The 112980-nt window shown below is 69.6% G+C and carries 110 protein-coding genes (1 of these 110 only partly in view); 66 read left to right on the top strand and 44 right to left on the bottom strand.

From position 1 onward, the window contains the following. Window positions 1–538 carry the 5' end (the start) of a type VII secretion protein EccE gene (locus tag WA670_RS26530; RefSeq protein WP_336159200.1) on the bottom strand. 545 nt of this gene lie to the left of the window's left edge, so the window shows 538 of its 1083 coding nt (coding positions 1–538); the start codon lies at window positions 536–538; the stop codon falls past the left edge of the window. Between the two features lie 152 nt (window positions 539–690). On the opposite strand from WA670_RS26530, the gene eccB reads away from it, so the two are divergent. From eccB to WA670_RS26510, 4 genes are read left to right on the top strand one after another with little or no spacing between them, the layout of a single operon-like run. Further along, a complete protein-coding gene (gene eccB, locus WA670_RS26525; RefSeq protein WP_336159199.1) occupies window positions 691–2097 on the top strand; it encodes a type VII secretion protein EccB in 1407 nt (468 codons plus the stop codon). 38 nt (window positions 2098–2135) lie between these two features. Continuing rightward, window positions 2136–2807, top strand: coding sequence for a response regulator transcription factor (locus tag WA670_RS26520; RefSeq protein WP_336159234.1), 672 nt, complete (start codon window positions 2136–2138; stop codon window positions 2805–2807). Further along, window positions 2804–3457: a response regulator gene (locus WA670_RS26515; RefSeq protein WP_037809611.1), complete on the top strand. Its 654-nt coding sequence runs from the start codon at window positions 2804–2806 to the stop codon at window positions 3455–3457. The genes WA670_RS26520 and WA670_RS26515 overlap by 4 nt, the downstream gene beginning before the upstream one ends. Continuing rightward, window positions 3454–4539 carry a TIR domain-containing protein gene (locus WA670_RS26510; RefSeq protein ID WP_336159198.1) on the top strand — a complete coding sequence of 362 codons (1086 nt, stop codon included), beginning with the start codon at window positions 3454–3456 and terminating at the stop codon, window positions 4537–4539. The genes WA670_RS26515 and WA670_RS26510 overlap by 4 nt, the downstream gene beginning before the upstream one ends. Window positions 4540–4542: 3 nt before the next feature. On the opposite strand, the gene WA670_RS26505 is transcribed toward WA670_RS26510, so the two are convergent. Further along, window positions 4543–5337, bottom strand: a complete 795-nt coding sequence (locus WA670_RS26505) for a carbon-nitrogen hydrolase family protein (RefSeq protein WP_336159197.1) — start codon at window positions 5335–5337, stop codon at window positions 4543–4545. 84 nt (window positions 5338–5421) lie between these two features. On the opposite strand from WA670_RS26505, the gene hisD reads away from it, so the two are divergent. The 3 genes from hisD to hisB are packed head-to-tail and all read left to right on the top strand — an operon-like array spanning window position 5422 to window position 8449. Then, window positions 5422–6747: a histidinol dehydrogenase gene (gene hisD / locus WA670_RS26500; protein ID WP_336159196.1), complete on the top strand. Its 1326-nt coding sequence runs from the start codon at window positions 5422–5424 to the stop codon at window positions 6745–6747. Beyond that, window positions 6744–7853 carry a histidinol-phosphate transaminase gene (locus WA670_RS26495; protein ID WP_336159195.1) on the top strand — a complete coding sequence of 370 codons (1110 nt, stop codon included), beginning with the start codon at window positions 6744–6746 and terminating at the stop codon, window positions 7851–7853. Before hisD ends, WA670_RS26495 begins: the two co-directional genes overlap by 4 nt. After that, window positions 7850–8449 carry an imidazoleglycerol-phosphate dehydratase HisB gene (gene hisB, locus WA670_RS26490; protein WP_037367102.1) on the top strand — a complete coding sequence of 200 codons (600 nt, stop codon included), beginning with the start codon at window positions 7850–7852 and terminating at the stop codon, window positions 8447–8449. The genes WA670_RS26495 and hisB overlap by 4 nt, the downstream gene beginning before the upstream one ends. Before the next feature lie 177 nt (window positions 8450–8626). Here the strand turns inward: hisB and WA670_RS26485 are convergent, their stop codons facing one another. Beyond that, complete coding sequence (locus WA670_RS26485) at window positions 8627–9364, bottom strand: MBL fold metallo-hydrolase (protein ID WP_037809620.1); 738 nt, start codon at window positions 9362–9364, stop codon at window positions 8627–8629. 17 nt (window positions 9365–9381) lie between these two features. On the opposite strand from WA670_RS26485, the gene WA670_RS26480 reads away from it, so the two are divergent. Beyond that, window positions 9382–9540 (top strand): hypothetical protein, encoded by a 159-nt coding sequence (locus tag WA670_RS26480; protein WP_162836028.1) that lies wholly within the window; start codon window positions 9382–9384, stop codon window positions 9538–9540. Here the strand turns inward: WA670_RS26480 and WA670_RS26475 are convergent. The 3 genes from WA670_RS26475 to WA670_RS26465 form a co-directional block, all read right to left on the bottom strand. Continuing rightward, window positions 9533–9859, bottom strand: coding sequence for a hypothetical protein (locus WA670_RS26475; protein ID WP_336159194.1), 327 nt, complete (start codon window positions 9857–9859; stop codon window positions 9533–9535). The genes WA670_RS26480 and WA670_RS26475 overlap by 8 nt on opposite strands. Before the next feature lie 350 nt (window positions 9860–10209). After that, window positions 10210–10854 carry a GNAT family N-acetyltransferase gene (locus WA670_RS26470; RefSeq protein ID WP_336159193.1) on the bottom strand — a complete coding sequence of 215 codons (645 nt, stop codon included), beginning with the start codon at window positions 10852–10854 and terminating at the stop codon, window positions 10210–10212. A 33-nt stretch (window positions 10855–10887) separates the two neighbouring features. Next, window positions 10888–13071 carry an MMPL family transporter gene (locus WA670_RS26465; RefSeq protein ID WP_336159192.1) on the bottom strand — a complete coding sequence of 728 codons (2184 nt, stop codon included), beginning with the start codon at window positions 13069–13071 and terminating at the stop codon, window positions 10888–10890. 195 nt (window positions 13072–13266) lie between these two features. Between WA670_RS26465 and WA670_RS26460 the strand changes: the two genes are divergently transcribed. Further along, window positions 13267–13845, top strand: coding sequence for a TetR/AcrR family transcriptional regulator (locus WA670_RS26460; RefSeq protein ID WP_037809627.1), 579 nt, complete (start codon window positions 13267–13269; stop codon window positions 13843–13845). 64 nt (window positions 13846–13909) lie between these two features. Then, window positions 13910–14725: a class I SAM-dependent methyltransferase gene (locus tag WA670_RS26455; RefSeq protein WP_238607671.1), complete on the top strand. Its 816-nt coding sequence runs from the start codon at window positions 13910–13912 to the stop codon at window positions 14723–14725. 63 nt (window positions 14726–14788) lie between these two features. On the opposite strand, the gene WA670_RS26450 is transcribed toward WA670_RS26455, so the two are convergent. From WA670_RS26450 to soxR, 3 genes are read right to left on the bottom strand one after another with little or no spacing between them, the layout of a single operon-like run. After that, window positions 14789–15007 (bottom strand): hypothetical protein, encoded by a 219-nt coding sequence (locus WA670_RS26450; RefSeq protein ID WP_037809631.1) that lies wholly within the window; start codon window positions 15005–15007, stop codon window positions 14789–14791. Window positions 15008–15042: 35 nt separating this feature from the next. After that, the gene (locus tag WA670_RS26445) at window positions 15043–15591 is read right to left on the bottom strand and encodes an RNA 2'-phosphotransferase (protein WP_336159190.1); all 549 of its coding nucleotides are present in this window, start codon (window positions 15589–15591) and stop codon (window positions 15043–15045) included. A 46-nt stretch (window positions 15592–15637) separates the two neighbouring features. Continuing rightward, window positions 15638–16099 carry a redox-sensitive transcriptional activator SoxR gene (gene soxR / locus WA670_RS26440; protein WP_037809633.1) on the bottom strand — a complete coding sequence of 154 codons (462 nt, stop codon included), beginning with the start codon at window positions 16097–16099 and terminating at the stop codon, window positions 15638–15640. Between the two features lie 54 nt (window positions 16100–16153). On the opposite strand from soxR, the gene WA670_RS26435 reads away from it, so the two are divergent. Next, window positions 16154–16852 (top strand): thiamine pyrophosphate-dependent enzyme, encoded by a 699-nt coding sequence (locus tag WA670_RS26435; RefSeq protein ID WP_037810078.1) that lies wholly within the window; start codon window positions 16154–16156, stop codon window positions 16850–16852. Beyond that, window positions 16852–17742: a transketolase family protein gene (locus WA670_RS26430; protein ID WP_134730369.1), complete on the top strand. Its 891-nt coding sequence runs from the start codon at window positions 16852–16854 to the stop codon at window positions 17740–17742. The genes WA670_RS26435 and WA670_RS26430 overlap by 1 nt, the downstream gene beginning before the upstream one ends. 33 nt (window positions 17743–17775) lie before the next feature. On the opposite strand, the gene WA670_RS26425 is transcribed toward WA670_RS26430, so the two are convergent. After that, window positions 17776–17961: a hypothetical protein gene (locus WA670_RS26425; protein WP_037809637.1), complete on the bottom strand. Its 186-nt coding sequence runs from the start codon at window positions 17959–17961 to the stop codon at window positions 17776–17778. A gap of 130 nt (window positions 17962–18091) precedes the next feature. Between WA670_RS26425 and hisH the strand changes: the two genes are divergently transcribed. Continuing rightward, window positions 18092–18715, top strand: a complete 624-nt coding sequence (hisH, locus tag WA670_RS26420) for an imidazole glycerol phosphate synthase subunit HisH (RefSeq protein WP_134730385.1) — start codon at window positions 18092–18094, stop codon at window positions 18713–18715. Window positions 18716–18860: 145 nt separating this feature from the next. Then, window positions 18861–19592, top strand: coding sequence for a bifunctional 1-(5-phosphoribosyl)-5-((5-phosphoribosylamino)methylideneamino)imidazole-4-carboxamide isomerase/phosphoribosylanthranilate isomerase PriA (gene priA / locus WA670_RS26415; protein ID WP_037370068.1), 732 nt, complete (start codon window positions 18861–18863; stop codon window positions 19590–19592). Window positions 19593–19621: 29 nt separating this feature from the next. Here the strand turns inward: priA and WA670_RS26410 are convergent, their stop codons facing one another. Next, complete coding sequence (locus WA670_RS26410) at window positions 19622–19948, bottom strand: YdeI/OmpD-associated family protein (protein ID WP_238607666.1); 327 nt, start codon at window positions 19946–19948, stop codon at window positions 19622–19624. Next, the gene (locus WA670_RS26405; protein WP_336159188.1) at window positions 19945–20370 is read right to left on the bottom strand and encodes a VOC family protein; all 426 of its coding nucleotides are present in this window, start codon (window positions 20368–20370) and stop codon (window positions 19945–19947) included. Before WA670_RS26405 ends, WA670_RS26410 begins: the two co-directional genes overlap by 4 nt. 88 nt (window positions 20371–20458) lie before the next feature. Here WA670_RS26405 and WA670_RS26400 point away from each other — a divergent pair, with 88 nt between their 5' ends. Continuing rightward, window positions 20459–21385: a helix-turn-helix transcriptional regulator gene (locus tag WA670_RS26400; protein WP_336159187.1), complete on the top strand. Its 927-nt coding sequence runs from the start codon at window positions 20459–20461 to the stop codon at window positions 21383–21385. An 86-nt stretch (window positions 21386–21471) separates the two neighbouring features. Next, on the top strand, window positions 21472–21816 hold the full coding sequence (locus WA670_RS26395; RefSeq protein ID WP_336159185.1) for a DUF1330 domain-containing protein: 345 nt from the start codon (window positions 21472–21474) through the stop codon (window positions 21814–21816). 1 nt (window position 21817) lies between these two features. Here the strand turns inward: WA670_RS26395 and WA670_RS26390 are convergent, their stop codons facing one another. From WA670_RS26390 to WA670_RS26375, 4 genes are read right to left on the bottom strand one after another with little or no spacing between them, the layout of a single operon-like run. After that, a complete protein-coding gene (locus tag WA670_RS26390) occupies window positions 21818–22201 on the bottom strand; it encodes a PPOX class F420-dependent oxidoreductase (protein ID WP_043828930.1) in 384 nt (127 codons plus the stop codon). A gap of 19 nt (window positions 22202–22220) precedes the next feature. Beyond that, a complete protein-coding gene (locus tag WA670_RS26385; RefSeq protein WP_134730357.1) occupies window positions 22221–22655 on the bottom strand; it encodes a hypothetical protein in 435 nt (144 codons plus the stop codon). A gap of 16 nt (window positions 22656–22671) precedes the next feature. Then, window positions 22672–23640 carry a hypothetical protein gene (locus tag WA670_RS26380; protein ID WP_336159184.1) on the bottom strand — a complete coding sequence of 323 codons (969 nt, stop codon included), beginning with the start codon at window positions 23638–23640 and terminating at the stop codon, window positions 22672–22674. After that, a complete protein-coding gene (locus tag WA670_RS26375) occupies window positions 23637–24152 on the bottom strand; it encodes a SigE family RNA polymerase sigma factor (RefSeq protein WP_037809651.1) in 516 nt (171 codons plus the stop codon). Before WA670_RS26375 ends, WA670_RS26380 begins: the two co-directional genes overlap by 4 nt. A gap of 98 nt (window positions 24153–24250) precedes the next feature. Here WA670_RS26375 and hisF point away from each other — a divergent pair, with 98 nt between their 5' ends. The 3 genes from hisF to WA670_RS26360 are packed head-to-tail and all read left to right on the top strand — an operon-like array spanning window position 24251 to window position 25739. After that, complete coding sequence (hisF, locus tag WA670_RS26370) at window positions 24251–25024, top strand: imidazole glycerol phosphate synthase subunit HisF (RefSeq protein WP_037809653.1); 774 nt, start codon at window positions 24251–24253, stop codon at window positions 25022–25024. Continuing rightward, on the top strand, window positions 25021–25377 hold the full coding sequence (hisI, locus tag WA670_RS26365; protein ID WP_037809655.1) for a phosphoribosyl-AMP cyclohydrolase: 357 nt from the start codon (window positions 25021–25023) through the stop codon (window positions 25375–25377). Before hisF ends, hisI begins: the two co-directional genes overlap by 4 nt. Beyond that, window positions 25377–25739: a DUF1304 domain-containing protein gene (locus WA670_RS26360; RefSeq protein ID WP_037809656.1), complete on the top strand. Its 363-nt coding sequence runs from the start codon at window positions 25377–25379 to the stop codon at window positions 25737–25739. Before hisI ends, WA670_RS26360 begins: the two co-directional genes overlap by 1 nt. Here the strand turns inward: WA670_RS26360 and WA670_RS26355 are convergent. Next, window positions 25736–26341, bottom strand: a complete 606-nt coding sequence (locus WA670_RS26355) for a TetR/AcrR family transcriptional regulator (RefSeq protein ID WP_037809657.1) — start codon at window positions 26339–26341, stop codon at window positions 25736–25738. The two genes, WA670_RS26360 and WA670_RS26355, sit on opposite strands and share 4 nt — an antisense overlap. Before the next feature lie 96 nt (window positions 26342–26437). Here WA670_RS26355 and WA670_RS26350 point away from each other — a divergent pair, with 96 nt between their 5' ends. From WA670_RS26350 to WA670_RS26320, 7 genes are all read left to right on the top strand, one after another. Continuing rightward, a complete protein-coding gene (locus tag WA670_RS26350; RefSeq protein ID WP_037809658.1) occupies window positions 26438–28000 on the top strand; it encodes an anthranilate synthase component I in 1563 nt (520 codons plus the stop codon). A 109-nt stretch (window positions 28001–28109) separates the two neighbouring features. Further along, the gene (locus WA670_RS26345; protein ID WP_336159233.1) at window positions 28110–28628 is read left to right on the top strand and encodes a Trp biosynthesis-associated membrane protein; all 519 of its coding nucleotides are present in this window, start codon (window positions 28110–28112) and stop codon (window positions 28626–28628) included. A 120-nt stretch (window positions 28629–28748) separates the two neighbouring features. After that, complete coding sequence (gene trpC, locus WA670_RS26340; RefSeq protein WP_043828938.1) at window positions 28749–29558, top strand: indole-3-glycerol phosphate synthase TrpC; 810 nt, start codon at window positions 28749–28751, stop codon at window positions 29556–29558. Next, window positions 29555–30772 (top strand): tryptophan synthase subunit beta, encoded by a 1218-nt coding sequence (gene trpB / locus WA670_RS26335; protein WP_439098609.1) that lies wholly within the window; start codon window positions 29555–29557, stop codon window positions 30770–30772. The genes trpC and trpB overlap by 4 nt, the downstream gene beginning before the upstream one ends. After that, window positions 30769–31560, top strand: coding sequence for a tryptophan synthase subunit alpha (trpA, locus tag WA670_RS26330; RefSeq protein WP_275291490.1), 792 nt, complete (start codon window positions 30769–30771; stop codon window positions 31558–31560). The genes trpB and trpA overlap by 4 nt, the downstream gene beginning before the upstream one ends. Window positions 31561–31695: 135 nt before the next feature. After that, complete coding sequence (locus WA670_RS26325; protein WP_037809666.1) at window positions 31696–32247, top strand: Uma2 family endonuclease; 552 nt, start codon at window positions 31696–31698, stop codon at window positions 32245–32247. A 48-nt stretch (window positions 32248–32295) separates the two neighbouring features. Beyond that, window positions 32296–32955, top strand: coding sequence for a peptidoglycan recognition protein family protein (locus tag WA670_RS26320; protein WP_037809668.1), 660 nt, complete (start codon window positions 32296–32298; stop codon window positions 32953–32955). Between the two features lie 6 nt (window positions 32956–32961). Here the strand turns inward: WA670_RS26320 and WA670_RS26315 are convergent, their stop codons facing one another. Further along, window positions 32962–34269: a glutamine synthetase family protein gene (locus tag WA670_RS26315; protein WP_336159232.1), complete on the bottom strand. Its 1308-nt coding sequence runs from the start codon at window positions 34267–34269 to the stop codon at window positions 32962–32964. Between the two features lie 171 nt (window positions 34270–34440). Between WA670_RS26315 and WA670_RS26310 the strand changes: the two genes are divergently transcribed. Then, entirely contained in the window at window positions 34441–35856 is a 1416-nt protein-coding gene (locus WA670_RS26310; protein ID WP_336159181.1) for an APC family permease, read from the top strand. Between the two features lie 263 nt (window positions 35857–36119). On the opposite strand, the gene WA670_RS26305 is transcribed toward WA670_RS26310, so the two are convergent. Beyond that, a complete protein-coding gene (locus WA670_RS26305) occupies window positions 36120–36404 on the bottom strand; it encodes a hypothetical protein (protein ID WP_134665827.1) in 285 nt (94 codons plus the stop codon). Between the two features lie 77 nt (window positions 36405–36481). Between WA670_RS26305 and WA670_RS26300 the strand changes: the two genes are divergently transcribed. The 5 genes from WA670_RS26300 (at window position 36482) to lgt (ending at window position 41398) form a co-directional block, all read left to right on the top strand. Next, window positions 36482–37327, top strand: a complete 846-nt coding sequence (locus WA670_RS26300) for an XRE family transcriptional regulator (RefSeq protein WP_134665829.1) — start codon at window positions 36482–36484, stop codon at window positions 37325–37327. Between the two features lie 11 nt (window positions 37328–37338). After that, window positions 37339–37902 (top strand): class IV adenylate cyclase, encoded by a 564-nt coding sequence (locus WA670_RS26295; protein WP_134665831.1) that lies wholly within the window; start codon window positions 37339–37341, stop codon window positions 37900–37902. A gap of 87 nt (window positions 37903–37989) precedes the next feature. After that, window positions 37990–39126: an amidohydrolase family protein gene (locus WA670_RS26290; protein ID WP_336159180.1), complete on the top strand. Its 1137-nt coding sequence runs from the start codon at window positions 37990–37992 to the stop codon at window positions 39124–39126. Further along, on the top strand, window positions 39123–40313 hold the full coding sequence (locus tag WA670_RS26285) for a M20 metallopeptidase family protein (RefSeq protein WP_336159179.1): 1191 nt from the start codon (window positions 39123–39125) through the stop codon (window positions 40311–40313). Before WA670_RS26290 ends, WA670_RS26285 begins: the two co-directional genes overlap by 4 nt. A gap of 68 nt (window positions 40314–40381) precedes the next feature. Further along, entirely contained in the window at window positions 40382–41398 is a 1017-nt protein-coding gene (gene lgt / locus WA670_RS26280; RefSeq protein ID WP_336159177.1) for a prolipoprotein diacylglyceryl transferase, read from the top strand. Between the two features lie 67 nt (window positions 41399–41465). Here lgt and WA670_RS26275 read toward each other — a convergent pair whose 3' ends face one another. From WA670_RS26275 to WA670_RS26265, 3 genes are read right to left on the bottom strand one after another with little or no spacing between them, the layout of a single operon-like run. Next, window positions 41466–42266, bottom strand: a complete 801-nt coding sequence (locus WA670_RS26275; RefSeq protein WP_336159176.1) for a hypothetical protein — start codon at window positions 42264–42266, stop codon at window positions 41466–41468. 15 nt (window positions 42267–42281) lie between these two features. Then, window positions 42282–44090 (bottom strand): hypothetical protein, encoded by a 1809-nt coding sequence (locus WA670_RS26270; protein WP_336159175.1) that lies wholly within the window; start codon window positions 44088–44090, stop codon window positions 42282–42284. 41 nt (window positions 44091–44131) lie between these two features. After that, window positions 44132–44473 (bottom strand): hypothetical protein, encoded by a 342-nt coding sequence (locus tag WA670_RS26265; RefSeq protein ID WP_037809678.1) that lies wholly within the window; start codon window positions 44471–44473, stop codon window positions 44132–44134. A gap of 398 nt (window positions 44474–44871) precedes the next feature. On the opposite strand from WA670_RS26265, the gene gltB reads away from it, so the two are divergent. The 3 genes from gltB to WA670_RS26250 all read left to right on the top strand — a co-directional run bounded on the left by gltB (window position 44872) and on the right by WA670_RS26250 (window position 51349). Next, the gene (gltB, locus tag WA670_RS26260) at window positions 44872–49413 is read left to right on the top strand and encodes a glutamate synthase large subunit (RefSeq protein ID WP_336159174.1); all 4542 of its coding nucleotides are present in this window, start codon (window positions 44872–44874) and stop codon (window positions 49411–49413) included. After that, window positions 49406–50914, top strand: a complete 1509-nt coding sequence (locus tag WA670_RS26255; protein WP_336159173.1) for a glutamate synthase subunit beta — start codon at window positions 49406–49408, stop codon at window positions 50912–50914. Before gltB ends, WA670_RS26255 begins: the two co-directional genes overlap by 8 nt. Window positions 50915–50977: 63 nt before the next feature. Then, entirely contained in the window at window positions 50978–51349 is a 372-nt protein-coding gene (locus WA670_RS26250) for a MerR family transcriptional regulator (RefSeq protein ID WP_134665847.1), read from the top strand. Here WA670_RS26250 and WA670_RS26245 read toward each other — a convergent pair. Then, window positions 51346–52233, bottom strand: a complete 888-nt coding sequence (locus WA670_RS26245) for an NADP-dependent oxidoreductase (protein WP_134665849.1) — start codon at window positions 52231–52233, stop codon at window positions 51346–51348. The genes WA670_RS26250 and WA670_RS26245 overlap by 4 nt on opposite strands. 133 nt (window positions 52234–52366) lie before the next feature. Here WA670_RS26245 and WA670_RS26240 point away from each other — a divergent pair, with 133 nt between their 5' ends. Both WA670_RS26240 and WA670_RS26235 read left to right on the top strand, forming a co-directional pair. Next, window positions 52367–55537 (top strand): hypothetical protein, encoded by a 3171-nt coding sequence (locus tag WA670_RS26240; protein WP_336159172.1) that lies wholly within the window; start codon window positions 52367–52369, stop codon window positions 55535–55537. A gap of 52 nt (window positions 55538–55589) precedes the next feature. Continuing rightward, window positions 55590–56981 carry a class II 3-deoxy-7-phosphoheptulonate synthase gene (locus tag WA670_RS26235; protein WP_037809686.1) on the top strand — a complete coding sequence of 464 codons (1392 nt, stop codon included), beginning with the start codon at window positions 55590–55592 and terminating at the stop codon, window positions 56979–56981. 45 nt (window positions 56982–57026) lie between these two features. Here WA670_RS26235 and WA670_RS26230 read toward each other — a convergent pair whose 3' ends face one another. The 5 genes from WA670_RS26230 to pknB all read right to left on the bottom strand — a co-directional run bounded on the left by WA670_RS26230 (window position 57027) and on the right by pknB (window position 62873). Beyond that, window positions 57027–58307: a wax ester/triacylglycerol synthase domain-containing protein gene (locus tag WA670_RS26230; RefSeq protein ID WP_255807059.1), complete on the bottom strand. Its 1281-nt coding sequence runs from the start codon at window positions 58305–58307 to the stop codon at window positions 57027–57029. Between the two features lie 104 nt (window positions 58308–58411). After that, entirely contained in the window at window positions 58412–59107 is a 696-nt protein-coding gene (locus tag WA670_RS26225) for a hypothetical protein (protein WP_134730328.1), read from the bottom strand. Beyond that, on the bottom strand, window positions 59107–60582 hold the full coding sequence (locus WA670_RS26220) for an SPFH domain-containing protein (protein ID WP_037809691.1): 1476 nt from the start codon (window positions 60580–60582) through the stop codon (window positions 59107–59109). The genes WA670_RS26225 and WA670_RS26220 overlap by 1 nt, the downstream gene beginning before the upstream one ends. Before the next feature lie 66 nt (window positions 60583–60648). After that, on the bottom strand, window positions 60649–60858 hold the full coding sequence (locus WA670_RS26215; RefSeq protein WP_037809693.1) for a hypothetical protein: 210 nt from the start codon (window positions 60856–60858) through the stop codon (window positions 60649–60651). Further along, the gene (pknB, locus tag WA670_RS26210) at window positions 60855–62873 is read right to left on the bottom strand and encodes a Stk1 family PASTA domain-containing Ser/Thr kinase (RefSeq protein WP_037809695.1); all 2019 of its coding nucleotides are present in this window, start codon (window positions 62871–62873) and stop codon (window positions 60855–60857) included. The genes WA670_RS26215 and pknB overlap by 4 nt, the downstream gene beginning before the upstream one ends. A gap of 92 nt (window positions 62874–62965) precedes the next feature. On the opposite strand from pknB, the gene WA670_RS26205 reads away from it, so the two are divergent. The 3 genes from WA670_RS26205 (at window position 62966) to WA670_RS26195 (ending at window position 66766) form a co-directional block, all read left to right on the top strand. Then, window positions 62966–63334 (top strand): Rv2175c family DNA-binding protein, encoded by a 369-nt coding sequence (locus WA670_RS26205; RefSeq protein ID WP_037809697.1) that lies wholly within the window; start codon window positions 62966–62968, stop codon window positions 63332–63334. A gap of 151 nt (window positions 63335–63485) precedes the next feature. Then, window positions 63486–65654 (top strand): hypothetical protein, encoded by a 2169-nt coding sequence (locus tag WA670_RS26200; RefSeq protein ID WP_336159169.1) that lies wholly within the window; start codon window positions 63486–63488, stop codon window positions 65652–65654. Next, window positions 65651–66766, top strand: coding sequence for a S53 family peptidase (locus tag WA670_RS26195; protein WP_336159168.1), 1116 nt, complete (start codon window positions 65651–65653; stop codon window positions 66764–66766). Before WA670_RS26200 ends, WA670_RS26195 begins: the two co-directional genes overlap by 4 nt. Here the strand turns inward: WA670_RS26195 and WA670_RS26190 are convergent. Continuing rightward, entirely contained in the window at window positions 66744–67895 is a 1152-nt protein-coding gene (locus tag WA670_RS26190; protein ID WP_336159167.1) for an MFS transporter, read from the bottom strand. The two genes, WA670_RS26195 and WA670_RS26190, sit on opposite strands and share 23 nt — an antisense overlap. A 22-nt stretch (window positions 67896–67917) precedes the next feature. Between WA670_RS26190 and WA670_RS26185 the strand changes: the two genes are divergently transcribed. After that, a complete protein-coding gene (locus WA670_RS26185) occupies window positions 67918–68466 on the top strand; it encodes a CGNR zinc finger domain-containing protein (protein ID WP_336159166.1) in 549 nt (182 codons plus the stop codon). A gap of 5 nt (window positions 68467–68471) precedes the next feature. Continuing rightward, window positions 68472–68900 (top strand): pyridoxamine 5'-phosphate oxidase family protein, encoded by a 429-nt coding sequence (locus WA670_RS26180; protein WP_336159165.1) that lies wholly within the window; start codon window positions 68472–68474, stop codon window positions 68898–68900. Here the strand turns inward: WA670_RS26180 and WA670_RS26175 are convergent. The 4 genes from WA670_RS26175 to merB form a co-directional block, all read right to left on the bottom strand. Further along, window positions 68872–69798, bottom strand: coding sequence for a phytoene/squalene synthase family protein (locus tag WA670_RS26175; protein ID WP_336159164.1), 927 nt, complete (start codon window positions 69796–69798; stop codon window positions 68872–68874). The genes WA670_RS26180 and WA670_RS26175 overlap by 29 nt on opposite strands. Next, window positions 69795–71270: a phytoene desaturase family protein gene (crtI, locus tag WA670_RS26170; RefSeq protein WP_336159163.1), complete on the bottom strand. Its 1476-nt coding sequence runs from the start codon at window positions 71268–71270 to the stop codon at window positions 69795–69797. Before crtI ends, WA670_RS26175 begins: the two co-directional genes overlap by 4 nt. Continuing rightward, window positions 71270–72361 carry a polyprenyl synthetase family protein gene (locus tag WA670_RS26165; RefSeq protein WP_037809708.1) on the bottom strand — a complete coding sequence of 364 codons (1092 nt, stop codon included), beginning with the start codon at window positions 72359–72361 and terminating at the stop codon, window positions 71270–71272. The genes crtI and WA670_RS26165 overlap by 1 nt, the downstream gene beginning before the upstream one ends. A gap of 71 nt (window positions 72362–72432) precedes the next feature. Further along, the gene (gene merB, locus WA670_RS26160; protein WP_037809711.1) at window positions 72433–73077 is read right to left on the bottom strand and encodes an organomercurial lyase; all 645 of its coding nucleotides are present in this window, start codon (window positions 73075–73077) and stop codon (window positions 72433–72435) included. A 102-nt stretch (window positions 73078–73179) separates the two neighbouring features. Here merB and WA670_RS26155 point away from each other — a divergent pair, with 102 nt between their 5' ends. The 5 genes from WA670_RS26155 to WA670_RS26135 all read left to right on the top strand — a co-directional run bounded on the left by WA670_RS26155 (window position 73180) and on the right by WA670_RS26135 (window position 78527). After that, complete coding sequence (locus WA670_RS26155; protein WP_037809712.1) at window positions 73180–74064, top strand: methylenetetrahydrofolate reductase; 885 nt, start codon at window positions 73180–73182, stop codon at window positions 74062–74064. Between the two features lie 42 nt (window positions 74065–74106). Beyond that, window positions 74107–75786, top strand: coding sequence for a DUF885 domain-containing protein (locus WA670_RS26150; protein WP_336159161.1), 1680 nt, complete (start codon window positions 74107–74109; stop codon window positions 75784–75786). A gap of 51 nt (window positions 75787–75837) precedes the next feature. Beyond that, window positions 75838–76338, top strand: coding sequence for a GNAT family N-acetyltransferase (locus tag WA670_RS26145; protein ID WP_336159159.1), 501 nt, complete (start codon window positions 75838–75840; stop codon window positions 76336–76338). Window positions 76339–76541: 203 nt separating this feature from the next. Beyond that, complete coding sequence (locus tag WA670_RS26140; RefSeq protein WP_336159158.1) at window positions 76542–77438, top strand: DMT family transporter; 897 nt, start codon at window positions 76542–76544, stop codon at window positions 77436–77438. 99 nt (window positions 77439–77537) lie between these two features. After that, window positions 77538–78527, top strand: coding sequence for a DUF3558 family protein (locus WA670_RS26135; RefSeq protein WP_336159157.1), 990 nt, complete (start codon window positions 77538–77540; stop codon window positions 78525–78527). 92 nt (window positions 78528–78619) lie between these two features. Here WA670_RS26135 and WA670_RS26130 read toward each other — a convergent pair whose 3' ends face one another. Beyond that, window positions 78620–79195, bottom strand: coding sequence for a GNAT family N-acetyltransferase (locus WA670_RS26130; RefSeq protein WP_336159155.1), 576 nt, complete (start codon window positions 79193–79195; stop codon window positions 78620–78622). Next, entirely contained in the window at window positions 79192–79716 is a 525-nt protein-coding gene (locus WA670_RS26125; RefSeq protein ID WP_336159153.1) for a YbaK/EbsC family protein, read from the bottom strand. Before WA670_RS26125 ends, WA670_RS26130 begins: the two co-directional genes overlap by 4 nt. Before the next feature lie 1014 nt (window positions 79717–80730). On the opposite strand from WA670_RS26125, the gene WA670_RS26120 reads away from it, so the two are divergent. From WA670_RS26120 to WA670_RS26105, 4 genes are all read left to right on the top strand, one after another. Further along, a complete protein-coding gene (locus WA670_RS26120; RefSeq protein ID WP_336159152.1) occupies window positions 80731–81255 on the top strand; it encodes an SAV_6107 family HEPN domain-containing protein in 525 nt (174 codons plus the stop codon). After that, window positions 81245–82009 (top strand): maleylpyruvate isomerase N-terminal domain-containing protein, encoded by a 765-nt coding sequence (locus tag WA670_RS26115; protein ID WP_336159151.1) that lies wholly within the window; start codon window positions 81245–81247, stop codon window positions 82007–82009. Before WA670_RS26120 ends, WA670_RS26115 begins: the two co-directional genes overlap by 11 nt. 169 nt (window positions 82010–82178) lie before the next feature. Continuing rightward, window positions 82179–82895, top strand: coding sequence for a VOC family protein (locus WA670_RS26110; protein WP_336159150.1), 717 nt, complete (start codon window positions 82179–82181; stop codon window positions 82893–82895). Between the two features lie 104 nt (window positions 82896–82999). Beyond that, window positions 83000–84853, top strand: a complete 1854-nt coding sequence (locus WA670_RS26105) for a GNAT family N-acetyltransferase (protein ID WP_336159149.1) — start codon at window positions 83000–83002, stop codon at window positions 84851–84853. Here WA670_RS26105 and def read toward each other — a convergent pair. From def to WA670_RS26090, 3 genes are all read right to left on the bottom strand, one after another. Then, window positions 84786–85286, bottom strand: a complete 501-nt coding sequence (gene def / locus WA670_RS26100) for a peptide deformylase (protein ID WP_336159148.1) — start codon at window positions 85284–85286, stop codon at window positions 84786–84788. The genes WA670_RS26105 and def overlap by 68 nt on opposite strands. 159 nt (window positions 85287–85445) lie before the next feature. Next, complete coding sequence (locus tag WA670_RS26095) at window positions 85446–90107, bottom strand: ATP-dependent helicase (RefSeq protein WP_442893131.1); 4662 nt, start codon at window positions 90105–90107, stop codon at window positions 85446–85448. A 78-nt stretch (window positions 90108–90185) separates the two neighbouring features. Next, window positions 90186–91391: a hypothetical protein gene (locus WA670_RS26090; RefSeq protein ID WP_336159147.1), complete on the bottom strand. Its 1206-nt coding sequence runs from the start codon at window positions 91389–91391 to the stop codon at window positions 90186–90188. 141 nt (window positions 91392–91532) lie between these two features. On the opposite strand from WA670_RS26090, the gene WA670_RS26085 reads away from it, so the two are divergent. The 4 genes from WA670_RS26085 (at window position 91533) to WA670_RS26070 (ending at window position 96003) form a co-directional block, all read left to right on the top strand. Beyond that, complete coding sequence (locus tag WA670_RS26085; RefSeq protein ID WP_336159146.1) at window positions 91533–93362, top strand: Hsp70 family protein; 1830 nt, start codon at window positions 91533–91535, stop codon at window positions 93360–93362. 34 nt (window positions 93363–93396) lie between these two features. Continuing rightward, window positions 93397–93591 carry a DUF3046 domain-containing protein gene (locus tag WA670_RS26080; protein WP_037809733.1) on the top strand — a complete coding sequence of 65 codons (195 nt, stop codon included), beginning with the start codon at window positions 93397–93399 and terminating at the stop codon, window positions 93589–93591. A 247-nt stretch (window positions 93592–93838) separates the two neighbouring features. Continuing rightward, window positions 93839–94882, top strand: coding sequence for a recombinase RecA (gene recA, locus WA670_RS26075; RefSeq protein ID WP_037809735.1), 1044 nt, complete (start codon window positions 93839–93841; stop codon window positions 94880–94882). A gap of 602 nt (window positions 94883–95484) precedes the next feature. Continuing rightward, entirely contained in the window at window positions 95485–96003 is a 519-nt protein-coding gene (locus tag WA670_RS26070; protein WP_134665964.1) for a regulatory protein RecX, read from the top strand. Window positions 96004–96066: 63 nt separating this feature from the next. Here the strand turns inward: WA670_RS26070 and eda are convergent, their stop codons facing one another. Both eda and edd read right to left on the bottom strand, forming a co-directional pair. Then, window positions 96067–96690, bottom strand: coding sequence for a bifunctional 4-hydroxy-2-oxoglutarate aldolase/2-dehydro-3-deoxy-phosphogluconate aldolase (gene eda, locus WA670_RS26065; RefSeq protein ID WP_336159145.1), 624 nt, complete (start codon window positions 96688–96690; stop codon window positions 96067–96069). After that, window positions 96687–98627: a phosphogluconate dehydratase gene (gene edd, locus WA670_RS26060; protein WP_336159144.1), complete on the bottom strand. Its 1941-nt coding sequence runs from the start codon at window positions 98625–98627 to the stop codon at window positions 96687–96689. Before edd ends, eda begins: the two co-directional genes overlap by 4 nt. Window positions 98628–98915: 288 nt before the next feature. On the opposite strand from edd, the gene WA670_RS26055 reads away from it, so the two are divergent. Then, the gene (locus WA670_RS26055; RefSeq protein WP_336159143.1) at window positions 98916–99815 is read left to right on the top strand and encodes a helix-turn-helix domain-containing protein; all 900 of its coding nucleotides are present in this window, start codon (window positions 98916–98918) and stop codon (window positions 99813–99815) included. An 838-nt stretch (window positions 99816–100653) separates the two neighbouring features. Here the strand turns inward: WA670_RS26055 and WA670_RS26050 are convergent. From WA670_RS26050 to WA670_RS26035, 4 genes are all read right to left on the bottom strand, one after another. After that, window positions 100654–101283, bottom strand: coding sequence for a hypothetical protein (locus tag WA670_RS26050; protein WP_336159142.1), 630 nt, complete (start codon window positions 101281–101283; stop codon window positions 100654–100656). A 209-nt stretch (window positions 101284–101492) separates the two neighbouring features. Further along, on the bottom strand, window positions 101493–103019 hold the full coding sequence (locus WA670_RS26045) for an AAA family ATPase (protein ID WP_336159140.1): 1527 nt from the start codon (window positions 103017–103019) through the stop codon (window positions 101493–101495). Window positions 103020–103045: 26 nt separating this feature from the next. Further along, entirely contained in the window at window positions 103046–103516 is a 471-nt protein-coding gene (locus tag WA670_RS26040) for an NUDIX hydrolase (protein WP_336159139.1), read from the bottom strand. Between the two features lie 10 nt (window positions 103517–103526). Further along, window positions 103527–104270 (bottom strand): helix-turn-helix domain-containing protein, encoded by a 744-nt coding sequence (locus WA670_RS26035; RefSeq protein ID WP_116199256.1) that lies wholly within the window; start codon window positions 104268–104270, stop codon window positions 103527–103529. 248 nt (window positions 104271–104518) lie between these two features. Here WA670_RS26035 and WA670_RS26030 point away from each other — a divergent pair, with 248 nt between their 5' ends. The 10 genes from WA670_RS26030 (at window position 104519) to WA670_RS25985 (ending at window position 112956) form a co-directional block, all read left to right on the top strand. Then, window positions 104519–104749 carry a hypothetical protein gene (locus WA670_RS26030; protein WP_037810523.1) on the top strand — a complete coding sequence of 77 codons (231 nt, stop codon included), beginning with the start codon at window positions 104519–104521 and terminating at the stop codon, window positions 104747–104749. Between the two features lie 25 nt (window positions 104750–104774). Then, the gene (locus tag WA670_RS26025; RefSeq protein ID WP_336159138.1) at window positions 104775–105233 is read left to right on the top strand and encodes a hypothetical protein; all 459 of its coding nucleotides are present in this window, start codon (window positions 104775–104777) and stop codon (window positions 105231–105233) included. Window positions 105234–105286: 53 nt separating this feature from the next. Beyond that, entirely contained in the window at window positions 105287–106195 is a 909-nt protein-coding gene (locus WA670_RS26020) for a helix-turn-helix domain-containing protein (protein ID WP_336159137.1), read from the top strand. 321 nt (window positions 106196–106516) lie between these two features. Then, on the top strand, window positions 106517–108094 hold the full coding sequence (locus tag WA670_RS26015) for an FtsK/SpoIIIE domain-containing protein (protein ID WP_336159136.1): 1578 nt from the start codon (window positions 106517–106519) through the stop codon (window positions 108092–108094). Continuing rightward, a complete protein-coding gene (locus WA670_RS26010; protein WP_336159135.1) occupies window positions 108091–108477 on the top strand; it encodes a hypothetical protein in 387 nt (128 codons plus the stop codon). Before WA670_RS26015 ends, WA670_RS26010 begins: the two co-directional genes overlap by 4 nt. After that, complete coding sequence (locus WA670_RS26005) at window positions 108474–110129, top strand: replication initiator (protein ID WP_336159133.1); 1656 nt, start codon at window positions 108474–108476, stop codon at window positions 110127–110129. Before WA670_RS26010 ends, WA670_RS26005 begins: the two co-directional genes overlap by 4 nt. A 17-nt stretch (window positions 110130–110146) precedes the next feature. Next, the gene (locus WA670_RS26000; protein ID WP_238607618.1) at window positions 110147–110362 is read left to right on the top strand and encodes a helix-turn-helix domain-containing protein; all 216 of its coding nucleotides are present in this window, start codon (window positions 110147–110149) and stop codon (window positions 110360–110362) included. Window positions 110363–110384: 22 nt separating this feature from the next. Next, window positions 110385–111641 (top strand): tyrosine-type recombinase/integrase, encoded by a 1257-nt coding sequence (locus WA670_RS25995; RefSeq protein ID WP_336159131.1) that lies wholly within the window; start codon window positions 110385–110387, stop codon window positions 111639–111641. 200 nt (window positions 111642–111841) lie between these two features. Continuing rightward, a complete protein-coding gene (locus tag WA670_RS25990) occupies window positions 111842–112129 on the top strand; it encodes a hypothetical protein (RefSeq protein WP_037809740.1) in 288 nt (95 codons plus the stop codon). Continuing rightward, window positions 112126–112956: a hypothetical protein gene (locus tag WA670_RS25985; protein WP_336159130.1), complete on the top strand. Its 831-nt coding sequence runs from the start codon at window positions 112126–112128 to the stop codon at window positions 112954–112956. The genes WA670_RS25990 and WA670_RS25985 overlap by 4 nt, the downstream gene beginning before the upstream one ends. The last annotated feature ends 24 nt before the right edge of the window (window positions 112957–112980 follow it).

Raw genomic sequence — 112980 nt, 5'->3', positions numbered from 1 at the left:
CCCACGTCAGCAACTGCACGGCGGCCAGCGGGATGTCCGGGTTCCGGAACGTCGTGCGGAGGATGGCCAGCAGTTCGTCCGTGGAAGGTTCCCCGGCGCCGGGCGTGAGGCGGACGATCGCGCTCCAGTCGCCGTCGACCTCGGCGACGCCGAAGCGGTTGCCCGCGCGGTCGACGTGCTGACGCACCTTCACCGGACCGGCGATGCGCAGCAGGGCGTCCGGGCTGTCGCGGCGGCTGTCGTGGCGACGCAGCCGATGCGCGAGCCACGTCCACGCCCAGCCGGCGAAATGCCGTCCGGCGACCCGTACCGACGTCGTGACCACCAGCAGCCCGGCCAGCGCGGCGATGGTGATCCGCATCGGCGGGGCCAGGCCGTGCACGGTGAACGCGAGCAGCAGGGCCAGCGCGGCGATCTCCCACCCGGCCGCCTGCAACGGGCGGATCGGCAGCAGCCACGGCCACGGCGCGGTGCCCGAAATCCCGGCGGTCCCGGGGGCGCGGGCAGGAGCCGGGGCAGGCGGCGCGGACACGGACAACGCATTCCCCTCTTCCCCGGGCGGAGACCCGGCCCCGCGAACGCTAGCGTCCCCGCGCGGGCGCGTGGGCGTAAAAATTACCCTCGTGCGCGTCCGGAGAGCTGTCTAGCCTGCGCGGGAAGCGGATGTGATCTCCAGGGGGCCGGGACAGCGTGTGGACGCAGCGGGACCAGATCCAGGCGTACCAGTTCCTGCGCCGCCGTCTCGTGTCCGCGCTCGTCGCCGCGGACGCCAACCATCCGGTGTCGCCCAGCCGCCGTCTCGTGCTCGGCACGCTGCTCGGCGTCGGCGCGGCCCTGCTCGTGACCGCGGTGTTCGGGGTGATCGGCCTGGTCAGCCCGTCCGGCGGGAAAGACTGGCTGGCCGGCGGCAAGGTGATCGTCGAGGAGGACAGCGGGGCGCGGTTCGTGCTCGGCGCGGACGGCGCGGTGCACCCGGTGCTCAACTACGCGTCCGCGCGGCTGCTCGCCGGCGGCAACGGCCACGAGACCGTCACGGTGCCCGCCGAGAAGCTCGGCACGGCCCCGCGCGGCACCCAGATCGGCATCGTCGGCGCGCCGGATTCCTTGCCCAGCACGCTGATCACCACCCCGTGGGCCAGTTGCAGCCGCACCACCCAGGACGCGCCCGCGTCGGCGGAACCGCTCGTCGCCGTGCTGCTGGAACCGGCCGCGTCCGGGGTCGAGCTGCCGCGCGATTCGGGCGTGATCGTCCGCGTTCCGCAGGGCGGCCGGTTCCTGCTCGCGGGCGGCCACCGGTACCGGCTGAGCGATGAAGCCGCGGCGGCCCTGCAATTCGACAGCTACCCGACGATCACCGTGTCCGCGCGCTGGATCGACACCGTGCCCGCCGGACGCGACCTCGGCGAAATCCCCGTCGACGGCGCGGGAAACCGCGGCCCGCGCGTCGGGACGCAGGAGACGCGCGTCGGCCAGGTGCTGTCGGTCGTCGACCCGATGGCCGGGCCCGCCACCGCCTCGACCTACTACCTCGTCCGCCTGGACGGCCTCGAACCCGTCGGCCAGACCGAGGCCGCGCTGCTCGTCACGACCCCGGCGAACGAACCGGCGTATTCGGGCCGTCCGGAACCGGCGCGGGTGCGCGCCGCGGACGTCGCCTCGGTGAAGAAGGTGAGCGAACCCCGTTCCGGCGGCGCGGATCCGGCGGCGTACCCGGACCGGATCCCCGGGAAAGCGCCGATCACCGGCAGCGCGGTGACCCTGTGCGCACAGAACGGCCGCGTGACGGTCTCGGCGGATCTGCCGGTCCCGTCCGGCGCCCGCGCGCTGCCGGTGCAGAGCCGGACCGACGCCCGGGTCGCGGATGTCGTCTACGTCCCGCCCTCGCGCGGCGCGGTCGCGACCGATCCCGGGTCGGGAACCATTTATCTCGTCACGGACACGGGGCGAAAATATCCGGTGGCGAACGGGACGGCGCTCACGTCGCTGGGCTACGGTTCTGGGTCCGGGCATCCGGTCGCGGGCGGGCTTCTCGCGCTGATGCCGACCGGTCCCGCGCTCGATCCCGCCGCGGCCGGGCAGCCTGCGGGAACGGGGTGAGCGAGCCGGTGACCACGACAGCGCAGCGACCCAGCGACGTGCCGGACCGCCCCGAATCCGCGGTGCCAGGCAGCGTCCAGGTCGCCGTGATCGAAGACCATCCGCTGTACCGCCGCTCGGTGGAACGCGTCCTCATGGAGGCCCCGGACGTCGAACTGGGCGCGGTGGTCGATTCGGTCGCGCGCTTCCACGTCGCGCGCCAGCCCGCCGGCAGCGTCGTCCTGCTCGACCTCGGCCTGCCGGGCGTGGCCGGCGCGGCCGCGGTGCTCGAGGTCGCCGAGCTGGGCCATCACGTGCTGGTCGTGTCGGCGCAAGCCGAGCCGGAGACGGTGCTCGCCGCGATCGCCGCCGGGGCCAAGGGATTCCTGTCGAAGGACGTCGACGTCGACGAGTTGCTGATCGCCATCCGCGCGGTCGCGGGCGGCGGCGCGTACGTGTCGGCAGTGGTCGCCGGAATGATCATCAAGGACAACACCGACCGCCCGGTCACCCGGCCGGAAATGGAACTGTCGCCGCGCGAAGTGCAGGTGCTGCGGCTCGTCGCGGCGGGCGAACGGGACGTCGACATCGCGCGGATCCTCGGCATCGGCGTCCGCACCGTGCGCGGCTACCTCGACCGGATCCGCGACAAGACCGGCGAACGGCGGCGCCCCGGCCTCGTGAAGGAAGCGATCCGCCGCGGCTTGGTGGGGAAGGAAACAGTGACGTGAAAGCCGACGAGGGGCGGCGCCGGAGCGGACCCATCCAGGTCGGGGTGATCGAAGACCACCCGCTGTACCGGGACGCGGTCGCGCGCGTGCTGAACGACGCCCCGGACATCGAACTGGGCGCGGTAGCCGACTCCGTGGCGCGGTTCGCGGTGCAGGACCAGCCGAAGGGCAGCGTGGTCGTGCTCGACCTGAAACTGCGCGGCGTCCAGGACGCGGCCGCCGTGCTCGAGGTGGGGCAGATGGGACACAAGGTGCTCGTGGTGTCCGCGCACGCGGAACAGCCCGAGGTCCTCGGCGCGATGCAAGCCGGCGCGAAAGGCTTCCTGTCGAAGGACGTCGACGGCGACGAACTGCTGCGCGCGATCCGGACGATCGCGGAGGACAACGCGTACGTCTCGCCGACCTTGGCCGGCATGATCATCCAGGACAGCGACGAACGGCACGCGGGACCGAAGATCGTGCTGTCGGAACGGGAAAAACAGGTCCTGCGCCTGGTGGCGGCGGGGGAGCGGGACGTCGACGTCGCGGAGATCCTGGACATCAGCGTCCGGACGGTGCGGTCTTATCTGGACCGGATCCGGGACAAGACGGGAGAACGGCGAAGGGCGGGATTCGTGCGGGTGGCGATCCGGGAAGGGTTGCTGCGTTGACGGCGAGAGACCCGGCGCGGGCCTACGACTACGACGTCGCGGTGTCCTTCGCCGGGGAAGACCGCGTTTTCGTCGAGGCTGTGGTCCGGGAGGTGGTCGACGCCGGATACAAGGTGTTCTACGACCAGGACGAGCAGGTCGCCCTCTGGGGCGAGGAGATGGTCGAGTACCTGCCGAAAGTCTACGAGGAACGCGCGCGATACGCGGTGGTGTTCGTTTCCCGGCACTACGCGGCGAAACCCTGGACGAGATTCGAGCGGCGAAGCGTGTTGCTGCGGGCGCTCAATCAGCCGGAACCGTATCTGCTCCCGGTGCGATTGGACGCCACCCGGCTCGACGGTGTCCGGGAGAGCATCAGCTACCTGGACGGGAACATCGTCGGGACGAGCGGCATCGCGAGCGCTATCTGCGAGAAATTGGGCAGCGAAGCGGCGGCGGGCGGAAGAGGAGGCTTCAACGGGTACGTCCCCCGTAATGAACACGAAGCCACGGTGCTGATCGGCGAACGCCCCGCGGCCTGGGAATACCTCTTGTTTTCGTATGAATTGGTGTGCGGAATCGAGCGGTTGCACGACGCCTATCTCGATCATCGCATGGGCTTTTCCCATCCGGCCGATTACGTGCCGGTCGACCAGGTCCCGTCGACCATACAGCGAGAACTCGCGACAGTTCTGAGCGTGATCAGGAACTTCGCCGCGGTGCTTTCCGACGACGCGCAAACGGCCGCGTTCGGGGTTGTCGGCGAAGCCGGGGATGTCCCGCGAATAATCCACGTGGCGAGCCGCTACGTCGCCGTCTACCGATCATTCCTCGAATGGTCCTACCGGCTCCGCGGCTATGCGACACCGTCGGACGAGGTGCATGAAGTCTTCGCGGCGCTCGCCCGGTACGCGGATCGGCCTGTGGAGCGGTTGAGATCCTTCGTGTACGAGCTCCGCGACCGTGCGGACCCCCTGCACGCGCAACTGCTCAACGGCGAGGACGTCACGATCCAGCTGACGCTTCCGCTGGAAATCGCTCCCGAAGCGTCAGCCCAGTTCGACCGGGCGCTCGAAGCCTTCCAGCGCCACCTGCAGAACTGACCCCTACAGCCGCCGGTTGGCCAACGCCCCAGTAGCCGTCCGAGCCTTCCCCGCCACTTCCGGATCCACATCCACCACCAGCATCTCCACCCCGGCCCCAGCCTGCGCTTCCACCCGCCCGAAACCGTCCGCCACCAGCGAGTACCCGATGCCGGTCGGCGCCTTCGGATTCACTTCCACCCCGGTCACCGCCGGGTCGGCCTGCCCGCAAGCCGCCACCCAGCAGCCCGAGTCCAGGGCCCGTGCCCGCACCAGGACTTCCCACTGCTCCCGCTTCCCGGCTCCCGCGCCCCACGAAGCCGGGACCGTCACCACGTCCGCGCCGTCGTCGGCCAGGCGTCGGAACAGCTCCGGGAATCGCAGGTCGTAGCAGGTCGCGACCCCGAACACGGTCCCCTCCGCGGAGAACGTCACGACCTCCGCACCCGGCGCGACAGTGTCCGATTCGGCGAACCCGAACGCGTCGTACAGGTGGATCTTGTCGTAGCCGAGATGCTGCCCCAGCCCGGTGATCAGCAGCGTGTTCCGCACCCGCCCGTTGTCCGCGGGCGTGAACATCCCGGCGATCACCAGCACGTCGTGCTCCGAGGCGATCGCGGCGACCGCCGACGCCCACGGGCCGTCCAGCTGCTGCGCGACCGGGGCGAGCGGGCGGCCGAAGCGGGCCATCGTCGCCTCCGGGAACACCACCACCCGCGCTCCGGCGGCCGCCGCGGCCTCCACGCCGGAGCGAACCGTTTTCAGGTTTTCTTCCGGGGCGTCGCCCGAGTTGAGCTGGCACAACGCGATCCGGGGCACACGAGCCTCCCTGGTCCGGGGACAGCGGGTCGGCATCGAGTATCCCTGCCGGGCGCGCGCGGGCCACCTCGTACCCTGGTGTCCATGTTGAACCGCACCGACCTGCGCGGGCAGGTCCCCTCCGCTGCCGAGCTCCGTGCCGCGCTTCCGCGCGCCGAGTACGACGTGGACGCGGCGCTGCATCAGGTCCGGCCGGTGGTCGAGGCGGTGCGGGACCGCGGGGTCGAGGCGGTCCTCGAGTTCACCGAGCGGTTCGACAAGGTGCGCCCGGGGACGGTCCGGGTGCCCGCCGAAGAGCTGTCCAAGGCGCTGTCCGAGCTGGACCCGCAGGTCCGCGCCGCGCTGGAGGAGTCCATCAAGCGCGCCCGGAAGGTGCACTCCGACCAGCGCCGCCAGGACGTCACGACCCAGGTCGTGCCCGGCGGCACGGTCACCGAGCGCTGGGTGCCGGTCGACCGCGTCGGCCTGTACGCGCCGGGCGGGCTGGCGGTGTACCCGTCGACCGTGGTGATGAACGTCGTCCCGGCGCAGCTGGCCGGCGTGCGCTCGCTGGTCGTGTGCTCGCCGCCGCAGGCCGCGTTCGGCGGGCGGCCGCACCCGACGATCCTGGCCGCGGCCGCGCTGCTCGGCGTGGACGAGGTGTGGGCGGTCGGCGGCGCGCAGGCGGTCGCGCTGGTCGCCTACGGCGGCGTCGACACCGACGGCGCCGAACTGGCCCCGGTGGACATCGTCACCGGTCCCGGCAACATCTTCCTCACCGCGGCCAAACGCCTGGTCCGCGGCGTGATCGGGATCGATTCCGAGGCCGGCCCGACCGAGATCGCGATCCTCGCCGACGAGACGGCCGACCCGGCGCACGTCGCCGCCGACCTGATCAGCCAGGCCGAGCACGACCCGCTCGCTGCGAGCGTCCTGGTGACCACATCCGAGAAGCTGGCCGACGCGGTCGAGGCGGAACTGGCCGCCCGCGTCCCCGCGACGAAGCACTCCGAGCGGGTCGGCCAGGCGCTGGGCGGCAAGCAGTCCGGCGTCATCCTGGTGTCCACTGTGGACGACGGACTGCGCGTCGTGGACGCGTATGCCGCCGAGCACCTGGAAATCCAGACCGCGAACGCCCGCGAAGTGGCCGCACGGGTGCGCAACGCCGGAGCGATTTTCGTCGGCGCGTACGCCCCGGTTTCGCTGGGCGACTACTGCGCGGGCTCGAACCACGTGCTGCCCACCGGCGGGTTCGCGCGGCATTCCTCGGGCCTGTCGGTGCAGAGCTTCCTGAAGGGGATCCACGTCGTGGACTACTCGGAGGACGCCCTGCGCGAGATCGCTCCCCGCGTCGTCGCGCTCGCGGACGCCGAAGACCTGCCCGCGCACGGCGAAGCCGTCACCGCACGTTTCGAAGGAGACGGCCGATGAACGAAGCCACTCCCGGCGGCGAGGTCACCCTCGCCGAACTCCCGCTGCGCGAGGACCTGCGGGGCCGCACCCCGTACGGCGCGCCGCAGCTGGACGTCCCGATCCGGCTCAACACCAACGAAAACCCGTACCCGCCGCCGCCCGAACTGGTCGACGACGTCGCCGAGGCCGTGCGCGCCGAAGCCGCGTCGCTGCACCGGTACCCGGACCGCGACGCGGTGGCGCTGCGCACCGATCTGGCGGACTACCTCACCGTGTCCACCCGGGTCGTGCTGTCCGAGGCGAACGTGTGGGCGGCGAACGGGTCGAACGAGATCCTGCAGCAGATCCTGCAGGCGTTCGGCGGCCCCGGCCGCACCGCGCTGGGCTTCGAGCCGTCGTACTCGATGCACCCGATCATCGCGACCGGCACGCGTACCGACTGGCTGCCGGTGCCGCGCCGCGCGGACTTTTCGCTCGACACCGAGCAGGCCGCCCGAGCGGTCGCCGAGCGGAAGCCGGACATCGTCTTCGTGACCAGCCCGAACAACCCCACCGGCGGGTCGATCCCGCTGGACCAGCTGCGCGGCGTGCTCGACGCGGCCCCGGGGATCGTCGTGGTGGACGAGGCGTACGCGGAGTTTTCGTCGCAGGCCAGCGCGATCGAGCTGATCGCGGAGTACCCGGCGAAGCTGATCGTGTCGCGCACGATGAGCAAGGCGTTCGCCTTCGCCGGCGGACGGCTGGGCTACCTCGCCGCCGCACCGGCCATCGTGGACGCCCTGCAGCTGGTCCGCTTGCCGTACCACCTTTCCAAGGTCACCCAGGCGGCCGCCCGTGCCGCCCTCCGGCACGCCGACGCCACCCTCGCGTCGGTGCACCGGCTCTCCGCCGAACGCGACCGCGTCGTGGAAGCCTTGCTGGGCTTGGGATTCACCCCGGTGCCGAGCGACGCCAACTTCGTCCTCTTCGGACAGTTCAGCGACGCGCCGGCCAGCTGGCAGTCCTATTTGGACCACGGCGTGCTGATCCGGGACGTGGGCATCGAAGGCCACCTGCGGGTGACCGTCGGCACCCCGGAAGAGAACGACGCTTTCCTCGAAGCGAGTAAGGAAGTCAAGCGATGAGCCGCGTCGGCAAGGTGGAGCGCACCACCAAGGAATCGTCCATCCTGGTCCAGCTGGACCTCGACGGGACCGGCCAGGTGGAGATCGCCACCGGCGTGCCGTTCTACGACCACATGCTCACCGCCTTCGGCGTGCACGGCTCGCTGGACCTGAAGGTCGAAGCGACCGGCGACGTCCACATCGACGCGCACCACACCGTCGAGGACACCGCGATCGTGCTCGGCCAGGCACTGCGCCAGGCCCTCGGGGACAAGAGCGGCATCCGCCGTTTCGGCGACGCGTGGATCCCGATGGACGAAACCCTCGCCCACGCCGCGATCGACGTCTCCGGCCGCCCGTACTGCGTGCACGTCGGAGAGCCGGAGCAGTTCAACACCTTCACGATCGGCAACAACTACCCGTTCGTCCTGACCCGGCACGTCTTCGACTCGCTGGCGTTCCACGCGCAGATCGCCCTGCACGTCCGCGTCATCCACGGCCGCGACCCGCACCACATCGCGGAAGCGGAGTACAAGGCCGTGGCGAGGGCACTGCGGGCGGCCACGGAACCGGACCCGCGCGCCGGGGGGATTCCGTCCACGAAGGGCGTGCTTTAACGGCTACGAACGTGCGCGGCGTTGCTGCTGGACGCCGCGCACGGTGGCCGCGACGGGAATGCGGCCCGCATCGAGCAGGAGAAGCGGGAATCGACCTCGCGATATTCAGGTCGGTAATTCGCGGGGAAGCTCGCTCCAGCGGACCGGCACCGCGCACTCGGTTCTCGTTCTGACCGCTCACACGCGGAACACCGTCCGCGGAGCGGCATAAGCCACCGGCCCGGGAAAGTGTTCGGCGGCAAGGCGAACCGCGTCGCGGGCGGTGACCGTGTGGCCGAGATGCGTGAGCACCAGCCGTGCGGCTCCGGCAGCCGCGTGGCCCGCTTCCGCCGGAGTCAGGTGTTCCGCGGACGGCTCGATGCTGTCCGCTTCGCACAGGAACAGATCCGTCCCCTTCGCCAGCTCCGAGAGCGCCGAGCACGGCCCGGTGTCCCCGGAGTACGCGAAAGTCCGCTCTCCGTCAGTGATCCGCACCCCGAACGCCGGGAACCCGTGCGACACGGCCACCGTCTCGAGGCGCAGCCCGCCGACTTGGGTCCGATGTCCGTCGTGGAGTTCCCGGACGGCGAACGCCTCCTCGATCGGCGCGCGGCCGGTGTTGCTCAGGAACGCGGAGATCCGCGCCGCCGTCCCCGGCGGGCCGTAGAGCGGGATCGGCCGCCGCGGGTGGAGATCCGCGAACAACAGTGCGTACACCGCCGGTAACAGATCCGCGACGTGGTCCGCGTGCAGATGCGAGATCCAGATCGCGTCCAGCTCGGCCGGCGAGACGTGTTCCTGCAGGGCAGCGAGGGTGCCGGGCCCGGCGTCGAGCCAGATCGCGGTGTCCTCGTGGCGCACCAGGTACCCGGAGCACGGAGCGTCCGGGCGCGGGTACGGCGTCGCGCTGCCCAGTACCGTCACGGTGAAAGCCATGTGGCACGCTAACCCCTGTGAGCAAAGAACTGATCGCGGTCCTGCTGCTGGCCCTCGGCGGCTTCCTGGCCGGCGGGGTCTACTCGCTGTGGAAGACCGCGAAGTTCTTCGCCGTGGTGCTGGGCATCGCGGCAGTGCTGGCGATCGGCGGGGCCATCGCCTGGCTGGTCAGCTGACCACTCCGGGATCTTCCCGCTTCCGACGCACGCTTCCCGCACTGTTGACGCGGGTCTGCTCGCCGACGCGGGCCTGCTCGCCGACGCGGGCTTGGTCGCCGACGCGGACTTGGCTGCTGACGCGGGCTTGCTTGCCGACGTGGACCTGGTCGCCGACGCGGGCTTGGTCGCCGACGCGGGCTTGGTCGCCGACGCGGGCTTGGTCGCCGACGCGGACTTGGCTGCTGACGCGGGCTTGCTCGCCGACGTGGACCTGCTCGCCGACACGGGCCTGCTTGCCTATGCGGACTTGGCCGCCGACGCGGACCCTCTCGCGCAAGTGCGGGCCCGCACCTGCCCTGTGCCGCCCAGCAATCGATGCGGACCTTCGCGCCTCCCGAGACTTGCCCAGGCAGCTAACGCGAGCCCTTCCACAGCAGCCCGTGGTTCGCGACGGCTAACGCGGCCCTTGTCGCTCGTGGCGCCCGCCCAGCAACGAAACGCGGACTTCCCCTCCCACCGCATGCCTCCCACAGCTAGCGCACGCCCCTCACGGCAAGCGCGTAACTCGCGGCGACGAGCGCGGTCCCACGCCGCTCCTGAAGCACGCCTTTCCGGCAACGAACGCGAATCTCCCCACGCCTAGCGCGTGACTCCTGTCAACCAAAGCCCTCCCCAAGCATCCCGCGACTAGGCCGCCAACGGCTGATAAATGCACTCAGCCAGCGTCGCGTGCTTCTTCCACCCCAACGTCTCGTACAACGCCCGCCTCGCATCCGTCGCCCCGAGCACGCCCAGCACCGCTCCGTCCGCGACCGCGCGGTCGGCGAGCGAGCGCATCACGAACCCGCCCAGTCCGCGGCGCCGGTGGGCCTCCTCGGTCACCACCCGGTCCACAACAACCGCGTCGCCGACAGTCGCCATCTGGCCCTTCGCTGCCTGCTCGCCCGTCGCGTCCAGCACGCGGAGGAACGTGACGGTGCCGCTGACCTCCACCGTCACCGTGTAGCCCTCCGGCGCGACCGGGTTCGTCGCCAGCAGATCCGTCGCCATCAGGTGGCCGGTTTCTTCCCACGCCACTATCCAGCCATCCGGCATCCACGGCTCGATCGTTTCCGGCTCGGCAGGCGTTTTCAGCCACGTCCGAGGTTCGCTGACCGCGCCCGCAGCAGCGCGGACCAGCGATTCCTCCGCCTCGGGCAGGACGTGCCTGCCCACTTCCGCGGGATTGTCCGGCACCTCGACGAAAAGCCCCCATGGCTTCTCGACCGGCGTCGGCGTCTGCCGTGACAACGCCCATCCCGCGACCCAAGTCCGTACCGTGTCCTCGATCATGAAACCAGGGTACGAACCACCACCGACAAAAACTCAGACTCGAGTCAGCTCGCGTTCGTCGTCGCCGCGGGTGCCGAGTTCGCGGACGAGGCCTTCGCCTTCGACGTCGACGTTCGGCAGGATCCGGTCGAGCCACTTGGGCAGCCACCACGCGCCGCGGCCGAGCAGGGACATCACCGCGGGCACGATGGTCATCCGGATCACGAACGCGTCCACCAGCACGCCGAAGGCCAGCGCGAACCCGATCGACTGGATCAGCGTCGACTCGGCCAGGACGAACCCGGCGAACACCGAGATCATGATCAGCGCGGCCGCCACGACGACCCGCGCGCCGTGCCGGAACCCGGTCACCATCGCTTCCTGCGGCTCGGCCCCGTGCACGTGTTCCTCGCGCATCCGGGTCACCAGGAACACCTGGTAGTCCATCGCGAGCCCGAACAGGACGCCGATCAGCAGGATCGGCAGCATGCTCATGATCGGGCCGGTCGAGGCGACGCCGAGCAGGTCGGTCAGCCAGCCCCACTGGAACACCGCGACCACCGCGCCGAACGTCGCGACCACCGAGCTCAGGAACCCGAGCGTCGCCTTCAACGGCACCACGACCGACCGGAACACCAGCATCAGCAACAGGAACGCCAGCCCGACGATCAGCGCGAGGTAGGGCAGCATCGCGTCCGACAGCTTCTGCGACACGTCGATGTTGGCCGCGGTCTGGCCGGTCACCGCGAGGCTGCCGCCGGTGTTTTCCTGCAACGGCGCGGATTGCGCGCGGATCGCGGACACGAGGTCCTCGGTCTGCGTGCTGCTCGGGCCGCTCTTCGGGATCACCGTGAGCACCGCGGTGTCCCCGGCCGGGTTGACCCGGGGCGGCGTCACCGCGGCGACGTCCGGCAGCTTGCCGATGTCCGCCGCGGCCTGCTTCAACGCGGCCGGATTGTGGTTCGGGCCGGTGTCGACGACGACCAGCAGCGGTCCGTTCGCGCCCTCGCCGAAGCCCTTGCTGACCAGGTCGTAGGCCTTGCGCTGGGTGGTGTCCGGCGCGGCGGTGGAGTCGTTGGGCAGGCCGAGCTGCATGCTCAGTGCGGGAACCGCGACCACGGCCAGCCCGACCAGCGCGGTCAGCAGGACCGGAACCCGGTGCCGCGCAACGAAACGTGCCCAGCGCTCGCCATGCGTCGGGCCTTCGGTACGGCGGCGCACGCGGATCTTGCTGCTGGCGACCCGGGCACCGGCGAAGCCGAGCACGGCGGGCAGCAGCGTCAACGCGATCAGCACCGCGATCACGACGGTCGCCGCCGCGGCGACGCCCATCTGGCCGAGGAACGGAATACCGACGACGGTCAGCCCGGCGAGCGCGATGATCACCGTCAGCCCGGCGAACACCACGGCGGAACCAGCGGTGCCAACGGCTCGGCCGGCGGCTTCCTCGGGTTCGCGGCCCTCGGCCAGTTCGTGCCGGTAACGGGAGACGATGAACAGCGCGTAGTCGATGCCCACCGCGAGCCCGATCATCAACGCCAGCACCGGAGTGTTGGAGTTCAGCTCCATCGAACCGGACGCCAGCATGATGCCCGCCATCCCGACCCCGACCCCGATCAACGCGGTCAGCAACGGAATCCCGGCGGCCAGCAGCGAACCGAACGTGATGATCAGGACGACCGCCGCGACCGCGACGCCGAGCCCTTCGGTGGCCCCGGTCGCCGGGATGCCCTGCACCGCGTCGCCGCCGTACTCGACCTGATATCCCAGCTGCTTCGCGTGATCACCGGTCGCCAGCAGCGCGGACCGGTCGGAATCGCTGAGCTCGAAACCCTTGACCTGGTAGCTCACTTGCGCGAGCGCGACCCGGCCGTCGGGGGACACCGACTTCGCCTGGAACGGGTCGACCACCGCGGCCACCTTCGGCGCGGACTTCAGCTTGCCCACCACCGACTCGACGGCCGCCTGCCCCGCCGGGTCGGTGACCTTGTGCCCCTCCGGCGCGGCGATCGCCACGCGCGCGGTGCCGCCGCCCGCCGCGGCCTGCGGGAAGTGCTCGGCCAGCCGGTCGATCGCCTGCTGGGATTCGGTGCCGGGGATGGTCACCGAATCGGACAGCTTGCCCGACAGCGTGAGCGCGCCCGCGCCCACCGCCGCGAGGACAAGCGCCCAGACCGCCGCCACGAGGACCCGGCGGCGGAACGACAGCCTGCCGAGCCGGTACAGGAAGGGTGCCACGAGTCGTCTCCGTTTCGCGCCCGAAGCGGGCTCTCCGCACTGGGAATCGCCCTTTCGAAGCTAGCCGTTCGGCAAGGGGCTGCCAAGCCGATCGGCTAGGATGTGACTAGCCGCACGGCAAGTTTCGGACTAGTCGCCCGGCAAGTACGATGATGTGCTGCGGAGCAGCGCACTCCGCTTGACGAGGAGGGCGCGATGACGACCGTCGAACCGGTCGCGGACACCCGGACCAGGCTGCTCGCCACTGCGCTGCGGCTGTTCTCGGAGCACGGCGTGGAGGGCACGTCGCTGCAGATGATCGCCGACGAGCTGGGCGTCACCAAGGCCGCGGTGTACTACCACTTCAAGACGAAGTCGGAAATCACCGAGGCGGTCGCGGAACCGGGCATCCGGGAACTGGACGAACTGGTCGTCGAGGCGGCGAAGCACCGCCGCCACGGCGCGCGCGTGGACCATCTGCTGGACGGTTTCGTCGATCTCGTCGTGCGGCACCGGGTGCTGGTCGCGCTGTTCTCCAGCGACCCGGGCATCGACGCGGCGCTCGCGAAATCGCGGCACGGCGTCGAAGGGTTCAAACAGGCGCTGATCTCGATCGTGGCCGGGGAGCCGGAGCCGGACGTGACCGCTCGCGTGACGGCGATCGTGGCGTTCACCGGCATCGCGATGGCGGGCGGCGCGCCCGATCTGGCCGAGGTCGACGACGAAACGCTGCGCCAGGAGTTGGTCGGAGTGGGGCGGCGGCTGCTGGGCAGGCCGCGTCGCCGGGTCTGCTGAGACCGCTTCTCAACTGTTGAGAATCCTGTTGCAGTATCTGGGACGAGGCTCCTAACCTCGAAGCATGTCTTCGGATAGCGCTTACGGGCAGGGGCACGCGGAAAGCGTTGTACGGTCGCAAGTTTGGCGAACCGTCGACAATTCGGCCGCCTACCTCGCACCGGAGTTGCTTCCCGGGTGCAGCGTGCTGGACGTCGGCTGCGGGCCCGGGACGATCACGGTGGATCTCGCCCGCCGGGTGGCTCCGGGCGAGGTCGTCGGCATCGACGTGTCGGAATCCGTTCTGGAGCAGGCGCGGGCGCACGCGCGGAGCGAAGGCGTGTCCAATGTCCGGTTCGAGCGCGCCGACATCACCGCGGCCCCGGCGGTCGGCCGGTTCGACGTCGTGCACGCGCACCAAGTGCTGCTGCACCTGACCGAACCGGTGGAAGCGCTGCGGCACATGCTGGCGCTGGCGAAACCCGGCGGTGTGGTCGCCGCGCGCGACACCGACTACGCCGCGGCGTTCTGGTGGCCGGCGGATACGCGGCTGGACCGCTGGCTCGAGGTGTACCGCGCGGTCGCGCACGGCAACGGTGCCGAGCCGGACGCGGGACGGCGATTGCTGGCCTGGGCGCACGCCGCGGGCGCTCGCGACGTGAAGCCGAGCGCCTCGATCTGGTGTCATTCCACGCCCGAGGAACGCGCGTGGTGGGGCGGCATGTGGGCGGAACGGATCCTGGATTCCAAGATTGCCGAACAAGCCGTGGCGGGCGGACACGCGTCCGCGGAAGACCTCCGCGAGATCTCCGCCGCGTGGCGTGCGTGGGCGGCCGATCCGGACGGCTGGTTCTCGATCCCGCACGGGGAAATCCTGTGCCGGGTCGGCGAAGCCGGCTGAACCGCGGGAGCGCTCACGCACCTCCGCAACGTCCGCCCCCGGGAAACTCGCCGAGGCGGTCGGTTACGGCAGCCGGGAGTCCTTCAGCGCTTCAGCCGCGCGCAGTTCCTCGGCCGTCAACTGATCCGCGGGAACCCGGACGACAGAGCGGAAACGGCGGCACACCGGGCAGCGCTGCAGCCGCCGGTCGCCGAGCCGGATCGCCTTGAATGACACCAACGGCAGCCAGATCGTGGAGAAATAATGGCCTTCGCTGCACTGGACGATCGTGTAGTCCGGCATGGCCACCTCCTCGGGCGCGACCCGTTCAGTATGCGCTACTCGGGCGCCGTCAGAAACTCCGCCGGAACCGCCGAAGTCAGCCACACCCCGTTGTCGCTCACCTGAAACACGTGCCCGCGCGCGGCCATTTCCCCGGCCGCCACCGTGAGCACGACCGGTTTCCCGTGCCGCGATCCGACCTTCCGCGCCGTCTCGCGGGTCGCCGACAAATGCACCGCGTGCCGCTTCATCGGGCGCAATCCCTCCGCCTGGATCGAGGGCAGGAACCGCGTCGCCGTGCCGTGGAAGAGGATTTCCGGCGGCGGCGCGTCCGCCAGTTCCAGATCCACCCGGACGCTGTGTCCCTGGCTGGCGCGGATCAACGTGCCCGTCTCGTCGAAGGCGAACCGCTGTTTGGCGCAGTTCGCGACGACCTCGTCCAGCTCCGCGCGGCTCACCGGGAACCGATTTCGGGCCAGTGCCGCGAGGAGCTCGTCGACCGGAACCCAGCCGCCAGGGGAGAGGGTGAGGCCGAGTCCGCCGGGGTCGTGGCGCAGGTGCCGGGACAGCCGTTTGGACACCCGGGTTCGATTTTTCTCGTTCATCTCTGCCCGCAGTAACCCACACCGAAGCACTGGCGCGCAACGGAATTCAGATGCCGCCCTCCAGCACCGGACGAAGCTTGCTGGCCCCGGGCCCGAACCGGGAAAGCTCGTCGTCCGCGTTGTACAGGCCGCAGCTGCGCAGCGACAGGCATCCGCAGCCGACGCATCCGGTCAGCCGGTCCCGCAGCCGCTGGAGCGCGTCGATCCGGGCGTCGAGTTCGGTCTGCCATTCGCGCGACAGCCGGGCCCAGTCCGCCTTCGTCGGCGCGTGGTCGGCGGGGAGCGTCTCCAACGCCGCGCTGATGTCCTCCAGCGACAACCCGACCCGTTGCGCGGCGCGGATGAACGCGATCCTCCGCAGCACCGAACGCGCGTAGCGGCGCTGGTTGCCCGCCGAGCGCTCGGACGTGATCAGGCCGCGCTCCTCGTAGAAGCGCAGTGCCGTGTGCGGGACCCCGCTGCGTTCCGCGACCTGGCCGATGCTCAGCTTGTCCGCCAACCTCGTCATTAGTCCAGGTTAGCGCTTGACCTTCAGTTTGGTCGAGGTTGCATGGTCGGGACCATGACCACGACGACGCACGAGCCGGGCTACGCGGACCTGCCCCGGCTGATCTCGCTGATGACCGGCGACGACAAACACCACGCGGCCGCGGAGTCCACAATGGACGTCCTGTGGGTGCTGTTCGACCGGGTCCTCGACCTCGGCCCGGACACCGCCCGGCAGCCGGGCCGCGACCGGTTCCTGCTGTCCAAGGGGCACGGCCCGATGGCGTACTACGCGGTGCTCGTCGCGAAAGGCTGGCTGGACGAGGACGAACTCGCCGGCTGGAGTTCGGCGCGTTCGCGGCTCGGCCACCATCCCGACCGCGTCCGCGCGCCCGGCGTCGAAATCTCCAGCGGTTCGCTCGGGCACGGCCTGCCGATCGCCGTCGGCACCGCGCTCGGCCTGCGCGCCCGCCGGTTCCGCTCGCGCATCGTCACGCTGGTCGGCGACGCCGAACTCGACGAGGGCTCCAACCACGAGGCGATCGTCGTCGCCGCACGGCTCGGGCTCGACAAGCTGACCACGGTGGTCGTGGACAACCAATCCTCGACGCACGGCTGGCCAGGCGGCATCGCGCGCCGTTTCGAAACCGAGGGCTGGGCCGTGCGCACGGTCTCCGGCCGCGACCACGAAGCGCTGTACGACGCGTTCACCACCCCTCATCCCGGACGGCCGCTCGCGGTCGTCGCCGTCGTGGAACCGAAAGGCGCGCACTGATGCCGAACATGCGGGACACCTTCCTGACCACCGCCGAGGAAATCGTCAACCGCGACCAGGACGTGGCGATCGTCCTCGCCGACATCTCGGCCGCGTCGCTCGCCGAGGCCGCGCGACGGCATCCGGACCGGGTGATCAACGTCGGGATCCGCGAGCAGTTGCTCGTGAGCACCGGCGCCGGCCTCGCGCTCGCCGGGCTCCGGCCGATCGTGCACACCTTCAACGCGTTCCTCGTGGAGCGCGCGTTCGAGCAGATCAAACTGGACCTCAGCCACCAGGACCTCGGCGCGGTGCTGGTTTCGTACGGCGCTTCCTACGACATGCCGATGGAAGGCCGCACGCACCAGGCTCCCGGCGACGTCGCGCTGATCGATTCCCTGCCCGGCTGGTACGTGCACGTACCCGGGCATCCCGAGGAGGCGCGGCGGCTGCTGCTCGACTCGGTGCCCGGGGACAGCCGGACGTACCTGCGGCTGTCCGCGCAGGAGAACTCCGAGCCGCACCTCGGCGTCGGGCTCCAGACGATCCGCCAGGGCACGCGCGGCGTGGTGATCGCGGTCGGGCCGATGCTGGACCGGGTGCTGGAGGCGGCCGAGGGCATGGACGTGACGGTGCTCTACACCTCGACGGTGCGCCCGTTCGATGCCGAAGGACTGCGTGCCGCGATGCCGGAGGTGGCTGATGTGGCGCTGGTGGAGCCGTACCTGAAGGGAACCTCCGCGCATTGCGTCGCCGACGCGCTCGCGGACCGGCCGCACCGGCTGCTGAACCTCGGCACCCGCCGGGACGCCGAGGTGCGGATTTACGGCACGCTCGCCGACCACGATCTCGTGCACGGGCTCGACGCGGGTTCGATCGCGTTGTCCCTCAAGGAATTCTTCACCGGATGAGGAGAGACCCCGGCAACGGGCAACCGCCCGCAGTCACCAGCCGCTGTCGGCGCGCCGCACGGGGTTCACCGTGCGCGCGGTCGACCGGCGCGCGAGGTCGATCTCCGCGCGGGTCTTCTGCAGCGGGATGGTCAGCTCCCTGAACTGCGGGAACGGCACGCTGTCGATGTCTTCCCGCCATGCTTGGAACATCCGGCAGAGCAGATCGGACTCGGACATTTCGTCCTCTTTCCGGGTCCGGGGGCACCGGCGGCGCCCGCACATAGCCCAGTGGGTACCCGTTCGGGGCGAGAACGAAACGGGCTCGGAACGAAATTGTCCGGGAGGCTAGGCTCGGGGCGTGTCTCGTGTGGTGATCCTCGATTACGGCTCCGGAAACCTCCGCTCCGCCGAACGCGCCGTCGCGCGCGCGGGCGCCGACGTGGAAGTCACCGCGGACCCGCATGCCGCGCTCGAAGCCGACGGCCTCGTGGTGCCCGGCGTCGGCGCGTTCTCGGCGTGCATGAGCGGGCTGCTGGGCGTGCACGGGCACCGGATCATCGGCAAGCGGCTGGCGGGCGGACGCCCGGTGCTGGGCATCTGCGTCGGCATGCAGATCCTGTTCTCGCGCGGCGTCGAGCACGGCGAGGAGACCGAGGGCACCGGCGAATGGCCGGGCACGGTCGAGCGGCTGCACGCCGACGTGCTCCCGCACATGGGCTGGAACACCGTCCGCGCGCCCGCCGATTCGCAGCTGTTCGCCGGGATCGACCCGGACGAGCGGTTCTATTTCGTGCACTCCTACGCGGCGCGGAAGTGGGAACTGGACTCCGGCCTCGCCGGGCAGCAGCCCAAGGTGACCTGGGCGAACCACGGCGAGGACTTCGTCGCGGCGGTGGAGAACGGACCGCTGTGGGCCACCCAGTTCCACCCGGAGAAGTCCGGGGACGCGGGGGCGCAGCTGCTGCGCAACTGGCTGGGCACGCTGGCCTAGCCAGGAGTTTCCGTCAGGAGGCGACTGTGCCGCCGCTCACTTCGCCGGTCCGTGGCGTGCGCCGCATCGCCAGGTCGCCGAGGCCGTCCGGCCGCGCGGATATCCCCCGGAAGGTGCGCCCGGCCGCGCCGCTTAGGCTGTGCGCGTGACTTTCACGCTCCTTCCCGCAGTTGATGTTGCCGACGGCCAGGCGGTCCGACTCGTCCAGGGCGAGGCGGGCACCGAGACCTCCTACGGCAGCCCGCTCGAGGCGGCGCTGCAGTGGCAGCGCGACGGCGCCGAGTGGATCCATCTCGTGGACCTCGACGCGGCCTTCGGCAAGGGCAGCAACCGCGAACTGCTCGCCGACGTCGTCAAGCGGCTCGACGTGCAGGTGGAGCTGTCCGGCGGCATCCGCGACGACGCGTCGCTCGAGGCGGCGCTCGCCACCGGCGCGCGCCGGGTCAACCTCGGCACCGCCGCGCTCGAGGACCCGGACTGGACGGCGAAGGTCGTCTCCGAATACGGCGACCGCGTCGCGATCGGCCTCGACGTGCGGATCACCGAGGCCGGGCACCGGCTGTCCGCGCGCGGCTGGACGTCCGACGGCGGCGACCTGTGGGAGGTCCTGGAGCGGCTCGACCGCGACGGGGCCAGCCGGTACGTCGTCACCGACGTGAGCAAGGACGGCACCCTGCGCGGCCCGAACCTGGACCTGCTGCGCGAGGTCACCGCCCGCACCGACGCCCCGGTGATCGCCTCCGGCGGAGTGTCCAGTGTGGACGATCTGCGGGCGCTCGCCGGGCTGGCGTCGGACGGCGTCGAAGGCTCGATCGTCGGGAAGGCGCTGTACGCGGGCGCTTTCACTCTCCCGGAAGCCCTCGCCGCGGTCCGCTGACCGCGGGAATCGTCGGCGAGCACCGGAAATCACGCCGGAATCGCGGCCCGGTCGAGCGCGAGCTGCCCGGCCGGGCGCATCCGGCCCTCCTGCCGGAGCAGCTCGGCCCGGGCGAGATTTCGCGGCGACCACGGGCTTTTCGGCCGTCGCGGCGTGTACCGCTGGGTGTAGGTCGAGTCGTCGCGGCGGCGGGTCAGGCCGTCGATCCAGCCGTAGCAGAGCGCTTCTCGCAGCGCCTGCTCGTAGGTGAGGCCGGGCGCGCCCTTCTTCGCCAGCACCACCCAGACTTCGGTGGCGGAATCGTGGTGCTCGGCCAGCCAGTTCCGCCACGCCGCGGCGTCGGCGAAGATCGTCATGCCCGCACCAGCGTTTCGCGGACCGAGACGTAGTGCGGGTTGTACATCAGGCCGAGGACGTTGCCCCACGGGTCGATCACTGACGCGGTGATGAACCCGGTGCCGCGGTCGCGCGGGGCGTCGTGGACCTTCGCGCCCATCGCGATGACCCGCTCCAGCGTTGCGGGGACGTCCTCGACGTGCCAGAACACGACCGCGCCGGCAGGCTGTCCGACGGTGGCGAGATCGGCGGTCCGGGACAGTTCGCTGGTGGCGTACGAGCTGTGGATGATGCCGAATTCGTGCTGGTAATCGCCGATGCGCCACTCCAGGTACGCCGGGGTGTCCATGTATGGCGCGACGCCGAAAAGGTCGGTGTACCAGCGCTTCGCCGCGTCGAAGTCGGGGGAGTAGAAGGTGACGGTGCTGAGTCCTCGAAGCATCTCTGAGTCCTTGTCTGCTCGGTTGTGGGACTAGCTTCTCCGCCAAAGTGCTCATCTTCTGAGCACTTTTAGGGAGAGAATCCCAACCATGCGCGCTGACCGTCTCGTCGCTGCCGTCCTGCTGCTTCAGGCCCGCGGCCGGGTGACCGCTGCCGAACTGGCCGAGGACCTGGAGATCTCCGTGGCCACGGCCCGCCGCGACCTGGAGGCGTTGTCGGCGGCCGGGATCCCGGTCTATCCGCAGCCCGGACGCGGCGGCGGATGGTCGCTGGTCGGCGGGGCGCGCACCGACCTCAGCGGGCTGACCGCGGCCGAGTCCCAGGCGTTGTTCTTGATGCTGGGACCGGCGGCGTCCGGCGGTCCGGAACTGTCGTCCGCGCTGCGCAAGCTTGTCCGCGCGCTGCCCGCGACGTTCCGGGCCGACGCCGAAGCTGCCGCGCGGGCTGTCGTGTCCGATCCGACGGGGTGGGGCGAGCGGGATCGCGAACCGCCCGCGCTCGTTCAATCCCTCCAGCAGGCGGTGGTGCAGCGGCGCAAGGTGCGGTTCGACTACAGCGGCAAGGACCGCTTAGTGGATCCGTACGGCCTCGCCGACAAGGACGGCGTCTGGTATCTCATCGCCGGAACCCCTGCGGGACAGCGGACTTTCCGCGTCGACCGGATGTCGGCGGCGACGACTACAGACCTGCCTTCGCAGCGGCCGGATGACTTCGATCTCCGCGAACAGTGGGCCAGGGTTGTGGAGGAGATGGAGCAACGGCGTTCGCTCGTGTCGGCCACGGTGCTGATCGACGCGCGGTACTTGTCCGTGCTGCGGTCACATTTCGGGCGGCATTGCGAGGTGCTCGGGGAGCAGGACGGCCGGGTACGCGTGAAGGTGGCGGCGCACTGGGTGCGTTCGATCGCGGAGCAACTGGCCGGATGGGGAGACCTGGTCGAGGTGGTGGAACCGGACTCGGTGCGCGCCGAACTCGCCCGCATCGGCCGCGAGCTGACCGCCCGTTACGGCGGCTGAACGATTACCCGCGAGGTAATCGACTCCATTCCCGGGAACGGACAGGATTGCTTGGCAGACAACGGAATCGAGCCAAGGAGCCGGACATGACCGCCTACGCCATCGCCCACCTGCGCCAGCCGGGAACCGTGGACCCCGAGGTCTACGAGTACATGGAACTGATCCAGGCGACGCTCGATCCGTTCGAGGGCCGGTTCCTGGTCCACGGCGGGGAGACCCGCGTACTGGAAGGCACCTGGCCGGGCGCGACCGTGGTGCTCGAATTCCCGGACTTCGCCGCCGCCGAGCAGTGGTACGCGTCGGCGGACTACCGCAAGATCCTGCACCTGCGCACCGACCACTTGGTGGGTGACGTGATCCTGGTGGAGGGCTGCGGACCGAACCACGATTCGGCCGCGATGGGCGCCCGGCTCCGTGAAGAGGCCCGGTGACTTACTCGGCGATTTTGATCGCGATCCCGATCGTCCGCTCGGGCCCGCCGCGGAGGCGGCTGAAGAACATGGTCACGCGTCCGACGAGGCCGTAGTCGCGGGCGATGACCCCGCGGATGCGGTCGCTGTCGGCGGCGTCGAGGAGCCGGGCGGTGCCGCTGACTTCGGCGCCGTGCACTCGGCGGCCGCGGACGTCGCAGGCTTGCAGCCGGACGTCGCCGTTGTTGCGGATGCGTTTGACCTTGCCCGCGTTGCGTTCGGAGAACAGGACCAGCTCGTCGCCGTCGCGGGAGGCCCACACCGGGGTCGGGACTGCGCGGCCGTCGCGGCGGAAAGTGGTCAGCACGACGTATTTCTCGGCGCCGAGACGCTCCAGTTCGGACATAGCCCTACGGTAGACGGCGTCACAGTCCTTGGCAGCGGTCGGCGGGCTGCGGCGAGCCGGGCGTCGTCGGCACGGCGACCGAGGTGCCGTGGCCGGCCACCTTCTCCATCACCACGTGCGTCGCCGCCACATAGCCCCAGGTGAACAGCACGACCACGGCCGCGCAGACGCCGAGCGCCGCCTTTCGGCTCCCGATTCGCCCCAGGAGCGCGGAAATCCCGGCTCCGGCGAGCAGAAAGAGCAAGAGCGAACTGACCTGCCACAGCGTCACGCCCAGGCCGGACCACGGCACGAGCTGGCGCAACCGGCAGGTCAGCTGTTCGCTCGCAGTGAGCTGGGCGAGATAGTTGGCTCCGACGCACCAGGCCACCAGAACGGCGATGATCGCGGCCCCGAGCCCGACGGCGTACGCCACTCGCGAAAGCGTGCTCCGAGACTCCCCCAGTTCGGACATGGCTTCACGGTAGCGGTCAGCGGGTTCCCAGCCATCCGTATTCCGGTGCCGAATCGAGCACGATCCCGTCCGCCACCGCGACCAGCTGCTCGCGCGGCAAGCGGCCGGAAACGGTCAGCCATCGCCCGGTCGACAATCGCACGGTGACCTGCGCGTCGGCCGGTCCGGAGGCGGGCACGTAAGCGCCGGGGAGGCCGCGCACCTGCACCGGCCCGGACCCGCTGAGCGCCGGGGAGCCGCCGCTGATCGTCGCGCGCACCTTGCCGCTCGGGCCGCTCGCGTCGAGCACGGTCGTCGCGTTGTCGGAACTGGTGCCGCGAACGGTCGTGGCCTCTTCGTGCAGACCGGCGGGCAGCGGTCCGAAGCGCGCCTCGCCGCGGACCCGGACTGGTTCGACGGTCACGGAATCGGCTACTTGCTGGGCCGCCTCGCGCGCGTCCGGGACGCCTTCCACCTTGGCGGTCAGCACGTAGCGGTTGTCCGGCATCCAGGTCAGCGTGGCGATCGTGTCGCTCGGGCCGGTCACCATGGCGATCCGGCCGTGCACCACGACCTGGTCCTTCACCGCCGAGATGCGCAGTGCGGTCTGCGCCCATTCCGGATCGGCCGTCGAGTGCGCCGCGAGTTCCACCCGGCTCGCGCCGGACTGCCATTGCCGCACCTGCGCGGTCGTTCCCGGCCCGCCCGAGCGGTACTGCTCGGTGAAACCGTCCGGCAGCCAGCCCGGCGTGTACGCGAGCACCGGTCGTCCGGCGGCGGGCGTGAGCTGCGCGGGCGCTTCGGCGACCGTTTCGACCACCAGCGGCACCCCGGCGGCGACCGCGATCACGGCGGAGGCCGCGGCGGCCAGCGCGAGGCGAGGACGGCGTCGGCGTTGCCGGGCCTGGGCGAGCGCGTTGAGCACCTGGTTGCCGTCCGGTGCCCGCTCGGCGAGCCGTTCGAGGCTGTCGCGCACCAGCGTCTCGGTCTCGTTCGAGGGGGTCATTCTCCTGCTCCGGTGGTGAGGGCGGCCGGCAACGAGGGCATTCCGGCGCGCAGCGTCGCCAGCGCGCGCGAGATCTGGCTGCGCACGGTCGAGACGCCGCAGCGGAGGAAATCCGCGATCTCGGCGTCGGTGTAGTTCTCGTAGTAGCGCAGGACGACCGCGGCGCGCTGTTTCCGCGGCAGCGTGGCCAGCAGGGCGAGCATTTCGTCGCGTTCGTCGTAGGCGGTGCTGGGATCGGCGGTCGGCGGCCCGAGCGCGTCGAGCACCGTGTGGTTCGACGGGACCACGCGGCGGGCGGCGCGGCGGCGCCACGACAGGTACTCGTTGGTGATCATCCGGCGGACGTAGGTGGGCGGCGATTCGATCTTCGACCAGCGCTGCTGCGCGCGCAGGAGCACGTCCTGGACGATGTCCTGCGCCAGATGCGGGTCGTCGGCGAGGACGGTCGCGTAGCGCAGCAGCCCGTCGAGGCGTTCCGCCACGAAATCGTCGAAACCGGTGGTCACGATCATCAGACGCGCGAGGGGGCGGTTTTGATGCTTCGGATCCGCAAATTAGTGACGAAGCCGTCGCGGCGGGCTCGCCCGGGCGGCCGACTAGGCTGGTGGGCATGGCTGTGGCGGTTCGGGTGATTCCCTGTCTCGACGTCGACGCGGGCCGGGTCGTGAAGGGCGTCAACTTCGCCGACCTGCGCGACGCGGGCGACCCGGTGGAGCTCGCGCGCCGGTACGACGCCGAAGGCGCCGACGAGCTGACCTTCCTCGACGTCACCGCGTCCTCCGGCGACCGCGAAACCACCTTCGACGTGGTCCGCCGCACCGCCGAGCAGGTCTTCATCCCGCTCACCGTCGGCGGCGGCGTGCGCTCCACCGACGACGTCAACCGGCTGCTGCGCACCGGCGCGGACAAGGTGAGCATCAACACGGCCGCGATCGCCCGCCCGGAGCTGCTGCGCGAGGCGTCGCGCCGGTTCGGGGCGCAGTGCGTCGTGCTGTCCGTCGACGCCCGCCGAGTGCCCGAAGGCAGCGAACCGACCGCGTCCGGCTTCGAGGTCACCACGCACGGCGGCCGGCGCGGCACCGGCATCGACGCGGTGGAGTGGGCCGCGCGCGGCGAAGAACTCGGCGTGGGCGAGATCCTGCTCAACTCGATGGACGCGGACGGCACCAAAACCGGCTTCGACCTCGAACTGATCGATCTGGTCCGCAAGGCGGTGCGGGTCCCGGTGATCGCCAGCGGCGGCGCGGGCGCGACTGAGCACTTCCTGCCCGCCGTGCAAGCGGGCGCGGACGCGGTGCTCGCGGCGAGCGTATTCCACTTCGGACAGTTGACGATCGGCGACGTGAAGGGCGCGCTGCGCACCGGAGGGGTGGTCGTGCGATGAGCCTTTCGCCGGAACTTTCCGCCCGGATCAAGCGCAACGCGGACGGGCTGATCGCCGCGGTCGTGGTGGACCACGCGACGTCCGACGTGCTGATGATGGCCTGGATGAACGACGACGCGCTGGAATCCACGCTCACCACGCGCCGCGGCACGTACTGGTCGCGCAGCAGGCAGGAACTGTGGGTGAAGGGCGAGACCTCGGGCCACGTCCAGCACGTCCGCGAAGTCCGCATCGACTGCGACGGCGACACGGTGCTGCTGCGCGTGGACCAGACCGGCCCGGCCTGCCACACCGGCACGCACACGTGCTTCGACACCGACGACCGGCTGCTGCTCGCGGACGAGAACGCGTGATGGCCGTCGTCGCGAACGTGCTGATCGGGCTCGTCGCCCTGATCCACCTGTACATCGTGGTGCTGGAGATGGCCCTGTGGACCACGCCGCGGGCGCGCGCGGCGTTCGGCACCACCGAGGAATTCGCCCGCGAGAGCAAGACTTTGGCAGCGAACCAGGGGCTGTACAACGGATTCCTCGCCGCCGCGCTGATCTGGGGCCTGATCGCGGCCGACCCGGCGGGTTTCCAGCTGAAGCTGTACGGCTTGGCGTGCGTGATCGTCGCCGGTCTGTACGGGGCCGCGACGGCGTCGAAGCGGATCCTGTTCGTGCAGGTGCTGCCCGGCGTGCTGGCGCTGGTTTTCCTGCTGCTGTCGCGCTAGTCGATGTTCCCGGTGAGATAACGCTGCAACGTCGGCGCCACCGCCGTGACCAGCGTGTCCACCTCCGCCTCCACCATCGGCGGGAACCGCGCCACGTACCGGATCAACCCGACCCCCACCAGCTGCGAAGCGCACAACGCCACCCGCAGCTCCTGACGGTCGCCGCCGAGGTCGCTCAGCAGCCCGGTGAAAAACCCGGAGAAGAACTCGCGCAGCACGGTGCTCGCTGCCTCGTGGCTGGCGATGCTGCGGATCAGCGCCTGGAACGTGTCGCCGCCGACGCCGTCCCAGCGGGTCAGGAACGTGTGCACGATCCGGGTGCCCAGTTCCTCGACCGGGCCGGCGCGCAGGACCGTGACCAGCTCCGCAGGTTCGAACGGCAGCTTCAGCACCGCTTGCGCGAACAGGCCCTCCTTGCCGCCGAACCAGTGGTTGACCATGGCCGCGTCGACGCCGGCGCGCGCGGCGATCGAGCGGACCGTCGCGCGTTCGTAGCCGTTCTCGGCGAACACCGCGCGGGCCGCTTCGAGCAGCACCGCGCGGGTGTCCTGACCAGCGGGGCGGCGGCCGCGGCGGCGCGCGGTAGTGTCTTCGGTGCTCACCGGACCATCTTGACCGGTCGCCGCCTCGAATTCAACAGTCATTGAATTGAGAGCCCGCTGACCGGCGCACCCGGGCGTAGCGGCACAATGAGGCGCATGGTCAGCTCAGCAGCCACGTCCACGGCCGGGCCCGGCCCGGTCAGCCCGTCCCGCGCCGAGTTCCGCGCGCTGGCCGAGAGCCGCCGCGTGATCCCCGTGGTGCGCCGGGTGCTCGCCGACGGTGAGACCCCGCTGGGGATTTACCGGAAGCTCGCCGCCGACCGGCCCGGCACGTTCCTCTTCGAATCGGCCGAGAACGGGAAATCGTGGTCGCGCTGGTCGTTCGTCGGCGTGCGCAGCCCGGCCGCGCTGACCGTGCGCGACGGCAAGGCGGTCTGGACCGGCACCCCGCCGGACAACCTGCCCACCGAGGGCGACCCGCTGCAGGTGCTGCGCGCGACCGTCGAGGCGCTGCACACCGAACCGCTTCCCGGCCTGCCCCCGCTGACCGGCGGGATGGTCGGCTACCTCGGCTACGATTCCGTGCGCTGGCTGGAAAAGCTGCCCGAGCTGGCCGAACGGGACCTCGACATCCCCGAGCTGACCATGCTGCTCGCCACCGACCTCGCCGCGTTCGACCACCACGAGGGCACCGTCACGCTGATCGCCAACGCGGTCAACTGGGACGACTCGGCCGAACGCGTGGACGCCGCCTACGACGACGCGCTGGCCCGGCTGTCCGCGATGACCGAGCAGCTGCGGGTGCCCGCGCCGCCCACGGTCGCGACGTTCGACCGTCCCGCGCCGGAATTCCGCCGCCACCGCAGCAAGGAAGACTTCCACGCGGCGGTCGACAAGGCGGTCGAGGCGATCAAGGCCGGCGAAGCGTTCCAGGTCGTGCCGTCGCAACGATTCGAGATCGAGACCGGGGCCGACGCGCTCGACGTGTACCGCGTCCTGCGCACCTCCAACCCGAGCCCGTACATGTACCTGCTGCGGCTGGAGGGCTTCGACATCGTCGGCTCGAGCCCGGAATCGCTGGTGACCGTCCGCGACGGCCGCGCCACCACGCATCCCATCGCGGGCACCCGCTGGCGGGGCGCGGATCCGGAGGAGGACGCGCAGCTGGCCAAGGACCTGCTCGCGGACGAGAAGGAACGCGCCGAGCACCTGATGCTCGTCGACCTCGGCCGCAACGACCTCGGCAAGGTCTGCAAGCCGGGCACCGTGCACGTGGTCGACTTCTTCCAGATCGAGCGCTACAGCCACGTCATGCACATCGTGTCCACGGTGACCGGCGAGCTGAAGGACGACGCCACGGCGTTCGACGCGGTCGCGGCCTGCTTCCCGGCGGGCACCCTTTCCGGCGCGCCCAAGGTCCGGGCGATGCAGCTGATCGAGGAGCTGGAACCGGTGCGCCGCGCGCTGTACGGCGGCGTGGTCGGCTACCTGGACTTCGCCGGCGACGCGGACACGGCGATCGCCATCCGCACCGCGCTGATGCGCGACGGGACCGCGTACGTCCAGGCCGGCGGCGGCGTGGTCGCGGACTCGGTCCCGGACTACGAGGACACCGAATCGCTCAACAAGGCCCGCACCGTGCTGTCCGCGATCGCCGCGGCGGGCACGATGATCCCGGCGGGGGAACTGGACCCGGCTGAGGACGCGGCCGGTGTCTGAGCAGTCCGGCGAGGCGGAACCACGGCGCGGCGGCGCCGAGGCGGAAGTGGTGGGCCCGGAAGCCCGGCCCGCGAACGGGGCGAAGGCGAAGCGTCCACTGTGGACGATCATTCTCGCTCTCCTGCTCGGCGCGCTGGCGCTGTGGGGAGCGTCCCGGATGGTGTGGTTCGCCGAATTCCGCGACGAGGGCGTGCGCGGCACCGTCCTGTACACCGAACCGGGCGAACAGCGCGCCACCGCGCTCGTGCCGCTGGCGCTTCTGGCGCTCGCGGGCGTCGCCGGGGCGGTCGCGACCGGCGGCTGGCTGCGCCGGGCGCTCGGGATCGTGTTGGTGCTCGCCGGTGCGGCGGGCGTCTGGAACGGCGTCGACGGGATCAAGTTCGGCGGCTTCGCACCCGGGCTGCCGGGCACGGAAATCGTGCTCGGCCACCTGATCGCCGTGCTCGGCGGAATTCTCGTCGCGCTCGGCGGGTTGGCAGCGATCAAGTGGGCGGGAGCCGCGCGGAAGCTCGGGGCCCGTTACGCCGCGCCGGGAGCCAAGGCGGCGCGCAAGGATCCGGACACCGAGCTGTGGGAGGCGTTGTCGGAGGGGGACGACCCGACCGATCCGCCGGATACGCGGCGCTGAGCAACCCGGAACCGGCCGGTCATCGAGCGGGGGTTAGCATCGTTTCGGCGGGAAGGGGAAGGTTTTTGTGAGCGAGCTTGCGAGTGGACCCAGGAGTGCGGCAGCGAGTAGGGGCGTCCGATGAGCGTGCTCGAAGACATCGTCGCCGGCGTGCGCGAGGACCTCGCGCAGCGGGAATCCGCGCTGCCGTTCGACGAACTGAAGGCAAGGGCGGCCAAGGCCGTCCCGCCGCGTGACGTGATGTCCGCGCTGCGCGAATCCGGCATCGGCGTCATCGCCGAGGTGAAGCGGCGCAGCCCGTCCAAGGGCGAGCTGGCGACGATTCCCGACCCGGCCGCGCTGGCCCGCGACTACGAGGACGCCGGCGCGCGCGTGATCAGCGTGCTCACCGAGCAGCGCCGCTTCGGCGGCTCGCTCGCCGACCTCGACGCGGTCCGCGCCGCGGTCGACATTCCCGTGCTGCGCAAGGACTTCATCGTCAGCCCGTACCAGGTGCACGAGGCCCGGCTGCACGGCGCGGACATGGTGCTGCTGATCGTCGCCGCGCTGGAGCAGAACGCGCTCGCCGCGCTGCTCGACCGCGTCGAATCGCTCGGCATGACCGCGCTCGTGGAGATCCACAACGCCGAGGAGGCCGACCGCGCGCTCGAAGCGGGCGCGAAGGTCATCGGCGTCAACGCGCGCAACCTGCACACCCTCGAAGTGGACCGCGACGTGTTCTCCCGCCTCGCGCCCGGCCTGCCGATGGACGTGTTCAAGGTCGCCGAGTCCGGCGTCCGCGGCCCGGGCGACCTGATGTCGTACGCCGGCCACGGCGCGGACGCGGTGCTCGTCGGCGAGGGCCTGGTCGCCTCCGGAGACCCGAAGGGCGCGGTCGTCAAGCTCGTCACCGCCGGTTCGCACCCCGCCTGCCCGAGGCCCTCGCGGTGACCGAACGAAGCAAGCACGACCCGGACGAGCGCGGCTACTACGGCCCGTACGGCGGCCGGTTCATGCCGGAAGCGCTGATCGGCGTGGTCGACGAGGTCGCGGCGGAGTACGAGAAGGCCCGTCACGACCCGGCGTTCACCAATGAGCTGAACCGGCTGCTCACCGAGTACGCGGGCCGTCCGTCGCTGCTCACCGAGGCCAAGCGGTTCGGCGAGCACGCCGGCGGCGCGCGGGTGTTCCTCAAGCGCGAGGACCTCAACCACACCGGTTCGCACAAGATCAACAACGTGCTGGGTCAGGCACTGCTCACCGTGCGGATGGGCAAGAAGCGCGTCATCGCGGAGACCGGCGCGGGCCAGCACGGCGTCGCCACGGCCACCGCGTGCGCGCTGCTGGGCCTGGACTGCGTCGTGTACATGGGCGAGGTCGACACCGAGCGGCAGTCGCTGAACGTGGCGCGGATGAAGCTGCTCGGCGCCGAGGTCATCCCGGTGAAGACCGGGTCGCGCACGCTCAAGGACGCGATCAACGAGGCGCTGCGCGACTGGGTCACCAACGCCGACACCACGCACTACCTCTTCGGCACCGCCGCCGGTCCGTCGCCGTTCCCGATGATGGTGCGCAACTTCCACCACGTCATCGGCGAGGAGGCGCGGGCGCAAATCCTGGAGAAGGCGGGCAGGCTGCCGGACGTCGTCGCGGCGTGCGTCGGCGGCGGGTCCAACGCCATCGGCATCTTCTCCGGCTTCTACGACGACCCGTCGGTGCGGCTGGTCGGCCTCGAGCCGGGCGGCGAGGGCATCGAGGGCAACCGGCACGGCGCGACGCTCACCAAGGGCAGCCCGGGCAACCTGCACGGCGCGATGTCGTACCTGCTGCAGGACGAGGACGGCCAGACGGTCGAATCGCATTCGATCTCGGCGGGCCTGGACTACCCGGGCGTCGGCCCGGAGCACGCGTGGCTCAAGGACTCCGGCCGCGCCGAGTACCGCCCGGTCACCGACGCGGCCGCGATGGACGCCTTCCGGCTGCTGTCGCGCACCGAGGGCATCATCCCGGCGATCGAATCGGCGCACGCGCTGGCCGGGGCCCTGGAACTGGGCCGCGAGCTGGGCCCGGACGGGCTGATCGTGGTCAACCTGTCGGGCCGGGGCGACAAGGACATGGACACCGCGGCCCAGTGGTTCGGGCTCGTGGACGGGGAGGGCAAGTGAGCGGCCTCGACGAGCTGTTCGCGGCGACGCGGGCGGAACACCGGGCCGCGCTGGTCGGCTACCTGCCCGCCGGATTCCCCTCCGTGGACGGGTCGAAGGACCTGCTGGCCGCGACCATCGACGGCGGAGCGGACCTGGTCGAGGTCGGCGTCCCGTACTCCGACCCGGTCATGGACGGCCCCACCATCCAGGCGGCCGCCGAGTCGGCGCTCGCCAGCGGATTCCGGCTGAAGCAGCTGTTCGAGGTCGTGGAATCGGTGTCCGCGCGCGGCGGTCGCGCGGTGGTGATGACGTACTGGAACCCGGTGCACCGCTACGGAGTCGACGCGTTCGCGCGCGACCTGGCGTCGGCTGGTGGGCTGGGCCTGATCACGCCGGACCTGATCCCGGACGAGGCGGACGAGTGGATGGCCGCGTCTCAGGAGCACGGCTTGGACCGGATCTTCCTGGTCGCGCCGTCGTCGTCGGAGGAGCGCCTGGCGAAAACCACGGCGGCCTCGTCGGGCTTCGTGTACGCGACCGCGGTGATGGGCGTGACCGGCGCCCGCGACGCGGTGGGTGTGCACGCGGAGGACCTGGTGCGGCGAACCCGTGCGCACACGGAGCTGCCGATCGGCGTCGGCCTCGGGGTCCGGTCGCGCGAGCAGGCCGCGCAGGTGGCCGGGTTCGCGGACGCGGTGATCGTCGGATCCGCACTGGTCACAGCCGCGGCGGACGGTCCGGACGGCGTGGCGAAGCTCGCCGCGGAGCTGGCGAAGGGCGTGCGCGAGGCGGTCGCTCCGGCCTGATCGCGGGTCGGTCGCCGGAAACTGTCGGTGGTCGTTCGTACTCTCTCGGTATGCAGAAGAATCGAGGGGGAGTGCGACGGCTATGGCAGACTGGACTTGGCACGAGAGATCAAGCGCGGGTGGAGGTGACTTCGCATGTCAGCACCTGCTGAGCACGACACCGGCCAACCTGCTGCTCCGTGGCTTTCGGAAGTGCTTGCGCTGCCGGAAGAACAGCTTCTCGGCACCCGGATCGAGGCGGTTGACGGGGCGCTCCTCATGAGCCCCGCCCCGACCTCATTGCACCAGCGGTTGCTACAGCGGCTCCAGCTGGCGATGGTGCCGAAGCTGCCGGACGATCTTGAACTGCTCCCCGGAGTCAATGTCCGTTGCGGCGAAACTCGGCTGCTGATCCCGGACTTCGTGATCGTCACCTGCCCGGACGTCGCGACGACCTGGTACCCGGCGTCCGAGGTGTTGCTGGCCGCGGAGATCGAATCGCCCTCCACCAGGGTGCAGGACCGGATCTTCAAGAAAGCCCTCTACGCCGAAGCCCTCATCCCCTACTACCTGCTCGTCGATCCGGAGCAGGAAGCCGCCACCGTCTACGCGCTTTCCGACGGCGACTACCTGCCGCACGCGAAGAGCGAAGGCGGGGTGCTCACCCTGGCGGAACCGTTTCCCGCGGAGCTGGATCTGCGGGCTTGAGCGGCCAGTTGTACGCATCGTGTACGCCGTCCGCGCACAGTGCGGCGCATGGCTTTCGACATCGGACAAGTTCCCCGGAGGACGTTCCTGCGCGGGGCGGCCGGCGTGAGCGCTGCCGCGGCGGCGGGGCTCGTGCTGCCCGGTCTCGCGGACGCCGCCGACGCGCCGCGCATCTACAGCTGTGCCGAATGGGGTGCGCGCCCGCCCGCGGATCCGCTCACCACGCTCGACCATCCCGCCAACCGCGTGCTCATCCACCACATCGACTGCCCCAACAGCACCGACTACTCGCTCGAGCACGCGTTCCAGGTCGCGCGCGACGACCAGGCTGACCACATCGACAACAACGGCTGGTCCGACACCGGCCAGCACTTCACGGTCTCCCGCGGCGGCTACCGTCTCGAAGGCCGCCACGGCAGCCTGGACGCGTTGCGCAGCGGCAAAAAGATCGTCCGCGCGGCGCATTGCCCCGGCCAGAACGACAACGCGATCGGCATCGAGAACGAGGGCACCTACATGCAGGTCGCCCCGCCGAAGGCGCAGTTCGATTCGCTGGTCGTGTTCGTGGCGTACGTGTGCCGCCAGTACGGCATCCCGGTGAAGGAAATCAAGGGACACCGCGACTTCTACAACACGGACTGCCCGGGCGACAAGCTGTACGCGATGCTGCCGGAGCTGCAGTCCCGGGTGGCGGCCTTGCTTCGCTGAGCGGGTTCAGTGCAGGAAACGCATTGCCCGGCACAATTCCGCGGGCTCCAGCGATCCCAGCTCGGCCACCTCGGCGCGGCGCACGTCCGCCAACGTGGTGGCCAGCTGGGGTCCGAACGCCGTCCGCAGCACCTCGTCGGCCTCGAACGCGTCGACCGCCTCCGACAACGACTTCGGCAACCGGGCGACTCCGGCCGCGGCGGCGTCAGCAGGGGAGAGCGAGCCTGGATCCACGCTGACTGGTTCCGGCAGGCGTGCCTCGGCGTCGATCCCAGCCAGTCCGGAGAAAAGCAGGCCAGCCACCACCAGATACGGGTTCGCGGTGAGGTCGAAGCACTTGACTTCCAGATTTGCCGCCGTGTCGCGCTGTCCGGCCGCGCCGCGGATCAGCCGCAGCGGTGCTTCGCGGTTTTCCAATCCCCACGCGGTAAACACACCTGCCCAGTGGTGCGGTTCCAGTCGCAGATAGCTGACCACCGACGGCGCGCCCACCGCCAGCAACGCGGGCAATCGGCGGAAAATCCCCGCACCGAAGGATTCCGCGGTCGAGGTCAACCCGAACGCGCCGGTCCCGCCCGCGCACAGATTCCGGTCGCCGTCCCAAAGACTCAAGTGCACGTGCCCGCCATTGCCGACGCCGCCGGGTTCGAACTTCGGCGTGAACGACGCGCGCAACCCGTGCGCGGCGGTCACCGTTCGCACGGTTTCCCTTGTCAGCACGGCTAAATCGGCTGCGCGCAAGGGATCCGTCGCCGCGATCGACAGCTCGAACTGGCCCGCCGCGTACTCTGGGTGGATCTGCTCCACCGTCACCCCGCAACGCTCCAAAGTGGACACAAGAGCGCGCAGGTACTCGTGGTTCGCGCTCAACCGGGAGTATCCGTAAGCCGGACCGGGCAGCGGGACCCCGTCCGCGTCGGTCGCGATCCACTCCAGTTCGAACGCCATCCGCGCGGTCAGCCCGCGGTCGGCGAGCTGGGCCACGGCGGTCGCGGCGAGCGCGCGCGTGTCCTGCGGGTGCGGCTGTCCGTCCTGGTCGTACCGCCACGCCGGGGCCCACGCCCAGCCGGGTTGGGCGGCGAGGACGGTGAGCGCGTCGAGGTCGGGATGCAGCCGCAGGTCACCGACCGGGCCGAGGGAGTGCTCGCCGTTCGCGATGCTGTCGGTGCCGAGGAAGAAGTCGAACGAATTGGACGCGCCGACGCCCCACGCCGCGACCGTCGCCAGCCTCGCCACCGGCACGGCTTTGACCCGCGAGATCCCGGAGTTGTCCACGAAACTCAACGCGACGAGCTCGACGCCCGCTTCCTTCATCCGGCCGGCGGCGGCAGCGCCGAGTTCCGCGAGCCGGTCGCGGTCGAGGTGCGAGGGGGTGGACGGCAAGGCGCGCTCCTTCGATACCGGACGAGGTTCAGCCAGTCGGCGCTGGTTGTCCGCGCCGCCTCGGATGTTCACTGTGTACTCCGCGGGGAAAGGAGCGCATCCGTGTCCGGAGACCGTCCCGAATTGCGGCGCACCCTGTCAGTCTGGCAGGCCGTCGGGTTGTCCGTCGCGCTCATGGCACCCAGCATGGCCGCGAACATCAATCCACAGCAAACAGCCGCGGCCGCCGGACGCGCGGTGCCGCTGGCGTTCCTGCTTTCGGCGGCGGGAGTGCTGCTGGTCGCGTACGGCTTCGTCCAGCTCTGCCGGCACTACCAGCACGCCGGATCCGTCTACGCCTTCGTCGGCGCGACCCTCGGGCCGCGTGCGGGCGTGGTGTCCGGGATCGGGCTTCTCGGCACGTACACCTTCTACGCGGTGGTCACAAGTTCCGCCGCGGGCGTGCTGGGCACGGCGTTCCTGACGCAGGTCGGGATCTGGCCGCATCCGCCGTCGTGGGGGCCGTTCGTGCTGACCGCGGTCGCGCTGATCGGCAGCTGGCTGCTCGCGGTCGCCCCGGCCCGCCGCGGCACCAGCACGCTGCTCGCCGTCGAGGGCGCGACCATCGCGCTCATCCTGCTGGTCACCGTGGTCATCCTGGTCCGCTTGATCGCGGGCGACGCCCCCAGCGGCCGGTTCACCCTCCAGGTTTTCGTGCCGGACACCGGAATCTCCGGCATTTTCCTCGGCGCGGTGTTCGGTTTCCTGTCGTTCGCCGGTTTCGAGGCCGCCGCGACGCTCGGCGAGGAAACCCGAGACCCGCGCCGCAACATCCCGCGTGCGATCCTCGGCACGGCCATCTTCGGCGGCGCCTACTTCGTCCTCGTGACCGCCGTCGAGATGATGGCCTTCGGCGGCAACGCCACCGCGTTCCACGACTCCCCGTCGCTGCTGGGCGACCTGGGCAGCCGCTTCGTCGGCCCGTGGGTCGGCGATGTCATCAGCGCGGGCGCCGCGATCAGCGCGTTCGGCTGCTGCCTGGCCTGCGTGGTCGGCGGCTCACGCCTGCTGTTCGCCCTCGGCCGCGACGCCTTCGACGGCCGCGGCATCGGCCGGATCTCCGCCAAGGGCATCCCCGCCGTCGCGGTAACCGCGGTCGCACTCGCGGCGGCGCTGATCATCCTGGTGTGCGCGGTGTTCTTCGGCGCGACCGCGGACGACACCTTCTCCTGGGCCGGATCCATCGGAACCCTGCTGTTGCTGGTGATCTACCTGCTCACCACAGTCGGCGCGATCCTGCTGCTGTTCGTGCGGCGACGGATGCGCGTGCCGTGGTGGCATCTGGTGTTCCCGATTGGTGCACTGGTGCTGCTCGGCTACACCGTGTACGTCAACGTCGTGCCGTACCCGACCGAAGGCCCGCCGCGCTGGTTCCCGGTGGTAGCGGGCGGGGTGCTGGTGCTGGCTGTCGTTGTGGTGGCGTTGGCGCCCGGATTCGCCCGTAGGGTGGGGGAGAGGCTCGCTGAAGGAGAGGCATGACCCTGAGCAGTGCCGGGTCTGGTCGTTGCGCTAGAAGCGTTCGCCGCACTCGTGGCACTTGTTGTCTGTCGGCGTTGCGGTGGCACGGCACCCTTTGCATGCGAGGCGTATCTGTGTCGGCGGGCGAGGCGGACCTGGGCGGGCGAAGCCCGGTTCCTGGCGCAACCAATTGGTGAACAGATACAAGGGATTGATGCCGGTTTGGTCCTCGGGGTGATAGCGGCGCTGGTAACCACGGCTTCGGAGCCGGGGCCTCGCCGCGCTCATTGCGTATCCAGCCCGGTGCAACCGCTGCACCATTCGACACCGGCGAATCCGGTCGAGGCGAGTTCGTCGCGTTCGTGGCGCTCCGGGTAGGCGTCATCGACCGAGCACCATGGGATCAGCCACCGAACAGACGGGTCGGCCAACTCTTGTTTCCCGTAGCGATGCACTGTCCGCCGGAACGCGGCGGTCGGGTCAGCGTGCACTCGCAACGCCAGATCCGACGTGTGCGTCGCATGAGTGCGTATTTCCTCGGCTCGCACGCGCCCTGTTCGCTTGGTCATGATCTCAACGTTCGACTACGGACGGCGCCGGACCCATCCCTCAGCGGGTATCTCACCTTGAGAAGTACCATCGTGAGATGGCCGAGCCGAACCCCAGAGGCGGACCGCTGGCGTTGCCGGACTGGGCGTGGCGACGCTCCGACGTGCGGGATGCTCTGAAGGCACGCGACATCGGCGCATTGCTGCAAGCTGTGCAGCGCTACACCGGCGCGAGCCAAAGCCGGATCGCTGTCGCCGTCGGACTGTTGCAAGGCCGCGTGTCGGAGATCGTGCGCGGCAGCCGGACCGTGACCGCTCTGCAGCTGTTCGAACGGATCGCTGACGGACTGGAGATGCCCGACGACGCGCGAATGCTGCTCGGCCTGGCACCCGTCCATCCGGCTGGGCTCGACCACCTCGGTGCGAGCGGGCGGGCCGAGATCCTGGCTGTGTTCCCCTCGCAGTCCAGGGCGCGGCCGGAGATCGAGCAGAGAGCCGGCGAAGCAACCGAAGTCGATGTGCTGGCCGTGCGCGGGCTCGGCATCCTCGGCATGAACGACTCGCTGTTGCGCACCCACGTCCGGCAACGCGCGGCGTCCGTGCGGGTGCTCCTGCTCGATCCCGACGGAGAGGCGGCGGAGCGTCGCGCTGCTGAGATCGGCGAGAAATGGGGCAGCTTCTCCGCCGGAATCCGGCTGTCGATCGAACTGCTGCACGACCTCGCCGACGACGGGGCGGAAGTCGAGGCGCACACCTATGACGTGTTGCCGACGTGGCGGGTGATCGGCCTGGACTCGACGTTGTTCGTGTCGGCGTTCGGCAACAGCCACGAGGGGCACACGTCGCCGATGTACAAGATCACCGGGTCGCCGCATGGCGCACTCCACCGCGGCTTCCGTAGGTTCATGGACGAGCTGCTGCGGACCGCACGCCGCGTCGTTTAGGGAGGTGCCGAGTGTCGATAGAGGCTGAGCTGACCGCCGTCGTCCGGAACCCCGATCGCGTGCGGGCGGAGCTTGCCGAACGGGCCAAGCCGGTGCGCTCGGTCTACGCTGACACCTACTACGACCGTCCTGACCACTCGATGGATCGGGATGGCTACGAGTTGCGCGTGCGCACCATCACGACCGGCAGGCAGCAGCGAACCGTGGTGACCTACAAGGAGCCGCCGGTGGACGCGTCCTCGCGGTCCAAGCCGGAGCACGAGACGGCCGCCGACGATCCCGCGGTCATGGCGACGATCTTCGACGCGCTGGGGTTGGTGGAGCTGGTCTCGCTCGAAAAGCGTTGCGAGAACTACAGTTTCACCGCTGATGGGCGGGAAATGCTTGCCACCGTCGTCACGATCCCTGAGCTGGCCGGGCAGACGTTCATCGAACTGGAAACGATGGCCGAGCGAGACGAGTTGCCGGAAGCGCTGCGGTCGCTGCGCGAGGTGCTCGACGGGCTCGGCGTCGGCGAGGGCGACGCGGTCGAGCAGTCCTACACCGACATGGTGATGAAGGCCCGGGGCGACTAGGCCAGCGGGCGTGGAGGTCGTGCTGGCTGTCGCCTCGGCGCCCGGATTCGCCCGTAGGGTGGGGGAGAGGCTCGCTGAAGGAGAGGCATGACCGATCTGCTGGATTTCGTCGCGGACCTGCCGCTGGTCGATCACCACTGCCACGGCGTGCGCACCGGCGGCGTCGACCGCGACGGGTTCGAGCGGATGCTGACCGAGGCGGACACCGTGTCGCCGCTGGGGACGTCGCTCTTCGATTCGCTCATTGGTCTCGCCGTGCGCGAACGCTGTGCGCCGATCCTCGACCTGCCGAAGCACGCCCCGGCCGACGAGTATCTCGCGCGCCGTGACGAACTGGGCGCGCAAGAAGTCAACCGGCGGTTCCTTCGCAGCACCGGCAGCACGGATTACTTGCTGGACGGCGGTTTCCTCCCCGAATCCCTCACCGCCACGCAAGACTTCGCGGAACTGGCCGACGCCCGCGCGCACGACATCGTCCGGCTCGAACAGGTCGCCGAAGACGTCATCCGGGGCACCAGCGCCACTGGTTTCGCCGAGGACTTCGCTGCCGAACTCGACCGTCGCACCGCCACCACGGTAGGCGTGAAGTCGATCGCGGCGTACCGGGTCGGGCTGGAGCTGTCCGGGGAACGTCCTGCTCCGGCCGAGGTCGAAGCCGCCGCCGGACGCTGGCTCTCCCGGATCGAGGCGGGCGAACCGGTCCGGCTGGCTGACGAGGTGCTGCACCGCCACCTGATCTGGGCCGGTATCGACCGGCGGCTGCCCGTGCAATTCCACGTCGGCTACGGAGACTCCGACGTCGACCTCCACCGCTGCGATCCCTTGCGGCTCACCGGTTTGCTGCGCGCGACCCGCGACGCGGGCGTCCCGGTCCTGCTGCTGCACAACTACCCGTTCCACCGCAACGCCGCCTACCTGGCGCAGGTCTTCGAGCACGTTTTCGTCGACGTCGGCCTCGTCACCCACAACGCGGGCTTCCGCGCCCCCGCGATCCTGGCCGAGACGCTGGAACTCGCCCCGTTCGGGAGACTGCTGTTCTCCACGGACGCGTTCGGCCTGGCCGAGCTGTATCACCTGGGCACCGCGCTGTTCCGGCAAGGACTGTCCGACTTCCTCCGCACCGCCCTCGCCGCCGACGCACTGTCCGAAGTAGACGCGATCCGGCTGGCCCGCCTGGCTGGCCATGAGAACGCGGCCCGGATTTACCGGCTGGAGCGGAAATGAAGGACCTGGTCGAGGCTTGGCGAGCGGCGTTGGTCGAGGAGTTGCCCGCTGCGGTCGAACTGCGGCATCGGATTCACGCTGACCCGCGCGCGTCCGGCGACGAAGACGACACCGCGCGGGTCGTGGCCGCCGGGTTAGGTGAAGGCGAGCGGGTCGCGAAGACCGGGCGGCTGATCGAGATCGCCGCACCGCACCCCGGCCCAGCCGTAGCGTTGCGTGCCGAACTCGACGCGCTCCCGGTAATAGAGCGCACCGGCGTCGAATGGGCCGCGAAGACCGGCCTCATGCACGCCTGCGGCCACGACGTCCACCTCGCCGCCCTGACCGCGGTCTGCCGAGCGGCGCGGCGCGTCGAACTCCCGCGCCCGCTGTACGCGATCCTGCAGCCGCGTGAGGAAACGTCGCCGTCCGGAGCGCTTGACCTGGTCGAATCGGGCATTCTGGAGGAGCGCGGCATCGACACCGTCATCGGCGCGCACGTCCAGCCGCGGCTGCCGTACGGCGTCGTTTCGGCCGCGCCGGGGCCGGTGAACGCGTCCACGGACGAGTTCGAGGTCGTGGTGCACGGCGAAGGCGGGCACGCGGGGTATCCGCATTTGCTGCGCGACCCGGTGCTGGCGCTCAGCCAACTGGTGGTGAGCCTGCAGCAGATCGCGAGCCGCCGGATCGACCCGATGCACGGTGCGGTCTGCACGATCGGCAGGCTCAGCGCGGGCACCGCGGCGAATGTCGTGCCGAATTCGGCGTCCGCGTTCGGCTCGCTGCGGCTGATGCGCGCGAGCGACCGCGAACGTGCGCTGGAGGCGCTCGACGAGGTCGTGCACGCCACCGCCCGCGCGTACGGCTGCACTGCCGACCTCCGGATCAGCCCGTGCGAACCGGTCCTGGTCAACGATCCGGCGCTGGCCGCTGCCGCGCGGACCTGGCTCGAACGCGGCGGCGCGGACGTGGACGTGGATTTCCGGTCTTTCGGCGCGGACGATTTCGCGCATTACTGCGGCGACGGCGTCCGCGGCCTGATGCTGTTCGTCGGACTCGGCGAGACCGCGGGCGCGCCCAGCCTGCACGGCGAAACGTTCCTGCCCGAGGACGCGGCGGTCGGCCAGGTCGCGGACGCCCTGCTCGCCGGATACCTGGCCGCGGCCTCGGACCTGGAGTACCCGGAGGCGGCCGTGACCGGGCTGTGACCGGGTCTTGACTAAGGGTTCCGCGGCACCGGGACCACGACCGGGGCCCGACGCGCTACGGTGGCCGCGTGTACTCCGCAGCATTCCTGGCCACGATCCCGAGCCCCGACCAAGGCGTCTGGCACCTGGGCCCGATCCCGATCCGGGCGTACGCGCTCTGCATCATCGCCGGCATCATCGTCGCGATCTGGTGGGGCGAGCGGCGCTGGGAGGCCCGGGGCGGCACCAAGGGCACGGTGCTCGACATCGCGGTGTTCGCGGTGCCGTTCGGCCTGGTCGGCGGCCGGCTCTACCACGTCATCACCGACCCGGAGCTGTACTTCACCGAAGGCAAGAACCCCTGGAACGCCTTCGCGATCTGGGACGGCGGGCTCGGCATCTGGGGCGCGGTCGCGCTCGGCGCCGTCGGCGCGCTGATCGCCTGCCGCCGCCGGGGGATCCCGCTGCCGGCGATGGCCGACGCGATCGCGCCCGGCATCATCGTCGCGCAGGCGATCGGGCGGCTCGGCAACTACTTCAACCAGGAGCTGTACGGCGCGCACACCGACCTGCCGTGGGGGCTGGAGATCTACCAGCGCTTCGACCCGGCCACCGGCGCCCCGGACGCCCTCGGCGGCGTCGCGACCGGGCACATCCCGCTGCCGGAAAGCCCGGTGCACCCGACGTTCCTGTACGAGCTGATCTGGAACCTGCTGATCGCCCTGCTCGTGGTGTGGGCGGACCGCAAGTTCAAGCTCGGCCACGGCCGCGCGTTCGCGCTGTACGTCGCGGGCTACACCGTCGGCCGCGGCTTGATCGAGCTGATGCGCACCGACACCGCCAACCACATCCTCGGCCTGCGGGTCAACGTGTGGACCTCGATCCTGCTGTTCATCGGCGCGATGGCGTACTTCGTCGTCGCGGCCAAACGCGGTCCGCGCGAGGCCCCGGAGACGTTGCGCAGCAAGGGAGACGAGCGGAACGCCGCCGTCGAGTCCGAATCGGACGACGCGGGGGAGAAGCCGGAACCGGACGAGAAGGCCGCGGAGGACACTGTGGACGCCGGGTCTTCCCCAGCCGAGAACGGCAAGTCCGAGAAGTCTTAGGCGCAGAGCCGAAAAAGAGGTCCCCGTCCGGGTTGGGCGGGGACCTCTTTTTTTGCAGCGCCGGGGTTCAGCTGAGGAACGAACCGCCGAAGTAGTCGTCGTCATTGCCGGAGTCCTGACGCCGGGCACGGCGGCCCGACGACGGCGGCGGCTGGGGCGCGGACCGCTTCGGCCGGTCGCCTCGATCCGCGAGCGGATCGGCGAAATCGTCCTCCGGCTCCGGTTCCGGGGCGCGATGCCGAGGCGGAGCGGGCGGTGCTTCCTTCTCCGGAGCCGGCGCCGGGGGCGGGGGCGGCGGAGTCCGGTCGACGAGCGGATTGTCGTTCGAGTACTCCGCGGGCTCCGGCGCGGGCGGGGGCGGCGGCTGCGGACGGCCGCTGGTCGCCAGCGGGTCCGCGGCGGAGAACCCAGCGGGCTTGTCCGGCGTGTCCGGATACGTCGACCTTCCGGTGTCCGACAACGGGTTCCCGGCGCCGCCGGTGCGCGCCTCGAGGATCTCCTCGGGGCTCTGGCCCTCCTCCAGTTCCTCGAGGATGTCCTTGGCCTCGCTGAGCTTCTCGTCGGCGAGCGCGCGGACCTCGGGGTCGGCGAACGCCCGGCCGGCGGCGACGTCCTCCCACGAGTATTCGCCCGCGTCGACCTTCCGCTTGATCAGCCGCAGCTGCGCGGGAGCGTCCGGACGCGAGGCGGCCCGCTTGATCGCCTCGATCCGTTCCGGGGTGTCGGTTTTGGGCAGCGGGCGGAGCTTGATCTTCTCCAGGTCCTTCAGCAGCTGCTGGGATTTGCGGACCGTCCGGTCGAGCGCGGCCTCGGCCTCCCGCAGCTCGGGCGTCTTCCACGAATCGTCCGCGGTGACGGGGTAGGACATCTCGGCAGTTCCTCCTTAGTCGATGCGGCCGTGGATCCGGCCGCTCGCCGAGCGCCGGGGCGGATGGGACGGCGGATGGTTCGCGGGCGGGTGGTTCGGCTGGGACGGCGGGTGGCTCGGTTGCTGGGGCGGCTGGTGGTTCTGCTGGTTCTGCGGGGGCTGGTGCTGCGGACCGTCCGGTTGGGACCGCTGGTTCTGCCCGCGCTCGCCGTCTCCCTGCGACCGGTCGCCTTCGTCGCCGGAGCGGCGGTCGCTGTTCCCCTCGTCGCCGGACGTGCGGTCGCCTTCGTCGTCTCCGCCTTCGCGCGAGCGCCGGTTTTCCGCGTGCGCCTCGCGCGACTCGTTGACGCCGTCCTTGCCCGCCTGCACGGCGTCCTTGGCGTCTTGGCCGATGCCCTTGGCGTTGTCCTTGATGTCGCCGACGTCGCCGCCGATGTTCTTCGCGATGTCGACGAGATCGCCGATGCTGCCGACGTCCTTGATCTTCTGCAGCTGCGACCCGATGTCCTTGATCGAGTTCCAGATGTCCTGGACCTTCGTGATGATGTCCTGGATCATCTCGATGATCGAGATCAGGGCGTTGATCAGCGGGAGCAGTTCGCTGAACGCGGTGATCGCGTCGGCGATCCAGCCCGCGATCGGGACGCACGCCTCCGCGGCCATCACCAGCAGCCGGTCGATCAGGCTCTTCAGCAGGTCGAGCGCCTTGGCCGCGAGCTTCTTCGACGTGTCCGACAGGAGGTCGAAACCCTTGGCGATCAGCGACGCGATCCCGGCCTCGGCGGCGAGCCCGGCCCGCCACCCGGCCTGCACGTAGGCCTTGTGCTCCAAGGAAGCCATGCCATGCCAGGAGTCGCTGACGGTCTTCTCGTTGGCGACCATCACCTCGGAGAACGCCTTCATCGCCTCGGAGATGTTGCGCCACGCCTCGGCGTCGGCCGACATCTTCGAGAAGTCGCCGGTGAGCGGTTCGATGAACTGCTGGGTGAGCGTGGTGCCGGTGAACTTCTGGTACACCCACTCGACGGCCATCACCTCGACGCCGGCGTCCTGCACCAGCGCCTGGATGTCCTCGCCGGAGGTGTCTTCCGGCGGCTGCAGCAGTTCGACGATCGAATCGCCGCGGTCGAAGTCGCCGGTGCCGCCGGGAACTCCGCCGGGCTCGCCGCCCGAAGCCCCGGTGCCGCCCTCGCCGCCGTTGCCGCCGCCTTCACCGCCTTCGCTGCCGCCGCCCTCGCTGCCGGAACCGCCCTCGTCGCCGCCTTCGCCGCCCCCGTCGCCGCCTTCGCTTCCGGAGCCGCCCTCGTCGCCGGAGCCGCCTTCGTCGCCGCCCCGGCCGCCGCCTTCGTCGCCGCCCTCGTTGCCGCGGTCGCGGCCCCGCTCGTCGCCGCCTTCTCCGCCGCCGTCCCGGCCATCCCGGCCGTCGCCGCCGTCCTGACCGTCCCGGCCATCTCGACCGTCTCGGCCATCCCGGCCGTCACGACCATCCCGACCATCCCGACCATCTCGGCCGTCGCGACCGTCCCGGCCGTTGTCGTCGCCGGAGTTTCCCCCGGTGCCGCTCGGATGCGTACCGTCGTCCCCTCCGGACGGACGGCGTCCGTCCGGGCCGGTGCCGGGGTGCTGGTTCCCGCCCGGATGGGTGGGCTGATGGCCGCCCGGAGGCGGCTGGTTGCCGGGATGCGGCTGGTTTCCCGGATGCGGCTGGTTCCCGGGGTGCGGCTGGTTGCCGCCGGGATGGGACGGCGGATGCGTCGTCCCCGATCCCCCGGAGTGGTGGCCGCCGCCGTGGCCGCCGCCATGCCCTCCGCCGTGCCGTGCCATGTCTTTTCCCCCTCGTCAGAACCGTGCGGTGCGGATGCGCATCAGGCCGCGCCGCGGCCGGAGTCGATGCCGTCGAACTGGTCGATGAACTGCTGGAGCAGCTGCGCGGAATTGGCGTCGTGGTGCGCGTAGGCCTGCGCCGCCTGCTTGACCCCGTCCGAAAGCGAGGTCAGCCGCGAGTGGCCGAAGTCGAGCGTTCCGCCGTAGAGGTTCGCGACCAGCTGCACCACTGGCTGCAGCACCACGAACAGGCCGGTGAACCCGGACGTGTCGCACGCGGTGGAGCGCATGTAGTCGTTGATCTTGCTGATCTTCTCGTGGAGGCTGTCGAGCACCTCGGCGTACTGGTTCATCGTCTCGACGTCGACTTCTATGCCGGACATGAAAGAAACCGCCCTCCCCGTGAGCTATTCGGTTGCCGAACACTATGGCAACCGACGATCACCGGGCGTGGGCGGTTCCCCGAAATTTGTGCGATTACCTGGGAAGATCGGGCGAAGGGGACGAAGCGGGCGCATCGACTTCGTCACGTGCCGGGTGCGCGAGGCGGCCCCGGGGCTTATGCTTCGCGGACCGAAGCATCTCAGGACCCATCCGGAACTATGTCGTTCCGCGCTGCCGGATCGTTACCGTTCTTCCCCGTTCGGGGAGCTCCGAGGCGCTGCTGGGGTGTTTCCCAGGTGTTAAAGTCGCGCTAACAAGCGGGCCATCGTCGTCCCGTGCGCTCCCCGCGGCCGGTTCGCCGGCCACCGCACGAAACGACGAAGGAGGTCCCTTTTCCATGATCTTCTCCGCCATCCCCGGCAAGCAGGGTCTGTACGACCCGGACACCGAGCAGGATTCCTGCGGCGTCGCCATGGTCGCCGACGTCCAGGGCCGCCGCACGCACGGCATCGTCACCGACGGTCTCGCCGCGCTCACGAATCTCGACCACCGCGGAGCCGCGGGAGCCGAGCCGACGAGCGGCGACGGCGCCGGGATCCTGCTGCAGCTGCCCGACGAACTGCTGCGCGCCGAGGCGGGTTTCCCGTTGCCTCCCACCGGCGCCTACGCCGCCGGGATCGCTTTCCTGCCCTCCGACGACGAGCAGCGCCGCAAGGCGATCGGGCTCGCCGAACGGATCGCGGCCGAGGAAGGGCTCGCCGTCCTCGGCTGGCGCGAGGTCCCGGTGGACGCCGACGGCGCGGACATCGGCCCCACCGCGCGTTCGGTGATGCCGCGCTTCGCGATGCTGTTCGTGTCGTCCCCGCACGGCGAAACCGGCCTTGAGCTGGACCGGCTGGCCTTCTGCCTGCGCAAGCGCGTCGAGCACGAGAGCCTCGCTTCCGGCTGCGGCACGTACTTCCCGTCGCTGTCCGCGCGCACGATCGTCTACAAAGGCATGCTCACGCCCGAGCAGCTGCCGCGGTTCTTCTCCGATCTGCGCGATTCCCGGCTCGCCAGCGCGATCGCGCTCGTGCACTCCCGGTTCTCCACCAACACTTTCCCGTCGTGGCCGCTCGCGCACCCGTTCCGGTTCGTGGCCCACAACGGCGAGATCAACACGATCCGCGGCAACCGCAACCGGATGCGCGCCCGCGAGGCGCTGCTCGAATCCGATCTGCTGCCGGGCGATCTTTCCCGGCTGTACCCGATCTGCTCGGCCGACGCGTCGGACTCGGCGTCCTTCGACGAGGTGCTGGAGCTGCTCCACCTCGCGGGCCGCTCGCTGCCGCACGCGGTGCTGATGATGATCCCGGAGGCGTGGGAGAACCACACCTCGATGGATCCGGAACGGCGCGCTTTCTACCAGTTCCACGCCAGTCTGATGGAGCCGTGGGACGGCCCGGCGTGCGTCACCTTCACCGACGGCACGCTCGTCGGCGCGGTGCTCGACCGCAACGGACTGCGCCCGGCGCGCTGGTGGCGCACCGCCGACGACCGCGTGGTGCTCGCCAGCGAGGCCGGAGTCCTCGACGTGGCACCGGAAAACGTCGTCGCGAAGGGCCGGTTGCAGCCGGGCCGGATGTTCCTCGTGGACACCGCCGCGGGCCGGATCGTGGACGACGAAGAGGTCAAGTCCGCGCTGGCGCGCAAGCAGCAGTACAGCGACTGGCTGCACGCCGGCCTGCTGAAGATCGCCGAGCTGCCCGACCGCGACCACGTCGTGCAGAGCCACGATTCGGTGCTGCGCCGCCAGCTCGCTTTCGGCTACACCGAAGAAGAACTGAAGATCCTGCTCGCGCCGATGGCCGCCAACGGGGCCGAGCCGATCGGGTCGATGGGGTCGGACACCCCGGTCGCGGTGCTCTCCAAGCGCTCCCGGCTGCTGTACGACTATTTCAAGCAGAACTTCGCGCAGGTGACCAACCCGCCGCTGGACGCGATCCGCGAAGAGCTGGTCACGTCGATGAGCCGGATCATGGGGCCGGAGCGCAACCTGCTCGCGCCGGGGCCCGCGTCGTGCCGGCACCTGAACCTGCCGTATCCGGTGATCGACAACGACGAGCTGGCCAAGCTCATCCACATCAACGACGACGGCGATCTGCCCGGTTTCGCCTGCACTGTCCTTTCCGGACTGTACGAAGTGGACGGCGGGGCGGACGCGCTGGCGGCGGCGATCGAACGGGTGCGGCGCGACGCGTCCGAGGCGATCGCGGCGGGCGCGCGCACGCTCGTGCTGTCCGACCGCGATTCCGACCACCGGATGGCGCCGATCCCGTCGCTGCTGCTGGTTTCCGCGGTGCACCACCATCTCGTGCGCACCAAGGAGCGGCTGCGCGTCGCGCTGGTCGTGGAGACCGGCGACGCCCGCGAGGTGCACCACATCGCGCTGCTGCTGGGCTACGGCGCGGCGGCGGTGAACCCGTACCTGGCCTTCGAAACCATCGAAGACATGATCAGCCAGGGCGCGATCACCGGCATCGAGCCGGCGAAGGCGATCCGCAGCTACGTGCAGGCGCTCGTCAAGGGCGTCTTGAAGATCATGTCCAAGATGGGCATTTCGACGGTCGGCGCGTACACCGCGGCGCAGGTCTTCGAATCCCTTGGCCTGAGCCAGGAACTGCTCGACGAGTACTTCACCGGAACGTCGTCGAAGCTCGGCGGCGTCGGGATGGAGGTGCTCGCCGAGGAGGTCGCGGTACGGCACCGCCGGGCGTACCCGGACAACCCGACCGACCGGGTCCATCGTGGACTCGACACCGGCGGCGAGTACGCGTACCGCCGCGAGGGCGAGCTGCACCTGTTCACGCCGGAGACGGTGTTCCTGCTGCAGCACGCGTCGAAGACCGGGCGCGACGAGGTGTACCGCAAGTACACCGAAGAGGTGCACCGGCTCTACCGCGAGGGCGGCACGCTGCGCGGGCTGTTCAAGTTCCGCGACGGCGCGCGCGAGCCGATCCCGCTGGACGAGGTCGAACCCGCGTCGGCGATCCTGCGCCGGTTCAACACCGGGGCGATGTCGTACGGCTCGATTTCGGCCGAGGCGCACGAAACCCTCGCCATCGCGATGAACCGCATCGGCGGCCGGTCCAACACCGGCGAAGGCGGCGAGGACCCGGAGCGGCTGTACGACCCGCAGCGGCGCAGCGCGATCAAGCAGGTCGCATCGGGCCGGTTCGGCGTCACGAGCGAGTACCTGGTCAACGCCGACGACATCCAGATCAAGATGGCGCAGGGCGCGAAGCCGGGCGAAGGCGGGCAGCTGCCGCCGAACAAGGTGTACCCGTGGATCGCCCGCACGCGGCATTCGACGCCGGGCGTCGGGCTGATTTCCCCGCCGCCGCACCATGACATCTATTCCATTGAGGACCTGGCGCAGCTGATCCACGACCTCAAGAACGCCAACGAGCAGGCCCGCATCCACGTGAAGCTGGTGTCCTCGCTGGGCGTCGGCACGGTCGCGGCGGGCGTGTCCAAGGCGCACGCGGACGTCGTGCTGATTTCCGGGCACGACGGCGGCACCGGCGCGTCGCCGATGAACTCGCTCAAGCACGCGGGCACGCCGTGGGAGATCGGGCTCGCCGAAACGCAGCAGACGTTGCTGCTCAACGGTTTGCGCGACCGGATCACGGTCCAGGTGGACGGTGCGATGAAGACCGGCCGCGACGTCGTGATCGCGGCGCTGCTCGGCGCCGAGGAGTACGGCTTCGCGACCGCGCCGCTGGTGGTCGCGGGCTGCGTCATGATGCGCGTCTGCCACCTCGACACGTGCCCGGTCGGCGTCGCCACGCAGAGCCCGGAGCTGCGCAAGCGCTACACCGGACAGGCCGACCACGTGGTGCGGTACTTCGAGTTCGTCGCCGAAGAAGTGCGGGAAACCCTGGCACAGCTGGGATTCCGCACGCTCGACGAGGCGATCGGGCACGCCGAGATGCTCGACACCGACGAGGCCGTGCAGCACTGGAAGGCCTCCGGGCTCGACCTCAGCCCGGTCTTCGAGATGCCCGCGGAGACGCCGTACGGCGGTGCGAAGCGGCGCGTGCGCGAGCAGGACCACGGCCTGGCGCACGCACTCGACCGCACGCTCATCCAGCTCGCCGAGGCGGCGCTGGAGGACGCGCATCCGGTGCGCCTGGAACTGCCGGTGCGCAACGTGAACCGCACCGTCGGCACCTTGCTGGGCTCGGAGATCACCCGCCGCTACGGCGGCGAGGGCCTGCCGGAGGGCACGATCCACGTGCGGCTCACCGGTTCGGCCGGGCAGTCGCTCGGCGCGTTCCTGCCGCGCGGCATCACGCTGGAAATGGTCGGCGACGCCAACGACTACGTCGGCAAGGGCCTGTCCGGCGGCCGGATCGTGGTCCGCCCGCACCCGGACGCGAGCTTCGCCGCCGAACAGCAGACGATCGCGGGCAACACGCTGGCCTACGGCGCGACGTCGGGCGAACTGTTCCTGCGCGGGCAGGTCGGCGAGCGGTTCTGCGTCCGCAACTCCGGCGCGACAGTCGTGGCCGAGGGCGTGGGCGACCACGCGTTCGAGTACATGACCGGCGGCCGCGCGGTGGTGCTCGGCCCGACCGGGCGGAACCTGGCGGCCGGCATGTCCGGCGGCAGCGCGTACGTGCTCGACCTGGACCCGGCGAAGGTCAACCGGGAGATGGTGGACCTGCTTCCGCCCGCGCCGGAGGATCTGGCCTGGCTCAAGCAGATCGTGCAGCAGCACCACGACCTCACCCGCTCGGCCGTGGCCGCGTCGCTCCTGGGCGACTGGACCCGGCGCGCGGCGGCGTTCACCAAGGTGATGCCGCGCGACTACCAGCGGGTCCTCGATGCGGCGAAGGCAGCGCGCGCTGCCGGCCGCGATGTCGACGAAGCGATCATGGAGGCGGCTCGTGGCTGACCCCACCGGTTTTCTGAAGCACGAACGGCAAGAACCGAAGAAGAAGTCCTATGAGGAACGGCTTTCCTCGTGGGGCGAGGTCTACGCGGACGTCGCGCCCGAAGAGCGCAACGAGCAGGTGCGCACGCAGGCGTCGCGCTGCATGGACTGCGGCATCCCGTTCTGCCACTCCGGCGGTTCCGGCTGTCCGCTGGGCAATCTGATCCCGGAATGGAACGACCTCGTCCGCCGCGGCGACTGGGCGGCGGCCAGCGATCGCTTGCACGCCACCAACAATTTCCCGGAGTTCACCGGGAAGCTGTGCCCCGCGCCGTGCGAGGCGGGCTGCGTGCTGTCGATCTCGCCGCTGTCCGGCGGGCCGGTGGCGATCAAGCGCGTCGAGGAGACGATCGCGGCGCAGTCGTGGGAAGCCGGATACGTGCAGCCGCAGGTCTCCGAGGTGTCCTCGGGCCGCAAGGTGGCCGTCGTCGGCTCCGGCCCGGCCGGGCTCGCCGCGGCGCAGCAGCTGACCCGCGCGGGTCACGAGGTCACCGTGTTCGAACGGGACGACCGGCTCGGCGGCCTGCTGCGGTACGGGATTCCCGAGTTCAAGATGGAGAAGAAGGTCCTCGACCGGCGCCTCGCGCAGCTGCGCAAGGAGGGCACGAAGTTCGTCACCGGCTGCGAGGTCGGCGTCGACCTGTCGGTGGAAGAACTGCGCGCGCAGTACGACGCGGTCGTGCTCGCCGTCGGTGCCCTGCGCGGCCGCGACGACCGCACCACGCCGGGCCGTTCGCTCGAGGGCATCCACCTGGCGATGGAACACCTGGTGCCCGCCAACAAGTTCGTGGAGGGCGACGGCCCGTCCCCGGTCGACGCGAACGGCAAGCACGTCGTGATCATCGGCGGCGGCGACACCGGCGCGGACTCCTACGGCACCGCCACCCGGCAGGGCGCGCTGTCGGTGACACAGCTCGACCAGTACCCGACGCCGCCGGAAATCCGCGACGACGAGCGTTCGCCGTGGCCGACCTGGCCCTACATCCTGCGCACCTACCCCGCGCACGAGGAAGCGGGCGAGCGGAAGTTCGCGGTGGCGGTCAAGCAGTTCGTCGACGACGGCAACGGGCGCGTCAAAGCCGTGGAACTGCAGGAAGTCCGCGTGCAGAAGGACCCGGAAACCGGCCGCCGCGAGGTCATCCCGGTCAACGACGCGGTCGAAACCTTGCCCGCGGACCTGGTCCTGCTGGCGATCGGCTTCGAAGGCGTCGAGGAAATGCCGCTGCTGGAAGGCCTCGACCTGACCCTGACCCGCCGCGGCACCCTGTCGTGCGGCGCGGACTGGCAGACGGAAACCCCCGGCGTCTTCGTCTGCGGCGACGCCCACCGCGGCGCGTCGCTGGTCGTGTGGGCCATCGCGGAAGGCCGCTCGGTGGCGGCCGCGGTGGACACCTTCCTGACCGGTGCTTCGGACCTTCCCGCTCCGGTGCACCCGACCGCATTGCCGCTCGCGGTGGTGTGATCGGCTCGAGCTCGGGCCCCGGCGCAACGGCGCGCCGGGGCCCGTTTCTTTACGCTGGAGAGCGTGCGAATCGGTGAATTAGCCCGGAAGACCGGGGTCAGCGCCCGCTCGCTGCGGTACTACGAGCAGCAGGGCCTGGTGCACAGCACCCGGTCCGCGGGCGGGCAGCGGCATTACCTGGCGACCGAGGTCGAACGGGTCGAACTGATCCGCCGGTTGTTCGCCGCGGGCTTGCACAGCAAGGTGATCGCCCGGCTGCTGCCCTGCGTGCACAGCGACGACGCGGCCGTCATCGAAGACGCTTTCACCACCATGGTGTCCGAACGCGACCGGCTGACCGCCGACATCGCCCGCCTCGCCGACGCCCGCGCCGCGCTGGACGTGCTGATCGAGGCGAACACCCGGTACCGGCAAGGCGAGTCCGTCTCGTGCTAGATGCTGATGACTAGCTTGCCCGCGGCATGCCGGGACTCGACCAGCGCCAACGCTTCATGCGCCCGTGCGAGCGGATAGGTCCCGGTGATGTTCGGATCGAGCCGCCCTTCGGCCATCAGCTCAGCGACCCGTTCCAGACTCGCCCGGTCGAGCCGACGACGGACGAATTCGCCGCCGAGTTCGGTCACCGACGCATCTCCGACCGCGACGAGCTTCTTCCCTAACGGCGCGACGTCGCGAAGGGACTGGCCGCCAACGGTGTCGACCACGGCGTCGAAACTGCCCTCGACGCTTTCCGTCGTGTAGTCGACGAACGCAGCGCCGTACTTCGCCGCGAGAGGCCGCTTGGCCGTGCTGCCCGTGCCTGTAACGACGAGCCCCCGGTCCCGCGCCAGCTGCGCCAACGCGATGCCGACGCCCCCGCCGATCCCGTTCACCAGAAGCGACGCGCCCTTCGGCAGATCGAGCTGGTCGAGCACGTCCAGCGCCGTGGTGCCCGCGACGGGAATGGTCGCCGCCCAGGTCCACGGGAGAGCGTCGGGAATGCGGGCGGTGGACTCGCCGAGCAGCAGCGTCGTTTCCGCGTACGTCCCCGCGCCGGTCAGCGCGAACCCGGTGACCCGGTCGCCGACGTCGAGGCCGGTCACGTCTTCTCCCGCGGCGAGCACCGTTCCCGCCGCTTCCATCCCGATGACCTGAGGGAACGGCAGGCGCCCGTTCAGGTCGGGGACGTGCCCGGACCGCAGCAGATGATCGAGCGGATTCACCCCCGCGGCCGCGACCCGGACCAGCACCTCGGCGGGGCCGGGCACCGGGTCAGGCCGGTCGAAGAACTCCTGGACGTCGGCAGCGCCGAATGCCCGGTATCCCAAGGCAGTGCTCATTCGCTTGTCCCTTCCGCGGCAGGCTCGGTTCGGGAACGACGCTATTTCTTGACACCAGTGTCACCTTCCAGCCAATGTGACCCGGCCGACACGGTTCGTGCGAAGCTGAACCGCGTCGGAGGGGGACGCCCAGGTGGACGAACGGATCACGAACCAGGTCTTGGGCCCGGTCACGGGCAAGGTCGTGCAGGTGGGTCACGCCGACTCGGTCGTCGTCCACGCGGCTCCGCCCGCCCGGTCCCGCTACCGGCAATGGGTGCGCCAGGTAGCCCCGGACCAGCTCGTCGGCCGCGAAACGGAACTGGCTGAACTCGCCCGCTTCTGCACCGCCCCGGACGACGCTCCCGCGTACGTGTGGTGGCGCGCGGCTCCCTGGACCGGCAAGTCGGCTCTGATGGCCTCGTTCGTCCTCTCGCCGCCCGAGGGAGTGCGGGTGGTGTCCTTCTTCGTCACGGCGCGTTCGCTCGGCGACGACACGCGTGAGGCGTTCGTAGACGTCGTCCAGGAGCAACTGGCCGAAGTCCTGGGCGCGGCGAAGGACCCCGAGGCGCGAAACCTCAACGCGGTCTTCGCCGAAGCCGCCGCATACTGCCGAAACCGCGGCGAGCGCTTGGTGCTGGTCGTCGACGGACTGGACGAGGATCGCGGCGCCAGCTCCGGCGGCCACAGCATCGCCGCGCTGCTGCCGTTCCCCGAAAACGGTCTCCGCGTGATCGTCGCGAGCCGCCTCAACCCCGGAGTCCCGCCCGACGTCCGCGGCGATCATCCGTTGCGGGCTCCCGGAATCGAGCGTTCCCTGGCGCCTTCGCCCGCAGCCGTCGCGGCGAAGGCCGATATGGAGCACGAGCTAGACGCACTGCTCCGCGACCAAGAGGACCTGCTGGGTTTCCTCGTCGCGGCTCGCGGCGGCCTCAGCAGCGACGACCTGGCGCAGCTGACCCAGCGGCGCCCACGCGACGTCGAACGAGTGCTGAACAGTGTGGCGAGTCGTTCGTTCACCCGGCGCCCAGCGCATTGGCGACCCCGCGAGGCCCCGGCGGTTTTCCTGCTGGGCCACGAGAATCTGCAACGCGAGGCCGTCGAAGCCCTCGGCGGCGAACTGTCCCGGTACCGCGCGGCGATCGACGAATGGGCCGCCGGATACCGGTCGGCGGGCTGGCCGCCGGACACGCCCCAATTCCTGCTGCGCGGCTACTTCCGGCTGGTCCAGGAAAGCGGCGACGTGACCGCTCTCGTCGATCTGGCCGGAGACCCGGCGAGGCACGAACGCCTGCTGGACGTATCCGGTGGCGACCTGGCCGCGATGGGGGAGCTGGACATCGCCCGTGCGGCTCTGCTCGCGTCCGACGATCCCGACCTCGTCCGGCTCGTCACGCTCGACACGTACCGGGACAATTTCCGCGACCGCAACAAGATCACGCCGGTGCGGTTGCCCGCGGTGTGGGCCGCGCTGGGGCAGTTCGACCACGCCGTGGCGCTCGCGCAGTCCATGACCGATCCCGTTTCGCGCAGGCGGGCACTGCTCGAGCTGTCCGGTGAGCTGGTCCGCGCCGGACAGCCGGAGCGAGCCGAGCAACTGGCCGACGACGAGCACGATCCGGAGCTGCGCGACTCCCTGCTCGCGGAAACCGCGGTCGCGTTGGGGTACGGCGGGCAGCCTGACGCGGCCGAGCGGATCGCCGGGCGGGTCAGCGCGGATCAACGCCGGCGGATCGCCGCCGTCGCCGAACCGGACCTCTCCCGGGCCGGGCAGCTGGCCAGGGAGATTTCCCGCGAAGACCTCCGGGACCGGACACTGAGCGAACTGGCGGTGCAGGCTGTCGACGACGTGGCTGCGGCCGCGGAACTGGCCGGTGCGGTGACTCGCGAAATGAGCCGGGACAAGGCGTTCGCGGAGATCGCGCAGCAGCTCGTCCAGCGGGGCGAAGTCGAGCGGGCACGCGCCTTCGCACAGGAGCACGGCGCGTCCGGAGTGCTGTTTCGCCTCGACGTCACCGCTGAATTGGCCGCGTCGGACGACCCGGTCGCAGCTGTCGACGCGAGATCCGCCGAGGCGCACCGCGAGCACACGTTGGTGCCTGTTCTGATCGATTTCCTGGCCGATGCGGGCAGGCTGGCGGACATTCCCCCAGTGCTCGATGCGATGACCGACCCTTTCGCCCGGCGCAACGCGGTGAACCGGTTCGTCCAGGCACTCGTGGCCGCGGGCCAGCCCGACCAGGCCTTCCAGTGGGCTGCCCGCCACCTCTCCACCCGCCGGTCGTCCCGCGAACTGCAAAGCGACGCGGACCGGTTCGTGTCCCTGGCGGACGCTCTGCTGGCGGCCGGGGACCGCGCTCGCGCCTACGAGGCTGCGGAGCGGGCGGAATCGATGACCCGCCGTGCGGCGGACGATCCGCGGGCGGCAGCGGCGATCGGTGCGCTGAGCACAACCGTCGTCGCGGCAGGCGACGTCCGCCGGGCCGAACTGCTCGCCCCGCTGGTGCGCTCGGAATGGCAGGGGCTGAGGGAAATCAAGTCGCTGGCGTGCCTTCTCGCGGAAAAGGGAGATCCGCTGATCGCCGAGAAGCTGATCCGCGGCGTCGGATTCTGGTCGGCGATGCGGGAACCCGTGGTCCTGCTCGCCCGCAGGCTCCGGGCCGACGGCGACCGGGCCGCGCTGGCCCGGATCGCGGAGTACGTGCGGAGCGGGATGGCGGAGAAGTCCCCGGACCGGGAGTTCGTGCGGCTCGACCGGCGCGCTGCCATCGTGATGCTGGCCGCGGTGGGCGACCCCGCCGAGGTCGTCGAACTGGTGGCCGCCGGTCGCGAGGAGGACAACTCCGAGCTGGCGATCGAGGACGCGATCGAGGACCTGGCAGCGCGCGGCGAGGTCGCCGCGGCCCTCGAGCTGTGCGGATACCTGAACGAGGCGTTCCGGGTGTCTGCCCGGCGGCTCCTGGTCCGCGGCCTGGCCGCGGCCGGGCACCTGGACCAGGCCGAGACTGTCTTCGAGAGCGTCGAAAGCGACCAGGAACGGGACCGGCTCACCCTGGCGTTCCTGCCGGAACTGGCCAAGCACGACCTGCCCGGCGCACTCGCCCGGACCCGTCTCGTCGAATCCCCGGACGACCGCGCCCGTCTGCTGGTCGAGATCTCCGCCGCCGCCCCGCCGGACGAGCGCCGCCGGATCCTCGCCGAAGCGGTCAGCCTCGACCACTGGTCGGTCATCGTCCCAGCCCTTGAAACAGCCGAACTCGCAGGTCTGCTGGACGTGGCCGACCGATTCGGCGCCCTGTACCGCCAAGACGCCCCGGACGCGTGACCCTCGCCGCCCACCGGCCCGGGCGAAGGCGGCAGACCCTATCCTGAGACGCGTGAACTGGACAGTCGACGTTCCCGTAGACACTCTCCCCGAGCTGCCGCCGTTGCCTCCTGAGCTGCGGGACCGCCTCGACACCGCCTTGTCGCTGCCCGCCGCGCAGCAGCCGGAGTGGCCGGACGCCGCGCTGGCCAAGCGGGTGCGCGGCGTGCTGGAGAGCGTGCCGCCGATCACCGTGCCCGCCGAGATCGACCGGTTGAAGAGCCGGCTCGCCATGGTGGCCCGAGGGGAGGCGTTCCTGCTGCAGGGCGGGGACTGCGCGGAGACGTTCGAGTCCAACACCGAACCGCACATCCGGGCGAACCTGCGCACGCTGCTGCAGATGGCCGTCGTGCTGACCTACGGGGCCAGCCTGCCGGTGGTGAAGGTCGGCCGGATCGCGGGCCAGTACGCGAAGCCGCGCTCGTCCGGCACCGACGCGCTCGGGCTGCCGGTCTACCGCGGCGACATCATCAACTCGCTCGTCGCCAAGCCGGAGCTGCGGGTGCCGGACCCGGGCCGGATGATCCGCGCCTACGCGAACGCGGGCGCGGCGATGAACCTGGTCCGCGCGCTCACCGGGGCCGGCATGGCCGATCTGCACCAGGTGCACGACTGGAACAAGGACTTCGTGTCCTCGTCGCCTGCGGGGGAGCGGTACGAGGCGCTCGCCGCCGAGATCGACCGCGGCCTGCGGTTCATGAACGCCTGCGGCGTCACCGACACGTCGCTGCAGTACACCGAGATCTTCGCCAGCCACGAGGCGCTGCTGCTCGACTACGAGCGCGCGATGCTGCGGCTGGACCAGGCCGACGCGGCGAACCCGAAGCTGTACAACCTGTCCTCGCACTTCCTGTGGATCGGCGAGCGCACCCGCCAGCTCGACGGCGCGCACATCGCGTTCGCCGAACTGCTGTCGAACCCGATCGGGCTCAAGATCGGCCCGACGACCACGCCGGAACAGGCCCTGGAGTACGTCGAGCGGCTCGACCCGCGCAACGAACCGGGGCGGCTCACGCTGATCTCCCGGATGGGCAACGGCAAGGTCCGCGAGGTGCTGCCCGCCATCGTGGAGAAGGTCGAATCGTCCGGGCACAAGGTCATCTGGCAGTGCGACCCGATGCACGGCAACACGCACGAATCGTCCACCGGCTACAAGACCCGGCACTTCGACCGCATCGTCGACGAGGTCCAGGGCTTCTTCGAGGTGCACCACAAGCTCGGCACCTACCCGGGCGGCATCCACGTCGAACTGACCGGCGAGGACGTCACCGAATGCCTCGGCGGAGCACAGGAAATCTCCGACGTCGACCTCTCCGGCCGCTACGAGACCGCCTGCGACCCCCGGCTCAACACCCAGCAATCGCTGGAACTGGCCTTCCTGGTCGCGGAGATGCTGCGCGGCTGACCACAGCTGGTGAGTGGCTAGGCCGGTGAGAACCGGCCTAGCCACTCACGAGACGTCCAGCAGTTCCGCCGCCGACTTGGCCACCGCGTCGCGCAGCGAGCCAAGGTCCGCCACCGCGTCCGCGTTCGCCTGCAGTCCGATGTGGACACTGTCGCGATAAGGCGCGACCGCGATGCCCACCGCCTGGCGCGGAGCCAACGGCACGAACGGATACACCTGCGTCAGCGGCGCACCATCGAGCGCGTGCTGGGCGCGCGGCACCGGAACGGTCGTCACCACCAGGTCGAACAGCAACGGCGCGGCCAACCCCGCAGTCCGCGTCCCGAGCCGGTGCAATGCCGCGGGCATCCGGTCGGCCAGCAGCGGAAACGCCCCGGCTCCGCGAGCAGGGCCAGCGGCTTTGTTGCGTGCCATCGAGGCGCGCACTTCGGCCAGCCGCCGCACCGGATCGTCGGTTCCGATCGGCAGATCGCACAAATAGCCGGAAAGCTTGTTCCCGCCCCGTTGCTCAGCCGCCCTCCCGCGGACGCTCACGGGAATCAGCGCGCGCACCGACCGTCCCGTCGCGCGAATGCCGCGGTTGACGAACCATTCGCGCAACGCGCCGGAAAGCACCGCGAGCACCACGTCGTTGGTGGTGCCGCCGTGCGTTCGCCGGATCCGGCGAAGATCGGCCGACGCCAACCGGGTGAAACCGAGGCGTCGTTCGGCGGTGGCGGGCGCGGCCAGCGGCAGGCACGGCGGACGCGCCGCCCGGACCACCGCCGACGCGATTCCCGCTGTCTCCCACGTGTCCCGCACCGCGCTCAGCGGCGAACGCGGCTGCGGAATCACCGGTGCGGGCTCCGGGATCGGCAATCCGTCCAGAAGCCCCGCCGTGACGGCGTACGCGCCCGCCCCGTCGGTCAACGCGTGGTGCAGTTTGAGCAGCACCGCGAAGCTCCCGTCCGGAAAGCCGGTCACCACAGTGAGTTCCCACAACGGACGGTGCGGGTCGAGCGGTTCGGCGATCCACCTCGCCGCGAACTCCGGCAGCGGGTCCGGGTCGTACAGCATGGTGAGCCGGTGGTGCCGGATGTGGTTCACTGCCCGGAAATCCGGGTCGTCCACCCACGTCGCGGAGCCGGGCGGGAACAGTCCGGCGCGGATTTTCCGGCGCAGCGGCGGAATATCCGCCGCCCGGCGCGCGAGCAGCGCGGTCAGCCGGTCCGGATCGACCGCCTCCTCCGGCGCGAAAACCAGCGCCGCGCCCATCTGCATCGGCGCGGTTTCCCTGGAGAGGCAAAGAAAAGCGACATCGAGCGAGCTGAGCGGGGCAGGCGCCATGGTCCACCTTCCAACGTCGGGCGTCGAGGGCGAGTGCAACGACACCGCCCGGGTGTGACCGGCGCACGGCCGTGATGTTGCGAGGACGCTAATTCCGCGAAATTTCACTCGCCAGTGGAGCGCCGCCGCTGCGGCAGACCGGGCCCGGCGGTCGGCCCGGGGCCGCCCGCCTCGGTGACCTCGGCGGCGATCTGGCGCATCGCGACGCCGTTGCCCGGCCGCTTCGGCAGCCCGGGCCACAGCTCGCTGGCTTCGAGCGCGGCGGCACGCAGCCGTCCGCCGTCGAGTTTGGTGTGCGTTTCGGCGATCTCGCGGTCGAGCCACTGCACGATCACCTTCAGCGGACCGGCGCTGGGCAGCGGCCACACGAACACCGGATGCTCGTAGCGGAACTCCGAGCCGCTGCCTTCCTCGACGCGCAGCACCGGCTCGTGCGGTTCGCCCGCGCTCGGCACCGAAACGGTTTCGGAACTGGCCCGTCCGCCGTCCGGGAACAGCACGCCGACCAGCAGCGAGTTGTAGTCCGGGACGCGCCGGTGGCCGATCAGCGGCGCGCCGTCCATGCGGTCGCGCGAATACACCGCGATCCGCAGCGTCATCGCCTCCGGCCACACCTCGACCGCGCGCAGCGCCACGATGGTGCGCTCGGACCGGCCCAGCGGCGTCGCCCACGGCACCAGCGCGGGCACGATGTGGTCGGCCGGCGGCCCCGTCCACGGACGGCCCTCGTAGCCGAACAGCTCCCGTTCCCGCACCGGGAACAGGGGGCGCTCGCGAGGACCGTCCGTGAAGAAGCTCATCAGTCCTCGCGAGGGGCGACGCTGCCGTCGGAACCGGACTGCTTGGGGCCCATGGCGTCCATCAGCTGGCGGGCGAGGCCGAGGCCCGTGCCGCCGAGGGAGAGCGCCTTGGTGAACATGTCCGACATCCCGTCCGCGCCGTTCAGGACCACCATGTGGTCGACATTGCCGAAGGCCTGCGCGCCCGCTTCGACGATCTCCGGCCAGCGCTCGGCCAGCTGTTGTGCTACCACAGCCTCCTGGTTCTCCGCCAGTGCGGCCGCGCGCGCCTTGATCGACTCAGCCTCGGCGAGCCCCTTCGCTTTCGCCGCTTCGGCTTCGGCCAGACCCTTGGCTTTCGCCGCCTCGGCGTCCGCGAGACCCTTTGCCTTGGCCGCCGCCGCTTCCGCCTCGCCAGTGGCCTTCGTCGCACTCGCGCTGGCTTCCGCGCGTGCCTTCGTGGCCTGCGCTTCGGCGTCCGCCGCGGTCTTGACCCGGGTCGCGTCCGCGCCGGCCCGCAGCTCGGTTTCCTTCGCCTGTGCCTGCGCACGGGCGATTTGCGCGTCGCGTTCCGCGTCCGCCGTGGTGCGCGTTTCGTACGCCTTCGCGTCGGCCGGCTTGCGGACCTGCGACTGCAGCCGCTGCTCGGACAGCGCCGCCTCGAGTTCGGCGGCCCTGGTCTCCTGGACCACGACCTCCTGGCGCGCGGTCGCCTCGGCCAGCGGACCGGACTGGCTCGCCTTCGCCTTGGCCTGGTCCACCTCGGCCTGGTACCCGGCCTGCTGGATCTGGCTTTCCCGGATCGCGCCCGCCTTGCGCGCGGCGGCGATCTGCTCGGCCTCGGTGGCCTCCTGGTCGCGCTGCGCCTCGGCGATCCGCGCGGAGGCGGCGATCGCGGCCGCGTGCGGCTTGCCGAGGTTGACGATGTAGCCGGACTCGTCGTCGATCTCCTGGATCTGCAGCGAGTCCACGATCAGCCCGAGCTTGATCATCTCGGTGGCCGACGACTGGCGGACCTCGCCGGTCAGCGCGTCGCGGTTGTGGATCATCTCCTCGATGGTCAGCCCGCCCACGATCGACCGCAGGTGGCCGGAGAACAGCTCGTGGATGGTGTCGTTCATGCCCTTCTGCTGGTCGAGGAACCGGCGGGCGGCGTTCGCGATCGACGCGAAGTCGTCGCCGACCTTGTAGATCACGACCGCGCGCACGGTCACCGGCAGACCCTGTTTCGTCACGCACGAGACCTGCAGGTTCACCCCTCGGGTGTCCAGCGACAGCCTGCGCGCGGTCTGGAAGCCCGGCAGCACGTTCACGCCGCGGCCGGTGACGATCTTGAACCCGAGGCTGTCGGCGGTCTCGGTGCGCTCGACCCGGACGCCCCAGCCGGAGATGATGAGCGCTTCGTTCGGCTCCGCGACCTTGTACAGGATCCGCAGGAGCCCGAACAGCAGGATCACGGCCACGACCGCGATCACCACGATGACCCAGATTTCCATAGCCCTCGCCGCACTTTCCGTATTCAGCTGGCACGGCGCTCAGACGCCGTCAGCACTGCGACGCGGTCAAGCGCGCAACGGTTGCCACCTTTCCACGTAGACCGTGCGCGGGGGCTCGAAATCGACCACCAGAACGGGTGTTCCCACGGCGAACGTGGTGTCCGGCTCGGCCGGATAGGCGTAGAAGGCCTCGGTGCCGCCGCGGACGCTGAGCAGCACCTCGCCGATCAGCCCCGGCCCGACGGTGCCGGTCACCCGGCCGCGGCTGCCGATCATCCGCCGAACCCCCGGATCTTGACCTTGGTGCCCTTGGGCACGAACGTGCCCGGGGCCGGGTCCTGCTGCAGGACGAAGTCGAAGCCGCCGTGCCCGTGGCCGTTGCCGTCGCCGCCCTTGCGGTCGACCTCGAGCCCGGCCGCCTTGAGCGCGTCCGCGGCCTGGTCGAACGGGCGGTACCGGACGTCCGGGACCTGCACCGCGTTCGAGACGTAGACCTTGACCTTCTTCGTCCCCGGCGAGCCCGCGCCCGGGTCAGTACGGGTGACCGCCCCGGCGGGCACGGTCTGCGAGAACTCCTCGCCGCCGTCCTGCGGCTGGAATCCGGCCTGCTTGAGGATCTGGAACGCCTCGTCCTTGGACCGCCCGGTCACGTCCGGGACCGGCGGAAGCGGCTCCGGGCCCTTGGACAGCACCAGCGTGACCTGGCCGCCGACGTCCACCGGGGTGCCCACCGCCGGGCTCACGCTCACGACGGTGCCCTGCGGCGCGGTGTCGCTGTACTCCGGCGTGCCCTGGACGACGGTGAGCTTCTGCTCCTGGATCGCCTTCGTCGCCGTGTCGAGCGCGGTGCCGACCTGGATGTTCGGCACCTTCGGCTTGCCCTTGGACACCACCACGGACACGGTGGCGTCCTGGTCGAGCGTGGTGCCAGGGGCCGGATCCACCTTGATGACCTTGTATGCCTCGACCGTGTTGTCGAACTCCTGGCTGTAGCGCGGGTTCAGCTTCGCCGCGCGCAGCTGGTCGCCCGCCTCGGCCTGGGTCAGCCCGGCGAGCTTCGGCACGGTCGTGGTCGTGACCTTGGAATCGCTGAGGATGAACGCGAACGCGCCGATCAGCCCGCCGAGCACGAGCACCCCGGCGATCGCCAGCGCGATCAGCTTGCGCTTGTCGCGCGGCTTCCGCGGCTCGTCCGGCGCGGCGGAGGGCCCGGCGCGCGGCGGTACCGGAGGCGGCGGCGCGGCGGGCACGGCCCGGGTCAGGGCGCGCGTGCCGCGGGGTCCGGAGACCGGCATGGTCTGCTGGTCAACCGGCACGTTCTGCTGGACGGCCGGGATGTTCGGGAGGGTGCGTTCGACGTCCGACACGCGGTCGCCGTCCGGCGGCGGGGGCACCGGCACCGCGACCGGCTGCAGCCCCAGTTCGGCGCGCGCGGCCTGCAACTGCGCGAGGAACTCGTTCGCGTCGGCCGGGCGCTGCTCGGGATCGCGGCGGGTGGCGCGCAGGACCAGGTCGTCGAGCGCCGGCGGCAGGTCCGGCCGGAGCTCGCTCGGGCGCGGGACGTCGTCGTTCACGTGCCGGTAGGCGACCGAGATCGCGGTGTCGCCGGTGTAGGGCAGCCGGCCGGTGAGCATCTCGTACAGCAGGATGCCCGCCGAATAGACGTCGCTCCGGGCCGTGGTGTCGCCGGTGGCGACCTGCTCGGGGGCCAGGTAGCCGACGGTGCCCAGGATGACGCTCGAGCTCGTGGTGCCCGCGCTGGCGACCGCGCGGACCAGTCCGAAGTCGCCGACCTTGACCACGCCGCCCGCCAGCTGCCCGCTGCGGCCGATGAGCACGTTCTCGGGCTTGACGTCGCGGTGCACCAGCCCGGCGGCGTGCGCGGCGGCCAGCGCGGCCAGCACCGGCTCCGCGACGCTCAGCGCCAGCGAGACGTCCAGCTGGCCCTGCTCGTCCAGCAGGTCGCGCAGCGTGCCGCCGTTGACCAGCTCCATCACCAGGAAGGCGAGACCGGCGTCCTGACCGGCCGGGGTGTCGAAGCCCTGGTCGTGCACGGCGACCACGTTCGGGTGATGCAGCTGGGCGGCCGAACGCGCTTCGCGCACGAACCGGTCGACGAACGACCGGTCGTCGGCGAACCGCGGATCCATGATCTTGATCGCCACCGCCCGGTCCAGGCGGGTGTCGAGGCCCCGGTAGACGGCCGACATCCCGCCCCTGGCCAGCAGCTGGTCAACGCGGTACCGGCGTTCGAGCAGGGTGCCGACGAGGCTGGGCTGGGTGCGCGTCACGGTGGGCAATCGTACGGAAGGCCGCGCGTGCCGGGGCGGGTCACCCGTGCGTAGCAGTGGTCCGGACGGGGGAATGTGGCACAGTGTCACGTGTGAGTGGGATTCCTGTCGCCGACGACATCCTCGACGCCGCGGTCGCGGTCAAGCCGTTGCCGGAGGTGGCGGCCGCATTGGGCGTGTCGGCCAACAAGGTGCGCCAGATGCTGCGGGACGGCGAGCTGATCGCTGTCCGGCGCAAAGGCGAACTCTGCGTGCCCGGCGACTTCTTCGTGAAGGACGGCATCGTCAAGGGGCTGGGCGGCACGATCACCGTGCTCGCCGACTCCGGGTTCAGCCGCACCGAGATGCTGCGCTGGCTCTTCACCGCCGACGACACGCTCCCGGGCAGCACGCCGATCAACGCGCTGCGCACCAGCCACGGCACCGAGGTGAAGCGGCGCGCGCAGGCGATGGCGTTCTAGCCCCGTCCCGCATTGCTCCGGTCGGGCTGACAACAATTGCCCTTCCGGACAGAACCCGCGTTTTTCGTTGACGCGGTCAATTGGTCTGGTCCATCGTCGGAAACCGTCCTGAAAATCCTGCTCGGCCGCATGCTGGAGAGGAGCATCGGGCATGGGAGGACGGGTTTCCGGAAGACGCTGCGCGCTCGCGTCGGCAGTGCTGGTGCTGGGCGGTTCCGCTTTGCCGGCACCGCCTGCGGCCGCTGAGACCGTGCCCTTCGCGGCAGCGCCGCAAGCGCGGGAAGTGACGCTGGTGACGGGGGACCGGGTCACGGTTTTCCCGGGACCGAACGGCGGTACGAATTACGCCCTTTCGTCGCCGCCTCGCACCACTTTTCAGTCCTATCAAGCCGATGGTGGCGACCGTTACGTCATTCCGAGCGACGCCGTTCCGTTTCTCGGAAAGCTGGACAAATCGCTGTTCGACGTCACCGCGCTCGCGCGGATGCAGTCCGGGAACACCCCGCTGGAGATCACTTTCCCGGCGGGCGCGGCCCCGGCGGCGCTGCCCGGCATCACGCTCGGCTCGGCCGCCGGGAACACGGCGACCGGCACCCTCGTTTCCGCCGCCGAATTCACCGCTGACCTGCACCGACGTCTCGCTGAAGACGCGTCCGCCGGCCGTCCGGCAGGCAGCAGCGCGCTGCCCGCGACGATCCGGCTGGCCGGTGCGCCTCGCGAACAGCAGCCGCGCTACCCGATGAAGATCCTCGAACTCCGCCTCGCCGATCTGCAGGGCCGCTCGGTCAACGGAATGGTGTCGCTGATCAACACCGATTCCTCGGCCAAGCTGCTGCGGCACGTCGACGTCGACGGCGTCACCCGGATCGCGGTTCCCGAGGGCCATTACGCCGCGTCCGCGACCTTCTCCGACTTCGACAGCGCCGGCAGCGTGACCGCGACGCGGACCTCGTGGGTCGAGGGCTTCGTCGTCGGCGACTCGCCGGACGTGCAGACCCTGACCGTCGAGGAGAAGTACGCGACCGCCGAGGTCAAGGTGGCCGCGCCGAAGTCGGCCACGCAGGACCTGCTCACTACCAACTTCTTCCGCGAGGACCTGACCGGCCGCGGATTCGCCGTCGGCATCTCAGGCGGCAAGACCAAGCAGTACGTGCGGCCGGTGCCGAAGCCGGATCAGGGCTTGCTGCACTACGTCGTGCAATGGGGTGGCAAAGCACCCAAGCCCGAAGACCGGTACCGCGTCGATCTTTCCTTCGCCACCGAGGGCATCTCCGAGAACCAGTCCTTCTCCACAAAGGACAGTGAACTCGCGACGGTCCGGGACCGGATGTACGCCGATCCCGCGGACAAGATGCCGGTCGCGATCGACAGCGGACCGGTCGACCCGGTGATCCGGCGGCACGGCCTCGGCGCGAGCGGCTTCTTCATCCCCGCTCCCGGGGTGCTGACCGACTACCTCGGCACCACGCACACCAGGGAATGGGTGCAGTACGAGCAAAAAGGCTCGTCGTACCAGCTGATGACCGCCGATCCGCACCCCTATCGGCCGGGCAGCACCACGACCGTCGACTGGTCCCGCGGTCCGCTGTCGGCCGGTCTCGGGCAGTGGCAGCGAGACCGGCTCTGCGAGGCCTGCTACTCCGGCGGTACCGTTTCGGTCGCGATTCCGGCGTTGCGGGACAGCGTGCCGGACCACACCGCACTCCCGCTGTTCTACGCCCCGCGGCTGCATTTCTCCCTGTACCGCGACGATCAGCAGGTCTTCGACCAGGACGGCACCTACGGTGTGTCGGTCGAGGTGCCGAAGACGCCCGCGACCTTCCGCGGCGTACTGGACGTCGACCGGACCGCTATTCCCGGCGTCAGCCAAGCCGGAAAACTGCGCACCGAACTGACCCTGCGATACGACCCGGCGGCGGGCACCGCGCTGCCGTCCCCGCATCGCTGCCGGGCCAGCGACCCGACTCAACCGTGCCGGATCCTCGGTGCGCTGACCGTCGACTACCGGCTGGATTCCGATCTCTCCACGACGTCGTCCTCGCCGGTGCAGATGCTGGAACTGCACGTCGGCCACGCGGCGTACAGCGGTGCCGGTTCGCATTCGCCGATCACCTCGGCGACGGTTTCGGTGTCCGTCGACAACGGAGCCACCTGGCAGCCCGCGCAGGTCTTCGGACTGTTCGGCGAATACGTGGCAGTCTGGCGGAATCCACCGGCCGGGACTTCGCCCTCGTTGAAGGTGACCGCGCAGGACCTGGCGGGCAACGCGATCACCCAAACGATCAGCAACGCCTACACCGTCGGGAAGGCCCAGCGATGAAACGCATCCTGGCTGTGCTGATTCTCCTCGGCGCGTTCATCCCGTCCGTCGCGTCCGCCGCTCCACGAGACATCTGTGGTCCCGCCGCGCCAGGATTCGCCCGCTGCTACGCCAAAGTGGACAGTCGGACTGCCTTGCGCGCCACCGGCTACAGCCCCGCTGACCTGCGTTCCGCATACCGCCTCCCTGACACTGGCGGCTCTTCCGAAACGATCGCCATCGTCGACGCTGGCGACGCCCCGACCGCCGAAGCAGACCTGGCGGTATATCGACAAACCTACGGCCTCCCGCCCTGCACCACGGCGAACGGCTGCTTCCGCAAAGTCAACCAGCACGGCGACGCCACGCCGCTCCCGCCGCAGCAAGGCGACTGGCCGGTGGAGACCGCGCTGGACCTGGACATGGCTTCCGCCGCCTGCGCCCAGTGCAAAATCCTGCTGGTAGAAGGAGACGACGCGTCCTTCGACGCACTCGGCACCTCTGTGGACACCGCCGTGAAACTCGGCGCGACGATCGTGTCGAACAGCTACGGCGCGCCCGAAAGCCACTGGTCCGGCGATTTCGCCGCGCACTATCAGCATCCCGGTGTCGCGATCGTCGCGTCGAGCGGTGACGGCGGATTCGCCGCACCCAACGCGCCCGCGGTGTACTCGAGTGTCGTCGCGGTCGGCGGCACGTCACTGTCCAAAGCGGACAACGCGCGCGGCTGGACCGAATCGGTGTGGATCGGTGCGTCGAGCGGATGTTCGGCTTGGGTGGCGAAACCGTCGTGGCAGAAGGATCCGAACTGTCCCGGCCGGACCGTCGCCGACGTCGCCGCGGTAGCCGATCCCGCCACCGGACCCGCCGTTTACGAGACCACAGTCCTGTCGGGCTGGAGTGTGGTCGGCGGGACCAGCGCGTCGGCGCCGTTCATCGCCGGAGTCATCGCGCTGGCCGGGCACCACGACCAGTATCCCGACGCTTCGCGGCTGTATTCGGGGAAGCTCAACGATGTCATCAGCGGAAACAACGTCGGCTTCGAGGAATGCGGTGACTACCTGTGCACCGGCGTCCCGGGATACGACGGCCCGACCGGCAATGGAACCCCTAATGGACTAGCTGCTTTCTGACCGTCCACAACGGATGCGCGACCGCCGCGACCACCTGCATCCCCGCCGCCGCGGCCAATCCGGCGGTGGGGGAGCAGGCAGCCAACGGCCCAGCCACCGCGTTCCCCAGCGCAATTCCGGCGATCTTGATACTCGCCGCGGTGGTGAACACCTGCGCCCGCATTTCCGGCGGCGCTTCCCGATGCCGCACCGCGAACAACGACGCCAGCTGCGGTCCTTCGCCAACCCCGGTGAGCGCCACCGCAGCCACCAGCAGCACTGCGTTCGGCGCCACCGCCGCCCCCGCGAGCCCGATCCCGATCGCGATAGTGCTCAGTTGGACCGCACGGTCCGGCGAATACGACCGTCGCGAAAGGACGGCGTTCGCCAGCAACGACGCGACTGACAACCCGACGAGTAGCAACGTCCCGTACCCCGCGCTGCCGAGCCGCTGCGCGCCGACCAGCGGATAGCAGACGAACGCCATCCCGATCCCGACGCACGACAACGTCGAGGTCGCTGTCGACTGCCGCAACGCGGGATTGCGCACGAGAACCGTGGCCGCGGCAAAGAATCGCGACGGCTGTTTCTCGGTTCTCCCGGGCAGTCGCCACGCGAACGGCGTCGCAACCAGCATCAACCCGCCCGCGAGGACCACTGCGACCGGAGCCCCCGCAGTCGCGGCGAGCACTCCGGCCAGCCCCGGCCCGACGAGCGCTGCCGCAGTGAACGTCATCGCGTCAAGCGTGCTCGCCTTGCCGAGCTTCTCCGTCGGTACGAGCGCGGGCACCTGCGCGGTCCACCCGCCGCCGATCGCCGGCGCCAGCAACCCGGTCACCACCGCAATCGCCACCACCAGCGCAAACGGCACCTGTCCGAAAAGCGCAGTGATCGCCGTCAGCCCCGCCGCATACCCGACCAACCCGACCGCCAGGATCCGTCCTGGCGTACGCGACCGGTCCAGAACCGCGCCCAGCAGCGGCCCGCCCACCGCCGCCGCGATCGTGAGCCCGGCCAGCAGCGTCGACCCCGCGACGGCTCCCGAAGCACCCACGCCCAGCAGCAACACCGCCGGGCCGGACAGCTCGTCCCCAGTGCGCGCGGCAGTGGCCCCGGTGAGATACGCCGCGAATCTGTAACGGCTTGTCACAATCAAGATGTTACAGTGAGGCATGCCTGGAACGCAGCCGGATTTCGCGGGCCGCTCCGCCCGGGACGCGGTCCGCCGTGCCGTAGCGCTGCTCGATGTGCTGCTGACGGAGGACCCTGCGCCGGATTCAGTAGCCGCAGTGTTGGTCGAGCACGGAGAACCGCAACTCCAACTTTCCCCGCGCGAAGTGGCCGAGCTACGCGCCGCCGCACTGGAACTGCGGGAAGTCTTCGCCGCACCAGACGCCGCTTCGGCCGCCGAGGTGTTGAACGCGCTGTTCACCGCCTACGCCGGACCCCCGCGCCTGACCGCACACGACGACAACTTCGGCTGGCACCTCCATGTCGACGCATCCGACGACGGCCCGTGGGGTGCCTGGCTGATCACGTCCTCCGCGCTGGCCTTGGCCACCTTGCTGGCTGACCGCCAAAGCGCCCCCGGCGGCCTGTGCGCGTCGCCGTCGTGCGGAAAACCGTTCGCCCACCTAGGCGGCGGCAGCCCGCGCCGGTACTGCTCTTCCCGTTGCGCCACAAGGGAACGCGTCGCCGCCCACCGGGCCCGGCTAACCTGACGCTCATGGAAATCCTGTCCCTGGCGGACTTCACGAGCTTCGTCCGAGCCAACCCGCTAGGCGTCGTCGCGACCACCACCGCGAACGGCCACCCCGAAGCGGCCCTGGTCAGCTTCGCCGTCACCCCGGACGGCTCGCTGCTGTTCAACACCCACCGCACCGCGCGAAAAGTGGCCAATCTCCGCGCCAACCCGCGCACCGCCGCGGTCATCGGCTGCACCGACACGATCTCTGTCCAAGTCGAAGGCGAGGCGGTTATCGAATCCGGCACTTCCCGTCGCGACGCAGGCGAGATGTACCTGGAACAGTTCCCCGGCTCCCGCGCCCTCGACGAGGCTTTCGCCCTCATCCGCCTGACCCCGGATTGGCTGCGCTCCTACGACGCCAGCGCCGAACCGGCCCAAGTCAGCGAAGGCGCCCCGGCCTGGCACTGAGCGCACGCTGCACCAGCGCAGGCACCGCGACCGCAACCCGTCGCCCCTTGCCCACCACAGCGCGTCGGTTCAGCACGGCGTAGTCCATGGCTTCGATCTCGTCCAAAATGCCTTCGTACAAGGTGATCGACGTCCGCACGCACGGCCGAGACTCCGGCCGCAGCAACGCAATCCCGGCCTCCGCCCGCCGATAAACCGCCCGCGTCCGCGAAACCGCCACCGCGAGCGCCGCCCGCACCCGTGGATCCGCACGGCCCTGGCGACGCGCGTAGACCAGCCTTTCCCGGTCCACCCCGAACGCCGCCAATTCCTCGGTAGGCAGATACAATCGCCCGCGATCGAGGTCCTCGCCGACATCCCGCAGGAAATTGGTCAGCTGAAACGCTTCCCCCAACGCCGCCGCACTCGGCGCGGCTTCCTCCAGCGGCGCGACAGTCCCGAACACCGGCAGCATCTGCAGCCCGATCACGCAAGCCGAACCGTAGATGTACTCCCCGAGATCGGCGTAGGTCGCGTATTCCGCGACCGTCAGGTCCATCCGCATGGAATGCAGGAACGCATCGATGAGCGGACGACCGATGTCGTACCGGCGCACCGTATCGGCAAGGGCAGCCAGCACCGGATCGGCTGGCACCCGCCCGTCGTAAACCTCGTCCACCAGTCCGGCGACCTTGTCCAGCGCGACCGCCGGATCGGTGCCGGGCTCGGGGTTGTCGACCAGTTCGTCGGCCATCCGCGCGAAGCCGTACAGCGCGTGCGCGGCTGGCCGGGCCCGCGCCGGAAGCAGCCGGGTAGCAAGGAAAAACGTGCGCCCGTGGTGGGCGTTGATGCGCCGGCACGTCGTGTAAGCAGCACGCAGCGCGGGCTCGGCGATACCGGCCGCGTCGAGCTCGCTCACCGGCCGGTGATCCTTTGCGCGGCGAGCCGTCCGGAGATCAGCACCGGCGGGATGCCGACCCCCGGCGTCGTCCCGCACCCGGCGAGCACCACGTTTTCCGCCGCCCGCACCAGGTTCGCGGGCCGGAACGGGCCGGTCTGACGGAAGGTGTGCGCCAGCGAGAACGGCGTCCCGGCGGCCAACCCGCGCGCCGCCCAGTCCGCCGGAGTCAGCTGTTCGTCCACAATGTACTCGTCGCGGAACCCGGTGAGCCCGCGCGCTTCCAGCGTACGCAGCAGTTCTTCGCGATAAGCCGGGCCGACGCGCGCCCAGTCGATCGGGCCGGTGTTCAGGTTCGGGGTCGGAGCGAGTACGGAGACGATCTCGCCGCCGTCGCCGGCGAGTGTCGGCTCCGTCGCGGTCGGGCGCGTGACCAGCAGCGACGGATCGCTCATCAGCTTGCCCTCGCGGACGATCTCGGCAAAGGTCCGTTCCCACGCCTGGCCGAAAAAGATCGTGTGGTGGTCCAATTCCGGCCACGAACGGTCCGCGTGTCCGTGCAGCACGAAAGCCGACGGCGAGTACTTCAACGGCAGCACCCGCCGCGGACGCGCACCGATCAGCCGGTACGCCGCCGAAAGCTCTGTCGCGAGCACCACGGCGTCACACTCAATACGCTCGCCCGAGCGCGTGCGTACAGCGCGTACGCGGGACGACACTCGCTCAAGCCACGCAGCTTCCGTACCGAACCGCAGTTCGGCACCAGCGCGCGTTGCAGCGTCGGACATCGCGCGGGCGATCGCGCCCATGCCGCCGCGCGGGTAGTACACGCCGCCGACAGTGTCCATGTACGCGATGACGCCGTACGCGCCAAGCGCACGCGTCGGATCGAGACCTGCGTACAGCGCCTGAAAGGAGAAGAGCCGCCGTACGCGCTCGTCGCGCAAGAAGCTGGAGACGCGCGGCCCTAACCGGCCGAAGCCGCCCAACGCCGCGAGCTTCACGAGTTCCGGCCGGACCAGATCCAGCGGCGAATCGAAGTTCGCGCCGATGAAGTGGTCCTTCTGCGCCGCGTACAGGTCGGTGAGCCACCGTCGCAGCCGCCGGTAACCGTCCGCCTCGGCCGGACCGGCGAACGACCGGATCTCGGCCTCCATCGCGTCGCCGTCGGTGTGCACGGCGAGCGTGCTGCCGTCCGCGAACCGGGCCCGGTACGCCGGATCGAGCCTGGTCACCGGCACTGTGTCAGCCAGCGATTCACCGACCGCGTGCAGAGCTTCGTCCACCAGTTCCGGCATGGTGAGCACGCTGGCCCCGGTGTCGACCGCGTTCGCGCCGAAGTCCTGCTGACCGGCTCGTCCGCCGGGCATCTTCTGCTGCTCCAGCAGCGTCACCCGCCGTCCCGCGCCGAGCAGGTGCAGCGTCGCCGAGAGCCCGGCCAGCCCGGCGCCGACGACCACGACGTGGTCGGCGGGCCCGTTCACCGTGCGCATCAGAACTTCCGCTGGGTAGCCAGACGGATCAGCTCGGCGAGCGCCGACGGAGCGGGCTCGGCCAGGTGCGCGCGGTCGAGCGCGGCGTTCGCGGACGCGGTCAGCTCGTCGATCTGACGCTCCACCGCGGCGACCGCGCCGACCGAGGTCAGCGCCTCGCGCACCTGGTCCACGGTGCCGCTGGTCAGGTCGGCGGCCCCGATCGCGCCGGCGATCACCTTGGCCGCGGCGTGGTCGCCCTTCTCCGCGGCGAGTTGCAGGCCGAGCGCCACGAGCAGGGTGCGCTTGCCCTCGCGCAGGTCGTCCCCGGCGGGCTTGCCGGTCACCGACGGGTCGCCGAACACACCGAGCAGGTCGTCGCGCAGCTGGAACGCCACGCCGACGTCGCCGCCGAACTCCAGGAGCGTGGCGATCAACCGGTCGTCCGCCCCGGCGAGCGAGGCGCCGAGGTGCAGCGGCCGCTGGACGGTGTACGCGGCGGTCTTGAGCCGGTCGATCCGCAGCGCGGCCTCGGGCGAAGCGTCGCCGACCGCCTGCGTGCGGACGTCGAGGTACTGCCCGGCGAGCACCTCGGTGCGCATCGCGCGCCAGGCCGGGCGGGCCGCCGCGATCGTCTCCGCGGGCAGCGGGGCGTCGGCGAACATGTCGTCGGCCCAGGCCAGCGCCAGGTCTCCCACCAGCACCGCGCTGGCCAGCCCGAACACCGACGGAGTACCGAGCCAGCCGCGGTCGGCGTGCAGTTTCTCGGCGGCCACGTGCACGGTCGGCTTGCCGCGGCGCGAGTCGGAGGAGTCGATGAGGTCGTCGTGGATCAGCGCGCACGCCTGGATCAGCTCCAGGCTCGCTACCGCCTGCAGCGCGCCCTCGGCGAGCGGACCGGACGCCGCGCCGCCCGCGCCGCGCCAGCCCCACCAGGCGAACGTCGGCCGGATCCGCTTGCCGCCGCCCAGCACGAAACCGGACAGCGCCTCGATCCCGGCCGCGACGCTCGGCTCGGTGCGCAGGATCTCGCTCCCCGCCCGGCCGAGGAAATCGGCCAGCGCACGCTCCACGTGCGCGGGGAGGTCGGCGTCGAATCCGGGCGCGTCCATGCCCTCATCCTCCGGGACGAGGGCGGCCGGGGTCACGCCGGGCGCCCCCGGATGTGGCGCACCAGACGCGGTCAGCCGCTCCGGAACGCGTCAGGACGCCCGCTCGCCGCGAAGTACTCCGCCGCCTCGGCCGGTCCGCGCGGCCGGTAGCCGGGTTCGAGACAGCCCTCGTACCAGTCCTTCGCGAGATGCCACAGCGCGTCGAGCCCGAGCAGCTCGCCCGGACTGTCCACACAGGATTCGGCGCAGTACAGCCTCTGCTTCGCCCGGTCGCCCGCGAGCTGGTCGGGCGGGGCCGGGAAGTACGCGACCTGCGCGCCGCCCGGCGGCCGGTCCCGCCGCACGACCAGCGCGGACGGTTCGCCGCAGCCCGGACAGCGCGTCGCCACCAGCACCTCGGGCTCGCCGGAGACGAGGTGCGGGATCGCGAACGAATCCCAGGCGCACCCGCCCCACCACATGGTGTGCTCGCCCATCACCGCGAACCCGAGCGGGACCGCCGCGAACGGCGCGGCCAGCGCCACGTGCTCGCATTCGTCGAGCCACAGCCATCTCGGGTCGGCCATCCGGTGCAGGGCCTGTTTCGCCACCGCGAGCGACCCGTGCGCGGCGTCCGCCAGCTCGGGCGCGGTGGGCGGGCGGCCGCGGGTGGAGAACGCGCGGTAGACCGCTACGCGCACGTCGTCGTCCCAGGCCAGGTCGTCTTCACTGCTCATGGCTCGCCTCCCCGCAGGGTTCGCCCCTGACGGTACGCGCCGTGGCCAAGCCCACCCGTCAACTCTGCCGCGGGCCGAAGCGAGCCACTACCATTTCCCTCCATGACGTCGGTGATCGAAAGGCTGCGGGGGGACGGGCCCGCGTTCTCCGTCGAGTTCTTCCCGCCCCGCGACGAGGCCGACGAGGCCGTCCTGTGGAAGGCCATCCGCGAGCTGGAACCGCTGGACCCGGCGTACATGTCGATCACCTACGGCGCGGGCGGTTCGAGCCGCGACGGCACCATCCGCAGCATCGCCCGCGTCGCCACCGAAACCACGCTCTGCCCGATGGCCCACCTCACGGCGGTCGACCATTCGGTGTCCGAACTGCGGAACGTGATCGGCTGGTACGCGGCGGTCGGCGTGCGTAACATCCTCGCGTTGCGCGGCGACCCGCCCGGCGACGTCTACGGCGACTGGGTGCCGCACCCCGAGGGCCTGACCTACGCCGAGGAACTGGTCGAACTGGTCCGCTCGCTCGGCGACTTCTGCGTCGGCGTCTCGGCCTTCCCGTACGGCCACCCGCGTTCGGCGGACCTGGAATCGGACACGAAGCACCTGGTCCGCAAGTTCCGCGCGGGAGCCGATTTCGCGATCGCGCAGCTGTTTTTCGAGGCAGAGGACTTCCTGCGGCTGCGCGACCGGGTCGCCGCCGCGGGCTGCGACGCGCTCGTGCTGCCCGGCATCATGCCGCTGACCACCCTGCGCACGCTGCACACCACGATCAAGCTCTCCGGCGCTCCCGCGTCGCAGCGGCTGCTGGACCGGCTCGAGCCGTTCTCCGACGACCCCAAGGCGTTCCGCGCGGCTGGTCTGGACTGGGTCACCGAACTGTGCGAGAAACTGATCGCCGAAGGCGTGCCCGACCTGCACTTCTACACCTTCAACCGGTCCAAGGCGACGCGCGAGGTGGTCACCCGGCTCGGACTGGTGCCCGCCCGCGCGTAACTCCGTGGGCTGGGGGCGCCTCCGGCCGGTAGCGTGCCGGACATGGCTTCCACCGAACAGAGCGTTCCGGAGATCTGCGACCGGTACGTCGACGATTACGTGGCCGTGGACCCGGTCGCGGCCACCATGCTCGGCGTCGCGGGCTACGACGACCAGCTGACCGACTATTCGCCCGCGGGCCACGACGCCCGCGCGGACCTGGCGCGGCGCGCGCTGGCCGCGGTGAACGCCGCGGAACCGGCGGACGCGGGGGAGCGGGTCGCGAAGGCCGTGTTCACCGAGCGGATCGGCCTCGAGCTGGAGATCCACGACGCGGGTCTCGACGCGGCCTCGCTCAACGTGATCGAGAGCCCGGTGCAGGGCCTGCGGATGGTCTTCGACCTGATGCCGACCGACACCCCGGACGACTGGGCGAACGTCGCGGCCCGGCTGCCGAAGGTGCCCGAGGCGCTGGCCGGGGTCCGCGCGGCGCTGCTGGCCTCGGCCGACAAGGGCCGGGTTTCCGCGCTGCGGCAGGTCTCGAAGGTCGCCGAGCAGTGCGAGACGTGGGCCGGGCTCAAGGACGGCCCCGGTTTCTTCGCCAGCATGGTCGCAGACGCGGGTGTCGATTCGCTGAAGTCCGACCTGGCCGCGGGCGCGCGGGCCGCGGACGAGGCGTTCGCGGAGTTCGCCGGATTCCTGCGCGCCGAACTGGCCCCGAAGGCCCCGGTCAAGGACGCCGTCGGCGAGGACACCTACCGGCTGTGGTCGCGCTACTTCATCGGCGCGGAGCTGGACCTGCGCGAGGCCTACGAGTGGGGCTGGCACGAATTCTCGCGGCTGGAAACGGAAATGCGCGCGGTCGCGAACCGCATCAAGCCCGGCTCGATGCCCGCGGAAGCCGCGGCGGTGCTCGACGCCGACGCGCGCTACCGCATCCAGGGCCGCCCGCAGTTCGAGGCCTGGATGCAGCAGCTTTCCGACGACGCGCTGAAGTCGTTGCGCGGCAAGCACTTCGACATCCCGGACCGGCTGATGGCGCTGGAGTGCAAGATCGCCCCGCCCGGCGGCGGCGTCGGCGCGTACTACACCGGGCCGAGCGAGGACTTCAGCCGTCCCGGCCGGATGTGGTGGTCGCTTCCCGCCGACCGCAACGAATTCACGACGTGGCGCGAGGTGTCGACGGTCTACCACGAGGGCGTCCCCGGCCACCACCTGCAGATCGCGACGGCGGTCAACCAGGCCGAGACGCTCACGAAGTACCAGCGGCTGATGACGTTCATCTCGGCGCACGGCGAGGGCTGGGCGCTGTACGCGGAACGCCTCATGGAGGAACTGGGCTACCTCTCCGACGACGGCAACCTGCTCGGCATGCTGTCCGAGCAGCTGTTCCGCGCCGCCCGCGTCGTGGTCGACCTCGGCATGCACCTGGAGCTGGAAATCCCGGCGGGCACCGGATTCCACGAGGGTTCGCGCTGGACGCCGGACCTGGGCCTGGAGTTCATGCTCACCCGCACGATCACCGACCAGGCGCACATCCGCGACGAGATCGACCGCTACCTCGGCTGGCCGGGCCAGGCCCCCTCGTACAAGCTCGGCGAACGCCTGTGGCTCGCCGCGCGCGACGACGCCCGGGCGCGGCAGGGTGCGGCGTTCGACATCAAGCAGTTCCACACCAAGGCCCTGCAGATGGGCGGCATGGGACTGGACACCCTGCGCGAGCAGCTGGCGCAACTGGACTGAGACTGCTTTCCCGGGCCGGTGTTCCCGCACCGGCCCGGGTGTCTTTCCCGCATGGTTACCGCTCAGCTCATCGAAACGGCCCGGCTGGACCTGCTGCCGCTGTCCGTCTCGCACGCCGGGGAGATGGCCGTCGTGCTGTCGGATCCGGCCCTGCACACCTACATCGGCGGCGCTCCGGATTCCTTGGCCGCCCTCCGCTCGCGCTACCAGCGGATGACCGCGGGCTCGCCCGATCCGGCGGTGTCCTGGCTGAACTGGGTGATCCGGCCGCGCGATTCCGGCCTGGCGGGCACTGTCCAGGCGACGGTCAGCGGCTCGGTCGCCGAAATCGCCTGGGTGGTCGGGACTCCGTGGCAGGGCCGGGGCATCGCCACCGAAGCCGCGCGCGGGCTTGTCGCGTGGCTCGACCGGCAGCCGGTGGACGCGATCGTCGCCCACATCCACCCGGAGAACCGGGCCTCCGCCGCGGTCGCCGCCGCCGTCGGGCTCACGGCCACCGACGAGCGGCAGGACGGCGAGATCCGTTGGCGCCGCACGCCACAAACCCGTTGATCGGCTCCCCGGCCTCTGGTTAAGCTCCCGCCCGTGCAGTGGCTCCTCGTCGTCATCCCACCACCAGCCTCCTGAGCGGGGCAGTTTTCGCCGCGTGCGCCCGAACCGGGCCCGCGGCCACCGGATGATGTCCTGAACCGGCCGGCACACGCTGCCCCGCGTCGTCGATTTCCGATTCCTTCGACGCAGGAGCCCACTTCCGAATGTCTATTGCCGTACCTTCGCGCGCCCGCTCGTCGGCCGCCCTAGTCGTCGCCGGCGTGCTCTGGGGAACCGGTGGCCTGTCCGGGTCGCTTCTCGGTCAGCAAGCCGGCCTGCACCCGCTGGCTGTTGCCGCCTACCGCCTGCTCATCGGCGGCGCCGCGAGCGCCGCCTTCGTCGCTCTCACCGGCGGACTTCGCCTTCCCGCCAAGGAAACCTGGCGTCGTCTCCTCCTTGTCGGCGCTCTCTTCGCACTTTTCCAAACCAGCTACTTCGCTGCCGTCGCGCTCAGTTCGGTCAGCGTCGCGACCATGACCACGATCGGTGCCGCACCCGTCGTGCTCACGGTGGTTTCCGCAGTGCAGCACCGCCGCGCGCCCAGGTTGTGGACGCTGGTGTCCGTCGGCGGCTCCGTCGCGGGGCTGGTGCTGTTGCGGTGGTCGCCGGAGGCCGTGACGTCACCCGCACGACTGGTCGGCGGCCTAGCCTTCGCGCTGCTCGCGGCGACCGGTTTCGCCGTGCTGACGCTCGTCACAGCGGAGCCCGTCGCCGGCCTGGAACCGTTGGCTACCACGGCATTCGGCTGTCTGACCGGCGGTTTGCTGCTGACCCCCGCCGCGCTGTGGTTCGGCATGAGCCTGCCCGCCCACGCCGACGTGCTGCTGCTGGCCGGGTACTTCGGCGTTGTCCCGACAGCTGTCGCGTACGTCGCGTACTTCCGCGGCCTCGGCGGTGCTCACCCAGTGCTGGGCGCGCTGTCCGCGCTGCTGGAACCGCTTACCGGGACCGTGCTTTCGGTCATTTTCCTGCACGAACGGCTGAGCGCGTTCGCGTGGGGCGGTGCGGCGCTGCTCGTCGCGGCGCTCGCGGTCGGCTACTGGCGGCCGGAGCCCCGATGACGACGCCCGCGCGCGGCCGGTTGCGCAACTTTCACGGACTGTCCGCATTCTTGGAGATTTCGCCACGAACGGGTGACGGATTCCGCTACGGTGCCGCCTATGTTCACCGAAAACCGAATATTCCGGACATCGGCGCTGGTCACGGGGGCGGCGCTGCTCGCCTTGCTCGCGGGCTGCGGCGGTGGCTCGGCCGTGGGCACCGCTCCGCCTGCCAGTGCGAAACCCCCGATCACCGACCCCGCGGTCCAGGCGGCGGCCCTGCGGACCGTGGATCCGTGCGCGCTGCTGGACGCCAAGACTCTCGGCGGCCTCGGCACTCCGGACCAGTCGAGCCTTTCGTCGTCCGAATGGGGCGAGTGCAGCGTCAACGTCAAGGACTCCGGCGGCAAGACCGTCGAACTGGTGCTGCGCGTCGGCGACCAGCTGATCATGTCGAAGGACCCGGTCGAGAAGCTCGAAGGCCTGCCGCTGGTCGTCGACGACGACAAGCCCGGGTCGTGCTGGGTCTCGGTCGTGACGTCGTTCGAACAGTCGCTGGGGATCACCTTCCAGACCAAGGCCCCGGGCGGCGACGCCTGCGCGCCCGGCCGCGCGGCGCTGACCAAGGTCGTGCAGGCACTGCACAGCGCTCCGCCGCAGTACAAGCAGGCACCCGGTTCCGTGCTGACCACCGACCCGTGCGCGGTGGCCGGCAAGCAGGCCGTGGAGACCGCGTTGGGGCAGAAGTCCTTTGTGGAGCCCAAGAGCCTGCACGAATGCGATTTCTGGTCCGGCGACGACACCCACTTCCCGCAGGTTTCGGTGCACCTCTACCAGGGCCTGCCCGCCGACGCCGAGGACGGCCAGCCAGCCGACCTTGGCAACGGCGTCACGGCCATCCAGAAAAAGGACGAGGACAGCAGCGTAGTCAGCTGCGACGCGACCTGGCGCAAGATCGAAACCCCGAAGGACGACGAAGCGCACGGGTATGGCGAGATCGTCTCCGTGGAGTTCAGCGGCGAGCCCACCAGCGGACTCGACTCCGCCACCGCCTGCACGAAGGCGGTCGCCGTGGCCAAGACAGTGGCACCGTCGCTGGGCCACGCCTGATCACTCGCGAATCGCGCGGGCCTTCTGGGGGCCGGTTAACGCGGTAGGCGAGCGCGCCGTGCGCCCGGTCCGGCATCGGGCGCGCGGCGGTCCTACTGCGTTTCGAGCGGCAGCGCCCGCCCGAGAATCGCGAACGGCCGCGGATCGCCGGTGAACTGGTAGTCGCGCAGAACGTCGACGAACCCCGTGCGCCGGTACAGCTTCCACGCCCGGCTGGTGCCCTCCGGAGTGGAGAGCAGGACGTTCGCGCTGGGCACGCCGTCGAGCAGCCGGCGCAGCAGGTCCTCGCCGATCTGCTTGCCCTGGTTCTCCGGGCGCACGTGGATCTCGGTGAGCTCGAAGTAGTCCGTCAGCCAGCGCTCGGCTTCCTCCGTTCCGGAGCGGCGGGTGAGACCGTGCCGGACCTGCTCGTGCCACCACTGCCCGGCGCGGCCCTTGTAGCCGTACGCGATGCCGAGCAGGACGCCGTTGTCGTCGAGGGCGGCCATGCAGCGCCAGCCCTCGCGCAGCGCGTGCGTGAGCCACATCGGCGCGCGCTGCTCGGCCGTGCCCTCGGGGTAGCGCATGGCGTTCACGTAGATCGCCAGCGCTTCCGGCAGCCGGGACCGGAACTCGTCGGCTGAGAGCTGCACGTACCGGGAGCACCCGGAGGAGGACATCGCGGTCACAGTCGACCATCCTCCCCTTCGCCCGCGAGATCGCCGGGGGTGCCCCCGGTGAGGGTGACGAGTTCGTCGAACGTCGTCGGGAAGACCGATTTCGGATGCCCCGCCGCGGCCCACACCTCGGAGTACCCGCGCAACGCCGTGTCCACGAGCGTCACGAGCCTCTCCGGATGCCCGACCGGCGCGACGCCCCCGATCGGCTGCCCCGTGTGCTCCCGGACGAACGCCGCGTCCGCCTTGCCGACTTCGGCGACCCCGGCGAGTTCCGCCAGCCGGGACTCTTCGGCCCGATGCGCCCCCGAGGTGAGGGCAAGCACCGCGACCTCGGCCCCGTCAGCCGTGCGGCCCCGGAAAACCAAACTGTTCGCGATAGCGCCGACCGGCACCCCGAGCGCCTCCGCGGCCTGCGCGGCAGTGCGCACTTCAGCGGGCAACACCCGCACTCCGGCAGCGGCAGCGTGCAGCCCGGCCTCGCCCAGCGCGGCGGTGACCTTGGCGACAGCGGGATGGTCGTGGGTGCTCACCCGGTTATGAGACCACGCCAGTGCAGCCGTGTCCCGCACCACGTGCCCGGATTCCACCGGCGGGGTTGAGCGGACTCGCCGGCGCGGCTACTCTGGAAACAGATCGAACAGACGTTCGATACCCGGTGGGAACGCACCGGCCGGTCCCGGGGTGGGGGAAGCACCTCGGGCCTCCGGCCGGCCCACCCGAGCAGGAGGAGGGTCGCCATGTCCGTCTCGGTCGTGTCCCCCGCGGACCGTGCCCCCGAGGCACACCGACCTGGCGCGGTGGGCGAACAGCTGACGTTCGGCGCGCCGGTGGAACGGCCAGGTGCTGCTGGTGCTGCTGCAGAGGGTGCTGCTGGCTCCGAGGGCAGCGCTGCTCAGGCGTCGCGTTCGGGTGCTGGTTCGGTTCCGTCGCCTGCTTCGGTGACTGGCTCTGCTCAGCCCGGGCTCGATCTTTGGCTCGCGTCGGAGAACGAGGCTGCTGCTCCGGCGGCTGGCCCCGCCCGGTCCGCTGCTTCGGAAACTGGCCCGGGCCTGACCCCCGCGCCGGGAAGCGACTCTGCGGCGTCGTCCGTTTCGGTGAGCGACTCTGGCCGGTCTGGTGTTCCAGGGGCCGAGTCTGGCTTGCCGTCTGCGTCGTCTCTTTCGTCGTCCGATTTCGACGGGCCTGCTGCTCCGGCGACTGGCCCTGGCTTGACGCCCGCGCTGGAAATCGACTCTGCGGAGTCGTCCGCTTCGGTGACCGACGCTGGCCAGCGTGGTGTTCCAGCGAGCGAGGCCGGTCTGCCGCCCGCCTCGTCTCCTTCGCAGTCCGGTTCTGGCGAACCTGCTTCGGCGGCTGGTCCCGCTCAGCCCGCTTCCGCGGAGCCGAGCCTCGACTCGTCGTCCGAACCAGCGTCCCTGGCAGCCAACCTCTCTGCTCCGGCAACCACCCCCGCGCTGCCCTTCGCATCGGAAAACACCCCAGCCCCCCAGCCCGAACGCCCCTCATCCCTCAAGCCCACCGTGCACCACGTCCCCGAAAATGCCGTGCCCAGCGCCCCGCCCCCGAGGCAGGTCGTCCACCGCACCCGGGCCGCGGTCCGGCCCTCCGAACCGTCCGCCCGCCGCTCCGGCACCAAGGTCCAGCCGCAACTTCCGCTGTCCCTGCGTCCGCCGGCCCCGCCCGAGGCGGTCACCCTCCTCGCCCAGGCCAACCGCGGACTCGACCACGCGGACAACGAACGCGACCCAGCCGAACGCTTCATCGGCGCATACCTGGCCGCCCTGCGCGGCGCGGGGGCGGTGCTCGCAGTCCGGGGCCGTCCGCGCCGGGGCAGGGGCCGTCCGGCCAGCGGCTGGGTGCTGCTCGACGCCGTCGCCCCCGAACTGCGCGAGTGGTCAGCGTTCTTCGCCGACCACTCGGAAACCCGGGCCGCCGCCGAAGCCGGCATCAGCGGTCGCGTCACCGCCGAACTGGCCGAGAGTCTGCTGCAGGCGACCGCCCAGTTCCTCGAACTGGTCCGCCGGGTCGTGCACGGCCTGCCGATGTCCGGGGAAGCCCATGTCGCGTGAACTCGGCACGGTCGATCACGGCCGGCTGCTCGAGGCGTTCTCCGCGGAGGCGCACCTGCTGGGGGAGGTGGCGCACTCGGCGTCACCCGATTCGCCGGTGCCCACCGCCCCCGGCTGGACGTTGAACGAACTGCTCAAACACGTCGGCTCCGTCTACTGGCAGGTCCTCGGCTGGATCCGCGAAGGCCGCCGCCCCGAACCGTGGCGCGAGCCCCTGCCCGGCCAGCCGGTGGCCGACTTCTACTCCGTCGCCCGCACCGAACTCGAAGTCGAACTGGCCAACCACGACCCGGCCACCCGAACCGCCACCTGGTGGTCCGCCGACCCGACCCACGGTTTCTGGCGCCGCCGCATGCTCCACGAAACCCTCGTGCACCGAGTGGACGCCGAGAACGCAGCCGGAATCGGCGATTCGACGGTGCCCGACGACCTGGCCGCCGACGGCGTCGACGAGGCCATCACTCTCTACTTTGGACACAAGCTCACCACCATGGGCATCTCGGGAACCCGAAACGGCACAGTGGGTTTCCGCACCGGCGGCCACAGCTGGATCGCGAGAGCAGGCCCCGGCGAAACGGAGGCCTGGCGCTGCTCTCCCCGAGAAGCCGACGCCGCGGACGCGATCGTCACCGGCTCGCCCGCGAACGTGTACCTCTGGCTGTGGGGAAGAGTCCCGGTGACCATGGTCCACACCGACGGAGACCACGAGCTGTCCGCCCAAACCTGGGCCCTGCTGCGACTGGCCACCAGATAGCGTTCGAGAACCGAAAGCGGGGAAGCTTCCCGGTTCTGCGCTGTTTCCTCGACCACCGTGGCGATCCGGCTGTGCCGGCAAGCGTGATACCCCCGCGCTTGCCGGCACAGTTCTTTTACCGACCCCGCGACCCGCCGTTTTTGTCGGCCCTGCCCGCTACCGTGGCGACATGGCAACACGTCTGGCCAACCTGGTCACCGCCGCCGAACAACCAGCACGCCTGGCCCGCTTCTGGTCCGACCTCCTAGGCTGGCAACTCACCACGAAATCCCCAGCCGAGGCAGAAATCCAGCCCCCACCTGGCGACGGCTGCGACCTCCCCCTGGTCTTCACCGCGACCTCCCGCCCGAAGACCACCAAAAACCGCCTCCACCTGGACCTCTCCAGCACCTCCGGCGAGAACCAGCGCGAAACGGTCTCCCGAGCCGTTTCTTCAGGAGCACGCCCGATCGACATCGGCCAGCGCAACGTCCCGTGGATCGTTCTGGCCGACCCCGAAGACAACGAGTTCTGCGTACTCGAACCCCGCGAGGAATACGCCAATTCCGGTGCCATCGCAGCGATCGTCGTCGACGCACAAGACCCCGCGTGCCTGGCCCGCTTCTGGTCCCCGCTCACCGCGTGGCCGATCACCGCCGACGAGCCCGCCATCACCACCCTGCGCAACCCCACCGGCCGCGGCCCCACTCTCGAATTCCTGCGCGTGAACACCCCGAAACACGGCAAAAACCGCCTCCGCCTAGACCTATCCGGCGACGACCCCGCTGAAACCGACCGCATCCAAGCCGCCGGTGCCCGCCCACTCGGTACCTCTCAGCGCAACGCCCCTCAGGTCGACTTCACCGACCCGGAAGACAACGAATTCCGCCTGCTGTTCCCAATCTGACCCGCGCCATTGTTTCCCGCAGATCACACATTCCCGGCCACCCTCTGACAGACCCGAAACACCACAAGACGCCCCCGGTTACGTACGTCGGCGACCGTACGTCCATGGACATGCCCTCGACACCCCGCACCCTTCTCGCGAACACAATCCCCGCGCACCCGCCAAACCACCGCCACCCCAACGAAAACCTCCCGCTAACCCAAGCCTGGCGAGTACGCGTCCGCTCCGACGCCCACCCCGGTACCCTGGCCCGCTTCGCAATCCGCCTGGCCGACCTCGAATGCAGCATCCTCGGCCTGACCAGACACCCAGCCCCCGGCGGCGTCCTGGACGAATTCGTCCTGCGCCCAGCAGCAGGCTTGCCCCAGCACCTCCTGATCGACGCCCTCCGCGACGAAGGCGGCGATTGCCTGGGGATGACCGAAACCACCATCCCGGACGTCCGCGCCTCAGCTGCCACCACGCTCGCCGCCGAGGATCCAATCGCCGACGCCGCCCGAGAACTCCTCACCCCCATCGCGGAATCACCAGCCCTCGAACTGCCGACAACCGCTGGCATCCGGAAACTCCCTGCCCCGGCGACACGCCTCAAGCCCAATACCGGACGCCGCAACGCTTCGGCGACCCGCGCCGCGAAGGGGCCACTCGACGCTCCGGCAGCGACTGATCGACAGGCAACTTCTCGAGCTGATGTCGGAAGATTCGATGCTCCGGTGGCACGCGTTGAACCGTCTTCAGGGCCACTACACGCACCGGCGGTTGCTGATCGAGAGGCAACCTCTGACACCGGGCAACGCGATGCTCAGGCGGCATCTGCGTCCCGCACCGGTGGGAAGCCGCCCACCGAGGCTTCCGCGCGCGAACTCCGCGCTCCTTCAGTCGCGACGGCCATGGATCAAGAGACTGCTTCTGCACTCGATGCCGGAGCACGCCGTGTTCCGGCGACCACTGCGCTTCCCGTCGCGGGCGAGTTGTGCATCGGGGCTGACGCCCGGGAATCGTCCGCCCCGGCAGTAATTTCCAGCACCGCCGACGACACGCCGGTCACCGAAGCAATTGCCAATGCCGTCGGGCGAGCGACGATTGCCGAAACTACCGTTCGCGGACTTCGCGACTCAGCCGCGACAGCGCTCGTCGCCGCTCGGCGGGCGATTGTTGATCCGGATTGCCGCGCTCCGATGTTGCGAATGGTGCTGTCCGCGGATCTCGTGACGCTCGTCCCGATGAGCGAGGCCAACCCAGGGCGCACCGAAGGTGGCCACCGGGCGGTTTTCCCCTTTGGAGACGGGCAGGCGTTTGTCGCCCGGCGGCGATGGGTGGTATTCGCTGAACCCGAACTTGCCCAGGCCGCGGCCTTCCTGGAACTGCTCGCTGCGGCGGAGCAGAATCTGGCCGGTCCGGCGGTGCTCGACCGTCCGGACGGGGCGGCGGTCGTTCTGCGCCTCGGTACTCCGCGCGACACCGACGCGATCGGTGCGGTGCATCTTCGCTGCTCGGCGAAGACGTTGTTCAACCGCTACCACACAGGGCTGCGCACGGTTCCCCGGAAATGGCTGCACCGCTTGCTCATGCCTCCGCGCGGAACCAGCTTGCTCGCGGTGTGCGGCCGGGACGTGATCGGGTTCGGGCAGCTGATTTCCCAGCGCGACGGTACGGCCGAGGTATCGCTTCTCGTCGAGGATGCCTGGCAGCGCCAGGGAATCGGCACGGCGTTGCTCGCTCGGCTGGTCGCCCTCGCCGGAGCCGACGGGATCACGGAATTGACCGCGGTCCGTCTTCCGGGCAACGACGCGATGGCCCGGACCGCTGTTCGCGCCGGACTGCGGGTCGAAACCAGCCCGGACGACGGCACGGTGCTGCGGCTCGTCGCCGACCGGACGTCGCGGACGGTCAGCGGTTCCAGAACCAGTCTTTGCCCCGCGCCTCGCGCAGCGCCTGCCTCTTCCGGTCGGGAGTGAGCCGGTCGAGATAGAGCTTGCCGTCGAGGTGGTCGGTTTCGTGCTGGAGACACTGGGCCAGCACGTCGACGCCCTCGACCTCGATCGGCTCGTTGCGCAGGTCGACGCCGCGCACCACGGCGTGCTTCGCGCGGACCGTCGGGAACCACAGTTCCGGCACCGACAGGCAGCCCTCGCCGATTTCGTGCGTTTCCTCGGACAGGTGGGCGATCTCCGGGTTGATGACGTACCCGGTCAGCCCGCCGACGTCGTAGCTGAACACCCGCAGCCCGACCCCGATCTGCGGCGCGGCGAGCCCTGCCCGGCCCTCCGGCTGCACGCTGTCGAGGAGGTCCTTCACCAGCGCCTCGATCTTGCTGTCGAACGTGGTCACCGGGTCGCACACGGACTTGAGCACCGGGTCACCGAAGTAGCGCAACTCGCGCATCGCCATGATCGAACGTCCTTTTGTCCACCGAGGGGCCACGAGAAGTCTAGTGACACCACCTGCTTCGCCGACGCGGGTCCACCGAGCACGCCCGACGGCAACGCCCGCATGGCGAGCCACAGGCCGAACCCGCTCGCGTCTTGGCCGAGCAGCACGGGGCAAGGATCAAGCTCTCAAACGGAGTCCCTTCGGCGTCGCGCGGAAGCCGGCTTCCTGCAGGATTTCGGCTAGCTCCGAGGTCAGCGCGTGTTCTCCGTCCGCGCGCTGGACGGCCAACTGACCCAGCCAGCCTTCTCGAACCGCGGTCGACAACGCGGCAGCGGCGGCTTGCAGTGAGCTGCGTTCCTCGGTGAAGCTCAGCAACGAGCGGCCGCCGCGTTCGACGTACAGGGCTGGGATTCCGTCGACCAGCACCGCCAGCGCTCCGGCTTTGCGCGCCGGGCGGTGTTTTGTGTCGCCTGTCGCGGCAGGCCAGGACAGAGCCGCGCCGTACGGCTGTGCTGGATCCGCGGCGGCGAGCACCACGGCACGCGCGTTGTCATTCCGGGCTGCTGAGGCGGGCGCGGTGCTGGAGAGCGCCCGCAGCCGGTCGACCGCGCCCTTCGCGGCGAACTGTGCGGCACCGAGACCTTCGACGACATAGCCGCGGATGACCTGCCCGGTGTCCTCCATGCCGCGCAGCACCTTGTAGATCCCGGAAAACCCGCCGGTGACCCGTTCGGTGTCGAGCGCGCCTCGGGTGAGCACGCCGTGCCGTTCCAGAAATGCCTCGGTGCGGGCATGTGCGCGTCGGGTCGGGTCGGCTTCGCGAGGCGGGGTCAGCGCCCAACGGCCGGCCGCGGTCGGCGGCCCGGTGCGCGACGGCATCGCCGGACGGCCGGCGCGCATACGGGCGTAGCGGCCGCGTGGCGCCTGCCGCCGGGGTTTGTGCGCGCCGTGCCCGGCGACCTGCGCGCGCAGCGGCGCGAGCGTGTCGCCGGTGACCAGCCCGGCCCACACCAGATCCCACAGCGCGGCCACCACGGCACCGTCGTCCGGCGACTGCTCCAGACCCGGCGTGACCCGGTCGACGAGCTGGCGGAAGAACAACGCTCCGCCTTCCAGCGCCGTCACGATGGCGTCGTGCAGCGGACTCGTCGGCGGATTCTCCTCGACCTCGGGCAGCAGCAGATCCGCGACGTCCGACGGAGCGAGCGCCAGCCACCCGTCCCCGCCGGAGAGCGAACCGCAGCCTGCCCACGTGACCTCGCCCGCGGTGGTGAGTTCGTCGAGCAGCGCGGGGGAGTAGCCCGGCAACCGGCTCGGCAGGATCAGCGACTCGACCGCGCTCGCCGGCAACGGCGCACCGGCAAGCTGTTCGACCACCGACAGCACGTCGTCGGCCGTCGGCGCGGACCGCAGCCGCGCGCCGATTCCGTGCCACGAGGGCAAGAACCGGCCCAGCGCAGCCGGCTCCACGGGCTCGACCTCTGCCCGCAGCCGGGCGAGCGACGCACGCCGCAACCGCCGCAGCACGGCCGCGTCGCAGTATTCGACGCCCACGCCATGGGTTTCCGGATGCCCGACCGGACTCAGCTCGCCGCGGACCAGCCTGCCTTCACCGGTGAGCCGGTCGAGCACGCCGGTGACGACGGCTGAACCCAACCCGAACCGATCCGCCGCGGCCGTCGCGGAGAACGGGCCGCGGGTCCGCGCGTAGCGGCCGAGCAGGTCGCCCAGCGGATCCGCCACCGGCTCGGTGAACGCCTCGGGCACACCGACCGGAAGCGCGACGCCCAGCGCGTCCCGCACCCGCCCGGCGTCCTCGATGGCCAGATACCGCTCCTCGCCGCCGATGCGCACCTGGATCGCCCGCCGTGCCGAGGCGAGTTCTTCCAGCCACTCCGGCTGAATCCCGCGTTCCGCGGCTTCGGCGACGGACAGATCGCCGAGGAACCGCAGCAGGTCGGCCGCGTCCTCCGCCGACCGGGCGTGCCTATCTGGTTCGAGCCGCTGCAACGACCGTTCGACCTCGGCCACGGCCTCCGGATCGAGCAGCTCGCGAATCGCTTCCGTGCCCAGCAATTCGGCCAGCAGCGCGGAATCCAGCGACAGGGCGGCGGCACGCCGTTCGGCCAGCGGAGCATCCGTCTCGTACAGGAACATCCCGACGTAACCGAACAACAGGCTTCGGGCGAACGGCGACGCGGCAGGCGTCTCCACCTCGACCAGCCGCACCTTGCGCGCCCGGACGTCCGACATCAGCTCGCGCAGCCCGCCGACGTCGTAGACGTCCTGCAGAACCTCGCGCATGGCCTCCAGCACGACCGGGAACCGCTCGTACTTCGCCGCCACCGACAACAGTTGCGACGCCCGTTGCCGTTGCTGCCACAACGGTGTGCGCCGCCGCGGGTCTCGGCGCGGCAGCAAGAGCGAGCGTGCCGCGCACTCCCGGAACCGCGCCGCGAAGACGGCCGAGCCGCCGACCTCCGCCACGATCAACTGCTCGACCTCCTCCGGATCCAGCAGGACGTCGTCGGCGGTGATGGTGACCTCGCCGCCGTCGGCATCGAGCGCGTCGGGCAGCCGCAGCACTATGCCGTCGTCGGAGTGCGCCACCTGGGCGTCGACGCCGCGGTTTTCTCGCAGCCGGGCAGCGATCGCGAGCGCCCACGGAGCGTTCACCTGCGCGCCGAACGGCGAGTGCAGCACGATCCGCCAGTCGCCCAGTTCGTCGCGGTAGCGCTCGAGCAGGATGACGCGGTCGTTGGGCACGTGCCGGGTCGCCGACTTCTGTTCTTCCAGATACGCCAGCAGGTTGTCGCAGGCGCGCTGGTCGAGCCCGGCCGCGGCGGCCCGGTCCCGCGCCGTCGCGGTGTCCGAAGTGGACAGTTCGCGGACGAACGCGCCGAGCGCCCGCCCCAGTTCCAGCGGGCGTCCGGCGGCGTCGCCCTTCCAGAACGGCATCCGGGCGGGCTGGCCCGGGGCGGGCACGACGATCACCCGGTCATGGGTGATGTCGGTGATCCGCCACGACGAGGTGCCGAGCAGGATCGTGTCGCCGACCCGCGATTCGTACACCATCTCCTCGTCGAACTCGCCCACGCGCGAGCCGGGTTTGCCCTCGTCGCCCGGCGTCATCACGGTGAACAGCCCGCGGTCGGGGATCGTGCCGCCGGACGTGACCGCCAGCCGCTGCGACCCCGGCCGCCCGCGCAGTTCGCCGCCGACCCGGTCCCACGTGATGCGCGCCCGCAGCTCGCCGAACTCCTCGCTCGGGTAGCGGCCGGCGAGCATGTCGAGCACCGCGTGCAGCGCGTCGTCCGGCAGCGAGCTGAACGGAGCCGCCCGCCGGACGAGCGCCGCTAGCTCCGGCACCGTCCACGGCTCGAGCGCCACCATCGCGACGACGTGCTGGGCCAGCACGTCGAGCGGGTTGCGCGGGTACCGCACCGCCTCGATCGCCCCGGTCGCCATCCGCTCCGCGACGACGGCGCACGACACCAGATCGCCGCGGAACTTCGGGAACATCACGCCGGACGACACCGCGCCGACCTGGTGCCCGGCCCGGCCGACGCGCTGCAGCCCGGACGCCACCGTGGGCGGAGCCTCGATCTGCACGACCAGGTCCACCGCGCCCATGTCGATGCCGAGTTCGAGCGACGACGTGGCCACCACGCACGGCAGCCGCCCGGACTTCAGTTCTTCTTCGACATGGGTGCGCTGCTCGCGGGACATCGACCCGTGGTGCGCCCGCGCGATGACCGGCTCCGCACCCGTCGTGACGCCGGACTGCCCGACCGCCTCCGCCGGGAACGCGTCGCTCCGGGACAGACCGGTCTGCTCGGACGCGAGTTCGTTGAGCCGCGCGGTGAGCCGTTCGGTGAGCCGCCGCGAGTTGCCGAACACGATGGTGGAGCGGTGCGCGCGGATCAGCTCCAGCACCCGTTCCTCGACCGCGGGCCAGATCGACGGCCGCTGCACCGCCGCGCCGGCCACTTCTTCCTGGGTGCCGATCCCACCTTCCGACGGCAACTGCGACAACGACGTGAGGTCGTCGAGCCGCTCCAGCGGCGAGGGCGCCGGACCGTCGAGGTTCGCCATGTCCTCGACGGGCACCTCCACCCGCACCTGGATCGTCTTCGCGAGCTTCGGCTGCACGACCGTGACCGGACGGCCGCCGGCGAGGAACGCGCTGACCTCGTCGACCGGCCGCACGGTGGCCGACAATCCGATGCGCTGAGCCGGTTTGGGCAGCAGCGCGTCGAGCCGTTCCAGCGACAACGCCAGGTGCGCGCCGCGTTTGCCGCCCGCGACGGCGTGCACCTCGTCGACGATGACCGTCTCGACGCCCTTCAGCGATTCCCGCGCCGAGGACGTGAGGATGAGAAACAGCGACTCCGGCGTGGTGACCAGCACGTCCGGCGGGGTTTTCCCGAACGACCGGCGCTCCGCCGCCGTGGTGTCGCCGGTGCGCATGCCGACCTCGATCTCCGGCACGGGCAGGCCGAGCCGGTGCGCGGCCTGGGAGATGCCCGCCAGCGGCGCGCGCAGGTTGCGCTGCACGTCGACCGCCAGCGCCTTCAGCGGCGAGACGTACAGGATCCGGCACCGCTCGCGCGGGTTCGCCGGCGGCGGTTCCGCCGCCAGCCGGTCGAGTGCCCACAGGAACGCGGACAGCGTCTTGCCGGACCCGGTGGGCGCCACGACCAGGGCGTGCTGCCCGGCGTGTGCGGCCCGCCAGGCCCCTTCCTGCGCGGCCGTCGGGGCGGCGAAGGCTCCGGCGAACCAGGTGCTGGTCGCCGGGGAGAAGAGGTCGAGGACGTCGTTTGCCACGGGATCCATCATGCGCGGCGCCCCCGACAATTTCCGGGGCCCCGGCAGCGGACCCCGGGCCGGATCCCCTCGTGTGGGTGACCGATCGGCTTAGATCGCGTACTTCCACACGGTCAGCGAATAAGCCGAATACCAGGCCCCGACCAGCACGAACACGGTCGCCGCGGCGATCATCGTGGACTTCTTGCGACCGGCCAGCCCCATCGCGACGGGCAGCAGGAGCGCGAAGTCGGGGAGGACGAACCTCGACTTCAGGGCAGGCAGCCCGGCACTGCAGAGGACCAGCACCAGGACACCCACCGCGTACGCGGCCAGGGGCCACGGCATCCGGCGGCCGGTGACGCAGACCACCGCGAGCGCGATCGCCGCGACCATCACCAGCACGACGAGCGTTTCCCACGCGTTGCCCGAGGTGAAAAGCGTCTGCGTGATCCACTGCCAGGCTTCGGCCCCCGCGTCGAAACGCGTGTTCCAGCCGCGCAGCTCCACGTCCTGCCAGCCGGTCACGCTGCCGGTCTGCACCGCGACGAACAGCCAGTACCCGAGCAGGCCGAGCGGCGCGACGAAGACGCACACGAGCGCGTTCCACCGCTGTCTGTTCCGCCACACGTCGACGGCCGCGGCGATCACCACGACGGCGACCAGCACGCACGCGGTGGAGCGGGTGAGCCCGGCGAACAGCGTCGCGGTCGCGGCGAGATACCACCTGCGTTCGAGCACGCCGACCAGCGCCCACGCGGCGAGCGCGGTGAAAAGCGCCTCGGTCATCACCATGCTCTCGGCGATCGCCATCGGCGCGGCCCCCCACAACACCGCGAGCAGCAGCCCCGCCCGCTGGCTGTGGACGAGCCGGCCGATCCGGTACATCGCCGTCGCCGCCGCGATTCCGGCGAGCGTCGACACCAGGAGGCCCGCTCCGTAGTACGTCACCCCGGGCAGCTTCTCGAACAGCCCGGTCAGCGCCGGATACAAGGGGAAGTAGCCGTACGACGCGTCGGGATACGGCAGCCCGGCGGCGTCGAGCGGATTGCTCACGCCGGTGTAGCTGTGCTCCGCGATCTGCAGATACCACCAGCCGTCCCAGGCCTTCAGCCGCTCGCCGAACGGCAGGTCCCGGGGCGCGGCCATCGCCGCGAGCGCGCCGAGACCGACCAGCCGCACCACGAGGTACAGCACCGCCGCGTGCAGGTAGCCGGAGCGGCCCCACCTGCCCGCCGCGACCCGCAGCGAGTGCGCCGGACCGTCCGCTGCCCGTTCGAACTGCTCCCGGCGGGTCTTGTCCACTAGCTCTGTCATTGCCTCCCCGTCCTCGGAAGACGAGACGTTCCGTTGTTCCCCGGGGTTGCGCGCGTCGCGAGTTTCGCGGGTCCGCACGCACGGTGACCGGGCACGTGGCAGCATCTCCGCCAGCGCTGCTTGAGTCGAGGGGAAATTACTGTGCGGATCCTGTCGGTGGACCTCGGGACGTCCAACACCGTTGCCGTCCTTTCCGCGCACGGCAGGCCGCCACGCGTCGTCGAGGTCGACGGGTCGGCCAACATGCCCTCCGCGGTGTTCGCCGGGGAAGACGGCACGCTCATGGTCGGCCGGGACGCCGAACGTCGTGCGCGGCTCGACCCGACACGGTTCGAGCCCAACCCTAAACGGCGCATCGACGAGCAGACGCTGCTGCTCGGCACAGACGTCGTGCCGGTCAACGAAGCGCTCGCCGCGATCCTGCGCCGCGTGCTCGACGAGACCACGCGCCAGCTCGGCGGCGAACAGCCGGACGAGGTCCGGCTCACCCACCCCGCGCAGTGGGGTCCGGTGCGCCGCAACGTGCTGCTGAGCGCGGCGCGGCTCGCTGGCATCCGCGGAAACGTGATCCTCGTGCCGGAGCCCGTCGCGGCCGCGGCGCACTTCGCGTCGTTCCCTGAGCGAGCGTTGGCTCCAGGGCAGGCTCTCGCGGTGTACGACCTCGGCGCGGGCACGTTCGACGTCGCAGTCGTCGGCGCGAACCAGAACGGCTACACAGTGCTCGCCGAGGACGGTCTGCCCGACCTCGGCGGCCTCGACGTCGACCAGGCGCTGATGGTCCACGTAGGACGTGAGGTGTCCCACTCGGACCCGCAGCGCTGGCAGCGGCTGCTTCGCCCCGAGTCCACTGCGGACCGGCGTACGCGACGCGCGCTGCAAGAAGACGTGAAGGCCGCGAAGGAGGCACTGTCTCGGCATCCGCAGACAGAGGTGCCGATGCCGGAGCCGTTCAAGGACGTGCTCGTCACGCGCGGAGAGCTCGAAGGCTTGGTGCGTCCGGCAATGCTGCGCAGCGTGGAGCTGCTTTCGCGGACACTGCGTTCGGCTGGGCTGACCTCGGAGCGTCTCGTCGGCATCTACCTCGTCGGCGGTTCGAGCCGGTTGCCGCTGGTCGGATCGATGATCGCGGAGAAGCTCGGCGTCGTCCCCACGAGTCTTGACCAGCCTGAGACGGCCGTCGCCCTGGGTGCACAGCACGTCGCTAAAGACGGACTGTCGATGCGTACGCAGAACGTCGAGGGCCAGGTGGCGTCAGGTGCGCCGTACGCGCCGCCTGCCGCGCCGCAGGGCGGCTACCCGGCGTACTCGCCGACGCAACCACAGCAGATGCCGCCGTTCCAGCCTTCGCCGGCACCGTCCAACTTCCCGACGTACACGCCCGCTAAGCCGGAGAAGAAGAGCCGCACCAAGCTGTTGATCGGTATCGCGGCAGCTGTGGTGGTCGTGCTCGCTGCGGGGTTGACCGTGTTCCTGACAACACAGGGCTCGTCAGCGAAGACGTACACCGCCGAAGAGTGCCGTACGCCGGGGCAAGCCGACTCGTCCGGACTGACCGGCTGCATGCGTCAGCTCGCCGGCAAGGTCGCGGACAACGGCGGCTGTGCTCCCGGCATGGGCAACGGCCCCGCCGCGCCGGCGAAGAGCCTCGGGGCCGCGTCGACGTGCGCCGCGCCGGGACGCGCGGGCACTCAGGTGACGTACGTGCAGGGACAGTCGGCAGCGGAGCTGAAGCAGTACACCGACGGACTGCTCTCCTCCGCGGGCGGCGACCGCACCGAAGCGGACTGGAAGGGCAACGCGCTCGAAGGGCACTACGCGGCGGCGGCCGGGCAGTCGTCGGCGGTCCTCGTGTTCACCGTGAAGGACCGGCCCCTCGTCGGGTTCCTCTACCAGGTGAATTCCGGCGGGCAGGCGGCCACGCCGGGCGCGCTGGCCGACTACTTCGAGCAGAACGTCCAGCCGGGGGAGTGATCCCCGCCGGAGCGGGAAAGCTAGCATTCGCCCGATGCGTATCACGGTGTTCCGACGGCTGATGGCCGACGAGTTCGGGTCCGGACGCGCCGAGATGCTCGCCAAGGACCACGTGTTCAGCGGGCTCGGCGGGCGCACGGTCGAAGAGGCGCTGAGCGCGGGAACGCCGGCCAAAGAGATCTGGCGAGCGGTCTGCGTCGAGTTCGAGGTGCCGCCGGAACGGCGCTGACCTGCGAGTTCCGGGTCCGGACGCGGGGGAGGGCGAAAACCTCGGCGGATGGGCGTGTCGCTGTAAACCTCGAACATCTGTTCGTCTATGGTGTTGTGCACAACGGGGCCAGCGATCCACAGATCAGTCGCCGCGCCTGGAATTGTCGGTCCCTCCCCGTAGCGTCGGACCGGACAGAGCTTGGACCCCGGACAAGCTTGATCTGGACAACCGAACACACAGGCCCCAACCAGCGAGGTGGACTTCCATGCCAGCAGCACCCGACAAGGACAAGGCGCTCGAGCTCGCCCTTGCGCAGATCGACAAGCAGTACGGCAAGGGCTCGGTGATGCGCCTCGGCGAGGACAACCGCCCGCCCGTCTCCGTCATCCCCACCGGCGCGATCGCCCTCGACGTCGCGCTCGGCATCGGCGGCCTGCCGCGCGGCCGGGTCATCGAGGTCTACGGCCCGGAGTCCTCCGGCAAGACCACGGTCGCCCTGCACGCGGTGGCCAACGCGCAGCGCAACGGCGGCATCGCGGCGTTCATCGACGCGGAGCACGCGCTGGACCCGGAGTACGCCAGGAAGCTCGGCGTGGACACCGACGCGCTGCTCGTCTCCCAGCCGGACACCGGCGAGCAGGCGCTGGAGATCGCGGACATGCTGATCCGCTCCGGCGCGCTCGACATCCTGGTCATCGACTCCGTGGCCGCGCTCGTGCCGCGCGCCGAGATCGAGGGCGAGATGGGCGACTCGCACGTCGGCCTCCAGGCTCGCCTGATGAGCCAGGCGCTGCGCAAGATGACCGGTGCGATGAACAACTCCGGCACCACGGCGATCTTCATCAACCAGTTGCGCGAGAAGATCGGCGTCATGTTCGGTTCGCCGGAGACCACCACGGGCGGCAAGGCGCTGAAGTTCTACGCCTCGGTCCGCCTCGACGTCCGCCGCATCGAAACGCTCAAGGACGGCGGCGAGCCGGTCGGCAACCGCACCCGCGTCAAGGTCGTCAAGAACAAGATGGCCCCGCCCTTCAAGCAGGCCGAGTTCGACATCCTCTACGGCGTGGGCGTCTCCCGCGAGGGCTCGCTCATCGACATGGGCGTCGACCAGGGAATCCTGCGCAAGTCGGGTGCCTGGTACACGTACGAGGGCGACCAGCTCGGCCAGGGCAAGGAGAACGCGCGGAAGTTCCTGCGCGACAACCCGGACATCGCCAACGAGATCGAGAAGCGCATCAAGGAGAAGCTCAACATCGGTCCGCAGGTCGATGCCGAAGCCGAGGCAGCGCCCGCGCCGGTCGACTTCTGATCCGGGGAGGGGAGGGGATCGGCAGGTTCCCTCCCCGGTGCTCGGGCCGCGCACCGGTCCGCCGCTGAAACCGGGGACCAGCGCGGTTTCGCCGCGACGGGATCTTCGGGCGCGACGGTGTTCCGGATGCGCAGGTGTGCCCTTGCCTGGCGGTTCTCCGGCTGGGTGTGCGGCAGCGGCTGGGTGCGGCCATCTCCGGCTGGGTGCGCGGCGGCTGGGTGCGGCTGTCTCCGGCTGGGTGCGAGGCGGCTGGGCGTGGCCATCTCCGGCTGGGCGCGGCCAGTGGGTCGTGCGGGGATTGCGGCCGGGATCTCTGCCGGTGCGGTGGGGATCTCCCGGGTACGACGTGCTCGGCCGGTCTGAAGCGGTGCGCGCGGGCAAGCTCCGCGGGTGAGCGCTGGCCGTTGTGACGAGCATCGGTGCGGGCTGTCGCCTGAGCCGATGCGAGTTCCGGCGGCTGCGCTTCGGTCGGCGGGTGGCGAACCGTGCGAATCGCGGTGTTCGGCGCCGGGAAACTGGTGTTGAGGTGGAGGTGCCGTCGTCCGAGGGCGGTGCCGTGAACAAGGAGTGTGGTCGTGGCCAGGGCGCCGAAGGTCGAGCCGATGGAGTTGCCTCCGGAGGAGCGGGCGAAGAAGGCCAAGGAGATCTGCTTCGACCTCCTCGCCGCTCGGCCGAGGGCGGTCGAGGAGCTGCGACAGACGTTGCAGCGCAAGGGCTTCGACAGCGATACCGTGGAAACCTTGCTCGGCAAGCTCGACCGCGCCGGTCTCGTCAACGACGCCGAGTTCGCCGAAGCCTGGGTCCGCGACCGGCACGCCAACCAAGGGCTGTCGCGTACCGCGCTCGTCGCGGAGTTGCGGCGCAAGGGCGTCGACGACGAGATCGCGACGCAAGCGGCGGAGGAAGTCGACCGGGAAGCCGAGGAACAGCGTGCCCGCGAACTGGTGCGCAAACGGCTCAGGTCGCTCGGGAACGTCGACGAGCAGACCGCGATCCGCCGGCTGCTCGGGTTCCTCGCGCGCAAGGGCTATCCGCAAGGGCTGGCGTACACGGTGATCCGCGACGAACTTCGCGAGTTCGGGGCGGAATCCAGCATGCTGGACGACGTGCCGGTCGACTGATCGCCTCGCGGCACCGAGAAACCCGCCGCCTCCGGTACGGAGACGACGGGTTTCCGGAAGGGCTCAGCGCAGCGCGGCGGCTTCGGCGGCCAGCTTCTCGACGGCGGCGAAGTCCTTCGCCGCCAACAGCTTCGCGGGCGTCAGCCACGAGCCGCCGATGCAGCCGACGTTCGGCAGCGCCAGGTACGACGGGGCCGACGACACCGTGATCCCGCCGGTCGGGCAGAACTGCAGCTCCGGCAGCGGTCCGGCGATCGACTTCAGGAACGCCGCGCCCCCGCTGGCCTCCGCCGGGAAGAACTTCAGCGCGCTCAGCCCGCGTTCGGCCAGCCGCATCGCCTCCGACACCGTGGCCGCGCCTGGCAGGAACGGCAGTCCGGTGGCGAACGCGGCGTCCAGCACCGAATCCGTGCAGCCCGGCGTCACCAGGAACTTCGCGCCAGCGTCGGCGGCCTGCTTCGCCTGCTCCGGCGACGTCACCGTGCCGGCGCCCACGACGATGTCCGGCACCTCCGCGGCCACCCGCTCGATCGCGGTCAGCGCGACCGGCGTGCGCAGCGTCAGCTCGATCACCCCGATCCCGCCGACGAGCAGGGCGCGGGCCGTCGGCACCGCGTCGTCGACGTCGTCGATCACCACGACGGGCATCACGGGGGACAGGGCGAGCAGGTCCGTGCCGGTGGTCACTGACCGACCTCCTGGGTCTGGAGAGCATACGAGGACTCGCCCATTGTCCCGCTTCCGAATGGCGGAACGCCCCGGGCGAGGTCCAGCTCCGGAGTGAGCGCCCCGAACACGCTCGCGCCCTGGTCAGCCGGGCCGACCGCGCGCCGCAACGCCCCGAACAGCTCCCGCCCGGTCCCGCTCCACGCGGCCTCCGACGGCGGGGCGTCCGCCAGGTCGCGGCGCGCCAGTTCGTCGTCCGCGACCAGCACGTCCAGGCTTCCGGACCGCGCGTCGAAACGGACCACGTCGCCGTCGGCGATCCGGGCGATCGGCCCGCCCACCGCGGCCTCCGGCGTCACCTGAATCGCGGCCGGCACCTTGCCCGACGCGCCCGACATCCGCCCGTCGGTGAGCAGCGCGACCCGGAAACCCCGGTCCATCAACACTCCCAACGCCGGCGTCAGACCGTGCAGCTCCGGCATGCCGTTCGCCTGTGGACCCTGCTGACGCAGCACCACGACCACGTCCCGGTCCAGTTCCCCGGCCTCGAACGCGACCCGGAACGCCTCCTGCGAAGTGAACACCCGCGCCGGTGCCTCCACGACGTGGTGCTCCGGGGCGACCGCCGACACCTTCGTGACCGCTCGGCCCAAGTTTCCTTCCACCATCCGCAGCCCGCCGTCCGGCGCGAACGGCCGCCACGCCGGACGCAGCACCTCTTCGTCGAGACTGCGCGTCGGCACGTCACGCCACACCAGTTCGCCGTCCGACAAGATCGGCTCCTGCGTGTACCGGCGCAGCCCGGGACCCGCGACGGTGAGCACGTCCTCGTGCAACAGACCCGCGTCGAGCAGCGTGCCGACGAGGAACTGGATGCCGCCCGCCGCGTGGAAGTGGTTGATGTCCGCGCTGCCGTTCGGATACACGCGCGCCAGCAGCGGCACGACCGCGGACAGGTCCGAGAAATCGTCCCAGCTCAGCTGAATCCCGGCCGCCGCGGCGATCGCCACCAAGTGCATCGTGTGGTTCGTCGACCCGCCGGTGGCCAGCAGCGCCACGATGCCGTTCACGAACGCTTTTTCGTCCAGTACCTGAGAAATCGGCGTGTACGCCTCGCCCCGGGACAGTTCGACGACGCGTCGGCCAGCCTCTTCGGTGAGCGCTTGACGCAACGGCGTGTTCGGCGGCACGAAGCTGGCGCCCGGCAGGTGCAGGCCCATCACCTCGACAACCATCTGATTCGAGTTGGCGGTGCCGTAGAACGTGCAGGTGCCGGCTGAGTGGTACGACGCGGCTTCCGCGTCGAGCAGGTCCTCCCGCGTCGCGAGCCCCTCCGCGTACAGCTGCCGCACCCGGGCTTTTTCCTTGTTGGGCAAGCCCGAATTCATCGGACCGGCAGGCACGAGCACCGCGGGCAGGTGCCCGAACGAGAGCGCGCCGATCAACAGCCCCGGGACGATCTTGTCGCACACGCCCAGCAGCAACGCCGCGTCGAACATGTCGTGGGACAGCGCGATCGCCGTCGCCATCGCAATCACTTCGCGGCTGAACAGCGACAACTCCATGCCCGGACGGCCCTGCGTGATGCCGTCGCACATCGCGGGCACCCCGCCCGCGAACTGCGCGACACCACCGGCTTCGCGGACCGACTTCTTCAGCCACGCCGGGTATTCCTGCATCGGCTGGTGGGCGGAGAGCATGTCGTTGTAGGAGGACACGATGGCCACGCCGGGCGCGCGCAGCTGGCGCAGCGCCTGCTTGTCGACGCCGTCCATGGCGGCGAATCCGTGCGCGAGGTTGCTGCAAGCGAGGCCGCGGCGGACCGGCCCCTCCTCGAAAGCGGCCGCGCTGCGGGCGAGGTACGCCGCCCGCGTGTCCGCACTGCGCTCGGCGATCCGGTCGGTGACGTCGGCAAGCACGCGGTGCACCGCGGCGGTCGGGTTCGGGCTGCTGCTCATCTCAAGCTCCCGGCTCGTGACGGGTTCGCGAGACGGCGGCGCTGGCGTCGCGGGAACGTGACGGTGCACACGGTAACCCGAGAACCCTCCGGAAACAAAATCGATTCAGAAACCCCCTGTGGGGTCGCCGGGAGCGATGGGCGGTGTGCACCGCTGTCGGCAGGCTGGCCGGATGCTGCCGCTGAGCTGGGGATATGCCGCAGCGCAAGGCGGTGTCTGCGGCTGATGACGATCGATAGGTGTCATCAGCGCGAAACAGGCACTATCCGCGGCTGGAGGTGACGGTGGATGCGAGATTCGGAGATGCCCGGCCCGAGCGAGCGCGCTTTGGGCATGGCATTGCGGGATGCCCGGCTCGAGGCGTGCTTCGGTTTGCGCGAACTGGGGCGGTGGGTCGGGGTGGAGCCGGACCAGCTGTCGAGCTGGGAGCTGGGCCAGGAAGTTCCGACGCTGGAGGACGTGGCCGGGGTGCTGGGCGCGCTCGGAGTGGTCGGCGAGAAGAAAACGCGGATCATGGAACTGGCGCGCGAGGTCGCCGGGGCGAGCTGGATCATGTACGGGTCGCAGGCGGACACGGCGCACTACACGATGGTCGCCGGGCACGAGCGGAACGCCGAGTCGATGACCGTGTGGGCTCCGCTGCAGATCCCGGAGCTGCTGCAAATCCCCGATTACGCGCGGCTGGTGTTCGGCCCGGCCTTGTGGGACAACGAAATCCTGGAACACGTCGTCGAGAATCGCCTGAGCCGCAAAGCGATTCTATTCGAAGCGGAGCCCGCGGAGGCGCAGATTTTCGTCGGGACCGAGGCGCTGCGGCAGCACTTCGGCGATGCCGAGGTGATGCTGCGACAGGTGCGGTACCTCGTCGAGATTTCGCCGACTGTGAAGATCCGGCTCGTCCCGAGCGAGGCCGTGACGGAGGGCGCGTTCAGCTGGTACCGGCTGTGGGACGCGACGGAAGTCGTGTACTGCCCGCACCAACACGCGGGTGTCTTCCTGTCCGGTCGGGAGGCCGCCCCGTACGCGGACATCATCGAGCAGTTAGCCGCGTCCGCGTTGTCCCCGGAGGATTCGCTGCACCATCTGTCGGCCGCGGCTGCCGGTTTCGAGGAGGAGGTGAAGGCCCAGCGGCTCGCGAACGAGACCGGACTGACGAAGCTCCTGACGGGCGAGGATCCGGCTGAATAGCGGCTGTTGCTTGGGGTGACCGTCGGGTAACTCTCTGTCTGCTGTCAGCGCGTTTCGCCCGTCGGCCGAACCCGCGTCGGCGGATGGAGTTGCGCGGCTGACGGCCCAGAGGCGGCCCACACCCCACTTTCGGCCCCTATCTGGCTAGAAATGCGCAGGTCAACCACTACAACATGCCTCGCTCTGGTAAATGTGCTACTTCTGCCGAGGGGGTTTCCTGACCTGCGGACCTTCGCCCGTCTAACGCTCTGACCTGCGTTTTTGGGTCGGTCGGGACTGGTTGAGTCTGGTCCGGTTTGGATCTCTGACGTCCTGTAGACGTCCTGAGGCCGGTCTGCTTGAGCCCCTTCGCGGCCTGGCGGACCGGCCTCTGGTCGTGCCTGTCGCCTGGCTACTCGGAGTGGCGAACCGGGGGCCGCGGGAGGCGTCGGGCGGTCTGATCCGTCGTTCTCGCCCTTGCCAGCTTGAGTGCTGCGGTGCCGGGGTCAAGGGTGAGCGAAGCTCATCGCGAAGCGACGCCGGAGGCGCCCTTGATGCCGGTGGCGCGGCGTTCGATCATCGGGCGCGAGAATGACGGCCCGACGCCAAAGGTGGGCGGCTGGGCTAGGGCTGTGGCTGCCATGTCGTGCCTCTGGGAGCCTTCCGCGCCTCCTGTGGCGGTGTGCGCACCCGGGGCAAGTCTGCGGCGGGCTCGCCGGGCGGGCCGGCCGGAGCGCTAGCGGAGGCCCGCCCAGCCAACCGGCGAGTCTCGCCGTACGCGAGGTGACCGGTTGCGCGCCGCCGCAGGCGACGCGCCTTGATCCCATAGAGCCAAATTCGGCAACAGCGCGGCGCACGCTTATCGGATGAAACCGCCACAGCAATACCAATCGTCAGCCGAGAGGGCAGTGAACAGAGCCGCTTGCCAGGAATTTGCATCGAAGTTATGCCATGTGGCAGATCTTCTCGTCAATTCTTCCCGCACCGCTGCTTCTCCGGCTGCTTCGAACAACATTTTCATTCCGTACTGAATTCCTTGAATCTCCTGACTGGCGCAACTTCCGTATATCTCCTGGAGATTAAGGCTTTCAAAATGTTTCACGATGCGTGAGGTATATGCAGGATCCCAATGAGAGGGTGGGTCGGGAACGAAGACGGCGACTCCAGGGCTCTTATGTTCGACTCGAGCTGTAAGCCAGACGTCGTCGCCGAAATCATCGAAGTAGGGATTTAGGGCGAGTTCTTCGATCGAGCCCGTGAATTTAGAACCCTTCATGTGATTGCACCTGCTGCAGACTGGAAGCAAGTTGGCGGGTGTCACGGCCAAGGCTGGGAATTTTGTCTTCGGAAGGTAGTGATCGAGTGATGAAACTGCCTGAGCTCCGCATAGTGCACACATGCCATCTCGGGCGCTCAGCTTCACTGCATCGTACACTTCGCGACCAGGAGACTTCTTGTCGACCAGTTTCCGGTCGTAAAGCCAAATCATCTCTTTGGTGGTTACGGTCGGCAGGTTATAATCCGACTCGCGTGATAGGTGTAGTTCGCCGTTTTTACCCGCAGCTAGGTACCGGGTTTCAGCGCGATCGATCTCTGTGCTGGACGCAATGTATCGGGCTCTCTTGTCGGCGTCGGATACGTTGCTTACGCAAGTTCTATATGAGATTCTCGCTGTAATCGATGGCTTGGGGACCTGTCTCATTCTGACCCCCATGGAGATTGATCTCTAATTGCTATAAGAGACCTGGCAAGTATCCTTGCCTCTCCTCCAAGGGAGCCTTCAAAGTACTCTTCGATTCTTTCGAATGACATTCCTTGGTCGACTGCGTCGGCGATTATGCGATGGAACCCAGATTTACTGACTTCGAGGCCGAAAACTTCGCGCGTCAGCGTCCCAACGTTTTCGCCAAACGTCTCTAGGGTCGGCCTTTCAATTACTGACTGTCGGCCACTTCGTCGTATCTTCCAGACGCAACGCCGCGGAACTTCCTGCAGAACGACAGGAGAGTGGGTGGCTATTATTGCGACGCCGTTTCTGTCGGCTAGTAGATCTGAGAGAGCGCGAACAAATGCTGACAGTAGAGGTGGGTGCAAATGTGATTCAGGTTCATCGATCAGTACAAGCGTTTTCTCCTCGACGGATTCGACAAGCCTTGTCATTGTGAGTAGGACGATCTTATGGCCGGAACTTAATTCTTCGTACTGCCTCCCGGCAACTCTTGGTAGTTCATTTATTGGCCCGCTACCACTGACCAGGCCTGACAAGCCTAATTCTGCAAAGTTTGGATCAGACTCTAGTGCGATGAGCGCCCTTTTCCAGCGCTCAATCTTGTCTGGAGTTTGAAGGCAGTTCGCGACGCTCTCAGTGAATTCGCCGGCAAGCCTCTGAAAATCTTTCAGATTTCCATGAGTTCCCGGCTCTGACGTGCGGCGATGAAGTCCGACGTAGGAGTACTTTATTTCAAGATTATCTGACGGTGTTCGAAAGGGATCGAATGCACTGAAGGAAACGGATACCAAATTGGCAAATATTTGCGACCGAGGGGAGTCGTTTAGAAACTTCCCTGAGTTAGTTCGAGTGTCATTTGCGGACAACAAGTCGATGGCCATATTGGCCAGTAGCGTCGTTTTTCCTGCTCCATTTCGCCCAACTAGGACATGGATATTTGACGGAGGTCTTGAGTAGGGTGTTACATCGAACGGGATTTCGTGAAAATCCGGGACTCCTCCGGCGTAGGATGCTGAAACACGGTAGCGAAAGTTGAATTCTGTAAGACGTGCACCGCCCTGTGCCATTCTATTGAACTGCTCGCGGACGGTGAGTTCGGTAAGCGAGCGCATCAGGGAGCGTTCGGTAACTCGTTCGAATTTGACCCTATCGTAAATGCTCAGGTCGTAGGCAAAATCTCGAAGGTGTACGAGGATTTGCCTCCTCATGGCGGCGCCCATAGAATTGAGCTTCTCGTAGAAGCTGGGATCTTGCCCTATGGAGAAAAATGATTCATCTAACTGTTCAAAGCTCTCTGGAATCGGCGGCGATTCCTCTAATTGTCCTAGTCTGCCAATTTTGGTAGGCCCGATTACTACATGCTTTCCCTTGGTTGAAAACACTAAATTATACTGCGTCCTGAATTCAAACCAGTCGTCCCAGTTGTCTTTCAGCAGGTATAATTCGTCAGTATTCGAATGAGCTGGTGGTAGTACATCGACTACGTTTATCTGCAAGTTTCCCCCTTTGATGAGCGGCCATGCTAACTGTAGAATGGCTCCGATCGGCTGTCTAGTCCGTGCAGTAGGCGTAGTCTAATCGATGGATGGATCGCCAGCTCGGAAAGTTCACTGTCCTGCACCCACAGCACTTCGCTGCTTTCGTTACTTGTATGAAGTGTTCCGGAAACTTGCCGAGCGCGAAAGCAAATGGAAAATTCCTGTCGGACTTCCCCGTCGCTGTATCTGATAACGTGATCGGGGTTGGAGTAGAGGCCGACGAGGCCGGTAACCTCGCATTCAATGCCGGTTTCCTCGCGTACTTCCCGGACGGCGGCCTGGGAAAGCGTCTCGCCTAGCTCAAGCTGGCCGCCTGGGATGGCATAGAGGTCGTTGTCCGTTCGACGGATCATGAGAATCCGTCCCTCTTCGTCTTGGAGGAACGCGGACACTGCGACGGCGATGCTATTCGCCTTCGGCGCGTTTGGATCGTTGTAGTAGTCGACGCGTGCCATGGGGTGCCTCCTAGATGGTGGCGGGTTTGGCGAGGTTCCAGACAGTCTCGAAGCTCTCCGAGTAGGTCTCGAAGAGGTCCCCGGCGGAGAGTCGGCGCAGGTGCAGGGACGGTGCGTGCGCACCTTGAAATCCGTAGACGTGCGTGTTGATGATCATCTCGTCGTCGAAGCGGAAGATCGAGTTGTAGAGCGTCGTGTTGTGGAACCGCATCTCGACTCCCTCGACGCCGACGAGCGGCCGGTAGAACGCCAGCGCGTTGCGAACACGTGCGGGGAGCGTCCCGTCGCCGAGCTGCTCTTCTTCTCCGCGCAGGGCGACACTGTCCCCGTCCGGGTCGCCGAAGGCCAGGCGGATCTTCGCGCCGGCCGCGGCTTTGGCTGCGATGTCCTTGATGAACCGTGGCCGTTCGACCAGGAACAGGGCCGCGTGTACCAGGATTTCCACGGTTTCTGACGCGTCGTTGATCAGCCGGTCCCATAGCTCGACCGGGATCGCGTTCCGATGCGGGAACACGCTCACCACCTCGGCGGCGGCAGTCTCGGCTCTGCGCTCCGGAGCGACGGAGTCCGGCCACAGGTAGGTTTCCGATTCGCGCGCCATGGCGGCGATCTTGTGCCGGTGCTTCGGGTACGGGGTGCGGCCTTTGGTGATCCACCGCTCGACTGTTTTCTGGTCGACGCTGAGCGCCTTGGCGACCTGTTCCAGCGTGAGCCCGTTGCGCAGCAGCGCGTCACGCAGCCGTTCGTTCGGCATCCGTACCCCCTTGGGACTTTTAGGGACGTCTTCGACCGTACCAGGGACGTCCCAAGGTGTCCCGCCATGTGGTGATCATGTCCCGCCTTTTGGCGGAGATTGGGTGGCACGTTGCCGAGACTCGCTCGGCGGCAGAGCCCAAGGGAGGCAGACATGACGACTGCAAGCACGGCTTCGACGCTCGGCGGCTGGTCGAGCGGTTCGGCTGCGCGGGTTTCTAGCAAGCACGTGGTTTAGGCGCGGGCGACATGCGCGACACGGTCCAGATCCACGTGACGGCAGACCTGCCGATCCGCGTCCGCGCGCTGACGTACGCGAACCGAGCGGAGATCCGCTTCGGCAAGGCGTTTCCCGTGGTCCTTCTCGTCGACTCTGACGCGATCGCGGTTCTGGGCAAGCAACTCGAAGAAGCAGGGATGGCGCTGGGCGCGGCTACACGAACGAACTACGGCGGCGAGGCGCCGGAAACGACTGACTGACAGAGAACACAGGGAGCTAGCGGTTATGGCTATCGAAAAGGGACACCGGTTCGCGATCGACTTCGACGAGGCGTTCCCGCAGGGGCTTGTGATGGTGGGGGAAGTGATTCCGGACAACGAGTATCAGTCGCGTGAGGACCGGGCTGCGGGTCGGCCGGTGCGGCAGCGGGTTGACGAAGTGACCGGGAAGCGGCAGTGGCGGGCTGCGGTGACGGACCCGGGCGAGACGCGGGCGAAGCGGGCGTCGTTCGAGGTGACGTTCTTGGCGGACGTGCAGCCGGTGCCGACGACGGCGGAGGCGTTGCCGGGGATGCGTCCGGTGGAGTTGGACGGGTTGACGGCGGAGCCGCGTGTCGGCGGGCAGGGCGAGTTCAAGTATCAGACGTACGTCTTCCGGGCGACGGGGTTCAAGGCTGCTGCGGGCAAGTCGTCGTCACGGTCGACCGGTGCGCCGTCTGCGTCTGGTGAGGGCAAGGCGGCGTAGATGGGTGTTCTCGTTTTGCAGACAGGCACGATCCCGGGCCGGAGGTGTGGTTGATGCGTGGCACGGAGATGGCGAGCCCGCGAGCACGTGGCCTGGGTGCGGCGTTGCGGGATGCCCGGATCGAGGCCCGGTTCGGGCTGCGTGAGCTGGCGCGGCGGATCGGGGTGAACCCGGCGTTGTTGTCGAACTGGGAACTCGGGCAGCGGGTCCCGACCCCGGAGGAGGTGTCGAACGTGCTCGGTGCGCTCGGCGTGGTCGGGGAGCGAAAAGCCTGGATCATGCTGCTGGCTCACGGCGTGACGGGGCCGAGCTGGTCGTCGGTGGGGTCGCAGGCGGACCCGGCGCACTACACGATGTTGATCGCGCACGAGCGGGTGGCGAGGTCGGTGACGGTGTGGGCTCCGCTGCTGATCCCGGAGCTGTTGCAGGTCCCGGATTACGCGCGGCTCGTCTTCGGCCCGGATTTGCGGGACAAGGAGAAGCTGGAGCAGGTGGTGGAGAGCCGGATGGACCGCAACCGGATCTTGTTCGGCGCGGGCGCGGTGAAGGCGCAGATGTTCATCGGGTCGGAGGCGCTGCGGAACCATTTCGGCGACGCGGAGGTGATGTTGCGGCAGACGCGGTTTCTCAAGGACCTGATCGGGTTGTCGCGGACGATGACGATCCGGCTGGCTCCGAGCCAGGCGGTGACGGAGGAGGCGTTCAGCCGGTACACGCTGAAGGACACCTCGGACGTCGTGTACTGCCCGCATCGCGCGATGGGCGTGTTCCTGGTCGGCAATGAAGCGGCCTCGTACACGGTGACGATCGAGCGCCTTTCGGCGGCGGCGTTGTCCCCGGCGGAATCGCAGGCGCGCCTGTCGGTCGTGGTCGACCAGCTCTTGAAAGAGGTGAAGGCGCAGCGGCGGGCGACTGACGCGGGGCTGAACCGGCTCCTGACCGGCGAGGAACCCGAAGACTAGCCGCAAAACCTCAGCGAGTACCGAAAAAAGCGCACGGCGACGTGTGCTGTGTTCAACGCGCCCATTTGCGCTTGGAATTGTTCCGTATAAACGCAGAACCGGCCTCTGGCTGCCAACCTTCACCGGTTCTGCGCTGTCCACTGGGAAGTGAACAATGACGAACATAACCGGTTCTGGACGGCGTGCGTCAACGGGGGTCACCCGGATGCGTTGCGCCGCATGCAAGAAGTTCGCTCGGCTCGTTCCGGGTGAGAAGAAATGCGCTGCCTGTCAAGGAATGCTGCCGCTTGACCTCACCGCGGCTGAGGACGGTGAGCGGCGATGAACGCGGCGACGGTGCTGATCGGCGGTGTGGGCCTGGCGGTGCTGGTGTGGGTGCTGGCCAAACTCGGTCGCGTGCTCGCGGCTATCGCGGAAACCCTGGCCGCGCTGGCGTTCCTCGGCCTGGCCCTGTGGGGTCTCGTGCGTGTGGGTGGCTGGATTGTTCGGCAACTGGCCACGCATTGGCGGACTTGCCTCACTGTGCTCGCTCTGGGCGCGTGGTGGCGTTGCCTCGGCTGGCCTTCGCTCGCGATTGCGGCGGGCTCTGTCGGCCTGGTGGTGCTCGTGTGGCGGCAGGGCTGGCCGGTGGGATTCGAGCGCTGGTGCGGGCGCTGGGTGCGGGCGTGGTGGCTGCGCTGGGCCGTCTACGGGCGCAAGCTCCCGGGCTGGTTGCACGCCTGCGGGCTGACTGTGCGGGACGAAGCGATCCCCGTTGACGTGACGGTCAACCTGGTCTCGCGGCGGCGCAAGCGGGAAGCGGTGGCCCAGTCCCGGCGGGACGCGGGCGTGGCCTTCCCGAAGCTGCTGCGGATCCGTTCCGGTCCGTCGTGGGATGAGGTGCGGGTGCGGCTGGTGCCCGGTCAGACCCCGGAGGATTTCGGCGAGGCTGCGCGTGCGCTGGCGACGGCTCGGCGGGTGAGCAGGGTGCAGGTCCGGGAGATCTCCCCGGATGTGGTGTCGGTGGATTTCATGCGCCGGGACCTGTTGGCCTCGGCCGTGTCGTGCCTGCCGCTGCCGGAGGTGGCGGAAGCGTCGGCGGTGGATCTGCGGCGGGTGTTCGCCGGTTCCACCGAGTACGGCACGGCCTGGCGGCTGCCCCTGCTCGGCGGCGGTGCGCACACTCTCGTGGCTGGAGCCTCGGGTGCGGGGAAGAACTCGGTGATGTGGTCGCCGCTGGTGTCGGCTGCCCCGGCGATCCGGTCCGGGCTGGTGCGGGTGTCCGGTGTGGACCCGAAGGGCATGGAACTCGCTTACGGGCGCGGGATCTTCTCCCGCTACGCCGTCTCGGGTGCGGAGGCTCTGGAGGTGCTGGAGGCGCTGCGGGACGAACTGGAACGGCGCAAGCGGGCATTCGCGGGGCAGACGCGGGAAGTACCGCTGTCGCAGGAGTTTCCGTTGGAGCTGCTGGAGTTCGATGAGCTGGCGGCGCTGGCCCGCTACACCGATCGCAAGACCCGTGATGCGATCACCGAACACGTCTCGGTGCTCAACACGCAAGGGCGTGCGGCGCTGATCTCGGTGCGCGGCTACGTGCAGGACCCGACGAAGGAAACGGTTCCGGTGCGGGAGTTGTTCACCCGCCGGGTGTGCTTGCGGGTGACGTCGAAGTCTCAGGTGTCGATGGTGCTGGGCGACGGCGCGTACGAACGCGGGGCATGGGCCAACCGCATCCCCGAGAACACCCCCGGTGTCGGCTACGTCTGGGGCGAAGGCATCCGCGAACCCCTGCGCATCCGTGCCGGATGGGTGTCGGACGCGACGGTGAAGGCGCTGGAGGACTACGTCACCAACGGCGGGGCACAGGTGGTCAACCTCGCCCACAACCGCCGTGACAGCACCGGGAAGGGGGCCGCATGAACCAGCTGATGGTCTTCCTCGACGCAATCCGCGATCACCTCGACTCGTACGCGTTGCCTCCGGCTTGCTCGGTGGAGGTCACCGCCTGGTCCTCGCCGGTCACGGTCGCTCTGGACACCGACACCCTGCCCGGCGTCGTGTCCGGGCTGGCCACCTGGTCGACCACCCTCGACGGGGCACGGGTGAGCCTGTGGCGGACACCGGGCGGGACGCGGGTGCGCCTGGCGCTGACCGGACGCACCCCGTGCGGCATTCCCGTCTACGTCTGGGGCTACGTGCCATTCGACCCGGCCACCTTCCCCGACCTGCCTCTGCAGACCGACCAGGAGATGCCGGTCTGGCTGTTGCGGCAGTGGGCACGCGCCGGAGAGGAGGCCGCATGACCACCTCTGCACGGGAAACCGCTGGTCAGGCAATGCCGGCTGCGGAGCCCCGGGAACGAATCCGCGGTGCCTTGGCTTCCGACGTGGTGAAGGCGACTGCAGAGCAGCACGGGGTGTGCGTGCGGCCGTTCACGATGGAGGTCGCCGACACCGAGACCGGGGAGCTGCGCTACGTCCCGGTGCCGTGCGGCTCCACGGTGGAATCGGTGTGCCTCCCGTGTGCCCGCAAGGCCAGGGCCCTGCGGCAGGACCAGTGCCGGGAAGGCTGGCACCTGACCGAAGAGCCCGTGATTACCCGCGCGGAGCCGAGCGAGACGCAACGGGACCTGCTGACCTACCGGGCGGACTTGGCCGCGCACTATCGGGAGGCGGTCGCGGCGGGAAACGAGGCTGAAGCGGAGGAACTGCGCGCGGAAGTGTCCAGTGTGGACGCGGAGTTACGTGAGTCGGGCGTGACCGGCCGCCTGCCCGCCCTCGACGCACCCGTCAAGAATGGGGTGAAGCGCTCGACTCGGCGGCGGCAGGACGCGCCGGACCTGCCTCGGAAGAAGGTCGCGAAAACCACTGTGGGACGGGAGTTCGCTGGCCGGTTTCGGCCGTCGATGTTCGTCACCCTCACCTGCGATACCTACGGCCGCGTGCGCCCGGACGGCTCCCCGGTCGAGCCCGTCAGCTACGACTACCGGCGGGCGGCGCGGGATGCTGTGCACTTCGCGGCGCTGGTGGATCGGTGGTGGCAGAACTTGCGCCGGGTGGTCGGGTTCGACGTGCAGTACTTCGCGACTGTGGAACCCCAGCGCCGGGCAGCACCCCACCTCCATACCGCGCTGCGGGGAGCGATCTCGCACGACGTGATCCGGCTCGTGACTGAAGCGACCTATCACCAGGTGTGGTGGCCCAATCACGACGTGATGGTCTACGGCGGGGACCGCAAACCGTTGTGGGACCCGGATGCTCGTTCCTTTGTGGACCCCGATACCCGGGAGCCGCTGACCGGGTGGGATGACGCGGTGTCCGAAGTGGAGGAACCGGCGCACGTCGTGCGGTTCGGGGAACAGGTTCACTCGAAGGGAATCCTCGGCGGCACGGAGGAAGCCGGGCGACATATCGGCTATCTGACGAAGTACCTCACGAAGTCCACGGGTGAAGTCGTGGACGCGGATACGACGGCGCAGCGGGACCACCACGACCGGTTGCACGCTGAGCTGGCGGTGACCCCGTGTTCGCCGCGCTGCCCGGTGTGGCTGCTCTACGGCATCAACCCCAAGGGAGCCACCGGGAAAACCACGCCGGGGCACTGCCGGGGGCGGGCGCATCGGCGGACCACGCTCGGGCTGCCCGGTCGTCGGGTGCTGGTCTCGCGCAAGTGGTCCGGCAAGACCGTGGCCGACCACAAGGCCGACCGGGTCGGGTTCGTGCTCTCCGCCCTAGCGGCGGTCGGGATCGAGAAACCACGCCCTGGTCCGGAAAAGCTGGCCTGGCGCAAGGTCGAGCCAGGCGACCCGCAGTGTCCGCCCCGGGATCAGCTCGTGATGCGTGCCATCGCCGAACGCCGTGCCTGGAAAGCCGAGTACGAAGCGGCTCGGCTCGCCGCGTCCGGATCACCGCCTGAGCCGCCGGAAACTTCGGCAACTTCGGCTCTGGCTGCCTGACCTGGGAAGGGGGAGACATGAACAACAACTCGCGTGTGCGGCTGATCAGTGTGGAGGGCTTGTGGAGCCCCGAAGACCTCTCCGCCTACCTCGACATTCCCGAGGACACGCTCAAGGACTGGCGTTACAAGAACTACGGCCCGCCGTGGCGGCGAATGGGCAAGCACGTCCGCTACCACCCCGACGCTGTCCGGGAATGGCTCGACGGTCCCGAGACCATGCCTGCCGCGTGAGGGATGAGGGGGAGCGAATCTGATGGCACACATCGAAGATCGCTGGTTTCGGGACAAGGTCGATCCCGAAACCGGGGAAGTCGTGCTCAACGACAAGAAGAAGCCAGTTCAAGAGCGCACCGCGGACTATGGGAAAGGCATGCGGTACAAGGTGCGCTGGGTCAAGCCGGACAAGTCGGAGGCGTCCCGGTCCTTCCCGGACAAGAAGCTGGGTGCGGCGAAGGAGTTCAAGACCAAGATCGAGAACGAGCTTTACGCGGGGGTGTACCGGGATTCGAGCGCGGGCAGGGAGAAGTTCCGGACCTATGCCGCGCAAGTGCTGAAGAGCCGTCCGCTTGGCGAATCGTCGTTGAACACTATGACTACGCAGCTAGAGAAGTACGTGTTTCCGTTCTTCGGGGAGCGGAGTCTCGACATGTGCGAGAGTTCTGATCTTGCCCGGAAGTGGCTGGCGTGGCTCAACGACGATGAGCGGAAGCTGTCGGGTACGTACCAGCGTCAGGTGTTCGACCTCGTGCTGTCCATTTGGGACGCTGCGGTGGTCGACGAGAAGATGCGATCCAACCCGCTCAAGAAGGCGACGATCCCTCGGCCGAAGGCGACGACCAAGGAGGTGCAGGTCTGGCCGGAGAAGCGGGTGCACGCCCTGGAGGAAGCCGTCGAGGACCGGTTCAAGCCAGCGGTCGTCATCGGCGCGGGCCTGGGGCTGCGGCCCGGTGAGGTGCTGGCGTTCAGCCCGGACAACATCGACCGGAAGAAGATGATCTACCGGTGCACCCGCCAATTGGTCATGGTCAAGGGCGTACAGAAGTTCAAGCTTCCGAAGGGACGGAAGGTGCGGGAGATCCCGCTCGGTTACGGCCTTCTGGAGAAGGTCGACGCCTACATCGAGAAGTATCCGCCCGTCGCGGTCACGCTCCCGTGGGGCGAGCGGGACGGGCAGGCGTACGAGACGGTCAATCTGCTCATGACCAAGCCGAGCGGCGTGCCGTACAAGAACCAGTCGTTTCACATGGGCGTGTGGCTGCCCGCGTTCGTCGCGGCCGGGCTGGCGTATGTCAGTGACCGGGACGGCATGCACGCGCTCCGGCACCTGTTCGCCTCGCTGATGCTGTCACGTGGCGTGAGCATCAAAGAACTCTCCGCTTACCTCGGGCACTCCAGTGAGGCGTTCACGCTCCGTGTCTATACCCACCTCATGGAGACGAGTTACGAGCGGGCGCGGGCGGCGATCGACAGTGTGTTCCGCCCGTCGGCCGATCTCGCGTCGGCGGCTTGAGTTGTTCGGCTGACGTCCTGGTGACGTCCTGGACCCCACTTTCGGCCCCTATCTAGTCATAAATCCCCAGGTCAACCGGTACCGGATGCTTCCTTCTGGTAAATGTGCTACTTGTCACAGTGCACCGCGCGAGGCAGAGTCGTACTTGGCGACGTTGATCGTCACCCGAACTGCCGGCCCCACCATCAGGGAGGCTTCCGATGTCCACCACAGAGATCGCCGAACTCCGGCGCACCATCGGCCAGTTGCGGCAGTGCGTGGGCGCATTGCGATCGCGCTACGGCGACGCGTCCGCGGTGCGCCGGCTGGCCAACGACGTCGAGCGGCTCGACATCGACACCGCCGATCTGGACGGGCACCCGCCCGCTGTGCCCGCGCAGGCGAAGCCTGTCGAACGCGTGCCTGTCCCGGATACTCCCTACGATCCGGCGCTGTGGAGCGGCGCTGACGACGAAGGTGTCGGTGGCTACAAGCGCGACCAGCGGTGAGCGCCCCCGCTGACAACGACGTCAGCCGCGCCCGCACCGGTGTTCGAGCGCCGGGGCGGGCGCGGCTCGCCGCGCGGACACTGCGGACCGACCGGTGGTGGCTGTCGCCCCTGCTCACTGTGCTGGGGCTGGCCACTTTCGTCGTTTACGCGACTGTCCGGGCATTCGTGCGCACCGCCTACTGGGTGCCCGAATACCACTACCTGACGCCGTTCTACTCGCCCTGCGTGTCCACCTCCTGCGTCCCGGGCTCGAGCCACTTCGGGCACTGGTTCGGCGAAATGCCGTCCTGGCTGCCGCTCGGCGTGCTCGTGCTGCCGTTCCTGCTCGGGTTCCGGTTGACCTGCTACTACTACCGCAAGGCCTACTATCGTTCGGTGTGGTTTTCCCCGCCGGCCTGCGCGGTCGCCGAACCGCACGCGCGCTACACCGGAGAGACGCGGCTGCCGCTGATCGTGCAGAACGTGCACCGGTACTTCTTCTACGTCGCGTGCGTCGTTTCGCTCGTCAACACCTACGACGCCATCGTCGCCTTCCAGAGCCCCACCGGGTTCGGCTTCGGGCTCGGCAACGTGATTCTCGTGCTGAACGTCGTGCTGCTGTGGGCGTACACGCTGTCCTGCCACTCGTGCCGGCACGTCACCGGCGGGCGGCTCAAGCACTTCTCGAAACATCCCGTCCGGTACTGGATCTGGACGCAGGTCACGAAGCTCAACACCCGGCACATGAGCCTCGCGTGGACGACGCTCGGCACGCTCGTGCTGACCGACTTCTACGTGATGCTCGTGTCCAGCGGCGCGATCTCGGACCTGCGATTCGTGGGCTGACCCCCGGAAATCCAGCAGCGCAAG

Source organism: Amycolatopsis sp. VC5-11 (genome assembly GCF_037034185.1).
Lineage (GTDB): Bacteria > Actinomycetota > Actinomycetes > Mycobacteriales > Pseudonocardiaceae > Amycolatopsis > Amycolatopsis nivea.
Note: the sequence above shows the minus strand (reverse complement) of the source record. Positions and strands in the feature narration are given on the sequence as shown.

Bases quoted from the DNA above. Each gene is read 5' to 3' on its own strand.
- hisD (WP_336159196.1), top strand. From the start codon at position 5,422: ATGTTGAACCGCACCGACCTGCGCGGGCAGGTCCCCTCCGCTGCCGAG.
- WA670_RS26495 (WP_336159195.1), top strand. From the start codon at position 6,744: ATGAACGAAGCCACTCCCGGCGGCGAGGTCACCCTCGCCGAACTCCCG.
- hisB (WP_037367102.1), top strand. From the start codon at position 7,850: ATGAGCCGCGTCGGCAAGGTGGAGCGCACCACCAAGGAATCGTCCATC.
- WA670_RS26485 (WP_037809620.1), bottom strand. From the start codon at position 9,364: ATGGCTTTCACCGTGACGGTACTGGGCAGCGCGACGCCGTACCCGCGC.
- WA670_RS26470 (WP_336159193.1), bottom strand. From the start codon at position 10,854: ATGATCGAGGACACGGTACGGACTTGGGTCGCGGGATGGGCGTTGTCA.
- WA670_RS26460 (WP_037809627.1), top strand. From the start codon at position 13,267: ATGACGACCGTCGAACCGGTCGCGGACACCCGGACCAGGCTGCTCGCC.
- WA670_RS26455 (WP_238607671.1), top strand. From the start codon at position 13,910: ATGTCTTCGGATAGCGCTTACGGGCAGGGGCACGCGGAAAGCGTTGTA.
- WA670_RS26450 (WP_037809631.1), bottom strand. From the start codon at position 15,007: ATGCCGGACTACACGATCGTCCAGTGCAGCGAAGGCCATTATTTCTCC.
- WA670_RS26445 (WP_336159190.1), bottom strand. From the start codon at position 15,591: ATGAACGAGAAAAATCGAACCCGGGTGTCCAAACGGCTGTCCCGGCAC.
- soxR (WP_037809633.1), bottom strand. From the start codon at position 16,099: ATGACGAGGTTGGCGGACAAGCTGAGCATCGGCCAGGTCGCGGAACGC.
- WA670_RS26435 (WP_037810078.1), top strand. From the start codon at position 16,154: ATGACCACGACGACGCACGAGCCGGGCTACGCGGACCTGCCCCGGCTG.
- WA670_RS26430 (WP_134730369.1), top strand. From the start codon at position 16,852: ATGCCGAACATGCGGGACACCTTCCTGACCACCGCCGAGGAAATCGTC.
- WA670_RS26425 (WP_037809637.1), bottom strand. From the start codon at position 17,961: ATGTCCGAGTCCGATCTGCTCTGCCGGATGTTCCAAGCATGGCGGGAA.
- WA670_RS26410 (WP_238607666.1), bottom strand. From the start codon at position 19,948: ATGACGATCTTCGCCGACGCCGCGGCGTGGCGGAACTGGCTGGCCGAG.
- WA670_RS26405 (WP_336159188.1), bottom strand. From the start codon at position 20,370: ATGCTTCGAGGACTCAGCACCGTCACCTTCTACTCCCCCGACTTCGAC.
- WA670_RS26400 (WP_336159187.1), top strand. From the start codon at position 20,459: ATGCGCGCTGACCGTCTCGTCGCTGCCGTCCTGCTGCTTCAGGCCCGC.
- WA670_RS26395 (WP_336159185.1), top strand. From the start codon at position 21,472: ATGACCGCCTACGCCATCGCCCACCTGCGCCAGCCGGGAACCGTGGAC.
- WA670_RS26390 (WP_043828930.1), bottom strand. From the start codon at position 22,201: ATGTCCGAACTGGAGCGTCTCGGCGCCGAGAAATACGTCGTGCTGACC.
- WA670_RS26385 (WP_134730357.1), bottom strand. From the start codon at position 22,655: ATGTCCGAACTGGGGGAGTCTCGGAGCACGCTTTCGCGAGTGGCGTAC.
- WA670_RS26380 (WP_336159184.1), bottom strand. From the start codon at position 23,640: ATGACCCCCTCGAACGAGACCGAGACGCTGGTGCGCGACAGCCTCGAA.
- WA670_RS26375 (WP_037809651.1), bottom strand. From the start codon at position 24,152: ATGATCGTGACCACCGGTTTCGACGATTTCGTGGCGGAACGCCTCGAC.
- hisF (WP_037809653.1), top strand. From the start codon at position 24,251: ATGGCTGTGGCGGTTCGGGTGATTCCCTGTCTCGACGTCGACGCGGGC.
- hisI (WP_037809655.1), top strand. From the start codon at position 25,021: ATGAGCCTTTCGCCGGAACTTTCCGCCCGGATCAAGCGCAACGCGGAC.
- WA670_RS26360 (WP_037809656.1), top strand. From the start codon at position 25,377: ATGGCCGTCGTCGCGAACGTGCTGATCGGGCTCGTCGCCCTGATCCAC.
- WA670_RS26350 (WP_037809658.1), top strand. From the start codon at position 26,438: ATGGTCAGCTCAGCAGCCACGTCCACGGCCGGGCCCGGCCCGGTCAGC.
- trpC (WP_043828938.1), top strand. From the start codon at position 28,749: ATGAGCGTGCTCGAAGACATCGTCGCCGGCGTGCGCGAGGACCTCGCG.
- WA670_RS26325 (WP_037809666.1), top strand. From the start codon at position 31,696: ATGTCAGCACCTGCTGAGCACGACACCGGCCAACCTGCTGCTCCGTGG.
- WA670_RS26320 (WP_037809668.1), top strand. From the start codon at position 32,296: ATGGCTTTCGACATCGGACAAGTTCCCCGGAGGACGTTCCTGCGCGGG.
- WA670_RS26315 (WP_336159232.1), bottom strand. From the start codon at position 34,269: ATGAAGGAAGCGGGCGTCGAGCTCGTCGCGTTGAGTTTCGTGGACAAC.
- WA670_RS26305 (WP_134665827.1), bottom strand. From the start codon at position 36,404: ATGACCAAGCGAACAGGGCGCGTGCGAGCCGAGGAAATACGCACTCAT.
- WA670_RS26300 (WP_134665829.1), top strand. From the start codon at position 36,482: ATGGCCGAGCCGAACCCCAGAGGCGGACCGCTGGCGTTGCCGGACTGG.
- WA670_RS26290 (WP_336159180.1), top strand. From the start codon at position 37,990: ATGACCGATCTGCTGGATTTCGTCGCGGACCTGCCGCTGGTCGATCAC.
- WA670_RS26285 (WP_336159179.1), top strand. From the start codon at position 39,123: ATGAAGGACCTGGTCGAGGCTTGGCGAGCGGCGTTGGTCGAGGAGTTG.
- WA670_RS26275 (WP_336159176.1), bottom strand. From the start codon at position 42,266: ATGTCCTACCCCGTCACCGCGGACGATTCGTGGAAGACGCCCGAGCTG.
- WA670_RS26270 (WP_336159175.1), bottom strand. From the start codon at position 44,090: ATGGCACGGCACGGCGGAGGGCATGGCGGCGGCCACGGCGGCGGCCAC.
- WA670_RS26265 (WP_037809678.1), bottom strand. From the start codon at position 44,473: ATGTCCGGCATAGAAGTCGACGTCGAGACGATGAACCAGTACGCCGAG.
- gltB (WP_336159174.1), top strand. From the start codon at position 44,872: ATGATCTTCTCCGCCATCCCCGGCAAGCAGGGTCTGTACGACCCGGAC.
- WA670_RS26245 (WP_134665849.1), bottom strand. From the start codon at position 52,233: ATGAGCACTGCCTTGGGATACCGGGCATTCGGCGCTGCCGACGTCCAG.
- WA670_RS26230 (WP_255807059.1), bottom strand. From the start codon at position 58,307: ATGGCGCCTGCCCCGCTCAGCTCGCTCGATGTCGCTTTTCTTTGCCTC.
- WA670_RS26225 (WP_134730328.1), bottom strand. From the start codon at position 59,107: ATGAGCTTCTTCACGGACGGTCCTCGCGAGCGCCCCCTGTTCCCGGTG.
- WA670_RS26220 (WP_037809691.1), bottom strand. From the start codon at position 60,582: ATGGAAATCTGGGTCATCGTGGTGATCGCGGTCGTGGCCGTGATCCTG.
- WA670_RS26215 (WP_037809693.1), bottom strand. From the start codon at position 60,858: ATGATCGGCAGCCGCGGCCGGGTGACCGGCACCGTCGGGCCGGGGCTG.
- WA670_RS26200 (WP_336159169.1), top strand. From the start codon at position 63,486: ATGGGAGGACGGGTTTCCGGAAGACGCTGCGCGCTCGCGTCGGCAGTG.
- WA670_RS26195 (WP_336159168.1), top strand. From the start codon at position 65,651: ATGAAACGCATCCTGGCTGTGCTGATTCTCCTCGGCGCGTTCATCCCG.
- WA670_RS26185 (WP_336159166.1), top strand. From the start codon at position 67,918: ATGCCTGGAACGCAGCCGGATTTCGCGGGCCGCTCCGCCCGGGACGCG.
- WA670_RS26180 (WP_336159165.1), top strand. From the start codon at position 68,472: ATGGAAATCCTGTCCCTGGCGGACTTCACGAGCTTCGTCCGAGCCAAC.
- crtI (WP_336159163.1), bottom strand. From the start codon at position 71,270: ATGCGCACGGTGAACGGGCCCGCCGACCACGTCGTGGTCGTCGGCGCC.
- WA670_RS26165 (WP_037809708.1), bottom strand. From the start codon at position 72,361: ATGGACGCGCCCGGATTCGACGCCGACCTCCCCGCGCACGTGGAGCGT.
- merB (WP_037809711.1), bottom strand. From the start codon at position 73,077: ATGAGCAGTGAAGACGACCTGGCCTGGGACGACGACGTGCGCGTAGCG.
- WA670_RS26155 (WP_037809712.1), top strand. From the start codon at position 73,180: ATGACGTCGGTGATCGAAAGGCTGCGGGGGGACGGGCCCGCGTTCTCC.
- WA670_RS26150 (WP_336159161.1), top strand. From the start codon at position 74,107: ATGGCTTCCACCGAACAGAGCGTTCCGGAGATCTGCGACCGGTACGTC.
- WA670_RS26145 (WP_336159159.1), top strand. From the start codon at position 75,838: ATGGTTACCGCTCAGCTCATCGAAACGGCCCGGCTGGACCTGCTGCCG.
- WA670_RS26140 (WP_336159158.1), top strand. From the start codon at position 76,542: ATGTCTATTGCCGTACCTTCGCGCGCCCGCTCGTCGGCCGCCCTAGTC.
- WA670_RS26135 (WP_336159157.1), top strand. From the start codon at position 77,538: ATGTTCACCGAAAACCGAATATTCCGGACATCGGCGCTGGTCACGGGG.
- WA670_RS26115 (WP_336159151.1), top strand. From the start codon at position 81,245: ATGTCGCGTGAACTCGGCACGGTCGATCACGGCCGGCTGCTCGAGGCG.
- WA670_RS26110 (WP_336159150.1), top strand. From the start codon at position 82,179: ATGGCAACACGTCTGGCCAACCTGGTCACCGCCGCCGAACAACCAGCA.
- WA670_RS26105 (WP_336159149.1), top strand. From the start codon at position 83,000: ATGGACATGCCCTCGACACCCCGCACCCTTCTCGCGAACACAATCCCC.
- def (WP_336159148.1), bottom strand. From the start codon at position 85,286: ATGGCGATGCGCGAGTTGCGCTACTTCGGTGACCCGGTGCTCAAGTCC.
- WA670_RS26095 (WP_442893131.1), bottom strand. From the start codon at position 90,107: ATGATGGATCCCGTGGCAAACGACGTCCTCGACCTCTTCTCCCCGGCG.
- WA670_RS26090 (WP_336159147.1), bottom strand. From the start codon at position 91,391: ATGACAGAGCTAGTGGACAAGACCCGCCGGGAGCAGTTCGAACGGGCA.
- WA670_RS26080 (WP_037809733.1), top strand. From the start codon at position 93,397: ATGCGTATCACGGTGTTCCGACGGCTGATGGCCGACGAGTTCGGGTCC.
- recA (WP_037809735.1), top strand. From the start codon at position 93,839: ATGCCAGCAGCACCCGACAAGGACAAGGCGCTCGAGCTCGCCCTTGCG.
- WA670_RS26070 (WP_134665964.1), top strand. From the start codon at position 95,485: ATGGAGTTGCCTCCGGAGGAGCGGGCGAAGAAGGCCAAGGAGATCTGC.
- edd (WP_336159144.1), bottom strand. From the start codon at position 98,627: ATGAGCAGCAGCCCGAACCCGACCGCCGCGGTGCACCGCGTGCTTGCC.
- WA670_RS26055 (WP_336159143.1), top strand. From the start codon at position 98,916: ATGCGAGATTCGGAGATGCCCGGCCCGAGCGAGCGCGCTTTGGGCATG.
- WA670_RS26050 (WP_336159142.1), bottom strand. From the start codon at position 101,283: ATGATTTGGCTTTACGACCGGAAACTGGTCGACAAGAAGTCTCCTGGT.
- WA670_RS26040 (WP_336159139.1), bottom strand. From the start codon at position 103,516: ATGGCACGCGTCGACTACTACAACGATCCAAACGCGCCGAAGGCGAAT.
- WA670_RS26035 (WP_116199256.1), bottom strand. From the start codon at position 104,270: ATGCCGAACGAACGGCTGCGTGACGCGCTGCTGCGCAACGGGCTCACG.
- WA670_RS26030 (WP_037810523.1), top strand. From the start codon at position 104,519: ATGCGCGACACGGTCCAGATCCACGTGACGGCAGACCTGCCGATCCGC.
- WA670_RS26025 (WP_336159138.1), top strand. From the start codon at position 104,775: ATGGCTATCGAAAAGGGACACCGGTTCGCGATCGACTTCGACGAGGCG.
- WA670_RS26020 (WP_336159137.1), top strand. From the start codon at position 105,287: ATGCGTGGCACGGAGATGGCGAGCCCGCGAGCACGTGGCCTGGGTGCG.
- WA670_RS26015 (WP_336159136.1), top strand. From the start codon at position 106,517: ATGAACGCGGCGACGGTGCTGATCGGCGGTGTGGGCCTGGCGGTGCTG.
- WA670_RS26010 (WP_336159135.1), top strand. From the start codon at position 108,091: ATGAACCAGCTGATGGTCTTCCTCGACGCAATCCGCGATCACCTCGAC.
- WA670_RS26005 (WP_336159133.1), top strand. From the start codon at position 108,474: ATGACCACCTCTGCACGGGAAACCGCTGGTCAGGCAATGCCGGCTGCG.
- WA670_RS26000 (WP_238607618.1), top strand. From the start codon at position 110,147: ATGAACAACAACTCGCGTGTGCGGCTGATCAGTGTGGAGGGCTTGTGG.
- WA670_RS25995 (WP_336159131.1), top strand. From the start codon at position 110,385: ATGGCACACATCGAAGATCGCTGGTTTCGGGACAAGGTCGATCCCGAA.
- WA670_RS25990 (WP_037809740.1), top strand. From the start codon at position 111,842: ATGTCCACCACAGAGATCGCCGAACTCCGGCGCACCATCGGCCAGTTG.